This window comes from Nostoc sp. LPT, from assembly GCF_017115165.1.
Lineage (GTDB): Bacteria > Cyanobacteriota > Cyanobacteriia > Cyanobacteriales > Nostocaceae > Nostoc.
This window is the reverse complement of sequence record NZ_JABXKF010000145.1, coordinates 57,672-173,014: the sequence shown is the minus strand read 5'-3', so window position 1 is coordinate 173,014 and position 115,343 is coordinate 57,672. Positions and strand designations below refer to the sequence as shown.

General features: G+C 42.0%; 105 protein-coding genes and 1 pseudogene (2 of these 106 cut by a window edge). 47 read left to right on the top strand and 59 right to left on the bottom strand.

The features are described from left to right. The 5 genes from lpxC to HWQ58_RS28195 all read left to right on the top strand — a co-directional run. A protein-coding gene (gene lpxC / locus HWQ58_RS28215; protein WP_292870388.1) for a UDP-3-O-acyl-N-acetylglucosamine deacetylase crosses the window boundary here: on the top strand, positions 1-132 show its 3' portion. It extends 729 nt beyond the left edge of the window; 132 of the gene's 861 nt are visible here — the last part of the coding sequence; its start codon lies beyond the left edge, outside the window; it ends in the stop codon at positions 130-132. A gap of 74 nt (positions 133-206) precedes the next feature. After that, on the top strand, positions 207-737 hold the full coding sequence (fabZ, locus tag HWQ58_RS28210; RefSeq protein ID WP_292870385.1) for a 3-hydroxyacyl-ACP dehydratase FabZ: 531 nt from the start codon (positions 207-209) through the stop codon (positions 735-737). Between the two features lie 313 nt (positions 738-1,050). Then, the gene (lpxA, locus tag HWQ58_RS28205) at positions 1,051-1,869 is read left to right on the top strand and encodes an acyl-ACP--UDP-N-acetylglucosamine O-acyltransferase (RefSeq protein WP_292870383.1); all 819 of its coding nucleotides are present in this window, start codon (positions 1,051-1,053) and stop codon (positions 1,867-1,869) included. 206 nt (positions 1,870-2,075) lie between these two features. Next, positions 2,076-3,257 (top strand): lipid-A-disaccharide synthase, encoded by a 1,182-nt coding sequence (lpxB, locus tag HWQ58_RS28200; RefSeq protein ID WP_292870380.1) that lies wholly within the window; start codon positions 2,076-2,078, stop codon positions 3,255-3,257. Further along, positions 3,247-4,512 (top strand): DNA cytosine methyltransferase, encoded by a 1,266-nt coding sequence (locus tag HWQ58_RS28195; RefSeq protein ID WP_292870378.1) that lies wholly within the window; start codon positions 3,247-3,249, stop codon positions 4,510-4,512. The genes lpxB and HWQ58_RS28195 overlap by 11 nt, the downstream gene beginning before the upstream one ends. A 176-nt stretch (positions 4,513-4,688) precedes the next feature. Here the strand turns inward: HWQ58_RS28195 and HWQ58_RS28190 are convergent, their stop codons facing one another. The 6 genes from HWQ58_RS28190 to HWQ58_RS28165 form a co-directional block, all read right to left on the bottom strand. Beyond that, positions 4,689-4,898, bottom strand: a complete 210-nt coding sequence (locus HWQ58_RS28190) for a hypothetical protein (protein ID WP_292870376.1) — start codon at positions 4,896-4,898, stop codon at positions 4,689-4,691. After that, positions 4,879-5,076, bottom strand: coding sequence for a hypothetical protein (locus HWQ58_RS28185; RefSeq protein ID WP_292870374.1), 198 nt, complete (start codon positions 5,074-5,076; stop codon positions 4,879-4,881). Before HWQ58_RS28185 ends, HWQ58_RS28190 begins: the two co-directional genes overlap by 20 nt. Positions 5,077-5,238: 162 nt before the next feature. Continuing rightward, positions 5,239-6,204 carry an aldo/keto reductase gene (locus HWQ58_RS28180; protein ID WP_292870372.1) on the bottom strand — a complete coding sequence of 322 codons (966 nt, stop codon included), beginning with the start codon at positions 6,202-6,204 and terminating at the stop codon, positions 5,239-5,241. Positions 6,205-6,541: 337 nt separating this feature from the next. Beyond that, positions 6,542-8,014: an energy transducer TonB gene (locus HWQ58_RS28175; RefSeq protein WP_292870370.1), complete on the bottom strand. Its 1,473-nt coding sequence runs from the start codon at positions 8,012-8,014 to the stop codon at positions 6,542-6,544. Positions 8,015-8,458: 444 nt separating this feature from the next. Next, positions 8,459-9,100 carry a hypothetical protein gene (locus HWQ58_RS28170; RefSeq protein ID WP_292870367.1) on the bottom strand — a complete coding sequence of 214 codons (642 nt, stop codon included), beginning with the start codon at positions 9,098-9,100 and terminating at the stop codon, positions 8,459-8,461. Positions 9,101-9,283: 183 nt separating this feature from the next. Continuing rightward, a complete protein-coding gene (locus HWQ58_RS28165; RefSeq protein WP_292870364.1) occupies positions 9,284-9,805 on the bottom strand; it encodes a hypothetical protein in 522 nt (173 codons plus the stop codon). 241 nt (positions 9,806-10,046) lie between these two features. Between HWQ58_RS28165 and nfi the strand changes: the two genes are divergently transcribed. From nfi to HWQ58_RS28150, 3 genes are all read left to right on the top strand, one after another. Continuing rightward, positions 10,047-10,712 (top strand): deoxyribonuclease V, encoded by a 666-nt coding sequence (gene nfi / locus HWQ58_RS28160; RefSeq protein ID WP_292870361.1) that lies wholly within the window; start codon positions 10,047-10,049, stop codon positions 10,710-10,712. 107 nt (positions 10,713-10,819) lie between these two features. Continuing rightward, entirely contained in the window at positions 10,820-11,371 is a 552-nt protein-coding gene (locus tag HWQ58_RS28155) for an FHA domain-containing protein (RefSeq protein ID WP_292870358.1), read from the top strand. A gap of 139 nt (positions 11,372-11,510) precedes the next feature. After that, a complete protein-coding gene (locus HWQ58_RS28150; protein ID WP_292870355.1) occupies positions 11,511-13,469 on the top strand; it encodes an FHA domain-containing protein in 1,959 nt (652 codons plus the stop codon). Between the two features lie 516 nt (positions 13,470-13,985). On the opposite strand, the gene HWQ58_RS28145 is transcribed toward HWQ58_RS28150, so the two are convergent. Further along, complete coding sequence (locus HWQ58_RS28145) at positions 13,986-14,246, bottom strand: hypothetical protein (protein WP_292870352.1); 261 nt, start codon at positions 14,244-14,246, stop codon at positions 13,986-13,988. Between the two features lie 134 nt (positions 14,247-14,380). Here HWQ58_RS28145 and HWQ58_RS28140 point away from each other — a divergent pair, with 134 nt between their 5' ends. From HWQ58_RS28140 to HWQ58_RS28125, 4 genes are all read left to right on the top strand, one after another. Continuing rightward, positions 14,381-17,149 carry a tetratricopeptide repeat protein gene (locus tag HWQ58_RS28140; protein WP_292870349.1) on the top strand — a complete coding sequence of 923 codons (2,769 nt, stop codon included), beginning with the start codon at positions 14,381-14,383 and terminating at the stop codon, positions 17,147-17,149. Positions 17,150-17,354: 205 nt separating this feature from the next. After that, positions 17,355-17,609 (top strand): UPF0175 family protein, encoded by a 255-nt coding sequence (locus tag HWQ58_RS28135; protein ID WP_292870346.1) that lies wholly within the window; start codon positions 17,355-17,357, stop codon positions 17,607-17,609. Positions 17,610-17,755: 146 nt separating this feature from the next. Then, complete coding sequence (locus tag HWQ58_RS28130; RefSeq protein ID WP_292870343.1) at positions 17,756-17,887, top strand: hypothetical protein; 132 nt, start codon at positions 17,756-17,758, stop codon at positions 17,885-17,887. 298 nt (positions 17,888-18,185) lie between these two features. After that, positions 18,186-19,952 carry a tetratricopeptide repeat protein gene (locus HWQ58_RS28125; RefSeq protein WP_292870340.1) on the top strand — a complete coding sequence of 589 codons (1,767 nt, stop codon included), beginning with the start codon at positions 18,186-18,188 and terminating at the stop codon, positions 19,950-19,952. 74 nt (positions 19,953-20,026) lie between these two features. Here HWQ58_RS28125 and HWQ58_RS28120 read toward each other — a convergent pair whose 3' ends face one another. Further along, positions 20,027-20,524: a pentapeptide repeat-containing protein gene (locus HWQ58_RS28120; protein WP_292870337.1), complete on the bottom strand. Its 498-nt coding sequence runs from the start codon at positions 20,522-20,524 to the stop codon at positions 20,027-20,029. A 294-nt stretch (positions 20,525-20,818) separates the two neighbouring features. Between HWQ58_RS28120 and gcvT the strand changes: the two genes are divergently transcribed. The 4 genes from gcvT (at position 20,819) to gcvP (ending at position 28,757) form a co-directional block, all read left to right on the top strand. Next, positions 20,819-21,955 (top strand): glycine cleavage system aminomethyltransferase GcvT, encoded by a 1,137-nt coding sequence (gcvT, locus tag HWQ58_RS28115; protein ID WP_292870334.1) that lies wholly within the window; start codon positions 20,819-20,821, stop codon positions 21,953-21,955. Positions 21,956-22,080: 125 nt separating this feature from the next. Then, positions 22,081-22,470, top strand: coding sequence for a glycine cleavage system protein GcvH (gcvH, locus tag HWQ58_RS28110; protein ID WP_289797706.1), 390 nt, complete (start codon positions 22,081-22,083; stop codon positions 22,468-22,470). Positions 22,471-23,446: 976 nt separating this feature from the next. Further along, positions 23,447-25,303, top strand: a complete 1,857-nt coding sequence (locus tag HWQ58_RS28105; protein ID WP_292870331.1) for a hypothetical protein — start codon at positions 23,447-23,449, stop codon at positions 25,301-25,303. A gap of 493 nt (positions 25,304-25,796) precedes the next feature. After that, the gene (gene gcvP / locus HWQ58_RS28100) at positions 25,797-28,757 is read left to right on the top strand and encodes an aminomethyl-transferring glycine dehydrogenase (protein WP_292870328.1); all 2,961 of its coding nucleotides are present in this window, start codon (positions 25,797-25,799) and stop codon (positions 28,755-28,757) included. 108 nt (positions 28,758-28,865) lie between these two features. Here gcvP and HWQ58_RS28095 read toward each other — a convergent pair whose 3' ends face one another. The 4 genes from HWQ58_RS28095 to HWQ58_RS28080 all read right to left on the bottom strand — a co-directional run bounded on the left by HWQ58_RS28095 (position 28,866) and on the right by HWQ58_RS28080 (position 33,437). Beyond that, on the bottom strand, positions 28,866-30,455 hold the full coding sequence (locus tag HWQ58_RS28095; RefSeq protein WP_292870325.1) for an alkaline phosphatase: 1,590 nt from the start codon (positions 30,453-30,455) through the stop codon (positions 28,866-28,868). A gap of 252 nt (positions 30,456-30,707) precedes the next feature. Further along, positions 30,708-31,238: a PEP-CTERM sorting domain-containing protein gene (locus HWQ58_RS28090; RefSeq protein ID WP_292870322.1), complete on the bottom strand. Its 531-nt coding sequence runs from the start codon at positions 31,236-31,238 to the stop codon at positions 30,708-30,710. Between the two features lie 511 nt (positions 31,239-31,749). Further along, entirely contained in the window at positions 31,750-32,616 is an 867-nt protein-coding gene (locus tag HWQ58_RS28085) for an NAD(P)-dependent oxidoreductase (protein WP_292870319.1), read from the bottom strand. Positions 32,617-32,693: 77 nt separating this feature from the next. Next, positions 32,694-33,437, bottom strand: a complete 744-nt coding sequence (locus HWQ58_RS28080) for a tetratricopeptide repeat protein (RefSeq protein ID WP_292870316.1) — start codon at positions 33,435-33,437, stop codon at positions 32,694-32,696. A gap of 641 nt (positions 33,438-34,078) precedes the next feature. Between HWQ58_RS28080 and HWQ58_RS28075 the strand changes: the two genes are divergently transcribed. Further along, the gene (locus tag HWQ58_RS28075) at positions 34,079-35,842 is read left to right on the top strand and encodes a trypsin-like serine protease (RefSeq protein ID WP_292870313.1); all 1,764 of its coding nucleotides are present in this window, start codon (positions 34,079-34,081) and stop codon (positions 35,840-35,842) included. A 242-nt stretch (positions 35,843-36,084) separates the two neighbouring features. On the opposite strand, the gene crtO is transcribed toward HWQ58_RS28075, so the two are convergent. The 4 genes from crtO to HWQ58_RS28055 all read right to left on the bottom strand — a co-directional run bounded on the left by crtO (position 36,085) and on the right by HWQ58_RS28055 (position 42,060). Further along, positions 36,085-37,779, bottom strand: a complete 1,695-nt coding sequence (gene crtO, locus HWQ58_RS28070; protein WP_292870310.1) for a beta-carotene ketolase CrtO — start codon at positions 37,777-37,779, stop codon at positions 36,085-36,087. A gap of 104 nt (positions 37,780-37,883) precedes the next feature. Beyond that, positions 37,884-38,624 carry a DUF2993 domain-containing protein gene (locus tag HWQ58_RS28065; protein WP_366838762.1) on the bottom strand — a complete coding sequence of 247 codons (741 nt, stop codon included), beginning with the start codon at positions 38,622-38,624 and terminating at the stop codon, positions 37,884-37,886. 116 nt (positions 38,625-38,740) lie between these two features. Beyond that, positions 38,741-40,117, bottom strand: coding sequence for a cytochrome P450 (locus HWQ58_RS28060; RefSeq protein WP_292870303.1), 1,377 nt, complete (start codon positions 40,115-40,117; stop codon positions 38,741-38,743). A 560-nt stretch (positions 40,118-40,677) separates the two neighbouring features. Continuing rightward, on the bottom strand, positions 40,678-42,060 hold the full coding sequence (locus HWQ58_RS28055) for a cytochrome P450 (protein ID WP_292870300.1): 1,383 nt from the start codon (positions 42,058-42,060) through the stop codon (positions 40,678-40,680). A gap of 186 nt (positions 42,061-42,246) precedes the next feature. Here HWQ58_RS28055 and HWQ58_RS28050 point away from each other — a divergent pair, with 186 nt between their 5' ends. After that, positions 42,247-44,460 carry a phosphoketolase gene (locus HWQ58_RS28050; RefSeq protein WP_292870297.1) on the top strand — a complete coding sequence of 738 codons (2,214 nt, stop codon included), beginning with the start codon at positions 42,247-42,249 and terminating at the stop codon, positions 44,458-44,460. Between the two features lie 208 nt (positions 44,461-44,668). On the opposite strand, the gene HWQ58_RS28045 is transcribed toward HWQ58_RS28050, so the two are convergent. Then, positions 44,669-44,902 carry a hypothetical protein gene (locus HWQ58_RS28045; RefSeq protein WP_292870294.1) on the bottom strand — a complete coding sequence of 78 codons (234 nt, stop codon included), beginning with the start codon at positions 44,900-44,902 and terminating at the stop codon, positions 44,669-44,671. A 158-nt stretch (positions 44,903-45,060) separates the two neighbouring features. Between HWQ58_RS28045 and HWQ58_RS28040 the strand changes: the two genes are divergently transcribed. After that, positions 45,061-45,933 carry a protein kinase family protein gene (locus HWQ58_RS28040; RefSeq protein WP_292870291.1) on the top strand — a complete coding sequence of 291 codons (873 nt, stop codon included), beginning with the start codon at positions 45,061-45,063 and terminating at the stop codon, positions 45,931-45,933. Between the two features lie 360 nt (positions 45,934-46,293). Here the strand turns inward: HWQ58_RS28040 and HWQ58_RS28035 are convergent, their stop codons facing one another. Beyond that, positions 46,294-46,497 carry a phage integrase N-terminal SAM-like domain-containing protein gene (locus HWQ58_RS28035; protein ID WP_366838759.1) on the bottom strand — a complete coding sequence of 68 codons (204 nt, stop codon included), beginning with the start codon at positions 46,495-46,497 and terminating at the stop codon, positions 46,294-46,296. 419 nt (positions 46,498-46,916) lie between these two features. Between HWQ58_RS28035 and HWQ58_RS28030 the strand changes: the two genes are divergently transcribed. The 5 genes from HWQ58_RS28030 (at position 46,917) to HWQ58_RS28010 (ending at position 51,515) form a co-directional block, all read left to right on the top strand. Then, complete coding sequence (locus tag HWQ58_RS28030) at positions 46,917-48,077, top strand: LLM class flavin-dependent oxidoreductase (protein WP_292870285.1); 1,161 nt, start codon at positions 46,917-46,919, stop codon at positions 48,075-48,077. Positions 48,078-48,986: 909 nt separating this feature from the next. Then, entirely contained in the window at positions 48,987-49,892 is a 906-nt protein-coding gene (locus tag HWQ58_RS28025; RefSeq protein ID WP_292870283.1) for a hypothetical protein, read from the top strand. 1 nt (position 49,893) lies between these two features. Continuing rightward, positions 49,894-50,601 (top strand): alpha-ketoglutarate-dependent dioxygenase AlkB, encoded by a 708-nt coding sequence (locus HWQ58_RS28020; RefSeq protein ID WP_292870280.1) that lies wholly within the window; start codon positions 49,894-49,896, stop codon positions 50,599-50,601. 253 nt (positions 50,602-50,854) lie between these two features. Beyond that, complete coding sequence (locus tag HWQ58_RS28015) at positions 50,855-51,115, top strand: DUF2281 domain-containing protein (protein ID WP_292870277.1); 261 nt, start codon at positions 50,855-50,857, stop codon at positions 51,113-51,115. After that, positions 51,102-51,515, top strand: coding sequence for a PIN domain-containing protein (locus HWQ58_RS28010; RefSeq protein WP_292870274.1), 414 nt, complete (start codon positions 51,102-51,104; stop codon positions 51,513-51,515). Before HWQ58_RS28015 ends, HWQ58_RS28010 begins: the two co-directional genes overlap by 14 nt. A gap of 16 nt (positions 51,516-51,531) precedes the next feature. Here HWQ58_RS28010 and HWQ58_RS28005 read toward each other — a convergent pair whose 3' ends face one another. From HWQ58_RS28005 to treS, 3 genes are all read right to left on the bottom strand, one after another. Further along, the gene (locus tag HWQ58_RS28005; protein WP_292870271.1) at positions 51,532-51,738 is read right to left on the bottom strand and encodes a hypothetical protein; all 207 of its coding nucleotides are present in this window, start codon (positions 51,736-51,738) and stop codon (positions 51,532-51,534) included. A gap of 242 nt (positions 51,739-51,980) precedes the next feature. Then, positions 51,981-52,181: a hypothetical protein gene (locus HWQ58_RS28000; protein WP_292870268.1), complete on the bottom strand. Its 201-nt coding sequence runs from the start codon at positions 52,179-52,181 to the stop codon at positions 51,981-51,983. Positions 52,182-52,235: 54 nt separating this feature from the next. Next, positions 52,236-55,622, bottom strand: coding sequence for a maltose alpha-D-glucosyltransferase (gene treS / locus HWQ58_RS27995; protein WP_292870265.1), 3,387 nt, complete (start codon positions 55,620-55,622; stop codon positions 52,236-52,238). Between the two features lie 221 nt (positions 55,623-55,843). Between treS and HWQ58_RS27990 the strand changes: the two genes are divergently transcribed. Beyond that, on the top strand, positions 55,844-55,996 hold the full coding sequence (locus tag HWQ58_RS27990; protein ID WP_292870262.1) for a hypothetical protein: 153 nt from the start codon (positions 55,844-55,846) through the stop codon (positions 55,994-55,996). 67 nt (positions 55,997-56,063) lie between these two features. Here HWQ58_RS27990 and HWQ58_RS27985 read toward each other — a convergent pair whose 3' ends face one another. Then, entirely contained in the window at positions 56,064-56,291 is a 228-nt protein-coding gene (locus tag HWQ58_RS27985) for a DUF4926 domain-containing protein (protein ID WP_292870259.1), read from the bottom strand. 64 nt (positions 56,292-56,355) lie between these two features. On the opposite strand from HWQ58_RS27985, the gene HWQ58_RS27980 reads away from it, so the two are divergent. Both HWQ58_RS27980 and HWQ58_RS27975 read left to right on the top strand, forming a co-directional pair. Beyond that, positions 56,356-56,712 carry a CopG family transcriptional regulator gene (locus tag HWQ58_RS27980; RefSeq protein WP_292870256.1) on the top strand — a complete coding sequence of 119 codons (357 nt, stop codon included), beginning with the start codon at positions 56,356-56,358 and terminating at the stop codon, positions 56,710-56,712. Continuing rightward, entirely contained in the window at positions 56,709-57,110 is a 402-nt protein-coding gene (locus HWQ58_RS27975; RefSeq protein ID WP_292870253.1) for a type II toxin-antitoxin system VapC family toxin, read from the top strand. Before HWQ58_RS27980 ends, HWQ58_RS27975 begins: the two co-directional genes overlap by 4 nt. A gap of 15 nt (positions 57,111-57,125) precedes the next feature. Here the strand turns inward: HWQ58_RS27975 and aroH are convergent, their stop codons facing one another. The 3 genes from aroH to HWQ58_RS27960 form a co-directional block, all read right to left on the bottom strand. Further along, positions 57,126-57,539 (bottom strand): chorismate mutase, encoded by a 414-nt coding sequence (aroH, locus tag HWQ58_RS27970; RefSeq protein WP_292870250.1) that lies wholly within the window; start codon positions 57,537-57,539, stop codon positions 57,126-57,128. 126 nt (positions 57,540-57,665) lie between these two features. Then, positions 57,666-58,487, bottom strand: a complete 822-nt coding sequence (sppA, locus tag HWQ58_RS27965) for a signal peptide peptidase SppA (protein WP_292870247.1) — start codon at positions 58,485-58,487, stop codon at positions 57,666-57,668. 534 nt (positions 58,488-59,021) lie between these two features. Continuing rightward, on the bottom strand, positions 59,022-59,318 hold the full coding sequence (locus tag HWQ58_RS27960) for a hypothetical protein (RefSeq protein ID WP_292870244.1): 297 nt from the start codon (positions 59,316-59,318) through the stop codon (positions 59,022-59,024). Between the two features lie 502 nt (positions 59,319-59,820). Here HWQ58_RS27960 and HWQ58_RS27955 point away from each other — a divergent pair. The 4 genes from HWQ58_RS27955 to plsY all read left to right on the top strand — a co-directional run bounded on the left by HWQ58_RS27955 (position 59,821) and on the right by plsY (position 63,276). Further along, a complete protein-coding gene (locus HWQ58_RS27955) occupies positions 59,821-60,615 on the top strand; it encodes an MlaE family lipid ABC transporter permease subunit (protein WP_292870242.1) in 795 nt (264 codons plus the stop codon). A 92-nt stretch (positions 60,616-60,707) separates the two neighbouring features. Then, positions 60,708-61,094, top strand: a complete 387-nt coding sequence (locus HWQ58_RS27950; RefSeq protein WP_292870239.1) for a DUF3119 family protein — start codon at positions 60,708-60,710, stop codon at positions 61,092-61,094. Positions 61,095-61,230: 136 nt separating this feature from the next. Continuing rightward, positions 61,231-62,505, top strand: coding sequence for a DUF3086 domain-containing protein (locus HWQ58_RS27945; RefSeq protein ID WP_292870237.1), 1,275 nt, complete (start codon positions 61,231-61,233; stop codon positions 62,503-62,505). A 90-nt stretch (positions 62,506-62,595) separates the two neighbouring features. Beyond that, positions 62,596-63,276, top strand: a complete 681-nt coding sequence (plsY, locus tag HWQ58_RS27940; protein WP_292870234.1) for a glycerol-3-phosphate 1-O-acyltransferase PlsY — start codon at positions 62,596-62,598, stop codon at positions 63,274-63,276. Between the two features lie 85 nt (positions 63,277-63,361). Here plsY and HWQ58_RS27935 read toward each other — a convergent pair whose 3' ends face one another. The 12 genes from HWQ58_RS27935 to HWQ58_RS27880 all read right to left on the bottom strand — a co-directional run bounded on the left by HWQ58_RS27935 (position 63,362) and on the right by HWQ58_RS27880 (position 75,918). After that, positions 63,362-63,619, bottom strand: coding sequence for a hypothetical protein (locus HWQ58_RS27935; protein ID WP_292870231.1), 258 nt, complete (start codon positions 63,617-63,619; stop codon positions 63,362-63,364). Between the two features lie 63 nt (positions 63,620-63,682). Then, on the bottom strand, positions 63,683-63,922 hold the full coding sequence (locus HWQ58_RS27930) for a hypothetical protein (RefSeq protein WP_292870228.1): 240 nt from the start codon (positions 63,920-63,922) through the stop codon (positions 63,683-63,685). A gap of 360 nt (positions 63,923-64,282) precedes the next feature. Beyond that, a complete protein-coding gene (locus HWQ58_RS27925; protein ID WP_292870225.1) occupies positions 64,283-64,855 on the bottom strand; it encodes a hypothetical protein in 573 nt (190 codons plus the stop codon). 37 nt (positions 64,856-64,892) lie between these two features. Beyond that, positions 64,893-66,506: a TrbI/VirB10 family protein gene (locus HWQ58_RS27920; protein WP_292870222.1), complete on the bottom strand. Its 1,614-nt coding sequence runs from the start codon at positions 66,504-66,506 to the stop codon at positions 64,893-64,895. After that, complete coding sequence (locus HWQ58_RS27915; RefSeq protein WP_292870219.1) at positions 66,503-67,207, bottom strand: hypothetical protein; 705 nt, start codon at positions 67,205-67,207, stop codon at positions 66,503-66,505. Before HWQ58_RS27915 ends, HWQ58_RS27920 begins: the two co-directional genes overlap by 4 nt. A 49-nt stretch (positions 67,208-67,256) precedes the next feature. Then, on the bottom strand, positions 67,257-68,078 hold the full coding sequence (locus HWQ58_RS27910; protein ID WP_292870216.1) for a hypothetical protein: 822 nt from the start codon (positions 68,076-68,078) through the stop codon (positions 67,257-67,259). 108 nt (positions 68,079-68,186) lie between these two features. After that, a complete protein-coding gene (locus HWQ58_RS27905) occupies positions 68,187-69,233 on the bottom strand; it encodes a hypothetical protein (RefSeq protein ID WP_292870213.1) in 1,047 nt (348 codons plus the stop codon). A gap of 152 nt (positions 69,234-69,385) precedes the next feature. Continuing rightward, positions 69,386-70,192 carry a hypothetical protein gene (locus HWQ58_RS27900; protein WP_292870210.1) on the bottom strand — a complete coding sequence of 269 codons (807 nt, stop codon included), beginning with the start codon at positions 70,190-70,192 and terminating at the stop codon, positions 69,386-69,388. A 265-nt stretch (positions 70,193-70,457) separates the two neighbouring features. Beyond that, complete coding sequence (locus HWQ58_RS27895) at positions 70,458-73,205, bottom strand: hypothetical protein (RefSeq protein WP_292870207.1); 2,748 nt, start codon at positions 73,203-73,205, stop codon at positions 70,458-70,460. Beyond that, positions 73,159-73,530, bottom strand: a complete 372-nt coding sequence (locus tag HWQ58_RS27890; protein ID WP_292870204.1) for a hypothetical protein — start codon at positions 73,528-73,530, stop codon at positions 73,159-73,161. Before HWQ58_RS27890 ends, HWQ58_RS27895 begins: the two co-directional genes overlap by 47 nt. 14 nt (positions 73,531-73,544) lie before the next feature. Next, a complete protein-coding gene (locus HWQ58_RS27885; RefSeq protein ID WP_292870201.1) occupies positions 73,545-74,165 on the bottom strand; it encodes a hypothetical protein in 621 nt (206 codons plus the stop codon). 562 nt (positions 74,166-74,727) lie between these two features. Beyond that, the gene (locus HWQ58_RS27880) at positions 74,728-75,918 is read right to left on the bottom strand and encodes a choice-of-anchor tandem repeat GloVer-containing protein (RefSeq protein WP_292870198.1); all 1,191 of its coding nucleotides are present in this window, start codon (positions 75,916-75,918) and stop codon (positions 74,728-74,730) included. 1,416 nt (positions 75,919-77,334) lie between these two features. On the opposite strand from HWQ58_RS27880, the gene HWQ58_RS27875 reads away from it, so the two are divergent. Next, positions 77,335-78,633: a substrate-binding domain-containing protein gene (locus HWQ58_RS27875; protein ID WP_292870195.1), complete on the top strand. Its 1,299-nt coding sequence runs from the start codon at positions 77,335-77,337 to the stop codon at positions 78,631-78,633. 133 nt (positions 78,634-78,766) lie between these two features. On the opposite strand, the gene HWQ58_RS27870 is transcribed toward HWQ58_RS27875, so the two are convergent. After that, positions 78,767-78,916, bottom strand: coding sequence for a hypothetical protein (locus tag HWQ58_RS27870; RefSeq protein ID WP_292870192.1), 150 nt, complete (start codon positions 78,914-78,916; stop codon positions 78,767-78,769). A gap of 269 nt (positions 78,917-79,185) precedes the next feature. Between HWQ58_RS27870 and HWQ58_RS27865 the strand changes: the two genes are divergently transcribed. Further along, the gene (locus HWQ58_RS27865) at positions 79,186-79,614 is read left to right on the top strand and encodes a hypothetical protein (protein WP_292870189.1); all 429 of its coding nucleotides are present in this window, start codon (positions 79,186-79,188) and stop codon (positions 79,612-79,614) included. Between the two features lie 206 nt (positions 79,615-79,820). After that, complete coding sequence (locus tag HWQ58_RS27860) at positions 79,821-80,054, top strand: DUF3134 domain-containing protein (RefSeq protein ID WP_292870186.1); 234 nt, start codon at positions 79,821-79,823, stop codon at positions 80,052-80,054. A 387-nt stretch (positions 80,055-80,441) separates the two neighbouring features. On the opposite strand, the gene HWQ58_RS27855 is transcribed toward HWQ58_RS27860, so the two are convergent. Both HWQ58_RS27855 and HWQ58_RS27850 read right to left on the bottom strand, forming a co-directional pair. Then, entirely contained in the window at positions 80,442-81,734 is a 1,293-nt protein-coding gene (locus tag HWQ58_RS27855) for an MltA domain-containing protein (protein WP_292870183.1), read from the bottom strand. Positions 81,735-81,866: 132 nt separating this feature from the next. Then, positions 81,867-83,222 (bottom strand): proton extrusion protein PcxA, encoded by a 1,356-nt coding sequence (locus tag HWQ58_RS27850; RefSeq protein ID WP_292870180.1) that lies wholly within the window; start codon positions 83,220-83,222, stop codon positions 81,867-81,869. 78 nt (positions 83,223-83,300) lie between these two features. Here HWQ58_RS27850 and HWQ58_RS27845 point away from each other — a divergent pair, with 78 nt between their 5' ends. The 3 genes from HWQ58_RS27845 (at position 83,301) to HWQ58_RS27840 (ending at position 86,543) form a co-directional block, all read left to right on the top strand. After that, entirely contained in the window at positions 83,301-85,496 is a 2,196-nt protein-coding gene (locus HWQ58_RS27845) for a recombinase family protein (protein ID WP_292870178.1), read from the top strand. Beyond that, complete coding sequence (locus HWQ58_RS38580; RefSeq protein WP_366838785.1) at positions 85,489-85,707, top strand: helix-turn-helix transcriptional regulator; 219 nt, start codon at positions 85,489-85,491, stop codon at positions 85,705-85,707. Before HWQ58_RS27845 ends, HWQ58_RS38580 begins: the two co-directional genes overlap by 8 nt. 98 nt (positions 85,708-85,805) lie before the next feature. Then, entirely contained in the window at positions 85,806-86,543 is a 738-nt protein-coding gene (locus HWQ58_RS27840; RefSeq protein WP_292870175.1) for an SDR family oxidoreductase, read from the top strand. A gap of 274 nt (positions 86,544-86,817) precedes the next feature. Here the strand turns inward: HWQ58_RS27840 and HWQ58_RS27835 are convergent, their stop codons facing one another. After that, entirely contained in the window at positions 86,818-87,753 is a 936-nt protein-coding gene (locus tag HWQ58_RS27835; protein WP_292870172.1) for an AraC family transcriptional regulator, read from the bottom strand. Between the two features lie 184 nt (positions 87,754-87,937). On the opposite strand from HWQ58_RS27835, the gene HWQ58_RS27830 reads away from it, so the two are divergent. The 3 genes from HWQ58_RS27830 to HWQ58_RS27820 are packed head-to-tail and all read left to right on the top strand — an operon-like array spanning position 87,938 to position 89,946. After that, on the top strand, positions 87,938-88,678 hold the full coding sequence (locus HWQ58_RS27830; RefSeq protein WP_292870169.1) for an SDR family oxidoreductase: 741 nt from the start codon (positions 87,938-87,940) through the stop codon (positions 88,676-88,678). A 42-nt stretch (positions 88,679-88,720) separates the two neighbouring features. Next, positions 88,721-89,470, top strand: coding sequence for an SDR family oxidoreductase (locus HWQ58_RS27825; RefSeq protein WP_292870166.1), 750 nt, complete (start codon positions 88,721-88,723; stop codon positions 89,468-89,470). A 44-nt stretch (positions 89,471-89,514) separates the two neighbouring features. Beyond that, positions 89,515-89,946 (top strand): hypothetical protein, encoded by a 432-nt coding sequence (locus HWQ58_RS27820; RefSeq protein ID WP_292870163.1) that lies wholly within the window; start codon positions 89,515-89,517, stop codon positions 89,944-89,946. Between the two features lie 151 nt (positions 89,947-90,097). Here the strand turns inward: HWQ58_RS27820 and HWQ58_RS27815 are convergent, their stop codons facing one another. The 8 genes from HWQ58_RS27815 to HWQ58_RS27780 form a co-directional block, all read right to left on the bottom strand. After that, on the bottom strand, positions 90,098-92,071 hold the full coding sequence (locus tag HWQ58_RS27815; protein ID WP_292870160.1) for a response regulator: 1,974 nt from the start codon (positions 92,069-92,071) through the stop codon (positions 90,098-90,100). Then, positions 92,064-94,214: an ATP-binding protein gene (locus tag HWQ58_RS27810; protein ID WP_292870157.1), complete on the bottom strand. Its 2,151-nt coding sequence runs from the start codon at positions 94,212-94,214 to the stop codon at positions 92,064-92,066. The genes HWQ58_RS27815 and HWQ58_RS27810 overlap by 8 nt, the downstream gene beginning before the upstream one ends. After that, positions 94,215-95,219 (bottom strand): ATP-binding SpoIIE family protein phosphatase, encoded by a 1,005-nt coding sequence (locus HWQ58_RS27805; protein ID WP_292870154.1) that lies wholly within the window; start codon positions 95,217-95,219, stop codon positions 94,215-94,217. 1 nt (position 95,220) lies between these two features. Next, complete coding sequence (locus HWQ58_RS27800; RefSeq protein ID WP_292870151.1) at positions 95,221-95,619, bottom strand: anti-sigma regulatory factor; 399 nt, start codon at positions 95,617-95,619, stop codon at positions 95,221-95,223. Continuing rightward, complete coding sequence (locus HWQ58_RS27795; RefSeq protein ID WP_292870148.1) at positions 95,606-96,019, bottom strand: STAS domain-containing protein; 414 nt, start codon at positions 96,017-96,019, stop codon at positions 95,606-95,608. Before HWQ58_RS27795 ends, HWQ58_RS27800 begins: the two co-directional genes overlap by 14 nt. Before the next feature lie 13 nt (positions 96,020-96,032). Further along, positions 96,033-96,911, bottom strand: a complete 879-nt coding sequence (locus tag HWQ58_RS27790) for an STAS domain-containing protein (protein ID WP_292870145.1) — start codon at positions 96,909-96,911, stop codon at positions 96,033-96,035. A 427-nt stretch (positions 96,912-97,338) separates the two neighbouring features. Next, positions 97,339-98,910 carry an ATP-binding protein gene (locus tag HWQ58_RS27785; RefSeq protein WP_292870142.1) on the bottom strand — a complete coding sequence of 524 codons (1,572 nt, stop codon included), beginning with the start codon at positions 98,908-98,910 and terminating at the stop codon, positions 97,339-97,341. A 471-nt stretch (positions 98,911-99,381) separates the two neighbouring features. Then, positions 99,382-99,543, bottom strand: a complete 162-nt coding sequence (locus HWQ58_RS27780; protein ID WP_292870139.1) for a hypothetical protein — start codon at positions 99,541-99,543, stop codon at positions 99,382-99,384. A 169-nt stretch (positions 99,544-99,712) separates the two neighbouring features. Between HWQ58_RS27780 and msrA the strand changes: the two genes are divergently transcribed. After that, positions 99,713-100,381: a peptide-methionine (S)-S-oxide reductase MsrA gene (gene msrA, locus HWQ58_RS27775; RefSeq protein WP_292870136.1), complete on the top strand. Its 669-nt coding sequence runs from the start codon at positions 99,713-99,715 to the stop codon at positions 100,379-100,381. Positions 100,382-100,496: 115 nt separating this feature from the next. Here the strand turns inward: msrA and HWQ58_RS27770 are convergent, their stop codons facing one another. Then, positions 100,497-101,690 (bottom strand): serine/threonine-protein kinase, encoded by a 1,194-nt coding sequence (locus HWQ58_RS27770; RefSeq protein WP_292870133.1) that lies wholly within the window; start codon positions 101,688-101,690, stop codon positions 100,497-100,499. A 263-nt stretch (positions 101,691-101,953) separates the two neighbouring features. Next, positions 101,954-102,127 (bottom strand): hypothetical protein, encoded by a 174-nt coding sequence (locus HWQ58_RS27765; protein WP_292870131.1) that lies wholly within the window; start codon positions 102,125-102,127, stop codon positions 101,954-101,956. Positions 102,128-102,134: 7 nt separating this feature from the next. Between HWQ58_RS27765 and HWQ58_RS27760 the strand changes: the two genes are divergently transcribed. Beyond that, positions 102,135-102,482, top strand: coding sequence for a hypothetical protein (locus tag HWQ58_RS27760; protein WP_292870128.1), 348 nt, complete (start codon positions 102,135-102,137; stop codon positions 102,480-102,482). A 181-nt stretch (positions 102,483-102,663) separates the two neighbouring features. On the opposite strand, the gene rfbB is transcribed toward HWQ58_RS27760, so the two are convergent. The 5 genes from rfbB to HWQ58_RS27735 all read right to left on the bottom strand — a co-directional run bounded on the left by rfbB (position 102,664) and on the right by HWQ58_RS27735 (position 107,786). Beyond that, the gene (rfbB, locus tag HWQ58_RS27755) at positions 102,664-103,725 is read right to left on the bottom strand and encodes a dTDP-glucose 4,6-dehydratase (protein WP_292870125.1); all 1,062 of its coding nucleotides are present in this window, start codon (positions 103,723-103,725) and stop codon (positions 102,664-102,666) included. Positions 103,726-104,049: 324 nt separating this feature from the next. Further along, on the bottom strand, positions 104,050-105,045 hold the full coding sequence (locus tag HWQ58_RS27750; RefSeq protein ID WP_292870122.1) for a glycosyltransferase: 996 nt from the start codon (positions 105,043-105,045) through the stop codon (positions 104,050-104,052). A 102-nt stretch (positions 105,046-105,147) separates the two neighbouring features. Further along, positions 105,148-105,849, bottom strand: a complete 702-nt coding sequence (locus tag HWQ58_RS27745) for a DUF6391 domain-containing protein (RefSeq protein ID WP_292870119.1) — start codon at positions 105,847-105,849, stop codon at positions 105,148-105,150. A 130-nt stretch (positions 105,850-105,979) separates the two neighbouring features. Next, the gene (locus HWQ58_RS27740; RefSeq protein WP_292870116.1) at positions 105,980-107,167 is read right to left on the bottom strand and encodes an RNA-guided endonuclease TnpB family protein; all 1,188 of its coding nucleotides are present in this window, start codon (positions 107,165-107,167) and stop codon (positions 105,980-105,982) included. Between the two features lie 355 nt (positions 107,168-107,522). Next, a complete protein-coding gene (locus tag HWQ58_RS27735; RefSeq protein ID WP_292870113.1) occupies positions 107,523-107,786 on the bottom strand; it encodes a LuxR C-terminal-related transcriptional regulator in 264 nt (87 codons plus the stop codon). Positions 107,787-108,147: 361 nt separating this feature from the next. Here HWQ58_RS27735 and HWQ58_RS27730 point away from each other — a divergent pair, with 361 nt between their 5' ends. Continuing rightward, positions 108,148-109,125: a carbohydrate kinase gene (locus HWQ58_RS27730; protein ID WP_292870110.1), complete on the top strand. Its 978-nt coding sequence runs from the start codon at positions 108,148-108,150 to the stop codon at positions 109,123-109,125. Here the strand turns inward: HWQ58_RS27730 and HWQ58_RS27725 are convergent. After that, complete coding sequence (locus HWQ58_RS27725) at positions 109,122-109,325, bottom strand: hypothetical protein (RefSeq protein ID WP_292870108.1); 204 nt, start codon at positions 109,323-109,325, stop codon at positions 109,122-109,124. The genes HWQ58_RS27730 and HWQ58_RS27725 overlap by 4 nt on opposite strands. 136 nt (positions 109,326-109,461) lie before the next feature. Between HWQ58_RS27725 and HWQ58_RS27720 the strand changes: the two are divergent. Further along, a pseudogene (locus HWQ58_RS27720) lies at positions 109,462-109,999 on the top strand (transposase). Between the two features lie 51 nt (positions 110,000-110,050). Here the strand turns inward: HWQ58_RS27720 and HWQ58_RS27715 are convergent. Further along, a complete protein-coding gene (locus HWQ58_RS27715; protein WP_292870105.1) occupies positions 110,051-110,428 on the bottom strand; it encodes a hypothetical protein in 378 nt (125 codons plus the stop codon). A gap of 65 nt (positions 110,429-110,493) precedes the next feature. Then, complete coding sequence (locus HWQ58_RS27710) at positions 110,494-111,174, bottom strand: polysaccharide deacetylase family protein (RefSeq protein ID WP_292870102.1); 681 nt, start codon at positions 111,172-111,174, stop codon at positions 110,494-110,496. 377 nt (positions 111,175-111,551) lie between these two features. On the opposite strand from HWQ58_RS27710, the gene HWQ58_RS27705 reads away from it, so the two are divergent. The 3 genes from HWQ58_RS27705 to HWQ58_RS27695 form a co-directional block, all read left to right on the top strand. Beyond that, entirely contained in the window at positions 111,552-112,679 is a 1,128-nt protein-coding gene (locus HWQ58_RS27705; RefSeq protein WP_292870099.1) for a calcium-binding protein, read from the top strand. Between the two features lie 510 nt (positions 112,680-113,189). Further along, complete coding sequence (locus HWQ58_RS27700) at positions 113,190-114,059, top strand: RnfABCDGE type electron transport complex subunit D (protein ID WP_292870096.1); 870 nt, start codon at positions 113,190-113,192, stop codon at positions 114,057-114,059. Between the two features lie 97 nt (positions 114,060-114,156). After that, on the top strand, positions 114,157-115,343 hold the 5' portion of the coding sequence (locus tag HWQ58_RS27695; protein ID WP_292870093.1) for a DUF2330 domain-containing protein. The gene runs 190 nt beyond the window's last position; 1,187 of the gene's 1,377 nt are visible here — the first part of the coding sequence; the start codon lies at positions 114,157-114,159; the stop codon falls past the right edge of the window.

The following is a 115,343-nucleotide window of genomic DNA, read 5'->3' as shown; positions in this document are numbered from 1 at the left end:
GATTTAGTAGGAGATTTGAGTTTACTAGGAAATTTTCCTCGCGCTCATTTTTTAGCGTATAAAGCTAGTCATAATTTACACATTCAGCTGGCTCAAAGAATTTTAGATTATCGGATTAGAACTAAAGCCTAAAATCTAGGATTATCAAGGCTTTGGATATACGCCTGCCTACTCAACTTTTAGATAAAAAATCAACTACACGGCCAATGTCAATCCTCACTGAAGTGAATACCATCGATACGACTACACCTACATCTACTGAATCACAGGCGATAAATGAAATTACAATCAGTTCTGAGATTAAAACAACTTTCACATCTGAAGAAATTCAGAAATTGCTACCCCACCGCTACCCATTTTTACTTGTAGACAAAATAATTGACTATGTACCAGGTGAAAAAGCTGTTGGGGTTAAAAATGTCACTATCAACGAACCTCATTTTCAAGGACATTTCCCTGAACGTCCACTGATGCCAGGGGTGCTAATTGTTGAAGCAATGGCACAAGTTGGCGGCATTGTCCTAACTCAAATGTCTTCGGTAGAAGGCGGACTCTTCGTCTTTGCTGGTATCGATAAAGTCCGCTTTCGTCGCCAGGTCGTGCCGGGGGATCAACTAGTAATGACGGTGGAACTGTTATGGGTAAAACAACGTCGTTTCGGTAAGATGCAAGGTCGTGCCGAAGTTGATGGTCAACTTGCTTGTGAAGGAGAATTAATGTTTTCTTTAGTTAGCTAAAAGTTTGCTTTCGTGGTATGGGTATAGCCGTGAAATGCCCTTGCTGAATCCTGAAACAGGATGACAGTTAGAAAGATATCCACAATAGCATCTGATAATTTCTTGATTTTCGCCGCCCTCTCTACGAGACGCACTCACAAACACACTTAACTTGCTTTGCCCGACACTTTCGTTCACTGAAATATTTCACACTCAACAACGCCAGTCGCCTCAATGGGGCGGTAGTCGGTACAACTCTCTTAACCAGAGTAACGCGCTGCCTCAAAAACCCCGCCTGGCGCTGGATTATTAAGACAGTTCTGGAGATTCACCCTTGAAAACGCTAATTCATCCAACTGCTGTAATTCATCCGAAATCGGAACTCCACCATACAGTGCAAGTCGGTGCCTATGCTGTGATTGGAGCGCATGTCAAAGTGGGCCCTGAAACAATAATCGGTGCTCATGCAGTGCTAGAAGGGCCTTGTGAAATTGGGGCGCAAAATCAGATTTTTACAGGTGCAGCCATCGGCATGGAACCCCAGGATCTGAAGTTTGTAGGAGAACCAACCTGGGTCAAAATTGGTGATAACAACTTGATTCGTGAGTACGTTACCATTAACCGCGCTACCGGTGCTGGTGAAGCGACGATAATTGGCGACGGTAATCTTTTGATGGCTTATGTCCATGTGGCTCATAACTGCGTCATTGAAGACCAAGTAGTGATTGCTAACTCTGTGGCGTTGGCTGGTCATGTCCATATAGAGTCACGCGCTAGGCTAAGTGGGGTTTTAGGTGTCCATCAATTTGTGCATATTGGTAGACAAGCAATGGTAGGAGGTATGGCACGTATTGACCGGGATGTGGCCCCATATATGCTGGTGGAGGGAAATCCAGCGCGGGTGCGAACCCTCAATCTTGTGGGACTCAAACGGTCTGGTATGGACTCAGCAGATTTGCTTATGCTGAAAAAAGCCTTCCGCATTCTCTATCGTTCTGATTTGCCTTTTAAGGATGCTTTGGAACAGTTAGAATTGTTAGGAGATAGCGAAGAATTGCAGCATCTGCGACGCTTCCTTCTACTTTCTCAGATGCCTGGAAGACGTGGCTTGATTCCTAGTAAAGGGAAAAAGGGCGCAAGTGATGAATCGTGAGATGTAAGATATATCATGTCTGTCGAATTACCCACAACACCCCAACCCCTCCCCGCAAGCGAGGAGGGGAGCAAGAGCGCCACTGGCGGGGTGAGATTATGAGGAATTGTGGTTAATTTTCCAGACATCATAATTTATGAGTTATGAGTTGATAAATTGAATTTTTAACTCCTAACTCCTCATTTTTACTAATTACCAATTATCAAATGCGGATATTTATCAGCACTGGCGAAGTATCTGGCGATTTACAAGGGTCGCTGCTAATTTCAGCGCTGAAGCGTCAAGCTGTGGCGATTGGGTTGGAATTAGAGATTGTAGCGCTGGGTGGCGAGAAAATGGTAGAGGCTGGGGCAACTCTGCTGGGTAATACCAGTAGTATTGGCTCAGTGGGTATTCAAGAAGGGCTGCCTTATGTTTTACCGACTCTCCAGGTGCAACGACGGGCGATCGCTTCCCTAAAACAAAATCCACCGGATTTAGTAGTATTGATCGATTATATGACTCCCAATCTGGAAATTGGGACTTATATGAAACAGCATCTACCAGATGTGCCTGTGGTGTATTACATTGCTCCCCAAGAGTGGGCTTGGTCAATAAGTTTGCGTAGAACTAAGCGGATTGTTGGTTTTACAGATAAGCTGTTGGCAATCTTCCCACAAGAAGCTCGTTACTTTCGCGAAAAAGGCGCAAAAGTTAGTTGGGTAGGACATCCTTTGGTTGACCGAATGCAAGATGCTCCTACAAGGGAAGCAGCTCGTGCAACACTGGGGATTGCACCAGAAGAAATTGCGATCGCACTCCTCCCCGCCTCTCGCCACCAAGAACTAAAATATCTTTTACCAATTATTTTTCAAGCGGCCCAAACTATTCAAGCTAAATTACCTGAAGTTCGTTTCTGGATTCCCCTGTCGCTGGAAGTCTATAGACAGCCAATTGAAAAGGCTATTGAGCGTTATGGTTTGCGGGCGACAGTTATATCAGGTCAACAAATGGAAGTTTTTGCCGCAGCTGATTTAGCTATTAGCAAATCTGGTACTGTCAATCTAGAACTCGCCCTGTTGAATGTGCCGCAAGTTGTAATTTACCGCCTTAGTCGTCTGACTGCTTGGATAGCTCGGAAAATCCTCAAAGGTTCTATAACCTTTGCATCGCCACCCAATTTAGTAGTGATGAAGGCGATTGTGCCAGAATTTTTACAAGAGCAAGCCACACCAGAGAATATTATCCAAGCAGCAATGGAACTGCTACTCAATCCCAGCCGCAGAGAGCAAACTTTGCTAGATTATGAAGAAATGCGGCAAAGTTTAGGAGAAGTTGGAGTTTGCGATCGCGCTGCTCAAGAAATTTTGCAAATGCGACCAAATATCTTGAGGTGTCATGGCTTATGAGATGAAAAAACAAAGAGCGATCGCAGTTGACTTATTCGCTGGTGCGGGCGGTATGACTCTTGGCTTTGAGCAAGCTGGTTTTGATGTGCTGGCATCTGTAGAAATCGACCCGATCCACTGTGCAACACATGAGTTTAACTTCCCTTATTGCTCAGTGTTATGTAAAAGCGTTGTGGATACAACCGGGGAAGAAATTAGGAATCGGTCTGAGATTGGCGATCGTCAAATTGATGTGGTAATCTGTGGCTCACCATGTCAAGGATTTTCCCTAATTGGTAAACGGGCTGTTAACGATCCCCGAAACTCTTTGGTGTTTCACTTTCATCGGCTGGTTTTTGAGCTAAAACCAAAATTCTTTGTGATGGAAAATGTCCGGGGGATTACAGTTGGCGAACATAAACAAATCCTCCAAATCTTAATTAGTGAATTTAAAATATCTGGCTATAAAGTAGAAGAAAATTACCAAATTCTCAACGCTGCAAATTACGGAGTACCACAGTCTCGTGAGAGATTATTTCTCATAGGTGCAAGGGAGGATATAGAGTTACCGAAATATCCTCAGCCGATTACTAAACAAGCGTTACTAAATAATTTAAATTCTCAAAAAATATCTGATATTCCATTGAGTCCTACAGTATGGGATGCAATTGGAGATTTACCTGAAATAGAAAAATATCCAGAGTTACTAACAAGAGATTGGGTTATTGCAGACTACGAAAAGCCTAGTAACTATGCTCTTGTACTTCGCGGTATCAAATGCTTAAATGATGATTATTCTTACAAACGAGAATATGATTTGCGAATACTTTCTTCAAGTTTAAGAACCAAACATTCTGCGGAAACTGTTAAGCGTTTTCAGGAGACTCAACAAGGCGAGAGAGAAAAAATTAGTCGTTTTTATAAGCTACATCCTGGTGGTGTCTGTAATACTTTAAGAGCCGGAACAGATAAGTATAGGGGCTCTTTCACATCTCCTAGACCGATTCATCCATCTACGCCGCGCTGTATTACCGTCAGAGAAGCGGCGAGATTGCATTCTTACCCCGATTGGTTTAGATTTCATGTAACCAAATGGCACGGATTTCGACAAGTTGGTAACTCTGTACCACCGTTACTAGCAAAGGCTGTAGCGTCAGAAATTATTCGCAGTTTGAATATTTCGCCTTTTAAGTCGAGTTGGGGATACAAGTTGCCAGAGGAGAAGCTACTACAATTTAATATGTCGCAAGCGGCACAATATTACCAGTGTGATTAGTAAGTTGTAATAGCAATCCGATTTGATTCCTGAATTACTCGTAAAGACCGGGGACTGGGGACTGGGAACTGGGAAGAAGGAATAAAGGTGTACTGAGTTTTTTCAAAAATCAAATATGAGTCCTAAATATCTGCAAGATTTCACTATCTGAACTCATCGTCAAACCTTTCAACTGATTAGACAGCCTCTCCACTACTACCCAGTTTTTTCTTGAGTATCTCTTCCATTTTTCTCAAATCCTCGTTAGTCTCAGGAAATGGATATGTTGGATTATTAGGACTTCTCCGTTTGATCAATGCCTCAATCGCTTCATCATCTTCACGATGAGCTAAAATATATGCTCTAAGTTCTTGTCGGGACATTTTACTAAAGTTGGGCTTCGTCATCGTTAAACCCCCATTGACCATCGGAAAAAATTAGAATCTCTAGTCCCTCAGTCACACCAGCAAGGATAAACACGGTGTTGGTGTTTTGATTGTACTGAAATACATGGATAGGTTGATACCCATTTGAGAGCATGTGGCAGACTCTGACGCAGGCAAGAGCCTGTTGTGCGGTAGGCATACAATTGTATCTACATGATAGCGAGTAAAACCATACCGTAAAAGGGATGCTGATTTAAACCGATCCAGTCACTTAACATGAAGTTGGGCAATGTCCACCATACAATTTGGCTTGATTTGATGGTTTGCGGCTTTATTTGGGCATTTTTTATGGTGAGCTGTACTAAGTCCAAGCACGGAAGAATGTACTATCTTCCCAGATATTAGCAGCTGCCAGTGCGATCGCTGTCAATTCTTGCTCCTTCAGGGGTACAAAAGCCCGCGCTATCTTGACATTATTCTCTAATTGTGCAATAGTCTCTGCTGCAATCACACAACAATGAACTCCAGGCTGAGACAGTGTGTAACCTAAAGCTTCCTCCATACCTGTCAACCCACCTGATTTAAACAGCCGACCATAAGCCGGGACTTTCATCGCAATCACACCGACATTTTTTTCTCGAGCAACTGGTAAAACTACCGGAATAAATGGATGTGGGTGGTGTTTGTCGGCAGCATTCACAGGAATCAGTGTAGTGTGGAAAGGATAGCGACGCAACCCTTCGGCAATTACTTGAGGGTCGTGATGTCCGGTAATACCAGCAAAGCGCACCAATTTTTGTTGTATGGCTTCTTCTAAAGCTTTAATTGCACCAGATGGACTAAAGATAGTGTCGAGTTCTTCGGAAAAAGAGACGTGATGCAACTGCCATAAATCGAGATAATCTGTATTCAGACGTTTAAGCGATCGCTCCAATTCTCGCCATGCACTATCCCGATCTCTTTTATCGGTCTTGCTTGCTAGAAACAGCTTTGAGCGATGAGGTGGTAGCACTTTGCCTAAATAATCTTCACTCGGCCCATAACTAGGTGCTGTATCAAAGTAGCGAATGCCAAGTTCCAGCGCTCTTTGAATAATTGCCGTAGCATCACTCTCTTTTCCTTCCCAGGATAGCGGTGTTTGTCCTGCTCCTCCTAACCCGAAGATAGGGAGTTTTACTTCCGTGCGTCCGAGTAACCGTTCTGGTATAGTTGCTGGCGGTGTTGCGGTGTTGATAGTATTTTGCTGTAAGGTATTAGTTGCCACAATACCTCCTGTCACAGCAATGCTGGTAATTAGGAAATTACGCCGCGTCTTTGCTTCTGTCATGATTGGCTTTGGGTGCAAAATTACTTTTATTCTAATATCTTAGCTAGGGAAAATTAATCTGAGAAAGCGCGGCAGGTAAAGCGATTGATGCCTTACTCATGAACGACATGCTCTTTCATTACCTGAACTCAAGTCTGCTTTAATTATTAAGAAAGTAAATTTTCACTCATATTAAGTTAGGAGAGTATTGCTACTCTCCTTCTGTCTTTGCTTAAATCTGCTCAAATTAATGCCCAAATAATAGCCTGTTTGAAACTAAAAATTTCGATTCAGGTCGCTATTTAACGTTAAGGTTAAGTCGGTATAATACATAATTGAATTAATTGCTTACCTGTTGTTAGCCACCGTCCCCCGATAAATTTAGCTGCCCATAGACATTGATATCAAATGTAAATTGAATATTGATGTGGTTACTGGTATATCCTGTAGGCAAAGGTGCAAAGGGTGCAGATCGCTGTATAGCTTTGAGTGCCGCTTGATCAGTGACGCTGAATCCAGAGGTTTGTGCGAACTGGAGATTGCTTAGTTGCCCAAAACGGTTAATAGTGAAGTTAAGTACTGTTCGCCGGGAAGACTCGGTTACTTCTGGTAGCCACTGCTGCTTGACTTGTTGCTGTAGTTGGTTTAAGTAATAGGTGATAGCTATATCTTGACTGCTGGCATCAATACCAGAAGGAGCTTGATTATCTCGGTTGGAATTAGGTAAGGCTGCCAGATAATTACCGCTAAAATTCCGACTAGATACACTTTGAGTACCACCCAGCAAGCTTGCTGCACCTGTTTTCAGAGATGACTGAGCTATAGGTGTTCGCCTACTTAGGAGTCTTCCCGACTGACTTAAGTTCTTAGGATTGGGTACTGGTGATTTAATAGCAGGTGCAAGCGCTGTTTTTCGGGGTAGGGCTGACGATGGTGTAGTATTAGGTGCTACTGCTATTTTTTTAGGTTTGGGTGCTGATGGTATAGTTGCTTTTGCGATCGCAGTTGATTGTGGTTTAGCTACTAATGGTATTGTTGGTCTTGCGATCGCAGTTGATTGTGGTTTAGCTACTAATGGTATTGTTGGTCTTGCGATCGCAGTTGATTGTGGTTTAGCTACTAATGGTATTGTTGGTCTTGCGATCGCAGTTGATTGTGGTTTGGCTGCTAGTGGTATTGTTGGTCTTGCAATCGCTGTTGGTTGTGGTTTGGCTGCTAGTGGTATTGTTGGTCTTGTGATCGCTGTTGGTTGTGGTTTGGCTGCTAGTGGTATTGTTGGTCTTGCGATCGCTGTTGGTTGTGGTTTAGCTGCTGGTGGTATAGTTGCTTTTGCGATCGCTGTTGGTTGTGGTTTGGCTGCTGGTGGTATAGTTGGTCTTGCGATCGCAGTTGGCTCAACTTTGGGTACTGGTGGTATAGTTGCTTTTGCGATCGCAGTTGGCTCAACTTTGGGTGCTGGTGGTATAGTTGGTCTTGCGATTGCTGTTGGTTGTGGTTTAGCTGCTAATGGTATTGTTGGTCTTGCGATCGCAGTTGGCTCAACTTTGGGTTGTTGAGGAGATAAATTTGGTGATTCCGCTTTCTGCTCCCTTTGTTCTGGCCGGAATACTTCTGCTGAAGATAAGGTTGTTGAGTCCAAAGGACTCTTGCTAGAGGCTTTATGTGCATCTGAATTAGCTGAGTTCACCGCAGAAACAGGTTTTTTCGGTAAAGCTTTACCACCTGCAATTGAATTTTTAGTAGCACGGAATGAGGTTTTTTGGGGTATGTGTGTTTCATTGGGATAAACTTCAACTACCTCAATTGGAATCTCTTGCTTAGGCTCAGGCATAAAAGCTGTGAACCAATATTTGCTCCCCATCAGTAAAATAGAGTGTAAAAGGATGGAACTAACTAGACCTGGGAGGATATCGAGGGGGACCACGCTCCGATAGCGCTGAAATTCATGAGAAAAAGCCATGTTATTGTGCTTTTGCGTGATAGATAACAGCCTCAACAGTCTATTTACTGTCTTCTAATTTAGAGGATATCGTATCTGATTCAAGCAAAACAAACGAGATATTGAATAATATCTTTTTTCAACTCGATCGAGCCGAAATGGTCAACTGTGCCGATTTCGGGACATTCAGTAACATCCAAATCTTCCTCTTCCTGAAGAATGGCAGTTAATGTTTTGGTCTTTATAGGGTTTTATTTTGATCCGGACGGTCAAGCGATGCCACGGCGGCAAGCTACGCACTGCTATTTTCTAGTTTAGCTTTCAGGTGCGATCGCATTACTTATTACCAAGGGAATTTTTCTGGGCGTAGTTTAAATTTCTTTGATATTCTTTGGTTTTTTGTTGAGCGACTACATAATTTGGGCTAGAAGATGGCACGGCTTTCATAAGTGCGATCGCAGCTTCCCACTGACTCACAACTGTTTTCCACTCATCTAGAGATTTTGCTGATTGAGTCAGGTTAGCTGCATTAATTGCTTTACTTACTGCCTCTCGGAATGTATCAGTTTTAATTAACACAATCAGTGTAGAAATTGCAATTATAAGCCAAGCGTACAATCCTTCCCACCAACTCATTATTCCTGGTAATAATCCTTGTGTTCTACCTATTTCGGGTGCTTGAGTTTCTGATGCAAACCGACTAATAAGCAAGTGTAAGCAGTGATGAGTCAAAGAAATTATCGGAATTGGAGATAAAATTAACAATATTGTAAATATAAAAAATAATTCCGGACTGTGTACAAAATATACGATGTCATAGCCTACCTTTCCAGTATTTTTAATTACAAATATAATAACTCTCAAAAATAAAGTTAAAATAAATGCTTTTAACCAAGAACTAGGATAAGGAAACCATAATGGCCAGTAAAATTTTTGTAGTTCTTGCTTAGTAACTTCCTGATTATTTTGCTGCTTCATAACCAATAAATGCAAAAAAATGATAAACTACTGTCTATTTTATGATTCTACATCTACACCTATAAGCAACATTTTTAGAAATTTTATAGCCATATATTTGAAATTTAGCTGGATTTATTGTATCTTTTATAAAAAGACAGAAGTGAGATTTTCTCAAAATAATTACATAAAGTAAATTAAAGACTAACGTTCCTTTGTAATCATAGAACTACCGTTACTAATATTGACTTTTTGGATAAAAACGCCAGTACAAGATGATAAAATATCAGTACTTATTTGATTAGCAATAAATTCAAAATCCTGGTTTGTTAATCCCTGTGCAGGAGCACCACTTAAGTTAATACAAATAGTTAGATTTTGAGGATTATCGGCAGACTGTTCATTATCTACTGCTTCTACTTCAGCTTCTGCTATGCTCAAATCAAACTCTTGACTCCAAACTGGAAACTCTTTACCTGTTTGTTGTCCATAAACTTTCACTCTTTCAATAGATGCAGCCCCTAAAGCCGTTAACCCTTTGCGGATAAATGCAACTAAAATTTGCTGATTTGGTACTTCGGCAGATTCTAGCATTACCTGCAAGCAAGCATCTTGGAAAGTAACCTTTGCAGCGATCGCTTTGGGGTGTAGGTGGCGATTCATCAGAGATGCGATCGCTTCTGCATCTCCCTGTTTTGCAAGTTTTAGAATATTTGGCTGTGTCATAACCAGTAAAAGAGAAAATCTAGAAAAATCAACTTATATTCTCAGGATTCCCTCTTGACAGCCTTAAGTAACATGATGATGCAAGATATCAGCTAACTTGGGCTAAAATATTTAGTATAAAGATAGTTTTTCACAGACTTTTACACAAATATATTTTCCCTGCATCAACATCAAAAACTCTTGTTTTTGTGGTTGTCAAATTAACAGGAATAATATTAATCAATTAATTCCAATTTTAAATATGAACTTTTATCGAAATCATGCTTGGCCTTCGACGCTAGAAGAAGCCATAGTTATCCAAGAAACGCTGCAAAATCAAGTAATTACTGAAGATCAACTGCAAGAACCTATCCAGTATGTTGCTGGAGTGGATATGGGTTTTGAAGCTGATGGGACAATTAGCCGTGCCGCTGTCGTAGTCCTGAGTTTTCCTGATTTGCAAGTAATCGAGACAAGCCTAGCACATCGTCCTACAACCTTTCCTTATGTTCCTGGGTTCCTCTCATTTCGGGAAATTCCAGCTGTCCTTGATGCCCTAGAAAAGATTAAAACAACACCAAATATTATCTTGTGTGATGGTCAGGGAATTGCTCATCCCCGCAGATTAGGTATAGCTAGCCATTTAGGGTTACTTATAGATATGCCGACAATTGGTGTAGCTAAGTCTAGGTTGGTAGGTAAGCATGAACAATTGGCAGAAACTAAAGGTAGCACACAACCACTGATATATAACGGTAAAACCATTGGGGCAGTTTTGCGATCGCGCACAGGAGTAAAACCTCTATATATCTCCAGTGGTCATCGAATTAGTTTACCGACAGCGATTGACTATGTATTACGCTGTACTCCTAAATATCGGCTGCCAGAAACTACACGCATTGCTGATAAATTAGCGTCGGCGAGATAAAGCTTGTTGAAGTTTTTTCTAAATACTTGCTTGCACCGACTCAATCGTGTTAGGAATCGCACAGAAAGAAGTTGAAGTAGCTAAATACGATTTACGAAGTTAGAACCATGAACGCACTAACTTTACAGTGGCACGATGCAGGTCAAGATAAAACTCAGAACATTTACGAACAACAGCCAAGTCAAAATCATGGCACTGTCCGCATCGGTCGCGATCCCCTCCGGTGCGATATTGTTCTGAGTCATCCTACTGTATCTGGACTCCACGTTGAAATATTTTTTCATCACCAGCAACAACGCTTTTATATCAGGAATTTGCGATCGCAAAATCCTCCCGTTGTCGATGGACGGCAATTAGTCCAAGGTGAAATGCCTTTAACTGAGGGTACTAGTATCTCTTTGGGACAAATAAAACTCAACGTTACTAACGTTTCCACGGGTAGCATTCCAGCAACAATTTTGCTACCACCCAATCCAGCAATAAATCTCGAACATCACCATCACCCACCAACACCCCCCGCATCACCGCCAGGGGTTTATGGCTTAGAATGCCCCAAATGTCATAAAGTTTCCCCAGGAGAGAATCTACAAATTGGCTGTCATTGGTGTGGGACATCTTTAGCTGCGGCTGTGAGTGTGTTGGTAGCACGGGGTAGTTGAGAAGGAGGGCAGGGGAGAAATCAATTCAAAATTCAAAATTCAAAATTGAAGATTCAATCCCCATACTCAATGCCCAATGCCCCATGTCCAATGCCCAATGACAAATGACAAATGACAAATGACCAATGACAAATGACAAATGACAAATGACTTACAAATCCAATTGAGTTGGGAAGAACCAGCGACGGGTGAACGGCGAGAACCACTGTTAAATATGCCGATCGCTTTTGGTCGAGAATTTGCTCGCTTACCTGCTGAACTTAGGGGAGTACGCGTATCTCGGATGCTACTTAACAGTAATGAAGTCTCTCGGTATCATGCCCTAATTGACTGGGAACAAGACCATTTAGTAGTGATTGACCAAGGCAGTGTTAACGGTGTCTATGTCAATGGTCAACCACAAACGCGTAGTGTTTTGGTTAATGGCGATACGTTGCAAATTGGCCCATATTTGATCGCAGTGACATTTGGTGCTAGCGCCTCTGCACCAGATACCACCCCCCCTTCAACGATTCACTTCAACGCAAAGACTAATCGCCCAGACCCCAGCTTACCTGTAGTTCAGCCGTTAACGCCCGTGGTAAGTAATTTCCCGCCATTGGCGTTTCAGGCACAAAAGGTTTCTGTGCAAGCACTTCATGCTACGGGATTACCAGTAGATGAATCTGATTATCTAGCGATCGGGGCGGGATTGGGTAGCTTTTTATGGGCTGATTTGCTGCGAATTAGTGGTGTGCGTGCTGAGAAGATTGTGGCTTTGGGATTAGAGGCGGAACCTTATGCTCGTTACAAGCGCCTCTGTCTGAATTCACAGATTCCCTTATATGAAAGATTGCGTTCTAATTCTGACTCTTGTCCTGATAATATTTGGGGTTGGCCTAGTTATGCCTTGCGTGAAGCTTGGGGAGACTTAGCCAAGGGAGAGATAAAGTCAGCATTCAAGTATTTATGGCAAGTGTTTGCTGAACCAACATTTGCAGAAACTTATACTCCCCGTGCGGGTAATGTCTTTGATTCCATAGACCGGGAAACGAAGCGCATAGGCTGGAATCAAATTTATCGCTATGGGCGAGTTAGGGTAATTCGCAAAACTGATGACGGTAGATATTGCGTAGCCTATTCTCGCGGCCCAGGAAATTATGCTTTTTTAGTTAGTCGTTATTTACATTTAGCTACTGGGTATCCAGCTATTCAGTTTCTCCCAGATTTGCAAGCTTATAGGGAAAAATATCAAGACTTTAAATCTGTCGTCAATGCTTATGAAGCTCACGATCATGTTTATGAGCAACTAGAGCAACATGGTGGTACGGTATTGATTCGGGGGCGGGGAATTGTGGCTTCGCGGATTGTGCAGCGCATTTACGAAGCCAGAAAGCGAAATCGGAATATTGCAGTTTTGCATTTAATGCGATCGCCTAAGCCCCAAGGTAACAAATTTCAAAATGCCCAACGCTTAGTCAAAAATCATTACGAATTTCAACCCTTTAACTGGCCCAAAGCCTGTTGGGGCGGCGAACTCCGGGCAATGTTAGAAAAAGCCACCCCCGATGAACGCAAGCGTTTACTAGCAGACTGGGGTGGAACTACCACCGCCGACCGCCAAGACTGGCAGCAAATTACTGCTCAAGGGTTAAGCGAAGGCTGGTATCAAATTACCTTCGGTGAGGTGCTGGATGTGGAACGAGATGCCCAAAACCGAACTGTTACCCGTATCCGAGAGCAAAGCTTTGGCGAAATGAAATTGTTAGCTGACTTTATTGTTGATGCTACCGGACTGGATGCCAAGGTAGATGCTAATCCCCTGTTAGCAGATTTGGTGAAACATTACAACCTCCTAGTGAATCACCTGGGGCGACTGACTGTAGCGAACAATTTTGAATTGGTAGAAATGCGTAGTGATAGAGGTCAAATGTATGCTGCTGGGGCGATTACTTTAGGTGGCCCTTATGCCGCAGTTGATAGTTTTTTGGGCTTGCAGTACGCCGCATTAGTCGCTGTTGATGGACTCGCCGCCGCCCGTGCGCCTGGAGTTCAAAGGTTGAATGTTGTAAGTTCCTTTGGGCAGTGGTTGAAGTGGGTGTTAAATCAGTCACCTTAGTATTAGGAGGCAGGGGGCAGGAGGGATAGAGTATTTATCTGGCTGTTTTGAGTACCAAACTCCAAAGTTGAGGTAAAAAAGTTCAACGTTGAGGTAAAAAAGTTCAACGTTCAGGTAAAAAGGTTCAACGTTTAGGTAAAAAAGTTCAACGTTGAGGTAAAAAGGTTCAACGTTGAGGTAAAAAAGTTCAACGTTGAGGTAAAAAGGTTCAACGTTGAGGTAAAAAAGTTCAACGTTGAGGTAAAAAGGTTCAACGTTGAGGTAAAAAAGTTCAACGTTCAGGTAAAAAGGTGCAACGTCGAGGTTCAGAGGTTCAAGTGGCGATGTCTACAACGGGCTACGCCTACGCAGAATTCTTGTTCTCTGATATGGTGAATAAAATCGGCGGTTAGAAACTGCGTCTACACAGGCAAAACCCACCTACGTGGGTTTCAACCCTTCAATTTTTCCTCAGTCCGCGCAGGCGGACTTTGTTTGTTGTAGCCGCGAATTCCATTCGCCCTGGCTCTTAATTGACTACTTCTTATTTTCCCTTGTCGGCTGCACCATTACAGGCACTAAAGTTTTAACTAAACGCGTAATTGCGACAATCACAGAGGCAACTCCCCCAATAGACAATGAAGTTAAAATTGCCGCCGCCAGAATAATTTCAGTAGGACTGTATCCATCTCGCATCCAAGTAGATGGATTCTCTACCGATGTTGGCGAGGCGGGGATTAATTGCGAAGTTTGGGTGGTTTGATTGGAGTTGACTGGAGTTGTTAAGACAGTTTTCACGGCTGAACCTCTTCTAAATGTTTATATGCAAATAATATTTCTGCCAGAAGAAGAGGAGATTCCCTAGAAATGGAGACAAAGTAGAAATTAAGTAGAAATTAAGTAGAATCGAGAAGAAATCTCACAAGCTGTCTATGCAATGGGCTGATTTTCTAGCCAATGAAGCTGCTACTAATAGCTTATCCCCAGAGCAAACGGCAGCTTTTGTTGAGCGTTTGAAGACTGAAAACTCAGGGAAGAGTGAATTGAATCTTGCCATCAAATTAGGTATCGAAGAAGATACTTTCACAAAACGGATGACTGCCGTTTATAAAAAGTTTGCCCAGAGTTATCCTGAGTTATCCACCTCTAAAGGTCGGGGTAAGCTAGAAAAGCTACGAGCTTGCCTCACAGCAAAATATAATGGCGGGCAAGATGCCCAACCCACAAGTAAAGAAATTCATCACAACATTCCCCCTGCTGTGCCATTTGAAAAATTTGTGGGACGTGAGACGGAACTACAAAACCTGCACTCCTCATTACAAACATCTCAGCAAGTTGCCATTGTAGCTGTGGCGGGTATGGGTGGAGTAGGCAAAACTGAACTGGCTACCCAATACGCTAAACAGCACTTGCGGAATTATCAAGGTGGGGTTTGCTGGTTATCTGCACAGGGAATTGATGTCGGAATTCAGATTCTCAGATTTGCTGAATTGAAATTTAAACTCATTGCACCGGACGATTGGGAATTAGTAGATAGGCTGAAATACTGCTGGCAAAATTGGCAACAAGGTGAAGTGCTGCTGGTGTTTGATGATGTCACCGACTATAAAAAACAGGTTCAGCCTTATCTACCCCCGGAATTACTCAAGTTTAAAGCACTGCTGACAACGCGCCTGGGATTTGATAGAACTTTGCCGCAATTACCTTTGGGTGTTCTCAAACCTTTGGCGGCGATGAAATTATTAAAATCGCTGGTTGATAGAGAACGACTGAAAAGCGAACCTTGGGTTGCGAGAAAAATTTGTAAATTCTTGGGATATTTGCCTTTAGCGTTAGAGTTAGTGGGGCGATATCTCGATACAATGCCAGATTTGTCTCTGGATAAACTGCTGAAGCGGCTAGAGAAAAAGCGACTGGAACATGAAGCAATAGCCAAGGCTAACGCATTGATGCGTTATGAATACGGTGTAGCTGAAGCTTTTGCATTAAGTTGGGAACAGTTGGATGAAAATGCACAACGCTTAGGCTATTGGCTGAGTTTGTATGCCTTGGCTGATATTCTTTTTTCTATTGAGGCGATAGAAGATGACGATGAACAAGAACTCTGGGAGAAAGCTATAGCAGAGTTGCGGAAACTGCATTTAATACAATGGCAAAGTAAAGGAATATATCGTCTACATCCACTGATTCGGCAATTTTTCCAAATGAAATTGGATGAGTCAACTGAGGCGGATGAAGTAAAAACCGCTTTTGCAGCACAGATGGTAGAGGTGGCAAAGCAAATTCCTCAACAGCCTAACCGTGAAGATATTTTCAACCTCACTCCACATATCCTCCACCTTGGAGAAGTTGCAACTTACCTATCCCAATATCTCAGCGACGAGGATTTAACTTGGCCTTTTACAGGCTTAGGCTGGTTCTATCAAGGTCAAGGACTTTATCAGCAAGCAGAACCTTGGTACAAACTATGTGTAGAGGTAGCTGAAAATCGTCTTGGTTTAGAACATCCTGATGTCGCCACTAGCCTGAACAATCTCGCAGAACTCTACTTTTCTACAGGACGCTACAGCGAAGCCGAACCCCTGTTGCAGCAAGCTTTGGAACTGTGCAAACGCTTACTGGGAGACAACCATCCCAATGTCGCCAACAGCTTGAACAATCTTGCAGGACTCTACGAATCTACAGGACGCTACAGAGAAGCCGAATCCTTGCATCTGCAAGCTTTGGAACTGAGAAAACGCTTACTGGGAGACAACCATCCCCATGTCCTCACTAGCCTGAACAATCTCGCATTACTCTACTTTTCTACAGGACGCTACAGCGAAGCTGAACCCCTGTTGCAGCAAGCTTTGGAACTGTACAAACGCTTACTGGGAGACAACCATCCCCATGTCGCCCAAAGCCTGAACAATCTCGGAGAACTCTACCGTTCTACAGGACGCTACAGCGAAGCCGAACCCCTGTTGCAGCAAGCTTTGGAACTGTGCAAACGCTTACTGGGAGACAACCATCCCCATGTCCTCACTAGCTTGAACAATCTCGCATTACTCTACTTTTCTAAAGGACGCTACAGCGAAGCTGAACCCCTGTTGCAGCAAGCTTTGGAACTGAGAAAACGCTTACTGGGAGACAACCATCCCGATGTCGCCCAAAGCCTGAACAATCTCGCATTACTCTACCATTCTACAGGAAGCTACAGCGAAGCTGAACCCCTGTATCTGCAAGCTTTGGAACTGTACAAACGCTTACTGGGAGACAACCATCCTCATGTCGCCCAAAGTCTGAACAATCTCGGAGAACTCTACCGTTCTACAGGACGCTACAGCGAAGCTGAACCCCTGTATCTGCAAGCTTTGGAACTGTGCAAACGCTTACTGGGAGACAACCATCCCCATGTCGCCCAAAGCCTGAACAATCTCGCAGGACTCTACCGTTCTACAGGACGCTACAGCGAAGCCGAACCCCTGCATCTGCAAGCTTTGGAACTGTATAAATGCTTACTGGGAGACAACCATCCCCATGTCGCCCAAAGCATGAACAATCTCGCATTAGTTTACCATGCTACAGGACGCTACAGCGAAGCCGAAACTCTGTATCAGCAAGCTTTGGCAATTTATAAGCAAACTTTAGGTGTAGGTCATCCCCATACAATCACGGTTCGGGGAAATTATGCAAGATTTTTAAGAGAAGCATATCCCTAACGATCGCACCCTTTCTCACAAAATCACACAAAATTGATGCCACACAACAGTTGTAGTTCAAATTTTAGCAACGATCTTCCCCTCATAACCAAAGTACAGTAAAGAATAGAGCGTAGGCGTAGCCCGCACTTCGACAAGCTCAGTGACCATCGTAGACATCGCTTTGCGGTTTCAAATTCCAAACGCCAAATTTGAGGATAAAATTATGCGAACAGTACCAATCCAATTACCAGAAACAGTATTTTCAGCACTTCGTAAAAATCCAGAAGAATTTATCCAAGAAATGCGAGTTGCCGCAGCAGTTAAATGGTATGAATTAGGCGACATTTCACAAGCCAAAGCAGCAGAGATTGCTGGGCTAACTCGTGCTGAATTTATTAATGCCTTATCACGCTACCAAGTAGATTTTATGCAATATACTGCCCAAGAGTTAGCCCAGGAACTGGCAAATGTTGATTAATCGTGTAATTATTAACTCTTCACCTTTGATTGTTATGAATGAAAAGTCAGCAAGCAAAATTAATTCCACAATTATTCACAGAAGTTTTAGTTCCATTCTGTGTTTTTGAAGAAGTCACAACAAAAGATGATATCGCATCAACATAATTGCCCAATATTTATTGGATACAAACAGTAGAAGTTAATACTATTGCTCCTGGAATTCAAGCTTTGCGTGACGCTGGTTTGTGGTTATCCGATAGTTTGGTCAATTTACTCAAACAACAAGCAGGGGAATAGCGATCGCTATCAATTATAACTTCAAACAGCTTTTGCTCTCTCTTGCTCCGTGCCCTCTGCGCCTCTGCGGTTTGATTCTCATCTAAGTAACAAAGTGCTTAGACGTAGCCCGTCGTAAATATCGCCTATCCATTTTGAGTACAAAACTCGAAACTTGAACTTCAAAAGCTCAAATGGCTATATCTAAAGGCAAGCCACTGCTTTTAAATATTTATATACAAATGGTATTTTTACCTCAAACAGAGAAGATTTCCCCATGAGACAAAGCTAGAATAAAAATAAACTTTACAAGCTGTTTATGCAATGGGCTAATTTTCTAGCCGAAGAAGCTGCTACGAATGGCTTATCTCTAGAGCAAACGGCAGCTTTTGCAAAATATTTTCAGACAGAAGACTTAGGTAAAAGTAAAGCTAAACTTTCCAGGGAATTAAACGTTGATATTGCTGCTTTCACAAAGTGGGTGGGTGAGGTATATGACAAGTTTGCCCAGAATAATCCTGAGTTAGCTACTTTCAACAATCGAGACAAACTAGAAAAGTTACAAGCTTACCTAAGCGTAAAATATAATAGCGAATTGGATGTCCTCAAACCATTGGCGGCGATGAAATTATTAAAATCGCTAGTGGTTCGGGAACGACTGCAACAAGAAGCTTGGGTTGCCAGAAGAATTTGTAAGTTTTTGGGATATTTACCTTTAGCGTTAAAGTTAGTGGGACGATATTTGGATAAGATGCCAGATTTGTCTCTGGAAACACTGCTGAAGTGGCTAGAGAAGAAACGAGTAGAACATGAACCAGTAGTCAATGCTAACTCATTGATGCCTGATGAATACGGTATATTTGAAGCTTTTGAATTGACTTGGGAACAGTTGGATGAAAACGCCCAAAGCTTTGGCTGTTTGCTAAGTTTATGTGCTTTAGCTGACATTCCCCTATCTGTTGAGACAATAGAAGATGACAAAAAACAAGAACTCAACGAGAAAGCCATAGCCGATTTACTAGAATTGCATTTGCTACAACAGAAAAGTAAAGAAATTTATCGTCTAAATCCACAGATTCGACAACTTTTCCGAATGAAGTTGGATAAGTCAAGTGAAGCGGATGAAGCAAAAACTAAATTTGCAGCCATGATGTTAGAGGTAGCAAAGCTAATTCCGCAACAGCTTAACTCTGAAGACATTCTCAACCTTACTCCACATATCCCGCACATTACAGAAGTTGCAACCCACCTATCCGAATATATAGGCGATGAAAATCTAATCACTCTGTTCACCAAATTAGCCTGGTTTTATCAAAGTCAAGGACTTTATCAGCAAGCAGAATCTTGGTTGCAATGGTGTGTAGAACTAACTCAAAATCGTCTTGGTTTAGAACATAGCGATGTCGCCACTAGTCTGAACAATTTAGCATTACTCTACGAATCTACAGGACGCTACAGCGAAGCCGAACCCTTGCTTGAGAAAGCTTTAGCACTGAGAAAGCGCCTGCTAGGAGAAGAACATAGCGATGTCGCCACTAGCCTAAGCTATTTAGGATTAATCTACGAATCTACAGGACGCTATAGCGAAGCCGAACCTTTGTATCAGCAAGCTTTAGAACTGTGGAAACGCCTAGTGGGAGAAGAACATCCCCATGTTGCCACGAGTCTGAACAATTTAGGAGCATTGTACTGTTATACAAGACGCTACAGGGAAGCCGAACCCTTGCTCAAGCAAGCATTAAAATTGAGAAAACGCCTGCTGGGAGATAACCATCCCGATGTTGCCACCAGCCTGAACAATTTAGCACAACTTTACGAATCTACAGGAAGTTACAAGCAAGCCGAACCTTTGTATGAGCAAGCTTTAGAACTGAGTAAACGCCTGCTGGGAAATAACCATCCCGATGTCGCCATTAGCCTGAACAATCTAGCAGCACTTTACCGTTATACAAGACGCTACAGAAAAGCCAAACCCTTATTTGAGAAAGCTTTGAAAATTTGCGAACGGACTTTAGGTATAAGTCATCCGACAACTATGACGGTTCGGGCAAATTATGCCAGCTTTTTAAGAGAAGCATATCACTAGCGATCGCTCTGTGTCTCCTCGAATGGTTTAAAATAATATCCCCCTCTTCTTCGCTAATGAAGAGGGGTAAGAGTCTACTTACATCCTAAAGATTTACGAGTATCCACACCAGTTTTAGAATTCACACCACTTGCCTTAACACAAAGCTTTTTCACTTGTATCCCGTCTAAAATTGCATTCGTAAAATCAGTACCTGTGATATCCACGCCATCAAAAGTAGAACGCAACATCATTGCATCAGTCAACACAGCATCACTTAAATCAGCATCCTTAAACCTTGTTAAATAGGCTATGCCTTCACTAAAATCAGCACCATGCAGATTTACTCCCTCCAATACGCTACTGTTAAATACGCCACCACGTAAGTCAGCATTGCTAAAATTAGCATTCTCTAATTTGAGATTGGTAAACTCAGTACCAATTAAACTTTGACCAGAGTAATCCTTGCCCTTAAGTTCATCATTACCCACAGAACGGGTAATACTGGAAGAACTTGCAGCTTGTGCCGATAGGGGAAACAAAAAAAGAACCATAGCTAAGACAAAGCTAGCTAACAGTCGCCAATATTTCATAATCTCTTCTTAATAAATCTCAACACTTTCACCATTAACTATTAAACCTTACAGAAGGGGACAAGGGAGAAGAAGGAGTGGGGAGCAGAGGGGCAGGGGAGCAGGAGAGTAGGGGGATAAGGGGGAATTATTGAATAAATTTCTCCCTTATCTCCCCCCTCTTCCTTGTCTCCCTCATCTCTTCTCCATGCCCTATGCCCTATGCTCCATAACCAATTCAATACATAAAGACTGTAAAACTAGAAAGCATCTCGTAGGATGATAGATGTTGAGGTGCGATCGCAATAATTACCTGTGGCTAATCAAGAAGACAACGCCCAATCTCTGGCGCGAACCCATTTATATCAACTGGGTGTAGAACTCAAAGCACGCCTTACTAGCTTTGGCGGCTGGGAAATGCCTGTGCAATTTAGTGGAATTAGCCGCGAACACGAGGCTGTAAGAAATACAGCCGGAATGTTCGATATTTCCCACATGGGCAAATTTACCCTCCAAGGTAAAAACCTGATTTCCCAACTCCAGCCACTAGTGCCTTCCGATTTGAGTCGTTTACAAACTGGTCAAGCACAATACACCGTATTGTTAAATCCCCAAGCGGGAATTATTGACGACATCATTGTTTATTATCAAGGTGAAGACGCCACTGGTACACAGAAGGTATTCATCATAGTCAATGCGGCAACCTCCAGTAAAGATAAAGCATGGCTATTGCAACACCTTGACCTAGATAAGTTGCAATTCCAAGACCTTTCACCAGATAAAGTCTTAATTGCCGTCCAAGGGCCAAAAGCGATTAAATATCTCCAGCCATTAGTGCAAGAAGACTTACAACCAATTAAAGCCTTCGGACATTTAGAAGCAACCCTACTAGGTAAACCTGCCTTTTTGGCCCGCACAGGTTACACCGGAGAAGATGGCTTTGAGGTGATGGTAGACCCGAATGTGGGAGTAGAATTGTGGCAAACTCTCCATAAAAATGGTGTTATCTCCTGTGGACTGGGTGCGAGAGACACTCTACGCTTAGAAGCAGCGATGGCACTTTACGGACAAGATATCGATGACATCACCACACCCTTAGAAGCAGGTTTGGGGTGGCTAGTTCACTTAGATACTAAAGGTGATTTTATTGGTCGGGAAGTTTTAGCACAACAAAAAGCCACTGGAGTGCAGCGCCGATTAGTAGGTTTGCAAACCCAAGGACGCAACATAGCCCGTCATGGTTATCAAGTGTTATCCGCAGGTAAAGTTGTGGGAGAAGTTACTAGTGGCACCCTGTCACTTACACTTGGTTATCCCATTGCCTTAGCTTACATTTCCACCCAGCTAGCAACTGTCGGTCAGCAGCTAGAAGTTGAAATTCGCGGCAAAGCTTATCCAGCAGTTGTAGTTAAACGTCCCTTTTATCGGTCAAAAAATCGTGTTGCCAACTGATAAGCGCCGAGGTTTTTGAGGAATAATGTGTTGTGAGTTATTCAATCTACACTAAGGTTCATAACCAGATATGGCTTGGATGACTGTTAGGGAAATAATTTTTTTGATAAGGGAGAGGAAGTGATATGTCTTTTGAATATCCTCAAGATTTCAGATACCTTGATTCTCATGAATACGTGCGAATTGATGGTGAAATTGCCACCATTGGCATTACTGAGTTTGCCGTACATGAATTGGGTGATATCGTCTTTTTGGAACTGCCAGAAATTGGCGACGCTCTTACCAGAGGAGAAAACTTTGGCACAATTGAATCAGTGAAAGCCGTTGAAGAACTGAATTCACCAGTAACAGGCACAGTTATAGAACGCAATGAAGCCTTAATTAGTTCTCCTGAAGAAGTGTCAGAAGACCCCTACGGGGAAGGGTGGTTTTTGAAAGTGCGTGTCAATGACCCTGGTGAAGTTGAGGATGCCTTGACAGCGGATGAGTATCGCGCCCAAGTAGAAGGGGAGTAAGGAATAGGGGGATGAGGGGGATGAGATAAAACTTTCTCCCTTATCTGCCCCATCTGTTTTATCTCCAACTCCACTTAAAGATATAACGGTTCGCATTTAGATTCCTGTTCCCCCCTTTTTAAAGCAGGGCTGATTCATTCTCTAAAAGGCGCTGATTTACAAGCGTTTCAAGCAAAAAAATCAGGTGACTAAAAAATCTGATTGGGCAGGAAAATGACGATTGCACTTAAATTTACTGGTTGAGGTGGTAGTTTTTGTTTTTCCCACTCAAGCAAATTTCTGACTCGTACTCTTGACAAAATCCCCAAGATATCGGATGAAACAGCCCTGCCTTGCAAAGGTGGGTTAGGGGGCATCAACAAACTTTTAAAACATCCTTTAAGACCTTTGATTTTATATTCAAACTTCTAATCTTTTTTGATGCCAAATCAATGATAAGTAGAAATTCACCCAAATCGCTACTTTCAAAAAATTCCCCAAAAATTATCAAAAAAAGCTATTGACTTTACATACGTTTACTGCGATACCAACTTTTTACTGAATTTAATATAGTTTTAATTTATACGTGTTTTTTTATACATATAAATGCCTTTGACTTTTTTTGTATCTGTTTCTTAAGATGTTACTAAGCAGATATAGCAATCCTAAATGATTTGTAAGAAAATTTACCCCCCGATGCTTTGGGGGACAACAGTGGGGTTAGAACAATCTCAAATTCTCACGAATGATTTAGGACTGCTATAGCAAATTTAGATGGATAAAAAAGATGTGTTTGCAGATATTCTCTGGACATTATCAAATACCTCATTTTTTTGAAATCTGTGATCAATAACACATACTGAGTTATTGAGAAAACCATTACTTAGATAAATAAACATATAGCAAGAATGCACCTTACAGCTTAATGTGCATTTTATTTCTGTGAACTTTAAATCAGCAAACCGACCGTAGTAACCTAATTGAGAGGATTTTGATCATGGCTAGACTAAGCATTCCACCCAATTTAATCCGCGCGGGCAATGCGGATAAAATAGTCGGGGAAGAGTTAAATGCATCTGTAGCAATTGGAATAGATATTTTAAGTAAAGGTTTAATTGATACAGGCTCAGGAAAGGACACCATTGAAGGCACGGGTGTTGGCAATATCGGCAGCAGCAGTACTGGTGGCAACGGCGGCAACGGCGGTACTGGCACTGGCATTGCTAACAGTGGCAATTTGAATACCAAAGACCAAGAAGACACTATTTCTGGCACAGGGAAGGGCGGCGACGGCGGCAACGGCTACAGCTACACCTCCTACACTGATAACCAGGGTGGCAAGGGTGGCAAAGGTGGCAACGGCACTGGCATTGCTAACAATGGCAGTCTCAATGCCGGAGATCAAAAAGACACTATCAATGGCATCGGTACTGGCGGTAAGGGTGGCAACGGTGGTGACGACAGCGGCGATGGCGGCGAGGGTGAGGACGGCGGTAGTGGTACTGGCATTGCTAACACTGGCAGTCTGAATGCAGGAAACCAAGAAGACACTATTTCTAGCATCGGTACTGGCGGCAAGGGTGGCGACGGCGGCTACGGGGAGAAGTACAGCAATCTCGGCGGCGACGGCGGTAGTGGCACTGGCATTGCTAACACTGGCAGTCTGAATGCAGGGAACGGAAATAATACAATCATCGGTACAGGGAAGGGCGGCAACAGCGGTGACGGTATCGGCTACATCTACGGCACCGATCGTACCTACGGCGGTAGTGGCATTGGTATTGCTAACAGTGGCAATTTGAATACCGGAGACCAAGAAGACACTATCAACAGCACCGGTACTGGCGGCAATGGCGGCAACGGTACCGGCTACTACGCCGAGGGCGCTTACGGCGAGACTGGCACAGGCATTACTAACAGTAGCAATTTTAATACTAGGGACGGAAAAGACACTATCAACGGCATCGGTACTGGCGGCAACGGCGGCAAGGGCGGCTACGAGGGCGAAGGCGGCGATGGCGGTACTGGCACAGGCATTGTTAACAGTAGCAATTTGAATACTGGTAACGGAAATGATACTATCAACGGCACAGGGAAGGGCGGCAACGGCGGCGACATCGGTAACAGCGGTTACGGCGGCAACGGCGGTAGTGGCACAGGCATTACTAATAGTGGCAAGTTGAATACCGGAGACGGAGAAGACACGATCATCGGCACAGGGAAGGGCGGCAACGGCGGCAAGGGTGGCTACGGCGGCAACGACGGTAACGGCGGCAAGGGCGGGACTGGCATCCAGAACATTAAAGACGCCACCATTACTACAGGGTCAGGCAAAGACACGATTATCGGTTATGGAAATACCTTAGGAACGAATACCACAGCTTATGGGATCTTCAATGATGGAGTGATTGATACCGGCTATGATTTTGACAAACTTACCGGACAGGCAACAACCACAATTGGTGGTATTGCTTATGGTATTTACGGACAAGGAATCATTAAGACTGGTGATGGCAATGACGAAATTATTGCCACCAGTATCCTAGACAAGGTTCAACAAAAAGTCTCTATTGGTGGTGGCATCAAGATTGATCTGGGCACTGGGGATGACTACTTAAAAGGATTCGGTGCTGCAAATGTTGATGGTGGTAAAGGTTTTGACACCCTCGATCTGGGCGCTTTCAAGCGCTCTGAACTCATCGTATCTGGTGTTACTTCTGGCAATACCCTTAATTCTGCCAACATCAGTTTCAACAACAATGGAAACTCCATTAGCTTCTCTACGACTGGCTTTGAGAAATTTCTCTTTGCAGATAGCTCTTTCTCCTACAGCACTCTGGCAAACGGTGCATAATAAGTTTGTTAACAACGGGAGCAAGGCGATACAAGGGAGAACTCTGCGTACAAGGCAGTCTTTCTATCTTGCTGTTGGTTTACAGCTATTAGATAGCCAATACTTTACCCTTATATGACCACTTAAAGCGATCGCTCTCGTTCAAATTTAATACTTTCGGAGCTAATCGTGCCACACTAGTACAGCCATGATCTGCTCAAATTAAGTTGACACCAATGGGCAGTGCCCATTGGTGTCAATTTAGGGTGAGAACCAGTCAAGAACAAGTTTTTAGCAGATTGTCTCGTTTCTAGTCTGTGACTGGGAACGAGGTGGTTTTAAAGGAGTTTTAGCTTAAGTTGACACGTATGGGCAGTGCCGTGCCCCTACGGGTGTACCTCACGTAAACGAGAACCGCTATAAGTCATGAAATTTAGATAAATTGAAAAGTTACACTTACTTCTCATCAGTATTTATTGCAAAATATGAAATAGTACCATCTGGAGAGTAATTTGTGGTATTAAACGCCCCTATTCTCAAGTCTAATGAGCAGCAAGTGCTGGACAAAAAAAGTCAAAAGTTAAGTAGTTTTGTGCCAAGACACATTGGCCCTAACTCCGATGACATCCAGCTTATGCTTAAGGTTTTGGGGTTTCCCAGCCTGGATGCCCTAATTGACCAAACAGTTCCACAGGCAATTCGGCTGAAGCAACCGCTAAAGTTACCAAAAGCCGAAAGTGAGTATGCAGCACTGGCATCGTTAAAAAAAGTTGCTGCCAAAAATCAGGTTTTCCGTTCATTCATCGGTATGGGCTATTACGACAGTATTACCCCACCTGTGATTGGGCGTAACATCCTAGAAAACCCCGGTTGGTATACTGCCTACACTCCTTATCAGCCAGAAATTGCCCAAGGGCGACTAGAAGCGCTGCTGAATTTCCAAACCCTGATTATTGACCTCACAGGTTTAGAAATTGCCAATGCTTCGTTACTTGATGAAGCTACAGCCGCCGCTGAAGCGATGAGCCTAAGCTATGGTGTTTGTAAAAATCAGGCAAATGCCTATTTTGTCTCTAGTGAGTGCCATCCCCAAACCATTGACGTGTTGCAAACACGCGCTCAACCATTAGGGATTAAGATTATTGTCGGCGATCATCAAACATTTGATTTTGATCGACCAATTTTTGGGGCTGTTCTGCAATACCCTGCAAGTGATGGCACTATTTACGACTACCGCGCTTTTATAGAAAAAGCCCATGCTAAGGGTGCATTGGTGACGGTAGCAGCAGATCCTTTAAGTTTAACTTTGCTGACCCCGCCTGGGGAATTTGGCGCTGATATTGCTGTCGGAAGCACTCAGCGATTCGGTATTCCTTTGGGGTTTGGGGGGCCTCATGCGGCATACTTTGCTACGAAGGAAGAGTATAAACGGCTGGTTCCAGGGCGAATTGTGGGTGTATCAAAAGATGCCCAAGGTAAGCCTGCATTACGTCTCGCATTGCAAACCCGCGAACAGCATATCCGCCGCGAAAAAGCTACTAGTAATATCTGTACTGCACAGGTATTGTTGGCGGTGATGGCGAGTATGTACGCCGTATATCATGGACCTACTGGACTGAAGCAAATTGCCGAAAATATCCATTCTTTGACGGTGTTATTGGCAGAAGGACTGAAGCGTTTGGGTTACAGCATCAGTTCCAAAGATTTCTTTGATACGCTGCGAGTAGAACTGGGAAGACGCAATTTAAAAGATATTCTGGCAGTTAGCGAACAACTTCAAATTAACCTACGGGTTTTTGATGCAACTACTGTTGGTATTTCGCTGGATGAAACAACTACGCCAGAAGATTTAATCGACCTCTGGCAGATTTTTGCTGGTACAGATGATTTACCCTTCACTTTAGAAGAATTAACTTCTGACTCATCCTCTTATCTTCCTCTCTCGCGTACAAGTACATATCTCACCCACCCAGTTTTTAACCGCTATCACTCAGAAACTGAGTTGTTGCGCTATCTGCACAGGCTAGAAAGCAAGGACTTGTCGCTAACGACATCGATGATTCCTTTGGGTTCTTGCACAATGAAGTTGAATGCTACTGCTGAGATGATTCCGGTAAGTTGGGAGGAATTTGGCAAAATTCATCCATTTGCCCCTGCGTCGCAAACACAAGGTTATCAAATCCTGTTTAAGCAACTTGAGGCATGGTTAGCTGAAATTACTGGTTTTGCGGGAATTTCTCTACAACCAAATGCTGGTTCTCAGGGTGAATATGCTGGACTTTTAGTAATTCGTCAATATCACGAAAATCGGGGTGAAGCACACCGTAACGTCTGTTTGATTCCCACTTCCGCACACGGGACAAACCCAGCAAGTGCGGTGATGTGTGGGATGAAGGTGGTAGCTGTTGCCTGTGACTCACAAGGTAATATTGACGTTGATGACTTGAAGGCTAAGGCAGAAAAACACAGCAATAAATTAGCTGCCTTAATGGTGACATATCCCTCAACTCACGGTGTCTTTGAGGAGCCAATTCAGGAAATCTGCGCTGTTGTCCATAGTCATGGTGGACAAGTTTACATGGATGGGGCAAATATGAACGCCCAAGTAGGAATTTGCCGTCCTGGAGATATTGGCGCGGATGTCTGCCATTTAAATTTGCACAAAACCTTCTGTATTCCTCATGGTGGCGGTGGCCCTGGTATGGGCCCCATTGGTGTTGCATCCCATCTTGTGCCTTTTCTGCCCGGACATCCTGTGGTAGGGACTGGGGACTGGGGACTGGGGAATAGGAAAGAGGAAATTCCCAATACCCAATACCCAATATCCAGTACCCAGCATATTGGTGCTGTGGCAGCTGCACCTTGGGGTAGTGCGAGTATCTTGGTGATTTCTTGGATGTACATTGCCATGATGGGTGCAGGGGGTTTAACCCATGCAACGAAGGTGGCAATTCTCAACGCTAACTATATTGCCAAGAAACTAGAATCGTACTATCCAGTTTTATATCAGGGGAAAAATGGTCTAGTTGCCCATGAGTGTATTTTAGATTTGCGATCGCTCAAAAAATTGGCTGCGATCGAAATCGATGATGTTGCCAAGCGTCTGATCGATTATGGCTTCCATGCGCCGACTGTCTCCTGGCCTGTTGGGGGTACAATCATGGTGGAACCTACAGAAAGTGAATCTAAACAAGAGTTGGATCGTTTCTGTGATGCGTTGATTTCTATTCGCCAAGAAATTGCCGAAATAGAATTAGGCAAGGTGGATGCCCAAGATAATGTTTTGAAGAACGCACCCCACACCGCCGAAAGTCTGATCGCCGGAGAATGGCAGCATCCCTATTCTCGCGAACAAGCTGCCTACCCTGTACCTTGGACTCGTGAGTATAAATTCTGGCCTACTGTTGGTCGCATTGACTCAGCTTTTGGGGATAGGAATTTTGTTTGTTCTTGTCTGCCAATGGATGCTTATTAAACTGAAGTGAAGAGTTAGAAGTTAGGAGTTAGGAGTTAGGAGTTTTAATTCCTAACTCCTCTAATTCCAAATATGATTGTCTGGTTGTGATACCAGGGAATTAAACGATTAGGCTTGTTGTATTTCTGGACGACCATCTTCAACCACAAATGAAGCCCGCTTACTAATCGTGCCAAATGGGGTTGTGACGTTTGATAAAACTAGATAATCTGACTTCCAGGTTGTGGGAGTTAGGGCACAGCGAACATACCCCCGTTGATTATTGAAGAACTTAATGTGTGGGTTATCGGGTAAGTAAGCTGTAACTGCGGGGCTAGTGTCTGATCCATCGCCACCAGAGGTAATTGAGGAACAGACGAATTCACTCCCAACTGTGGCGGATTCTGGGTTATCAAAGTTAGCCTTCAGGTTCATCGCCCAGTGGGAATGCACATCGCCTGCCAAGGATACTGGATTAGAGGGCTGGCGCTGTCCGAGGAAAGCCATGAGGCGATCGCGCGAAGCCACATAACCATCCCATTTATCCATGCTGTAAGTTCCGCCTTCTCCTGGTTTCATGTCTCTTTGAGCAATCGGAACCTGCTGCGCCAAAACATTCCACTTGGACTGTGAACTATTTAAACCATCAAATAACCAATTCTCCTGCGCTTGACCGGTAATCGTTGCATTCGGATCTAAGTTTTCTGGGCAACGTTCTTTAGTGCCATCACCACAGGGCTGATCGGTGCGATATTGGCGGGTATCTAGTACATGGAAGGTGGCTAAGTTACCAAAAGAGAGCCGACGGTAAAGTTGCATATCGGGGCCAACGGGACGCGAGAAGGGGCGCAGTGGCATGTGTTCGTAGTAAGCCTGATAAGCAACAGTCCGCCGTTGGAGGAAAATTGCCCGATCCTGATCAGGTTCAGTATCAACTTCTGAGATGTTGTTGGCGTAGTTGTTTTCTACCTCATGGTCATCCCAAGTAACAATCCAGGGAAACGCTGCATGAGCTGCTTGCAGATTGGTATCGGTTTTATAGAGGGCGTGACGGTTGCGGTAATCTTCTAAAGTCACAATTTCTGCACTGTTGTGCTGTCTAGGGCGATTGTTTGAGATTCCTCCCTCGTAAATGTAGTCACCAACATGCACTACCAGACTAAGGTCGTCCTTGGCCAAATATTTGTAGGCAGTATAGTACCCCTGCTCATAGTGCTGACAGGAGACAAGGGCAAAGTTAAATTTATTTAAGTAGCTATTTGCTAAAGGCGCTGTACGAGTGCGACCAATGGGGCTAGCGTCTTGACCGACAAGAAAGCGATACCAGTACCAAGTATCAGATTGCAGTCCTTCTACCACAACTCGAACTGAATGAGCTAGTTCTGGAGTTGCCAGTACCGTACCTCTGGAAACAATACGCCTCATGTCTGGATCAGTTGCTACTTCCCAGCGAATTGGTACATTCACAGGTGGCATTCCACCTCCGTTTAAGGGTTCAGGAGCGAGACGAGTCCAGATCACTACGCTGGTAGGATAGGGTTCACCAGACGCTACACCCAAAGTAAAAGGATAATTGGAAAATCTGCTTGTGGCAATTGCTCTTTGAGGAGAAAATTGGTTAGCGATCGCCAAACCAGACAATGCTCCTGCCCCCATAATTAAGTTGCGTCGTTTCATCCGACTGTGCAGGAACTGCTCAAAATTCCGGTAATCTACCATTCTCTACTCCTGACTAACAGGTAAGTTAAAGTACAGCAACAGCTAACACAAAGAAGGCAGGGTAATTTTAGGAAAACTTCGTAAATAATTCCCTTAGCAAAATCAGATTTTAATTTCCAATTTTTTCTTCTGCTATCAATGTGTTAGATATTGTTTTCCTACAGAAAAGCTTACTAATAAGAGATTAATCCTTGGCAAAGGAAGCGTTAATATCAACTTAAACCTTGGTTAGACCTTAACCAAGGTTTAAGTTTATGCTACCTTTCTCTTCATCATCCAGCCAAGGCTACAAGTAAAAATAGCACCAACTAAAAGTGTAGGTTCAGGTACTTGTCTATAAGAAACTGTACCTGATATAAGTTCAGCATCTGGAGAAGTTTTAGAGAAAATTGTAAAATCCTCACCAATAATTTCATAACTGATAGAACGGGAAGGATTAGCTTTATCATTGAACTGATAATCTAACGCAAAATATGTTTTTCCTGTTAAGGATGTGCTTGGAAAGATAAGAGGGAAATCTGGGTAGTTGGCATCATCTTGTTGTGTGTAAACAGTAGAGTCACCATCAAATTTAAAAGAGAGTGACTTAATGGCAGCTTCGGGATTATAGTCATTGCTGAAGGTTGAGTCATCAAAGCTAAAAAAGCCATTTCCCTTAGTTACTGGGCTATCAACTGTGAAAGCGTAATTAAGAATTGCAGCAGATGCAGATTTTGCATCTACGGTAGCAAAACCTAAAGTAAGAGTAGTAGCAGCAACCAATAGTTTTGGAACCAATTTCATCTCAGTTTTCCTCACCATAAACTTCTCTAAGCAATGCAACTACAAGCTATAAAAATAACTTGTTTCTAACTTACTTGTTTTCCTAATGGATATTCATAACTGGTTAGAACAGTGATGACATCAATGATTTGTTTCTATCTCTTGACAAAGAAACAAATCTCCAATTATTTTGAAACACCCTATTTTAGAATTGTGAGTTTAAGCAGACTTTAATCAAAGGTAAAAATAAAATTTAATTTAATGTCAAAGAAGGGAGCAACGCGATTTTGTGAGATTGGGGTTAAATTATCAATTACATCAGTAAATTCTCAATAAAATAGGTTTTTTTGTTGCGATAGCGTAGCGGAGGTAATCGCATCCCAAAATAGCTTATTTCCGTTTTTAGTTTTAACACTTAGCCTTAACTGAATTAGACTTCTTGCATAAATCAAAAAAAGAACCCCACCCCCAGCCCCTCCCGAAGAGCGGGGAGGGGCTGGGGGTGGGGTGTTAGGGGACTTTTACAAGAGGCCTATTGTATTGTCTCTAATTCTTCCCTTACAGATAAAGGCTGATACCCCAAGGCAAAAGCTTTGGAACTATCCAAAGAAACATCTGTTGGTCTAGGTGCTGCCATTTTCACATCTTGTTGTCGGCAGGATTTGAGCTTGGTGGCGGGAAGTTGAAATACTTCTACTAATATCTGTCCAAAATCATAACGAGAAATCCGCTCTTTGCCACCTAAGTGAATAATGCCATTTACTTTTTCTAATGCTAATAAAAGTCCTTTGGCGGCAGATGTTCCACTTACTGGTGTGCGAAATTCATCTATAAATAAACTTAGTTCTTTTTCGGCTTGTAAAGTTTGAATAAATGGCTGAATAAAGCTTTTCGCCGTGGGTGTTGCTGCACCAAACATCAACGGCATTCGACATACTGCGGTCATAGGATATCTTTCTAGCATATCTGCTTCTGCGATCGCTTTTTGCTCACCGTAAAGATTGACAGGACACACGGCATCTGTTTCTCGATATGGAGCATTTAAGCCATCAAAAACTAAGTCGGTTGAGGTAAAAGCACAAGGAATAGAACTATCCGCGCAAAGTCCGGCAATATTACAGGATGCTATGACATTAATTGCGTGCGATTCTTCAGGGTGGGTTTGACAAAAATTTGGTTGCGAATGTGCAGCAGTATGAATAACTGCTTCTGGTTTGACATCATTAAAGATGCGTTTCATTTCCTGAAAATTTGTTAAGTTCGCTTTTAATATTTTCATACCAGGAATCTCTAAAGAATGGGATAAATAAGTACCATAAATCTCCCATTCTTGTTTGGCAAGCTGGCAAAGATGCCATCCTAAAAAACCACTTGCTCCGGTGATTAACAATTTTTTCATGTTTAATCGGAAAGCGCTCAAGAAAAAATCCTTGCTACAGCAGGCTTATATTTTACACTGAGTAGTGGTATAAAATACTATTGCAGTAATTTCTGAAACTGCTTTTTACTACGTACTTTGCTAAAGTCTGGGTCAGTTTTTGCTAATTTCTTGTATTTATCAGGAACAAGCTTGATTGCTTTATCTAAGTTCTCAATTGCTAATTCTACATTGCTCTGTAAAGCATAGGAGCAAGCTTTGTTGTAATATACTTGGTGCAAATCTTGCTTGATGGCGATCGCTTTATCATAAGATACAATACCATCTTGGTAGCGGTGCAGCTTTGTCAGAGCAATGCCTCGGTTAATTAAGGCTTCATATTTGTCAGGATTGATGGCGATCGCTCTATTATAAGATACAAGAGCATCTTGGTAGCGTTGCAACGATGTTAGGGCGATGCCCCGATTATACCAAGCTTCATATTTGTCGGGTTTGATGGCGATCGCTCTATCATAAGATGCAAGAGCGTCTTTGTAGCGTTGCAACGATGTTAAGGCGATGCCACGGTTAATCCAAGCTTCAGGACTCTCAACTTTGATGGCGATCGCTTTATCATAAGCTTTTATGGCGTCTTCATAATTTTGTGTATCTAATAAATTATTACCTTGATGAAACAAATCTTCTGCTTTTTGCGTAGCCTTCGCTTCTATGAAAAGTTGGGTTACATTGCTTTCTTGGACAACCTGTGTAGTATTTTCTGCCGATGAGTTTGACCCACCACTACAGCCAAATGCCAAGAAAGCTATTAAGCCAGATGCAAGGAAGCAGTGCCGAAAAACCATGCTGTACCTACAAAAATTATTAGATGGTATTAAAATTTGTTAGTTTTTTGAGTATTATTAAAATACACTAGTTTTTACCCATTAATTTATTTATATTTTTTTTCAGAAAGAGTCTTGTTGACGATGCATAAAACTTTATTAAAATCAAGCGTGTATAATATATCATATTAAATACACATAAAGCAATCGCTTAGAACCTACTTTACTTAAAAAATAATTATTTGTGTTGCTATATATATTGCGTAGCTGTTACCCATCGTAAACATTGCACTTGTATAGTAATTCACCCTGATGAAAAGCTTCTTTAATCCGCTAATACCGACGGTATAAATCAGCCAGGATCACAGAGTTGAGGACAGAAGTAATCTCAGAATCGCTAGTTTTTCTAACTTTTATCTTTATTAATTAGTTTTATTTTTTGCTTAAAAATAAAATTAAAATTCATTCTATATTATTACTAAATCGTAGAAATAATTTATATTAAATATATGGCAATCCATAGTTTTAATATTAGTTAAGCTTTTAGTAATAGGAAACATTGTTCATAAAAATTGCTAGCGAATTGCTAATGCCATGAGATAACTTTTGGCATTAATTTTGTATGTTTTGTATTCATTATTTTCTATTAAGGATCTAAAAGTATGTCTGTTTTCTCTCCTGATGGTCGGACAAAAGTTAGCAACACGACAACTTTCCCGTTTAGTGCTATAGGAAAGATGAGAATACATTGGAAAGGGCCAGATGGGGTTATTGATACTGCTGATGATATTATCGTCAACGGTTCTGGTGCTATGATTGACCCCTACCATTTTTTAACAGCAGGACACTGTGTGTATGACACGAGATACGGGGGTTGGGCAGATAAAATTGAGGTGATGCTTGGTTCTAAAGGAAATATCATTGCTGGTACAAACCGGGCTGACTATGAATACTATAGTGAAGCCAAATCTGTTCATACACGTTCTTTTGAAGGATGGACTCAAGGAGATCAGACTAAAAGCGAAACTTTTCAATACGATATAGGATTGGTTACTCTTGACCGCAATATTGGAAACTTCACTGGCTGGTTTAACTATGGATATGACGATAATCTCAGCAGTGGAACTTTAATGAATGTTACTGGATACCCTTCTGATAAGTTTGATTCCAACAGCGATGGAAAATCGGACAACTATGATATGTGGACTCAGAGTGGAAAAATCACAAGTACAACTGACTCGATTTTACGTAGTAATGAGCTAGATATTCTACCTGGAAATAGTGGAGGCCCTCTCTGGCTTGATAATTCCAATACAAATAAACTGACTATTTATGGAGTAGCTTCAAATGAGACAACCAGCAACAACACTCCGCTTTATAACGAGTTCGCTCGAATTACAAGCACTCGATATAACGAGATTCAAAACTGGATCGACGAAGATACTACCGCCCGCAAACCCACTGACAAAGCTGATTTAGTAGATTCTGACGTCTGGTTTAACACAACTCTTGGAAGTTTTAGTAATAACAATATCAAATATGGGGAAAATTTCAGCATCACAGTCTATCCTCGCAACAATGGTACAGCCGCAACAGGCACTTTCTCGGTTTCTTTTTACGCTTCTACTGATGCCAATATCACTAATAGTATTGGTTCTCATTACTTAATTGCTAATACAACTATTTCTTCGATTAATCCATTCAATTCGGGAACAGCGGCTTGGAGTGGTGCATTTCCTAATATCCCAATTGGAAATTACTACGTTATTTCATTTCTAGATCCAACTAATTCAATCCAAGAGTTTGATGAGAGTCTAACCAGCAACCAAAAGGTATTTAGAACTTTACTCACTGTTACCGATAGTACGCCTAGTTCAGCACCTCTGAACGTTTCATCAACCGTTAGCTCTCCTTTATCAGCCAATGAAGAAAATCTCACTTTAACAGGTACAGATAATATTAATGAGATTGGTAGCTCTCTTAATAATGTTATTACTGGTAATAGTGGTAATAACGAGCTAAATGGTGGAAATAACAATGACATCCTTATCGGAGGAAGTAGTAACGATACTTTAGTTGGAGGTTTAGGTAACGATACCCTAACCGGAGGAACTGGATCTGATATTTTTATTATTAATACCCCTTCTGAGGGTATTGATAACATTGCAGATTTTTCGTCCTTAGATGACACAATTTATGTTTCTAAAATAGGGTTTGGAGGTGGACTTAGTGAGGGTATACTTCAAGCCACGCAATTTTTTATCGGTTCAGCAGCACAAGATAGCAGCGATCGCTTTATCTACAACAATAATACAGGGGGTTTCTTCTTTGATGCTGATGGTATCGGCTCATCCGGTCAAATCCAAGTTGCTCAACTAGCAATAGGTCTAGCTATGACTAATACAGATATTTTCGTGATTGCCTAAATAATCCAAAACTTATACCTGGAGTTTAGTGTGGGTTAAATAATTAATGTCCAATTTAAATAATTAATGCCTACCTCTCAAATCCTATTCGAGAAAGGATTTCAGTCAATGACACTAACTCTTTAAATTGGACAATAAATCTTTAATGTACACTTGAATTAGGCATACAGATGCTTTTGACTTTTGCAAAAGCCAAAAACATCTGTATGCCTTGGTAATAATATACTCTGTCTGTAGAACGCTTAACTAATGCCAAACACTGATTCGACAGTTGACTTAATCGAATCCCGTGCATCTTTCAAAGTTTGGCTAATGGGATGTTTCGCCTGCAAAAATGCCCGCGCACAATTGCGTCCTGGCATTCCCGAAATTGAACCACCTGGATGAGTCCCTGCACCAGTCAAAAATAGATTATCTATTGGTGTTTTGTAATTGGCTATTTCTGGCAAGGGACGGAAAAATATCATCTGATCTAGGGTCATGTCAACATGGTAATAATTCCCTTTGTACGCACCTAATCTTTCTCCTAGTTCGGCTGGACTTTCTACCCGACGGGCGATAGTTGCATTTTTGACATTAGGTGCATAGTCTGCTAATTTATCAATCACCTTATCTGCAACTTTGTTTTTCAATTCATCTGTCCAACCAGTACCTTTTAAACCAGTGCCTTCTGCACCAGCAATTTGGTAAGGGGCAAAAAACTCAATCCATACAGTGTGCTTACCTGGTGGTGCTAATGTGGGGTCTAAATAGCTAGGCATCACCAAATACATTGATGGGTCAGCATCAGGAATCTCTCCCAAGGTACATTTACTATGAGCCTGTTCTACATGAGTTACGGAATCTGCAATTAAGATAGATCCAACGAGATATTCGTCTTTATGGGCGTGGTGTGGAAAGTGCAGTGATTCGTCTAAAGCCAAATCTATCTTGAGAATGGTTTCGTTATTGTTAACGATGCGGCGTTCTAATCTTTCCCATAAATTTGGGTCGGCTCCATCAACATCGCTTTTATCAGTCATTTGCAAAAATAACCGCTTGGCATCAATATTAGAAATAACCCCGTGTTTTGCGCGATATTCTTTACCACCAGCAACCCGCACACCCACAGCTTTGCCATCATCAATTAAAACTTTTTCAACATGCTGATCTGTGAGAATAACGCCACCTTTACTTGTGACTAAATTCACCAAAGCTTGTACAAGTGCGCCAGTTCCGCCGCGAGGTCTGGCCATTCCAGGATTGTGACGCATTGCCATCATAATTGCACCAATAGCAAGGGTTTTTTGCGATGGTGGCGCACCAAGTTCTGCTGATAGTCTGGCTAGTGGTGCTTTTAGAAATTCTTCATCAAACCACTCGTTAAGTAAATCTTCAGCGCTGGTTAACATCGTGCGAATGAAATCCAGCGTTTTGTTAGGGGAACCAATAACTGAAACTAAATCTTTTATTTTAGTGATGTCGTAGTTACCAAGGATATCTATAACTGATTTCGGCGGTGCATTAAACATGGGAATCATTGCACCTAGCGCTCGCTGCCAAAAATCTACAAATTCTGCGTATTTTTTGGCATCACGTTCACTGTAACGAGCAATTTCTACACAAGTTTTTTCCACTGACTTATGTCCTAAGAAATACTTCCCATCAGGATGAGGACAGAAAACAACCGGATCGCACTCCAGATAATGCAAGCCGTATTTTTCTAATTCTAATTCTTCAACAACTGGCCCTAAGTGAATAAATTCATGGTCAATAGCACACAAATTGAATTTAAATCCAGGAGCTTCTTGGGGTAAACATTCTTCAGTTGTTGCTGCACCACCGATAACAGAACGCTTTTCTAGTAACAGAACGCTATAACCAGCTTTTAACAAATACGCTGCACAAACTAGCCCATTATGTCCAGCACCGATTAAGACAACATCATACTCTTGCATAGTTGGAATTTAGAAATAAATAGCTTTCAAAAGCCTATAAAACTTTTCAAAAATTTACATCACTCTTGAGTTACAAAAATCATCTTTAACTACTGTCAATACTACTAAAGAGATAGTTCGGTTATTGATGAGGGTATTTGCTTTACATTAGCTTCTACCATAAGTGTCAAACTACCGATTCCTACTTTTATATCTTTAATAGAAAACTCTATATCCTCCCATTTAAAAGATGGTATATTCATCAATTCTTTGGCTTTGTGCATTAATGCTGTAATTAATTCTATTGAAATACCCTCTCCCTCAGTGCAGTTAAAACTCTCCACCATCGCAGGTTGTGAATGAGTCCGTGGGCGAATCAGCGCAGTGTAAGCAAAAGGACGAGTATTTCCCATTTCCTTTAACAACACTCTTCCTCTACATTCTATTTTGCCTTCATCAGGTAAAAATACCTGAATTTTTTGCGGCTCAAAACTTACAATTTCACCATCTACATTTAACTCCAATTTTTGCATCTGGGTGCGAATCAAGTCTGAGGTCAAGGCGCGGTTAATATCTACTTCAGTAACTACAATGTGACCTATAGCATTTACTGACTCATTGAGTTCTATTTTACCAAAAAGAGCAGTTAACGGATTGATGTCAATGCTATCTGTTTGTAGTTTAATTTCTTGCACGCGGATGTCTTTTTGTATAACTAATCCTTCACCTGCAAAGGAAACTCCATCCGCCTGTCCCTGAAGTATTTTTAATAAATCAGTTTGTACATTTATGTCTATTTTTTCTACTTCATCTAACCCTTGGGATACTATCATTTCAGCGCCCTGAGATAGAACTTTTTCTTCCAAATTATGTTCGTCTTGCATGGATTAGTATCTCCTAAATATCCTCTTACTACTTACTGTAAAGGCTAGATACTAAAGAGCGAATCTACATTCCGGTATATAGTCGGAGAATTGAGTAATCAAGTAAAGGATATTGTTTCTCTTTTAACTTTTGCCTTTTTGGTAACAAGCATTTTTACACCGCCGCTAGGGACAATGGTAATACCACGACGGACTGGATGTACTGGACGTTTATCTCTAAGGGTTAGTTGAAAATGCGATAAGATTATGGCTGTTACTAATTTTAATTCATACATAGAAAAGGCTCCACCAATACAACCACGATAACCTCCACCAAAGGGTAAATATTCGTAAGGTGAAAATTTTTGGTTGAGGAATCTTCCTGGACGAAACTTTTCTGGTTCTGGGTAAGTATCTGTTCGGCGATGTGCTAAATAAATACAGGGAACTAAAACTGTTTCTGATGTAAATTTATGCCCCATAATTTCTACTCTATCTTTTACCATTCGCGGTGTGCAAATTAAAGCAATAGGATGAATTCGCAGTGTTTCTTGACAGACAGCGGTGAGGTAAGGTAATTGTGTAATTTTTTCAGGATTTGTGAGATTGTCCAAGGTATTTAGTTCTTGCATTAGCCGATGTTTAACCTCTGGGTGAGAGTGAATTAAATAAAATATCCAGGCTAATACACCAGATGTAGTTTCGTAACCTAATAGCAATAAAGAAACTAGTTGATCGCGTAATTCCTCATCTGTCATCTGTTGCCCATTTATGTCATGCGCTGACATCAGCAGAGTGAGAATATCTGTACGCGCAGCATCTTTTTGGCAACGTCTTTCAGAAATTTCTGCATAGATGAGTTTGTCAATTTGCTCTCGTCTTTTTAAGAAAATTCCCCAAGGACTCCATGCACCTAAATCTTTTTGCAGCAAAGGAAAGAAAAACAAGCTGGAATACCAAGGTTTAGTTACGTCTTCTAATAAAGAACTCAATTGTGATTTTAATTGTTGGTAACGCACACCATGAGTAATCCCAAATACCACTTGTAAGATAATTTCTAAAGTGATATTTGACATTGATTTGTGTATACAAATATCTGTACCTGATGTCCAAGTTTGTGTAAGCTCTTCAGTAATTTGGCAAATTGTTTGTCCATAAGACTTTAAATTATCGCCATGAAATGCTGGGAGTAATAGCTGCCGTTGTTGTTGGTGCGATCGCGCTTCTTGAAATACAATAGAATTCTCTCCAAACAAAGGTTTAAATACATGGGTTGCTTTTTTAAAATCTAACTTTTGTCCAGGGATGGCAAAACAATCGCTAATTGCTTGGGGATGGCTAAAAAATACTATTGGTGGCGACTTTAAACCCATTACCCGCACTGTGAAAACTTCACCATACTTGGCAGCATAATTTTCTAAAGTTTTTGTGGGTTTAGCAATTAATTGCAGAGTTTGCAGCAACGCTGGTGTGCTTAGACTATTAAGTGTTTTCATTGTTTATTTCATACCTTTATAATTTAATAAGTTGCAAATAATCCAATTCTCCTTAACTTTCTTATTAAAGAGGTAATTATCGCAAGCCTTTTTAATAGGTTGGCGGTATATTTGGAATTTAATGTACTACTAAGTTAACTATTCTGGTAAATCATTACTATTAAGTTTACAAGGATAAAGGACTTCCAAGTAAAAAAATATTCAATCGCAGAGGGACAAGGAAGAAAGAAGTCTAGTTGAGTAGACAAATTGGATAATTTATTTTTTGGAGTTCCCTAATAATATTTTTTCTGATTTGTAGAGGTATTTATAGAAAAAACTTACTTAAGTATATTGGAATACACTTTCTAAAATTACGTCTTTTGGTGATATTAAAATTTATTGTATTGGTGTATTTAATCAGCTTTGAAATCCATTTTGTCTACACTTGTAGTATATTAAAATCCCCATAGTCCTCTTTTAAGAGGACTATAGGGATTATTTAAAAGCATTGAAAATCTATCTAAATATATAGATGAATGTTGTAAGTTTGTTGAACGCAACCATCAAACCCCCCAGCATCAAACAGTGGTTGTTTGTAGAATGGGAGACTTCATGTGACGTTGACTCGTGACAACCATCTCAATCGGACGATCTAGGCCTGTCACCAAACCACGGCGCTTAGGTCGCACTTCACCTTTATTAACTAGTTCTAATGCCTTACTAGAAAGAATTTGAGCAAGTGCTAGCTTCATTTCCAACTGGGCAAACGCTAGCCCAATACAGCGCCTAACACCACCCCCAAAGGGCAAAAATTCATAGGCAGAAAATTGCCGTTCTAAAAAGCGTTCTGGCTTAAACTGCTTAGGTTCTGGATAAATATCTTCCCGTTGATGGGTCAGATAAATAGAACCAAGTAGGACTGTACCGGGTTCTAGTTCGTAACCGCCTAGCGATATCGATGTTCTTACTACCCTGGGAAAAGTTAGTATCGCTACTGGATAAATCCGCAATGTCTCGGAACAAACAGCGTTGAGATAAGGTAATTTGAAAACAGTGCTGGGGTCTGGGTTATCGCCCAAGCTATCTAATTCTTGTAGTAGCTTTTGGCGCACTGATGGTATTTTGTGAATCCAGTATAATGCCCATGCTAAGGCTGTTGCTGTGGTTTCGTGACCAGCGACTAACAGAGTCATCAATTCATCGCGCAACTCTTCATCAGTCATCGGTTGACCGGCTTCATCTCTAGCAGCCATGAGTAAACTAAGAATATCCGTGCGTGATGAATCTGGTTGTTCTCGACGTTCCCGAATTTCCTCGTAGATAAGTTCGTCAGCTTCTTGCTGGAGGCGCATCTGTTTTCCCCAGAAGTTAATCGGGCCAAAATCTCTTTGCAAAGCTGGAAAATAAAGCAAAGCCACATTTAACCGAGAACTGGCTTTTTCTAAAAGTTCGCTCAAAAAATTCTGTAGTTTTTCGGCGCGAGGCCCTTCATATAGCCCAAATACAGCTTGCATAATCACCCGCAAGGTAATAGCTTGAGTAGCAGACCGAATATTGAAGGGTTTGCCTATCTGGTATTGGCTAATGACTTGCTTGGTGACATCGGTAATCACCTGACTATAATTCCGCATTCTTTCGCCGTGAAAGGGAGGCATTAATAACTGGCGCTGACGCTGGTGTTCTGCGCCGCTGATCGTAATCACAGAATGCTTACCCAGTAAAGGTTCAAACAGCTGATTCACATCGCCAGGCGCTTCCAATTCCTTGGTATCAGTTGTCAAAATTTGCTGTTGCGCTTGGGGGTTGCTGACAACTACCATAGGAGGCAGATTTTTGTCTAATCTGAGAGTAAAAATCTCGCCATAGGTTTTGGCACAAGCCTCCATAAATGACATCGGATTAGCAATCCAGCGTAGCATCTGTGAAACTGCTGGAGTTTGCGGCCCATTTGGGAATTTCATAAATTTTTTGCTGCTTAATATTTTTTTGCTACTTCAACTAACTGAAATTTTGGTTGCGTAACCATTTAAAGTACTTATTCTAACGTTGCAAAAAAGCAATAAACTGTTACAACCTCGAAGATGTAAAATTTTTGTTAAATTCAACAAGCATCTACAGTTTCACCTCATCGTCAAAAGGTACTCAGCATGACTGCAATCTCCCCAAAGGCATCTTCAGCGCTTCCCGGTTTTTCTGAAGGGATTCAATATTTTGGTGAAGCCTTACCAGATTTTGAAACTTATGGTGCAACTCCTGCTATTGAGTCGGGCAAAATAGCGATCGCAGATCCCACAGACAAAGCAGCTGTATATCAAACTTTACTGGCTGCCGATGCCTTACGCTACCTGATTTTGCAAGTTACAGCTAGTAAAGCTTCTGGGCATCCCGGCGGATTCGCCAGCCAAGCAGAAGCTTACGCATCTCTTGTCATGCTGGGATACAAGAACATTATTACCGAAGTGGGACACCACGCCCCTGGATTTTATTGTGCTATGTTCTTGGATCGTTCCCTAGAGGACATGGGAATTTTTACAGTCCAACAATTGCGCGATCGCTTCCGAGAAAAGCACGGATTATTAGGACATCTTTCTGGTTTCATTCCCGGTATTCTCGCACCTGCTGGGCCTTTGGGACAAGGGCAACACTTTGCAATGGCGGCTGCACTATTGCACAAAGATAAATTATTCCCCTTTACAGTTGGGGATGGGGGATTGGGTGAGCCTTATATTGTCAGTGCGATCGCTCACTTTCATACTGCTTATCCTGATGTCACCAACTTTTTACCGGTGTTGGTGTGGAACGGTTACAGCCAAGAACATCACAGCATGGTTTCCCTAAAAACCAACCCAGAGATGCAAGCATATTGGCAAGGTAACGGTTTTGATGAAGTTGTATTAGTTGATGCCAAAGATTTCGACGATCAAGACCAACCAGGGGATTACGTTGATAGTACCGCCTTTTCCTTTGAGAAGCGGCTAGAATTTACTCAAGCAGTACTTTCCGGCGTAGATAAAGCAGCGCGATCGGCCCTTGGTGGTAAACTTACCGTCTTCATCATTAAACAACTCAAAGGTGCAGGAGTCCACGCGCGGGGGGCAAAATCTCACAATCTCTATCCCAAAGATACGCTAAATGCTCCTCATATTATTAGTGCATTGCAAACCCGTGCTTTGTCTGCCCAAGCTTGGCAATTGGTTAGAACAAATGCAGAACGTGCTGGTGGTGGCCCAGCAGCCAAAACTGTGGTGACAGAATTTGAATTCCCATTGCCAGAATTAGGCGAATTACCTTTAGAAGAATATGCAGTCGGTGGCGAACCAAAAGTTTCCACAACTGCGATGGGACGATTGGTAGGAATAGTTGGAAATAAAGATGAGAATTTCCTTGTCACCAACGCCGATGGTAATGAAGCATCTGGAATTGCTAACATCAACCAAGCATTAAAGATTATCCACCCCACAACCGACGACTTATATTATCAAGCGCCAAACGGACAAGTTTATGAACCATTGAGTGAAGATGCTTGTGCCGGTTTAGCTGCGGGTTTGGCGTTAATGGGTGCGAGAACTTTGTGGTGTTCCTACGAATCTTTTGCCATCAACGGAGTACCAATTTGGCAAACTGTGACTCAAGCAATGGCAGAATTGCGCCGTCCAACTCCCTCGACTATTACTTTATTCACAGCTGGCGCATTAGAGCAAGGACGCAACGGTTGGACTCACCAACGTCCTGAAATTGAGGCTTACTTTGCTTCCTTGATGCGAAATGGAAATGTTTTTCCATTATTTCCCCCTGATGCTAACAGTATTCAAGTCTGTTATGACTGGGCATTGAAAAGTAAGAATAAGGGAATTGTAATTACTGCAAGTAAATCGCCGTTGCAAATTCGCACCACTTTAGAACAAACTCGTCAAGGGTTGCGCGATGGTGCAGTGCTATTACACGAAGTCGCTGGCGATAAACAAGTTGTATTTGCTGTAATTGGTGATATGACATTAATGCCAGTATTTGAAGCTGCTGCTTTCTTGGAAACTGAAGGTATTGGTGCGAAGATAGTTTCTGTTATCAATCCTCGGCAATTGTACCGTAGCCATGATACAGCGTGGGATATCTGTTCCCAACCCGAAGGCGGTTTCTTAGATGATGCGAAATTTGCCGAATTATTTGATGGCGATGCGTTAATTGCTGTGACGGGTGGTGCGGCGGCGGTACTCGAACCAATTTTGTTACGGAGTACAGTGAAGCGCGACACTTTTGCGTGGAAGCGTGGCGAAACTACAGCCAGTGCTGGCGAGTTGATGGCGTTTAATGGATTGACTGCTGAAGCGTTGACGAAACGTGCGATCGCGTTAGTGCATTAAAGTTAGAATAGTTTCTCGTTTTATCGCAAATATACGTATAGAAACGCTGAAAAATTGCGTTCAATGCGTATATTTGCGTTTTTTATTTAAAAGAATTTAGCAGACAGGATAAATAGGGGTAATTTTGCTGAATTTCGTTGACAATAACAGGTTTACGAGTTTAAAAGTTAGTTTACGAGTTTAAAAGTTAGTTTACGAGTCGCAAAAGCTAGTTTACGAGTTCAAAAGTTAGTTTACGAGTCGCAAAAGCTAGTTTACGAGTCGCAAAAGCTAGTTTACGAGTCGCAAAAGCTAGTTTACGAGTCGCAAAAGCTAGTTTACGAGTCGCAAAAGCTAGTTTACGAGTCGCAAAAGCTAGTTTACGAGTCGCAAAAGTTAGTTTACGAGTCGCAAAAGTTGATTTCCAAGCCAGGACAAAGCGCGATACTTTTATGGAAAACATGGCGTTTAATGGATTGACTGGGGAGGCTTGACGAAAGGTGCGATCATGTTAGTGCATTAAAGCTGAATAGACATAATATGATGTGATACACCCACCTAAGTGATTTCTTGGGTAGTATTTGCTATTATAGGGGTTTTAATAATGAGGCTAAAGCCACAATGATTAATCGTCAAAAATTCCAGCTACCAAAGTTGTTTCGCCCTCCTCAACCTGGAGATATTATTAATCAAAGATACTTAATTGGTGAAAGTCTAGGACAAGGTTCCTTTGGCTTGGTATACGAATGTCAAGATGAGTGGGAAAATGAACTAGTAGCTAAAGTTCTTGTGCCTCAAAACCGTACTTATGAGCAGGTTCACCAAGAGTGGTCAGAAGAGTTAAATAAGCTAGTACACCTACGGCATCCAAATATTACTTATATATATGATGCTTTTGAGTATCGTAATACTTTTTACCTAATTATAGAGCGTTGTCATTGTACACTTAAAGACTTGCTTGAGATACCAGATTTAGCAGGTGAGATTTTATTACCATGCCTTGCACGAGACCTATTATGTGGAATTCACTTCATGCACAGCGCTGGTTACGTTCACAAAGATATCCATCCTGGAAATGTTTTTGTCTCATTGATGTACGATAGATTAATTCCAAATAAAGAGCCAGTTTTTATGTTCAAAATTGGAGACTTAGGAATAAGTAGATTAGAAAATGATATTAATATTTTTAATACTATACTTGCAGAATGGATGCTGCCTCCGGAATTTCTTGCTCCCAAAGAATATGGAAAGATTGGACGACAGGTAGATATATACCACACAGGGTTATTATTATTAAGTTTATTAATTGGATATATTCCACCTTTTACATATGAAGAAATATTGGCAGGAAAGCCACGCCAATTAGCAAAAAAGCTCTCTTCACCATATAAGTACACGATAGCAAAAGCGCTACGTAGACACGTTGCTGACAGAACCCAAACAGCCCTCGATTTTTGGCGTGAAATATCACAGGCAAGCAAATTAAAACAGTAATTAATAAATAATTGGGAAAATTGAGCAATATTTTCCCTTTAAAAACCTGCCTTTGCAGGTTTTATTAGGATAGCCACGACTTCAGTTATAAAGCGATAAATAAGACAAGTTGAGGAAATGCGATCGCAGTGTTCACATTAATTCATCAGTCGCGATCGCGCAATTTTTTACCAATGGGACGTACTTGTACGAGCCAGTGCTGGAGAGTTGATGGCGTTTAATGGATTAACTGCTGAAGCGTTAACGAAACGTGCGATCGCGTTAGTGCATTAAAGCTGGAATTGTTTTTAATTTTATCGCAAATATACGTATACAAACGCTGAAAATAACGTTGCAATGCGTATATTTGCGTTTTTTTATTTAAAAGAATTTAGCAGACAGGATAAATAGCAATACTTCTCGGTTAAGAATTAAGCAGTATTGAGATGCGATCGCTAAATTAAAATCAGAAGGCGATCGTTTCCTTATAATAACAGCATGAAGTGCTTGATTTTGCGTTGATGCAGCCACATTTTCATTAACCGCAAGATGCGTTAAAAACGTTTCTATTTCGGTACTTCCCATGTATGAAAGGATGGCGTTTATTATGAAAAAGGATATAGCGTCGAATCTAGTAAATGTAAGTCTTCTCTGTTTGGTAAGAATAGTCTTTAAGCCGGATAACATCTTGTACTTGTTCAAGCAGTTTCTTTGGGCGTTGTTCCATCGGTGTTATACAGAAAAATTCCGTTTAATACTCTAAATCAGGATGTTATACGGAAAAGTTCTTGATAACACCAAGGGATATAAGGAAAAATTCCATATAATCCTCCTGTGAAGGGTGGTTATACGGAAAAATTCTGTATAATACCCAAAAAAGGGGGTAAAAAAGAAGTTTTCCGTATATTCAAACAGGATTTCCTTAGAATGCCTGATATATCAGGATTAAAAAAAGATTATACGTAAAGTTTCCGTATAATAAATAGTTGGGCGGCACGGAACGAATGAACGACTATAAAGACTCAATGCAGAACTCCCTGAAGCTCGGATTCTTCATCCAGCCTGTCCACCCGCCGTCTCGTTCCTATGGGGACGTTCTTTGCGAGGATCGCGAAGCGGTCGTGCTCGCCGACCGGCTCGGCTACCGCGAGGCCTTCATCGGCGAGCATCTCGTCGACTCGGCCGAGACGATCACCTCGAGCCTCGCTTTCATTGCGAATCTTGCCGATGCGTGCCCGTCGATCACCTTCGGTACCGGCGTGCTTCCGCTCGCCAACTACCACCCGGCGATGGTGGCGGCGCAGGTCGCGATGGTGGACCACCTGGTGCAGGGTCGATTGATTCTGGGAGTCGGACCCGGCGTTCCCGGCGACGCAGAAGCCCTCGGAGATTTCGGCTCGGACCGAAAACGCAAGACCCAGGAGGCGCTCGAACATATATGCCGGATCTGGAGCGAAGAGCCGCCGTACCGGATCGAAGGCAAGTTCTACCGAACCACCACCGAGCGCTCGCTTGATCGGAACATCGGAGTGGGTGTCGCTGTCCGACCGCTGCAAGAGCCCCATCCGCCCATCGCCATCACCTCGATCCGACCGGACGCTCAGGGACCGCACGCCGCGGGAGCGCGCGGCTGGTTCGGAATCTCGGCGACCTACCTGGGTGCGTATGTCGTCCGGGCCCACATTAAGAACTACCTGGAAGGCCGGCGATCGGCGGGCCTCTGTGCCGATGCTTCCGGGTGGCGCGTGGCGCGCAGCGTTTTCGTGGCCGATGACGAGGCCACGGCACATCGCTACGTGCATCGCGAGGACGGCGCGCACGACTTCTACTTCCACGTCATGAAGACCAAGCTCGCGAAGGCCGGCGCGCTGGACGTCATGCGCGACTTTCCCGACCAGCCGGATTCCGAGCTCTCTACGAAGCGGTGCATTGAGCGTCTCGTAATCGCGGGAACCCCCCAGAGCGTCGCAGATCAGATTCTTGCATTCCGCAACGAGGTCGGCGCGTTCGGCACACTGCTCTACACGGGCCACGACTGGACCAATCCAGCGCTCGCCCGACGCTCTATGGAGCTGATGGCGAACGAGGTCTGGCCCCGGATCGATCGGGCCGCGCATGGGACGACACCAAAAAGTCAAACTGACGGTAAGGCATTTTCAGTCTGATGGATAGCCCAACCATTGCGTGCAGCCGACGTCCGTCAGTGGGCGCGGCTGACGCAGGCGTTCGGCGGCAGAAATAAGCGCCTTCTCACCTCGAACCCAGATGTCTGCTCCTGTGCTACATAAAGGCTACTGTTCTTCCGTAACCATAGGCATCTGCTGCGCGCGCTTCCACCGTCGCTGGGCGATGAGTAAGATCGGTATCGTCGTAATGTACACCAGCGTTCCCGCACTCAGCGCCGTTCGCAGGGAAGCTATTGTAGCAAGCCATCCAAGCACTGGACTTCCAGCGATATTACCAAGTGCATTCGCCTGCCAATAGGTCAATATCACGGTCGCTTGTGCAAAGACGTAAATTCTATCGTTGCATTCTTTTTTCAAATTAGTATAAATTTGCTGAAATTCGTTGACAATAACAGGTTTACGAGTTCAAAAGTTAGTTTACGAGTTCAAAAGTTAGTTTACAAGTCGCAAAAGCTAGTTTACGAGTTCAAAAGTTAGTTTACAAGTCGCAAAAGTTAGTTTACGAGTTCAAAAGTTAGTTTACGAGTCGCAAAAGCTAGTTTACGAGTCGCAAAAGCTGCTTTACAAGTCACAAAAGTTAGTTTACGAGTTCAAAAGTTGATTTACAACCCAAGACAAAACGCGATACTTTTATGGAAAATATGGCGTTTAATGGATTGACTGGGGAGGGTTGAGGAAAGGTGCGATCGTGTTAGTACATTAAAGCTGGAGGCAATCTAATGTGATGCTCCTACCTAAGTGTTTTTCTGGATAAAAGCTAGTTAAAAATACAGACTCTCTATATTCAATTAAAGCAATATTGTTTAAGGAATATTACCCTTAACCTTTCTGTTATTTATAACACATAATTTTTAGTTGTAGTGCTGAATAAAACTGCGACTGTTGATTATGGAAAATTTAATCCAAGCGATAAAATACCCAGTACCTAGCGACATGAAGGAATGTTTTGAACAATTAGTAAAACGTCCTTACAATAATCATATTAAGACAGATGCTTGGCAGACAGAAATACTAAATACAACTGCCGAATATCATAGAAAATCTATTTTAGAACAAGGAACAGCAGATTTTAGTGTATCTTTTAATGAACTAAATCCTGATGCCAAAGTCTTACTATACTGCTATCAATATATGCAGATGCACGTAATGAGTAGCTATCATATTTTTTGTAAGCACTGGAATTTATTTAATGGTTATGTTTCCTACGATAGCGATCCATACTTCTATAACCCATCTCCACTATTTATTGATTTTGGTTGTGGCCCACTAAGTTCGGGTTTAGCATTCGCCCATGCATATATGCAGTTTATTGGTTGTAAAAATAGAATAGCTTTTCATTACATTGGAATTGATCGAGCTCAACCTATGCTTAAGAAAGCAAAAGAATTTAGTTTAGGTAGACACTTCAGTAAAGATAGCACCTTTGATTTTTTAGAAAGCTATAATGATCTTGTAGGTATGATAAGTAAGTATATATCGCAACAGCCTGATATATTAATTATTTTAAATTTCTCCTATTTTTTTGCAAGTACATCACTTAACGTACAAGATTTAGTAGCTATAGTAAGAACTATATTGATGCAGTACAAATTCAATCAAGTATATGTTATATTTCAAAACCCACAAGTAGAAACTAAAAATATTAAATGGCATCAATTTAGAAGTTCATTACCACAATTTGAGAGCTTAATAAATGGCTCGTTAAAAGAAGAAATATTTTATGAATATACTATGAATGAGTATAATAATTATAAGGCTGTACAATTGTACTACGATTTATTAAGAATAAAATAGTATGAAAACGAAGAATAATAAAGCTAGTGACAGTATTAATAATCACCAAATAAATACAGTTAAATCAAGCCCAGACATACAGCAACTAGAGCTAAATTTAGTCTTTGAGGTTTCTAAACAAGATAGTTCTTATAAGATTGTCGAAATTAATGAGATAAATGGACTGAAATATATCCCCGAATTTATAACTCAATCAAAGCATGATTACCTTCTACAAAAGCTAGACGATAAATGTTGGCTGTCAGACTTCAAAAGAAGGGTGCAGCACTATGGCTACAAGTATAATTATAAGGCTCGAATAATTGATACTTCCATGCAAATAGGCGCCTTACCAGATTGGGCATTAGAGTTAGCATACAAGCTATATGAAAATAATTTGATTGATACACTACCCGACCAAGTTATTGTGAATGAATATTTACCGGGTCAAGGTATCACTAGTCATATTGATTGTGTTCCTTGTTTCACTGACACAATTATTTCTCTAAGTCTAGGCTCTTTTTGTATTATGAATTTTACAAACGTTTTAACAGGTGAAAAAATACCTATACTGCTTGAACCTAAAAGTATAGTAATCCTCAAAGAGGATGCTAGATACAAATGGACTCACAGCATTGCTCCTAGAAAAGTTGATAAGTTTCAAGGACAAGTGATAAGACGAGAACGCCGAGTTTCATTAACTTTTAGAAAAGTTATTTTAGCAGGGTAAGCGCATCTAATTCACATTAGGCGTTTTATTATTAAATTTCAAGTAATTTTTACCTTTGATTCAGTACATCAGGGTTATATTGCTAAGGTTTCTGAACTTTCTGGCTGTTTAACCCAAGTTCAAACATTAGATTAAGCAATATTTGATGAAGACGAATGCACAGATTTCGACTTCACCAATCACCTCACTCAGGTTGAAAAGCAGTCTATAATAAGGTCATACTGAAAATTTTCCTCAATCTGAGAAGTTAATTATGCTTATAAAATTTGAAGAAATATATAGAGATATTGATACTTTACCAGAAGAAGCTCAAATATTACTACTTGATTTTATTCAGTTACTCAAAAAGCGTTATCCACAACCAGAATCAGAAAATCATAGTCAGGAAAAAAGTCTCTATGAAAAGTTTGATGAAATTGGATTAATTGGTTGTTGTTCTGTGGAAGAAAATTTATCGACCACATATAAAGACGTATTATCTAATACATTAGATAATAAATATGATCATCGTTGATACAGGATTTTGGTTAGCTCTTATTGATAAAAAAGACACCTACCATGAAAGAGCAAAACAATCTTTAAAACAATATAATGAACCTTTAATTACAACATGGTGTGTTGTCACAGAAACCTGTTATCTTTTGCTAACTCGCAAGGGAATTGACGCTGAAATTATTTTTATAAATAGTCTGCAAGAAGAATTATTTACAATTTTTAATTTAGAACTTCACCATACTGCTCGAATTATTGAATTAATGAAAAAATATGCTGATCTTCCAATGGATTTGGCTGATGCTTCCCTGGTAATTTTAGCAGAACATTTAGGGCATGGACGCATTTTTTCAGTAGATCAGCGTGACTTTAATACCTATCGCTGGAAGCAAAGTTATCCTTTTGAAAACCTCCTATTTTGAAATAATTATAAATTTATCAGCCGCGATCGCGCAATTTCTCTTCTCCCAATGGGATGAAGTTGTAGTTGTAGGTTGGGTTGAGGAACGAAACCCAACATTCCCGTCTCTGTTGGGTTGAACGCAGTGAAACCCAACCTACAGTTAAGATTTCCGTACTACGCTTTAAAACCTGCAAAGGCAGATTTTGTTTGTATAGCCGCGACTTCAGTCGTTTAGCACTCAAAAAGACAACTGAAGGAAGTGCGATCGCCCCATTGCCTTAGAGTAAATGTAAGGATTCAGGTCGAAAATTAAGGTATCAAAAATGGAACGTAAAAATCAGGGTTAACTATCCAGGTCTTTGTTCATGATTGCGATACTCTAACCTTTGTGTCCCCTTTGTCAATACTTCACCACCTGAATCCTTACCCAAAAACTGTTGAGAGTATTACAGAACCGTACAATCCATAACCATTTAAGGTGAAACTATTTATTTTCCACAATGATAGTTATGTCATCTATTTCAGGAGTATAAATAATTCTCTTCACTAGCCATGTTTTGTTTTTTAATTGTACTTCTTCACCTACTCTCGGAATAAATTGTAAGTTATAATACTTACCTAGAAATTCTTCTGCATTGCCTTTCCAAAAAATTGTTCTTGTCAGTTCACCAGTTTTGTTACTCATTTTTCTTCCTCCTAATATTATTTCTTGCAGTTTGTTCGTACTAAGAAAAACTGTTTAAGCAGTTTCACTCAGTAATCGCAGAATAAATTGGAGTGGAATTTCTACTCGATCGGAGCGATTATTTAGTTCATTACCTAGTCCATCAATCGCTTGCTCTAGAAGATAGGCAAAAAGCAGCACATCTAGTTCTTGTGTTGTCTTGGGAAGGAAAGATTCTTGACTAGCAGTTTCTAAATAAGAATTCAAAAAGCTAGTACTAACCCAGGTATACCAAAACTGTCCCCATTGTTCTATAAGGGGTAAATTTTCAGGCAGGATCATCCCAGATTCTTTTTGATAGCTCAGAGCTTCGTTAACTGCATAGTTGAAAGATAGCAACATTCCTGCTACATCTTGTAGAGGCGATCGCTTTATACGTCGTTCGCTGAAACTGCGATCTGCTTTGCCTTCAAAATCAGGAATAATAAAGTCTTTTCCTGTGTAAAATACTTGCGATAAATGGTAGTTTCCATGATGACGAGTACGCAATGCAGTAATTTTTTGCCCGACAACTAATTGAAAGCGTTCTAAGATTTTCTGTTGGCTATTAAGAACTTCTAATGCTAATGGTTGAGTATCGGTTGGCAAGTACTTTGCTCGTTCTTTTAACAACCGAAATACTTGTCCAGTTAAGTTCCGTGCATTTTGATATATCGAACGTTGATAAAGTGATGAAAAAGATTCTGGAGCAAAGTCTGAGCTATCTATATTTGTAGCCAGCGCTATATGGAATTCAGCTGTGGATTTACCCAACAGATCAACACTTTGCAGGTAAGAAGTGATAGTTGCAATTGCCAATTCTGGAATCTCATTTCTCTGTAAATCCAACAAGGAACCTGATGGCAGAGGCACTTCGGTAATAGTGGCGTGTTCTGTGGTCACTAAATCAAAGTACTTTTGCAAACTATCAAGGGTGTAGTCCCAGCCACTGCGAATATCTGAAATAAACTCTTGTAATATGCCTATAGTCGTGGGTAGAGCAGTTTTATTGCCTGTTTTATTTGCACGGCGGTACTCTAAAGCACCAGCTAGGAAAACTGATTGTTGCAAGCGTTTTTTCTGGTATAAGAAACGCCGGATTTCTAAATCTGGGTGCAAACCCTCTTCGACTTTGCGGAAGAGTTTCAACAACAAGCGATCGCCATAAACTATATAAGTATTAGTTTGTTCTTCTTTATTCAGGACAGTCGCCTCACTATTGGTTAATTGTCGGCGCAATTCGGAGAATGAATCATTAGTAGTGGCAAATAATTCTCCGGTTATCCCTTTATAAGAGTGATGATTAGCGATCGCATCATCTAGCAGTGAGGTAAGAAAGTTCTTGTCTGCTAAAGCATCAAATAAAATTCCACCTTCTTGAGTGTTGGGTGGAGGAGTGTCTGTTTTGCCTTGCACTCCAAGCCGTGCAATCACAGCTTGCGGCATTTCTGCTAAAAGATGTGTTGCTTGCTCACCTTCTGCATAGGCGAGAAATAACAGATAAGTTTCGTGGTTTCCCTGGGTATAATCTACTTGCAACCAAACAATTTGAGCTGTCTGCTGATTATAAGGCAAAGAAATCGCTTCGATGATTTGTACTGATTGTATAGTCTGAGTTTTACCGCCAAACCAGCTACAGGTATAGAGGTAATCCCGCAGTGTTGATTCTAGAATGCTTTTTGACTCTCGTTGCGAAATCACATTCTGCCATGAACCATTTACCAGCAAAGTTGCTAAATCTGCTTGGGGTTTAGGGGGTTGAGTTGAGCTAGGTTTACGTTGTAAGGTGAACCAGTAAAACCCGTAAGGACTTAAGCTGAGGAAATAGGGCGATTCTGTAATCAGGGGAAACTCAGTAGAACCAAAAATTTCTACTGGGAGTAGCCCATTGAAGCTTGATAAATCTAAGGCTACCGTTTGCACGTAACGAGATAAATTTGCTACTACCAAGACATCTTCTTCAGAGGTAATCCGGCTGAAGGCAAAAACTTTGCGATTATTAGACTGTACCAATTCAAAACGCCCTTCACCCAATGCCGCAAACCGTTTGCGAGTAGCGAGTAAACGTTTCATCCAATACCAAAGAGAATTGCTATTAGTCCGTTGTGCCTCGACGTTGAGTGCTTCGTAGTGATATTCTGAGTCAACGATGACGGGTAGATACAAGCGTTGTGGGTTGGCGCGACTAAAACCAGCGTTGCGGTCAGAACTCCACTGCATAGGTGTGCGAACACCATTGCGATCGCCTAGATAAACGTTATCTCCCATGCCAATTTCATCACCGTAGTAAAGTACGGGGGTTCCTGGCAAAGATAATAGTAAACTATTGAGTAACTCAATTTGGCGGCGGTCATTGCCCAAAAGCGGCGCTAATCTGCGGCGGATGCCTAAATTTACCCGCATCATTGGGTCTTGTGCATAGACCCCATACATAAAATCGCGGTCTTCATCTGTCACCATTTCTAGAGTCAGTTCGTCATGGTTGCGGAGGAACAATGCCCACTGACAGTTATCAGGAATCGATGGAGTTTGCTGAAGAATATCTACAATCGGGAAATTATCTTCCATCCGCACTGCCATAAACAAACGCGGCATTAGGGGAAAATGAAAGTTCATGTGACACTCATCCCCTGCACCGTAATATTGCGCTGCATCTTCAGGCCATTGGTTCGCCTCAGCTAGTAACATCCGGTTAGGAAATTTCGCGTCGATGTGCGATCGCAACTCCTTCAAATACGCATGGGTTTCGGGTAAGTTTTCGCAGTTCGTTCCTTGCCGTTCGTATAGATAAGGCACAGCATCCATGCGTAGTCCATCTACACCCATCTCCAACCAAAAATCTAGAACATCAAATACTGCTTGGCGTACCAAGGGATTGTCATAATTCAAATCCGGCTGATGGGAATAGAAACGATGCCAGCAATAAGCTTTGGCAACTGAATCCCAAGCCCAGTTAGATGTCTCAAAATCTTGGAAGATAATTCGCGCTTCTTGGTATTTTTCAGGAGTATCACTCCAAACATAAAAATCTCGCTCCTGACTCCCTTTCGGGGCGCGACGTGCTCTTTGAAACCAAGGATGTTGGTCAGAGGTATGGTTAATAATTAACTCAATAATTACCCGGATACCCCGTTGATGAGCAGCGCTCAAAAACGCTTTAAAGTCTTCCAACGTGCCATAGATAGGATTGATACTAGTGTAATCGGCAATATCGTAACCATCATCTCTAAGTGGTGAAGGAAAGAAAGGTAACAACCAAATGGCAGTAATACCTAAATCTTGTAAATAGTCTAGTTTTTCTGTCAGCCCTGGAAAATCACCAATCCCATCACCATTACTGTCAGCAAATGTGCGAACACCTAGTTCGTAGATAATTGCATTTTTGAACCATAATGAGTCATCTTTCAAGCTGGAGTTTGGCATTATTTTAAAAAGATATGCGATCGCATATCTAATAGAACTATATTTTTACTTGATACAATCGCTGAGATTATCAGCTTATTTATCTTACACGAGTAATGTTTACACTTTCTTACTTAAGTAATGAAACTACCAAACGAGCTATATTTAGTCATAAATAATCATACCAACTGCGTATATACATATAGCAGTTTTCATTTGCATGAAGTACAAAGTTACGGGTTTTGAGGCAAAAGGCAGAAGCTTTTTATAGCAGCTGGTCGATCGCGATCGCCTGCTTGACGATCGTTTCTACCAGTTTTTTCTTTGGCTGCTGGTTTAGTTGTTCTGGCTCTGGTTCTGGTGGCAGGTCTTTGTTGATGATTGCGATACTCTAACCTTTATGTCCCCTTTGTCAATACCCACCATCTGAATCTTTACGAGTAAATATATGCGACGATAGGATTAATTCATCACCTGCGATCGTACAATTTCTCTTCTACCAATGGGACGTACTTGTATGCTGTGGAGTGAAACAATTGCCACAGTTTCCCCATCTAGTGTGACACATTCAACCTCATATCCTTTACCACCCTGATGTACCAAAACAACTGTACCTATATCACTGTGCTCTAAACTGTATTCTGGGAGATTAGTTGTCAGAAGAATTCTGTCAAGTTCTTGAATCATCATCGCTGTAAATCTTATAGCTTCAGCCAACTATAATGTACTTAAGATTTTACACAAGGATGGAACCATGACTAACACTCAAAAGATGGTTCGCTTAAACTTAGATTTGTCACCTGAACTAAATCAGATATTAGACGAATTAGCAAATAAAATAGGCACGAGTAAAAGTGATGTTTTGCGTCAGGCTATAACCTTGATGCAAATTATGGTTATAGCTAAAGAGGAAACCAAAAAATTAGGAGTTACAGAGGCAAATCAATTGATATTGAATGAAATCATTCTCTCATCTGAGCAGCCAAAATCGCATCCACTAGACACGTTTATGGAAAGGCTTGGCCCTTGGGAAGATGAACGTACTGCTGAGGAAATAGTCAAAGATATTTATGATAGCCGTACTATTTCTAACAATGACATTAGTCTATGACTTATTTACTTGATACTGATACTTGCATCTATTGGATTAAAGATATTAATTTGGTCAGAACTAAAGTGAGAGAAATAGGCTGGGAGCAAATTTATATTTGCAGCATCACGGTTGCTGAGTTATATTTTGGTGCTTATAATTCTCAACGAGTAGTGGAAAATTTAACTCGTGCTGAAGAATTTATTCAAAACTTACCCGTTGTACCTTTAACCGATCCTGCTCTGAGAAAGTATGGTGAATTAAAGGCAGAACTCCGTAGAATAGGACAAACTATTGCTGAATTTGATTTACTAATTGCTAGTGTTGCAGTTGCAGAAAATTACACTTTAGTAACAAACAATACTCGTCACTACAGCCGCATTTCTAATTTACAGTTGGAAAACTGGATTTCACCTTAAAAATATTAAGTATTCTTACACTTTTGACTTAACTGCTTGCTGTGATGCTTGTAAAGTCTGAGGCAAACTCCAGTCGGGACGCAAGCTAGTGGCGTTGCGTAAATAAACATGATGAATTGAGGCAGAGGTTGGCAAATAAGCGTGAATTAAGAAGCGAATACAGCGCTGTAAGCTGCCTTCAACGTGCATTTGTTGCACATCCAACATAGCCACATTATCCCAACCAGGACGCGCTCTTGCGATCGCAGCTGGAAAAATAGCATCCAAATCGCGTGTCACTGAAAAAGTCACACTAATGATGTCCGTTGGCTGGAATTGATTCCGGTTTTCCAGTTCATCTAGTAGTTCTGTCACCATCTCTCGGATTGTCTCAACAGTATTTTCTGAAGCGGTTGTTGCTCCGCGAATAGCCCGCATTTGCCAGTCCACGCCAAAATCCTCCTTAATTGGTCATTGGTCATTGGTCATTGGTCATTGGTCATTTGGTCATTTGGTCATTGGTCATTTGACTGTGAACAAAGGACAAAGGACTAATGACTAATGACAAACAACTATTTATGGTCGATATAACCACAGAGGCAAACCACTAGTAGACATTTCAAATTCGAGCCAATCAATACCAGCCCCAATTCCTGATGAAAATTGACGACTCCCTGGTATAAAGCGACTCAATAAAGGTTTACGCTCTTCTAGGGTATAGCAGAGAGTTTTTTCTGGATCGAGACCAACCAGTTCTGCTGTCCAACGACGGGCATCTTCTTCTGTGCCCAGGCGGTCTACAACACCCAAGGCTAGGGCTTGCTGTCCAGTAAAAATCCGCCCATCAGCGAAACTTTTCACAGCTTCTACTGTTAAAGAACGACCCTCAGCTACTGTTTGGACAAATTGCTGATAACTTGTGTCAATCAACTCTTGCAGGATATTTTCTTCTGGTTGAGTCAGTTCCCGGTCAAAAGCCAAAATGTCTTTGTAAGGGCCAGACTTAATTACCTGGAAGGAAACACCGATTTTTTCTAGCAAGCGTTCCAAGTTATTCCCACGCAGAATCACACCAATACTACCCGTAATCGTACCTGGGTTGGCGACGATGTGTTCGGCTCCCATGCCGATATAGACTCCTCCAGAAGCCGAAATATTGCCAAAGCTAGCGACAACTTTGATTTTTTCGCGCAAACGCTTCAGGGCACTGTAGATTTCTTGAGAATCTCCGACTGTACCGCCAGGACTATCGATACGTAGCAATAATGCCGGAAACTTTTTTTCTTCTACAGTTTTCAGGGCTTCTAGGACGCGTTTGCGAGTAGCACCGGCGATCGCACCAGTAATTTCAATCCGCGCAATTTGTTTTCTAAACTTGGGCTTAAACGGCCAAACCATGAGCTGTCAACATACCTCGTAATAAATTCAATATAAGATCCCCAACGGTCAGACGACCTGCTTTCCTCTGTTAAGAAACATGAGCAGGCATTGCGATCGTCAAAATTTTAAGGAAATTTTTATATTTTTCAGTGAGTTTTATTTAATATCCCCGATTAATGCTAATCAAATCCTTAAAGATTGCAGCTAACACAAAATGCCAAACTCTAGTTTAGCGTTAACGTGATGATTTAGAAAGACTATTTTAGCTATTTTGCCAAATTAAAAATTCCCAATGCCTTGTTATTCTGACTTTTTGAATGTTTTAGGACTGGTTTTACTACGGTCACACACATTTACTAGTTGTCAGTAATGAATAACTAATAAATAATGAATATATAAATATTTAATCAATACTTAATTTAATTAATAAAAATTGATTCAGCAACACCAATCTCTGTTTAGGTTAAGATTGGTAGTACTTTCACTCTTGGAAATATCACTTTCTCCTGTCTTCTACAGCCCAATAATCTCCTGATGAAGCTATTTCACTACTCAAGAATTTATCCGTAAAATTTGATACCTATAATATACGAACATATCAAACAGCGCCCCAACGAAACTACAGGTTAAGCTAATTACAAATAATCCGCGTAGGGGAGTTCCACTGCCGAAAGTGGCGAGAAAATGCATAATCTCAGTTGCGATCGCCTCAGTTAAGTCTTGTAAGCCAGGGAAGTGACCAATGAGGGATAGAAGGAGGAATCCGCCGCCAATGAAAAACATAGGAACGACAAAACTAAAAATGATTGTCAGTACTAGGGAGCGGAGAAAGTTAGTGAAAATAGTCATTTAAGACAAACTCCGTGAGTAGAGATGACAAAAGCCCAATAGCGGTTTGTCAATTTCTAGAATACGGGCGATCGCTCCAGAGCTGCCAATCTGTCAAAAATCTTAAGTTTTCATTAAAATAAACGGCTAGCAGTTACAGCCCATGCTGGGGATCTAAAAAACGACTTAAATTTACAAAAACCTTGCAAAATGGAGGTTAAAGCCAAGGCTACTACTTATTTATTGCTTTGCAGCACGTTTAATAACAGCTTCATTTTCTGAGAACATCTTTAATCTAAGTTAATATTCAGTCTTGTTGGGGGAGTGGGGAGATGAGGGTAGGGGAGCAGGGGGCACGGGGCAGGGGGAGATGAGGAGGATAAGGGAGACAAAGGGAAATTATTGGACAAGTCTCTCCCTTATCTCCCCCCTCTTCTCAATGCCCTGTTTGGCCAATGCCCCATTCCCTATTCCCCATGACTTCCGCTATTCTTAAGGCAGTTACCGAGTTAGCTACAGAACATTGAACCAGACTACATCCAAATCCAGTTTAGGGGAATGGAGTCAGCGGCTGCTGGCGGCGATTTTTCTGGGTGGACAAGTACTAGTTCACCTATTGAGAGGCAAAATCCATCGGCGCAACACCTTAGAACAAATGGCAGCAGTTGGGCCAGATTCCTTATTTATTGCCCTATTGACGGCTATTTTCGTTGGCGCAGTGTTTACCATTCAGGTAGCACGGGAATTTATCAACTTTGGCGCCGGAAACATTATCGGCGGAGTGCTTTCTGTAGCTTTGACACGAGAACTCTCTCCCGTGTTGACAGCAGTAGTTTTGGCAGGACGAGTCGGTTCTGCCTTTGCAGCAGAAATCGGTACCATGCGAGTCTCAGAACAAATCGATGCCATGTTGATGTTAAGAACAGATCCAATCGATTATCTGGTTATTCCCCGCGTCCTTGCTTGCTGTTTAATGCTACCAATTTTAACCCTTCTGTCTTTGGTGACAGGGATGTTCGGAGGATTCATCATTGCGACAAATATCTACAACCTGTCTGATACGGTATTTCTAGACTCAGCCCGTAACTTTCTTGGTCTCTGGGATATTTTTAGCGCCATGATTAAAGCCTGTTGTTTTGGCATTTTAATCGCTGTAATTGGTTGCAGTTGGGGGTTGACGACAACAGGAGGTGCTAAAGGTGTAGGACAGTCAACTACAACTGCTGTTGTGACTGCCTTGCTGATTATATTTGTTAGCAACTTCTTTCTTTCTTGGTTAATGTTTCAGGGGACTGGCAGTGCATTCATAGGTATATAAAACTGATGAGTTAGGAGTGAGGAATTTTAACTCCTAACTCCTGACTCCTAAAATAGGAGAGATGCCTACTAAATAAAGCAGGATTTAAGAATGTGACCAGTTCATTTGCTTCTAACTCCACATCAACTGTGGAACTCAAGCCTAGTTACAATATACCTATAGTGTTGGTGATTGCCGCGATTCCACTACTGTTGGTACAACCTTGGGTAGGCTGTGTTTTCACGCTGTTTGGTTTGTTTCTCATGTTTCAGGCGTTAACGCTGCGTTTGCAATTTACCGCTACCGACTTAGATATTTACAGAGGCGAAAAATTGATTCGGCGCTTTCCCTACCAGGAATGGCAAAACTGGCGGATATTTTGGAATAGAGTCCCCATATTGTTTTACTTTAAAGAAATTAAAAGTATTCACTTTTTGCCGATTTTATTTGACCCCAACACCTTGAAAACTTGTTTAGAACAACGTTGTCCGCGTATTTAGTGCTGAGTGCCATCTGTGCTGAGTCGTTTTGATATAAACTCAGAACTCAGCACTCATGCTCAGGACTTTTATGGCAGGTCAATTGTAAGATTTCTGAAAGCTATTTATTCGCGTCATAGGAATTACACTATTGTTTATGAACCCAGAGGCATCTCAAACCCCAGAACCAATTGATGAGCGGTTGGCAGAAAAACCAGAAGAGAATAATGCAGTTGAACATCCAGTCAATCCATCAGTTGAGTCAGTAGTAGACACAAAAACCATTAGCTCATCAGAGGACTACACAACTTTTGAGCCACTCATTTCCAATGCAGAAGTGGTAGATTCTACAGTAGAGCTAACAGAAAATTCAAATGGCGAGTTTGTCGCGCAGTTAGAAGCGGAAAATGTCGCTCTGGGGTCTGAAATAGGATCGGGAAATTATTCATTATATGCAGAAGCAGAGCAGCGAGTGGCAGAGTTGCAGAGTGCTGAAGTAGCTCTCAAGTCAGAAATAGCCAAGCTGCAAGCCTCTTACGAAAAGCTTCAGGCACAGGTGAGTGAAACTCAAACCTCACTGGGACGACTCGTGCAAGAGTCGCTAGTGCAATTAGAACAACGCAAACAAACCCTGCAAATTTCTGTAGAACAATTAGAACGCCGTCAAGAACGTATCCGCAACGAGATGCGAACTACTTTTGCTGGTACATCCCAAGACTTGGCAATCCGGGTGCAGGGTTTTAAAGACTATCTCACGGGTAGTTTACAGGATTTGGCCTCTGCGGCTGAACAGTTGCAACTAACGCCAAGTGTGGTGGAACGAGAAAAACCATCTGTAAAAGAGGCTAAACCAGCTGAACCCCAACCTGGAATACCCCAATTTGCCCAACAGCAGTTTCAAGATACTACAAAGCAAATTCGCCGCCTAATTGACCAATACCGCAGTAAACCAGATTACTACGGTCCACCGTGGCAACTACGCCGTACCTTTGAACCAATCCACGCTGAACGAGTTTCCAACTGGTTTTTTACCCAAGGAGGAAGGGGTGGTTTGCGGACAATGGGTAGTCGCTTACAAAATATTCTGATTGCCTCAGCTGCAATTTCGATATTACACAAGCTCTATGGCGATCGCGTCCGTACTTTAGTCTTAGCTAATACACCGGAGCGATTAGGTGAATGGCGGCGCGGTTTGCAAGACTGTCTGGGAATCGGTCGCCCAGATTTCGGCCCAGACCGAGGTGTGGTATTATTTGAGGCATCTGATGCTCTGGCTCAAAAAGCAGACCGATTGACGAAAGCCAATCAACTGCCTTTAATTATTATTGACGATTCCGAAGAGCAAATCAGTCTGTCACTGCTGCAATTTCCCCTGTGGTTAGCCTTTGCTCCTGACCCCAAAATAGTGAGAAACTATGATGATGACTTTTAATTGGTCATTGGTCATTGGTCATTAGTCATTAGTCATTGGTCAAGAGTAATACCTCTTGACTTTTTTAAATTTTGAATTTTGAATCTTATTATGGTTATTTGGTTAACTCTGTGCGGAGCAATTGTGGTCATAGCTTACCTGCTGGGTTCTTTTCCCACTGGCTATATTGCTGTGAAGCAGTTAAAAGGTATTGATATTCGGGCGGTTGGTTCAGGTTCCACTGGCGCAACTAATGTACTAAGAACCTTGGGGAAAGGGCCAGGAGCATTGGTTTTAGTACTTGATTCCTTAAAGGGAGTATTAGCGATCGCTCTAGTTTATTGGTTGTTCAACTTTGAACCAATTCAAAATTATATCCCTCCAACGGTAGATGTACAACTGTGGCAGCCGTGGTTAGTAACAATATCTGGGTTAGCTGCCATTCTGGGACATAGTAAATCAATTTTTTTGGGCTTTACGGGTGGTAAATCTGTTGCTATCAGCTTGGGGATTTTGTTGGCAATGAGTTGGCAGGTAGGTTTAGCAACAGCGAGTGTGTTTGCTGTCGTTATGGCAATATCGCGGATTGTTTCTTTAAGTTCAATTGCAGGTGCGATCGCAGTTTCCATTTTCATGGTACTTTTACATCAACCCTTACCCTATATTCTGTTTGGGATTGCCGGTGGGTTGTATGTAATTTTGCGCCATCGCACTAATATTGAACGACTGTTTGCGGGAACGGAGCCAAAAATTGGGCAACCTGTAGCGACAGAACCCGAACAAACTGCATGATAGGTAAGCGAGAGCAAACTCAAAACTCTTCTCTCAGAAGGGGAGAGCTTCTAAGAGAATTACTATCTATATTGATGTTTTAGGATTATGAACGAACGTTGCCTTTAATTAAACGGTGGAAAAGGCGGCAAGGCCAGAAAAAAGCTCCACAAATACTGACTGAGGCAATGGCGGCCACAACTCGCCAACTTGAACTAGACTCAGTTTCAGACTCTGAAGGATGAGCTTGTGTGTTTTTAGCTAATTCTGGCATTGAATGAGATAGCTGACTGGCTGTACTCACCCCTTCAATCGCTGCTCCAATTAGATAAGCTACTAGGGCAATTACTAGCCAGTTATTCATAATATTCCACTGTTTCAACTCTGAGCGTATGATTGGCAACGAGCAATCATTTGATTTTTCGGACTAATAATTGCCGCCTTGCCCTAAAGATAATCGACCTTCAGCCGTATCCCGAATTAGAGGCAGTTTAGATTTTATGTAAGTATTGAGTGTGCTATCTGACTGAGCATCAAGACCTTGCTTCGCTTTTAACTGCTGGAGAAGCAATTGTACTAAAGCGGCATCATCAAACTGGAGCAGGGTGTTGACCTGGGTAGACTCGATTACAGCCCAAAGCTGTTGCATCATTTTCGCTGTCACCATGAGTCTGTAACCTCTTAAGCTTTTCTTTATATTTACACGATTTTGGAATTTGTGGTTAGTTTTTATCTGAAGATTTATAAAGATATAGGCTAAAAATGCCTGAGTCAGTTAAATCTGTTAAGTTCTAGCGTTTTTCAATTGATTTAACTACTAGCTACACGACTGTCCACATATTATTTTAACCGTGCTATGTAAACAAATAAAACTGCCTAAAGGCTTAAATCCTCCTTAACCGTTTTTTAAAAGGAGGGAATTATAGCAAGGCTTTTGATCGGCTACAATGCAGACATACGTAAGCATCAACGCTTTTTATCGACGGTAAACTTCTGTAGCTATCGGGTAATTTTGCTAGAACTTTATTTATTGTAAAACTTTCGCACAAGCTCCTTCCTGACCAGAAGGATCGGGAAAAACTGCTAAAGTGTGATATTCAGGATTATCTGTTTTATATATCACTTTAAAAGTATACAACTTGTTTTTACCTTGCGCTTCGGTAACAACTGTTAAAAGTGTATCGCTAGTGGGAGGAAGTCCAGGAATGTCCAGTTTTTGAATTCGTCTGAGTTGAATTACATTTGCTGCGGAGTTTTTACAATCTCCTGAATTACTATTAGCTTCTTGACCAAACTGCATACATACTGGGCCATCAAAATCCATAGTTACTTCTGATGGATCATTTAACCAAACTTTTTTAATTACTTCTCCAGCCGGAATAAAACTTAAGTTTGTTCCTTGTTTATACCAAACGTCGATCGTAGGTATTAGTCCCCCTAAACCTTGTGCTTGACAGGAAAATACGGAACGCAGAACGGCGTTATTAGCTACAGCGCGACCTACCAACAAGAACATAGCAACCGAGAAAATTAAGGAAGCTATAGGTAGGAAATAAGAACGTTCTAGATTATTTCCTGACAAGTTAATATTCTTTTTCATGGTTGCAAATATCTAAAATTGGTATAAATCCTACCCCTTAAAACTGAGTTGGTTGATTAACATATATTTCAATATTTGTGCCTGCTGGCAAAAACCAAACATCAGTTGGTTGAGACATTTGAGCGATCGCCTGTTGATTACGTTGGGCAATTTGGGGTACTACAGAGTTCATACCACCTTCTAAAACAGCAGCTGCAAGGTTGCGTCTGTTGTCAGTCTCACTAACAAGGCCACTGGAGGTGCTGGTGTTAGTATCGTTCGGGTCGTTTGTGTTAGTGTTGGGAGATGTTGATGTTATAGAATATGGCACAAGTTTTGTGTCAGGACGATTTATTAACTCTGCTGCTTTACCAATACCTCCCAAAACGAATAGTCCTGCATCCATTGATGCTATGGAGGAACTTTGACCGGGATATTTATTTGCGATTAAAGGTTTACCTTGAGTACCGCGAAGAATAATTGCATTGTTGGGTAAGCTTCGTTCTGTACGATTGCCATTATTTTGCGAGATAACTTTGACTACGTTCATCTGCAAAAGACCTTGTTGAGAAATCGAACCAATTTCAGCTTGGAATTCGGTGTTTGCAGGTAGAGCGACTGTACCATCGGTAGATTTTAGTGGTTCTGTCAATCGGATCACAAATACATTTTTCGCTTCATCTGTATCACCACCACCGCCTGACTTATTAGTACTTTCTCCAGATATTGCTGCCGCCAACACAGCTTTGGCACTACTCCCAACTGCTACAGATTTCTGTCCCTGCGGTTGGGCTTGACTGACCGCAGAATTTTCCGGTTGTGGGGTTTGCTCAGGATCGGGGTTTGGTGACTCTTGCTGCGGCTGCGTAGTCTTTGCAGGTTCCAAAGTAGCTATATTACTAGTAGGTTGATTGCTAGCATTGACTTGACCGTAGCTACCTAACTTTGCTAACCTTGCCCACTCTGCAAATGGGCTTGGTGGAGGTGGTGGAGTTACATTAACGACCGGTTGAGTATTTGGCTTCACAACTGGTAGCTGGGGTGATACCGAAGGTTGAGAAGCAGGTACTCTAATGATGCGCTCAACTGTCACTGTCCGAGGCACGTAAGCTGTTGGTGGGGGTGTTGGGATCACTTTCTGTCTAACTGAGGGTTGTTGTAAGGCTACTGTCGGCGTTGATTTGGCAATTCTCAGCTGTTGTTGGGCAGCTTTCACCATCTGTGCTTGTTCTGTTAGAGCTAATTTCGTTTTGAGAGTATCTATTTGGCCTTCCATCTGTTGAGATATGGATTCATCAGTGGGCTGCTCTTGCACTGGTGGAGAAACAATAGTTTTTGGCTTTTGATTGCTGCCACTCATCAACTGAGACAAAAACACACCACCCACCAAAACGATCGCTAAGGTAGCAGCCCCTACCAAGCCTAACTTGGCAAAGGGATTAGATGAGAGTGCTTGCTTAGTCTGAACTTCTTGTGGAAGAGATAGCGACTCTGGCGGCGTTGCAGAGTCTTCCGAGCCTTGGATATCACTAGAAGATTCTTCTTCAAAGCCGACCAACCTTGACATCCGCGATTCCCAATCTACAGATTCTACTTCTGGTTGGCGATCGTCGGTAGTTAGAGTAAATCCATTTTCGGGAGGCGTTTGGGCAGGAATTGAGTATCGGGTCATGGTAGAGCCTTGTTTGGATTTCCAGAACAATTATTATCTTTAATTTCACATATATTATAAATTTCTAATCTGGCTTCTCCAAGGCGGTAAGCTGCAAACTGCGACGGTAGTGCCGCATTTGGTAGTGAAGTTGCAGGTTCATCTATTGCTCTAACTAAAATTTGTTTATTAAAGGAAACTGATTTCCCTAATTTATCATAACTGTTAAAAATTAATTGATTGGCAAGTATCTCTACTTTCCACTTTCCATTACTTATTTCTTGAGGTTGAGAAACTTTTTGGATTACTAAGACATTCTCCGCTCCTCGATTAACATTTTCAAATTGGCTATCTGGATTTAAATTAGTAATTTCTGACTTAAGTTTTTGTTTAAAATCATCAGCTACTAGTTGGGAGGTAATTTCCCAGATTTGTGTTGGTGGCTGCTGTTGTGACCAGGTAAGCATTAAACTCATAGTTTCACCTACAAAGCGCCGAATAGTTTCTGGTTGCCGCTCTAAATTGGCTTGGGGGTCTACCGTTATAGCATGACCATCAACAAGTTGCACTAAACTTTGAGGTGTGAGTTGTCGACCTAACTGTTGTAACATAGACCAGTGAAATATTAGTAACAGTAAGGTAAATAGATGTAAACCAAACGTTCCTACTGCCAACAACGGTAAGGGACTATTTTTCTTATTTTCTGGTTTGAGTAATTGCATTAATAATCGATCGTATAAAAAATTGAACTATCTTCACATAAAAAATCGATTATCTGATAAAACTATCAGATGTTTGTCCAGTTCCGCATTGTTGTGATTGATTTTTGTTCGGGTTGTAGTCATCTAGCAAACATAAATTCCGAATTTCATAAATTTCTAGTCTATCAGCACGGACACTATAAATTGCTTTTTGCAAGTCGGTACTATTGTCAGCTTGGGGATTAGCAAAATAATCTGCTGCACGTACAAGTAAATCTTTATTAAAAGGAGTTATAAGTTTTGCACCACCAACTCGGTTTTTTTGAACTAAGTCGGCTACCATACCCACTTGCCACTTACCTGGTGCAATTTGTTTTGGCGGATAAACTCTTTTAATTACTAGTTGTGAAATCATCGCTTGGTTGGGATTTTCAGAGAAAACTTCTGGCGGTGTGATTTCTGCAACTGTGCTTAAAAAACCTTTACGAAAGTCTTCTGATAAAGCAAAACTAGCTACCCAACTGCTGGTAGTAATTTTTTGGCTACCACCTTGAGGTGTGTTAATCAGTATTCCTAAATCAGATTTGGGGCTTGCGACTTCTTCAATAGTTTGTGGTGGTAAGGTTCCAGACCAACTAAACATTGATATCATCGTTTTGCTGATAAATTGACGAATTGCTTCTGGTTCTCTTGCTAAATCATCAATATTAGCTACTGGTTTACCATTGATTAATTGCACAAAGTTGGGAGGTTTTCTCAGACTGAGTTGGCGAATATTTAGCCCTTGTAATAAGAATAAAAATAAAACTAATATATGTAAACTGAAGGTTGCGATCGCAAAAAATGTCAAAACACTTGCCGTTCTTTGTCTTTTTTCAAGTAAACGCACCATTTTATCACCTCCTACTGCAAAAACTTCAGATATTATATATGATGTTTTGCATATACTGACTAGTTACAACATTTGCAAAAATTTTATTCATTTTGAATTTTGAATTTCCTATATCCTCTCCTTTACTAAAGAAGCCGTACTGCTGATAGCACTGAAGACTGCGAAACCGCCAGCAGCAGCGACAAGTAAAGATAAAATTGGTGCTAAAATCCCCAGAAAAATTATGAACCACATTAAGTCTGGTGAATCAACGACATTAGGATCTTGACCTGGGCCATTGACAATCACTGCGGCAGTCAGTACAGCAATAATATTGAAGGAAATTTTGGCGATTCCAATAGATAGAAAGCCGGTCAGCCATGCAAAAATTGGTTTACCAGCTACAGGTAGCAAAGATCCACCTACAGCTATTGGCCCTAAAACTGCTATTAACAACATAGTAGCTTCTATCAAATTTTGAAAGGCATATTGTAAGGAAACTAAAAAGTTTTTGATGCTCGTTTGGACTGTAGAACCTAACAGAGAATTAAAAGAGGTTTCTGATACAATGCCAGTGCCATATCTGATATTATCTACTTTAGTTTGTAGTCTATTTATCCAGGTTTGATTTCCATACTTCTCTCTGTATTTCTGCCAAAGAACCTCGACTTTTATAGCAGCTTTATCAAAACATTGACTTTGTTGTTCGCCAGTAAGAGATTGACAAGGACGTAGAAAAGAACCAGCTACTTCTTCAGCAACACTCATATTCAGTGCTTGTTGATAATATTTTTTCTCTGCATCTGCTGAAATCACTACTTGCTGATTCACACCGTTTAAAATATCCCGTACCCACAGCGTCAGACTAGACAGTATACTTCCATTGCCTGAATTACTTAAGAGTACTACCACAATAAAAGGCCAAATTAAAGCTGATATGGGACGGGTATATTCGTAGGATATTAAGTCTTTGAGGAATTGTATCATAAAAAATAACAGGGTTCCTACAGCAAAAAAAATACCCAGAGTTGTCAGCACTCCATACAAGTTACTACTGAATAAATCCAGCCATTGTTTGTCCCAACCTTCGGCAATACTTTGGGAAGTTGCGGCACCATTATCGAGAATCTGATCGATGCCTACTTGGGCAAAAATTAGTTTAATAGCAAGTTGCATTTTGAATTGATGGGCTATTTTTTTAAATTTTGTCAGGTACGTCAGGAAAATAATCCACCCTACTAAGCTTTTTTTAGATTTCCTATTGGTTTTTCAGAACTTAAAGGATTTTAAAATTGTCTAGAAGATTAGAGTTTTTTTCTCTTAAAATCCTACTGATTAACTTGACTGCCAAACAAATTTAGTTGAGAAGTCGCTTGTAAAAGTCGCGCTGCTTCTGTAGATGTTTCTACTCTACGAGCGCGATTCGCCTCTTCAGACTGCTGAGAAATGTTTGCTAAATTTAAATTAGAGTATTGCAAAGACTGATTTGTCTGTAATGTCTGAGCAAATGTTTCGGCTACAATTTTTACTTGTTCCCGTTGAATTTGAGTAGTTTGCAATTGAGTGAGACCTAGCACTTCTGCTAATCCGGCAATACCACCTGTTACAGCCGATTGCTGACTCCTAATCTGTTGGATCTTTTGTTGAATTTCACCGTCATCGGTAATTCCTGCAATATCTTCCAGACTTTGCTCAGTACTTTCTAACTTAGCTTTTGTCCGAATTTGTCCATTTATACCGAGAATACTTTCTGCTACTCCACGGCTAATTACACGATTGAGTTCATTACTAACTAAAGTTCCCCGCACTGCTGAATTATTTTCAAAGCGGTTTGATCTAGAGTCTGAACTATAACGGGGGAGAATCAATTGATCACGAATCTTTTGTCCCGCAAGGACGGGGTTGGTTATATTCAATTCTCCCTTAGCACTATTAAGAAGAGCATTTTGAAAGTCTCGTTCTAGAGGCTCTAATTTGTCGCTCAAATTATTTTGAAAGTAAGTTTGCAAATCTCTGGAATATGATTGAAAATCAGTCCAAACCTGGCCTAATCCGCCCGTGTTAACTTGTGCGATCGCTGGTAGTATTGCCAGAGATGATAGCAAGGTAAAAGTAAAAATGGTAGTTTTTCGCATATATCTGTGCCTGAAAAAGGTAGACTACATTATATAGTGAGGTAAAAATTTAGCTTTTTAACCGTGCCAATTTTGGATAATAGAATGGAATTAGTTTTTCGATTCCCCCCCTGTTGCAATGCGCCGTAAATCTAAAATCCCTAAGCTGCAAACCAAGAGTGGGTGCAGTAAATCTAAAAGACGCTCGTAACTCGCTAATGCTACACTATCGAAAATCTAGAATCCAAAATGGTTTGACTCACTGTTAACTGCCTAAAGAAGCCGATTAACTACTACGCAGAGTCGCCACTAACTGACGTGCAAAGGCAGAAATTGCTTCATATTTATCACTGTGAAGTTGCATCATTTGGCTACGTGCAGTTTGTTCATAAGGGTTATTAGCAACTGCTGCCAATTGTTCGTAACCTGGATAATAACGACAGAATGTATAAATACCGTTATCATCTAATAACCATTGGCTATAAACACCTTCTTTGCGGGGAAAAAAGCTTTCTGAGGCATTACGAGAAATAACTTGGCGGGGATATTTCAAGATGTCTGCAAAACTATCTACTGCAACTGGCTGGATGCGTCCAATCAACCGTGTTGTCAGGTTTTGCAATATTTTCGATGCAGCTTTAGATTTAGCAATGGTGTCAGGATCTTGTCCTGATAAGATGACTCTGATCCCAGCTTTAGCGCCGTTAGCACAAATTCTACCAACTAAGTCGGAAATTTGCTCGAACTCAAATAAAATTGGTGCTTCGTCGATAAAGAATATGGAAGCTGGACTACTTAATGCGCGTCGGAGTGCTGCTGAATAGGCACTCAAGGATAGTACGGCTGCATCTTCACTATCAGATAAGTTTCTCAGAGCAAAAACTAAAAGTTGTGCATCGGTAGGAAAGCTGGATGGTGCAGAAATGGCTTGTCCCACGCGGCTAGAAAGCCAAAAGCGTAAGCGCAACTGAATTTGGCTGAGAGCGTCTTCTACTCTGCCAGTTAAAGAACTTAGCTGCAAGTGTTCTGGTGAGCAGAAAAAGAGAAAATCTTTTAAAGTGGGGGTTTTCTGCCAAGCAAGAGTGCCAAATCCTCCTTCCATCGCCTGTCGATATCGCTCTTTGATACCCTCATCTCTAAAGAAGGCTTCTAAAGCGAGGTTGAGCAGCGATCGCACGGTTTGCGATAAAATTTGACTTTCAGTCGATGATCCCAAAACCATTGTCATTAAAGCTGATTCGAGGAAGGCGGTATAATCGTTAAAGCGATCGCGTTGTTGTTCTGCTTCTAGCGATCGTAAATCTGGCTGTTCAAATAAATTATTCGATTGTTTGGAAATATCAAAATAGGCTCCATTCCCCTCCATAAACTCTGTGTAGTCAGTGAAAGTAGATGTCCCATCAGGTTTAGGGAAATCTAACGCCACAACCGGAATCCCATGCCCTAAAGCCTGAGTTAAAATCCCTGATACCAACACCGATTTACCAGCACGAGTTGTCGCAAACAAAGCTAAATTTTTGTGCTGATTAAATAAATCTAAATGTATGGGTGTTCCGCCTTCTTCAGCAATCAACTCAAAGCCTTGTTTGTCACCTTTTTTACTTAAAACTAGCGGCATTAATCCCGGAACTTCACTTGTTAAATATAGCTGGCGACGGTTGAAGGGTGTTGCTAATAAACCCTCCCAAACTATTGGTAGAGTTTGCAGCCAAATTTTCCAGGCATATTCAGTTTCCCTAATTACTCTGGCTGGACGTTGAAAACAGTTTTCAATATATCTTGTCGCCTCATCTAATTTTTCTAAAGTTGGACGATGTACTAAAATAGCGACACTCGTATAAATCGGGACTGCACCTTCAAATAACTGTTCTTGTGCTGCTACCGACTTCTTCAACTTTAATTGAGCGTTGACATCAATAGTTTTACTTTTTTCTTGAGCCATAATCGTTGTCATGTTTGACTGCTTCAGCACTCGTTGCAGAGTAGTTTTTACCAATGCTGGATTTGCAGCAGTCAACTCACAAAAAATTTCTGTATCTACTACTGTTTCTCTGGCCAACAGTTCCCATAAATAGCGCAGTTGAGCCGATTTACTAGTCCAACCGCCGGGTTTTTCCAGAAATGACAGTGCGCCAATATAACGATTATTAACATTAACCCAGCGGCGATCGGCACAAGGTACACTAGATTCCATCAGCAAAGTTGTGCCGTGGATATTGTCTAGCAGTAATTTAGTACTAGCCAAATCGGAATTAACTTGTTCGTGCAGTCCTTGTTCATCTAAAGTCATTAACTGGGGAATATCTATTGGCTGCGTATCATTAAACCTTTTCCAGATTTCCCCCCAGAGTTCATCAGCAGTCAAAGGTTTGACATCCAATCCCATTTTGTTAGATAAGATTTGTTCCCAGCGGAGAAAACCCTGGTTGTAAGCATTTGTAATCAGGGTTTCAATACGTTGATTTTCTACTTCTAAAAGATCGCCTTTAAATTTCAACCACCAGGATTCTGCTTTGACTAAAAGCTTTTCTATCCAATCATCTGCATGTTGCGAGTTAGATTCAATGGTGTAAGTTACATAAATCCGCAAAAATTTAGGTTTACGAATCCCAGAAATAGTCAGTTCTTTAATTCTGGCTCTCTCCGCCATCAACAAATATTTGATGTCTCGCGATGATGCATTTCTGATTAATGTTGCTAACTCTTTTTGGCGCTCTTTATCTGAACTAAAAGAACCCAAGTGTAGCGTCATCCTTTCACCACTAGGAATGTCTTTTAATCCGGCTTCAATGTTATTAAAAAGTGTATCAATTTGTTCAGGTCTTAAGGTGGTATGAATTCCCTTACAATCAAAACCAAAAACAAAGCAGAACCGATCTTTTTGAGTACCTTTTGTCAATAGGTAAGCGCCAATATCACGTCCATTCATGGCAACACGCAACATTGTCGCCAAGTGCAACGCATCTTCAAATGGTGTTAATCTACTTTCATTTCCGGCGACGCTGACGCTTTGTTTTCCGATTTTTTGCTTCATGGTTAACTTCCAGTAAGCTTTGATAACGAGCAAAGCCTCTTGTCCAAGCGGGAACCCCGATAAATTTACTTAAAAAACTCCAACTCCTACCACCAGTTAAGATCCACCAAGTTCCTATTCCCCAACCAGTCATTAGTACTGTCCACAACCATTTTTGAAATTCTTCTTGGAAAATCCCACCAAAAATTCCATTGATAGTAAAATAGGAGGCTAAGGCTATTACCGTCCAAGGAAGAATTTGATCGGCAGGGATTGGCCCTAGTGAGGGTTGGCTTCCTAGAACCTGATTGACTGGACGAAAATCTTGTTCCCGCTCTTGAGACATTTTAAATATCTAAATTATTTATTAGGGCCAGCGCCAATTACAAAGCCTGTGAGTACATCAGCAATGGTAACAGCCACAACCACTAATAGGGGAGTTCTGGCAATGCTTTGCCAATCTTCATCTTTACGCACTGCGTTAATCACACCAACTAGGGAAATTGCAATATAGAGTAAGTAAATCGCCCGCAACACATTGAATATCAAACTTATTGCGAAGTTGGGATCATTACCATCGGTTATTGAACCACGGAAGCTCTCTTTGAAAAAGGTTTCAGCTTTCCCAAAAAACTGTGCTTGTGCAGGGGCTGCAAAATAGTCTAACCAATATAAACTCAGGATAATGGCTGCTGCTAAAATTTGTAATAATATTAGCGATCGCCTTGGTAAATTCACTTGCTGCCCAATTTGCTGGATGATGACTGCAATTAAACTACCAGCAAGTAAACAAAACAGCAGGATAGGACTTTTGAGGCTGATAACGCTAACCAATACAGCACAAGCAATCAAAAAAGGTACAGATTCAAGCAGAATAGTCAGACAGGATTTAAATGCCCGTCTTAACTTGTGAGATTCTTTCGCCGCACTACCAGTTAAAGCTTTGAAAAAGTTTCTCTCGTGAGAACTTTGTCTAAACATTTGCTACTTTTCCTATGGTGTACTATAATTATTACACGTATCGGTTTTTACAACTATTACAATTCAACGTGCTTTAACATCATTCATTATTAATCAAATTATAAACCTATAGTAAAGTTTTATATTTTACATTACTATTCTGAAGTTAAGTTAACATGATATTAAGATTTATCTAAAACTAAATTTCTCTAGATTTGAAAAGCTGGATTGCAAATATCGAGATTGAACTGGTAGAGTCCTCTCGACTTTGATAATTTTCTCAATCTTCTCATACAGATAGCTTCGATCAACCAAGTTCAAAGCCTTGACTTTCCCTACCTAATAGGTATCTGAGCAAACTGCTATAAATATTTCAGACTTGTATGTACACCGTAGGCTTGCTCTGAGTGCAAATCAAGAGTGTGTTGGCTCTTTAGGGTTCTTCGGAGCGAACATGAGATGAAACAGTATTGAGTCACCGAAATTCAAATACCTGTCTTGAAAAGTTTAGATCGATTGTAGAAAAATGGTAGACGTTCAAATGTACGTTTTACCATTTTCTACACACCGACTAGATTTGGAACTAGATTACAAACTTAAACACAGTTCCGAGATTAGAAGTACCACCAAAAGAGGCAGTACCGTAAATGTCACCATTCGAGAGCTGAATTAGTGTGGACTCTGGCGTTGCTCCATTAGTACCATTAAAACTAATTAAGCCGGTGATGGTAGCCCCAGTCAGCTGATAAATAACTCCTTTGTTATTTGCCCCACCAGCAGAAGCTGTCCCATAGAAGTTACCATTGCTTGCTTTTATGAGTGCAGCCGTTGGGTTGGCCCCATTAGTGCCATTAAAACTGGCAACTAAAACGGGTGTACCGCCACCAAGCGGAATCCTGAATATAGCTCCTTTATTGTTGGCTCCACCCAGTTTAGAAGTGCCGTACAGGAATCCGCTAGATTCAATTAATGCAGACTGCGAATTTGCTCCATTAGCGCCACTAAAGCTATATGGAGTCAGTACTCCTGCGGGAGTTAACTTGTACACAACTCCCTTACCACTTGCTCCCCCGGCAGAGGTAGTGCCGTAGTAGTTTCCATCGGTACCCAGTTGCAATCTTGCTAATGGGGTTGCTCCATTAGTACCGCTAAAGGTTGCGACGGTGGTGAGTGCACCGGTAGTGGGCGAAACCTTGAATATAGTTCCTTTATTATTGGCCCCACCTGTAGAGCTTGTCCCCCACAAATTGCCATCAGTACCTGTAATCAGTCGGCCTGCTGGGTTAGCCCCATTAGTGCCCGTGAAATTTGTAAGAGTTGTCAGGGTTGTAAAAGCTGTTTTCGCCAACTTAAACACACTGCCGAGGTCACTTGTACCACCTGTAAAGGTTGCCCCATATAAATTGCCATCGGCTGCTTGGAATAATCTAGCAACTGGATTAGTCCCTTTATTGATTCCAGAGGTTCCGGTGAAATTTATCAGTGTGGTCAGAGTAGTGAAAGCAGTAGGAGTTAACTTGAATGCAGTTCCTTTGCCAGAAGTGCCACCAGCAGAAGTAGTTCCATAAAGATTGCCATCAGTACCGTTACCCTTAAATACACCAGCTCTTGGCGAAGCTCCGTTAGTGCCGTTGAAATTTACAACAGTAGTCAATGTTGCAGCAAAGGCTTGTTGGAAGGGTAGTACTAGTGAAGAAGCCAAAACAGTCAAAGAAGTAAAAATCAATACTTTATTTTTGCTCTGGCGTTGTTTGTACAGATTAATCTTGTTCATTGGATACCTCAAAAAAAGTTAGTGGAGACGGAATTGTAGCTAGTTCTAACGGATTTTGTGATGGCTGCTACTCATGACTAAATACCAATTTGAAAAATGATCGCTACAAATGTAGGTTAGGAAGCCACGTCCGTAGAAGGGTTTTCCAGCTTTTTTGCGTTTAAGCAAGCTACGCCTAGCCTCTCCCTTTGGATAAAAGGGAGAAACAAGTGGCGTTTGAAGGAGGAAACCCAAGACCCCAATATCTTGTATGTGTTGGGTTTTACTCCGTCATCTACAAGATATTGCTACGACTCAATCTACGTGTTGAGCGCCTTTCTATCTAAAAATGGTATAATTTGTCAGCCTAGACACTAGTAAGAAAATGCCTGAAATGTTGCTATAGCCCGATTTAAAAAGGACTCAGAAAGCCTGTTTTACCAACACCACAAAAACCGTACTAGCACTGAGTCAATAACGTGAATGGCACGATTAATGATTTCGTTCGGTAGCATAAAACATTATTTATATTTTTGATGTCGTGAAAAACACAAAAACAGTGAAAAATACACGATTTTGACAGAATATAGTCACAAAACTCGATTTAAAGCAGACCAGATAGTGCGTTTTTTGTCAAGCAATTAGTAAACTTTATTAAATACTGATTAAAACCTCTAAAAAAACTGAATAAGCAAAATCACATATTAATTAAGTGAAAGGTTTTTATTTTCCTCTGAAAAAATTAAAAAAAACGGATAAAAACTACTTTTAAAACACCTCTAAATTACCAAAATATATTTAAGCTTTTTAATTATTCCATAAGTTAATTCTAACTTAAGCTTAACCTTGGCTTAACCTTAACCTTAACATTATGTTGATTTCATTGGCAAAATTTAACTAGCTATTAACCATAGCAGTCCTAAAAGATTTATGAAATTCTGACTTTCTTAACTTCGCACTTAGTGGTAGTTTGTGGCAACTGGTGCATATATACATTAAAGAAAGTAATTTTTATAATTCAGATGAACTTGCCATGCCAAATAAGTAAGTAGGTAAAATTAAACATGGCTTTTTAAAAGGGAATGAGAGACTAAAAATGGTAATTTTGGCATGATTAATAGTACCTATTAACCATTTACTTCTACTAAAGCCGCTGAATATTTATTTATATAAACTTACATTGAATGTAGAGTTTTTAAATAGCAAATAACTATGTTAGAGGGTAAATTAGCAAGAGTTTAATACCCTCTACATATTTAAAGCTTTGCCTTTAATTTGCTCTACATTCTGAAGAGTTTTGTGCAAACCTCTGTTTAATAAATACCTTTTTCATGCAAGTTTACTGTGCTTATAAAAGGTTATTTTTAATCGCCAGTTTGACACTTGATTTGGATTTGATATGGTGTTGAACCGGAAATTAATTTGAAGGAGCAAGACATGGCTTTTTATCCTAATCGTCAATTGACCCATTTGGCAAGTTCAATTTCTGTATTTGCCATCACAATTGGTTTAGTAGTAGGTCAATCCGCTACTCAGAAATCTCTGGCTCAGACCTCCACTACTCCTGCCCCAGCTGGAGTAACCTCCATAAATGGTGCAGGTGGAGGCAGTATAAATACTTTGTTTGTGGGTACAGGAACTACCTCTCCTTATGCCCTACAAGGCTCATGGTTTAACACTTACGGTGTTGGAAATCCTACAACCCTCAATCCTCCAGGTCCAGTCAATCCGCTCGTTACATTCAGATATGCTGCGATTAATAGTAGTGCAGGGTTGGCAGCTTTTTTCACTCAAACCCCACCACCCGCGACTGGGGCAACTATCAATCCCCCAGTCTCTTTTGCAGATACTGATGACCCCATAACAGGAACAGAAAAACTTAGTGCAGGTCCCAACGCTGGTACCCCCATCCAAGTGCCTGTGATCACCTACGGAGTTGCGTTAGCTTACAACCCCACTGGTCTAAATGTACCAGCAGATGGAATTAAGCTTTCACGAGCTACTTACCTTGGTATTTTTAACGGCACCATCACAAATTGGAATGATGGCAGAATTACAACAGATAACGGCGGCAGAGTAATTTCAGCAGTAAGTAAACCCATCGTTGTAGTACGTCGTAGTGACAATAGTGCTAACACTTTTACTTTAAGCAGTAATCTCAAGGCGGCATTTGGTGCTACATGGAACAGAGGAGTTGGTGAAATAAGTATTGCTCAAGCTGGTGGTATACCCAATCCACTACCAGCCAATACAGTTGTTTGGCCAGCCAATTTCCAATTTGCCTCAGGAAGTAAAGGTGTAGCCACCAAAATCAAAACTACTGCTGGTGCAATTGGTTATGTGGATAATTCTACGCGGTTAGCTAATGGTCTGCAAGCTGCTGTCTTACAGAACAAGGCAGGTACTTACAACCCCATCTCACCAACTTCAATTAGAAATGCTTTTGTTGGTACGACTGACCAAGATGCAAGTCCTCGGCGGATTAAACTCGTAGTCACTGATCCAACAACTGCAAATGCTTACCCCCTTGTTAGCGCATCTTACCTGGTATTTTATGACAAATACGCAAACGTTAAGGTAGCAAATGGGATTAAAGGATTTATCGGCTGGGCTTTAGGAACCACCTCCGCAGACAATATAGCTACAGCTCGTGGCTATGCTCCTCTTCCAGCTGCGATTAAAACTCTGTCTAAAGGTGCTGTCAATACTTACGTGAATGATGCCTTGAATCCATAATTTCATGAATACCGTTTTTGGTTTTAACCGCCCTTGCCTCCTTTAGATTTATAAATATCTTAGACAGGATATGAAGATGATGCCTCAGGATTATATTTACAATCCTGGGGATTTATTTAGGCAATTATTTATGTCAATAACTCGTAAAGATGCTCTTAATTTTTAGAAAATATAAGGCAATAAATAAATGGGTATAAATAAATATCAGAGAGTTTGTGATCGCGATCGCTTTTAGGCATCCACCGATGCTGTCAGGTGAAGCGATCGCAAAGTTTGGCATCAAATATGTTATAATTTTATCTGTTGAGAAATATTTTCGGTTATATAACTGACTATCATAGACCCTTCTCCGAATCTAAATCTCTACACCCTTTGATTCTGAAGGTGTTTAATGTCAGAAGTATTCCAAATATTTAAATTTTAGTTAGCCGAAATGTATTGTAATACCTCGCGTGACACTGATACACCTAACTGTCAAAAAAATATGCTAATAAGAACGGACAAGTCTAGTGTGTCACACACGCAGACAACCTACGGATACTACTGGAACTTATGCCCACGGATATAATTACTCGTCCTGAGTCCCTCACAGAAGATTGCTTTTTTACTTACGCCCTTGGGACTGATTTGCACGATCCTAATTCAACAGCTAAATATTTACGCCGAATCAGAAAAGAAGATAAACCATATATCGACATAGCTGTTTCTCCCAGACCTGGCTATCGGTTTGAGGTTTGCCTTATCCCTGTTGAAGGGTTTGTTCAAGAAACAATATTGACAAAAGACGGGTTCGCCAAAGCTTTAGCAATTATTTGTGCTGTATCTAGTAAAGCTAGGAAGCGATTCCCTTCAGGAAATGGACAAGAAATAGTCCGGTGTCAATTTAGTAACTTAGCTGATGCAGTCGCTGTAGCGAATAGACTATCTGCATTACCCTCTGATATGTATGAAACTCTCGTCAAGCTACCAAATGCTTTGTAATAATATATTGCATCGGCTGGAATATTTATTATTAAAACTGACGCGGGGACATTTTAATGGTAAATAGCTAGATGGACTTGAGACGAAAACCTCAATGGGTCATATTTCGTCTGTTGATAAAAAGCTTGTCATACAAGACTTTTAACCTGAATGTACAATTTTGATGTTTTTGTACGCCAACCTATAATTCAAAGTGAGTTTTTTTTATGCCTATAAGTCCTTTGCGTGAAGAACCTCGTAACCAGCGAGCGCCTGTAATTCGTACAAGTAATGAGTTTATTCTCTTGGAATGGCTGAAATCTACTGGTCGTTTAATCGAGCGCGAACATCAAGAATCTGAGTATCTAACTGAAGTAGAAGAAATTTCTGAAATGATAGACCTTGACGATATCCCTTACGATCATGACGATGATGATGCTGACATGGATTTAGAAGCCTAGTACCGCAAGGCGGAAGTCAAAAGTCAAAAGTCAAAAGTCAAAAAAATTGTATTCCGGGCTTTTGCGCCATTTGAAATGGTGAGGCAGTCGCTCAGAGGGGGTTCCCCCCATGAGGAACTGCCGTTAGCGCAGCGTAAAGCCTTCGGCATGGCTTCGCTTAGAGCGAGCCTGCGTTCGCGCAGCGTCTCGTAGAGAGCGTCACCCCTTAGCGACGCAGGAGCGTCAGGGTATGTTTATTTCTGCCGTGTTGTACTAGTAGCGTAATTCGTAATTACTATATCGCAAGCGTTCCATTAATTTGGAAGGGGTGTTTCATTTACGCCGAAAGGCTAAAATTCCTGACTTATCTAAAAAGTCGGGAATTTTAATATTAAAATGCGAGTGTGTTTAATTCTTGGACTTGAGTAAGAGATAAAATAATTGTCCATTGCTGACTGTAACACCAGCGCGATCGCCTGCTATTTTCCCAGTACCTAAAAAATAATCTACTCTACCTGCACCTTTAATTGCACCTCCGGTATCTTGGTCAAGAACATAGCGACTAACGATGCGCTCCTCCATTTTTCCGGTAGGATTAACAAAGGGAATAGAAGCGCGAATCAACGCTAAAGCACCAGGAGGCATGAGAGATTTATCTGTAGCAATAGAACGCTCTGCTGTTAATGGTACGTTGATAGAACCTTGGGCTGGCTCACCGTGATTTTCTTGAAAAAAAACAAAGCTGCGATCACGCGGAATATAAATATTTAATTCTTGGGGATGTTTTTGGAAATAACCGAGAATAATTGGCATAGTTACACCTTCTAGCGGTAATTTGCCATCATTCAATAATTCTCGCCCAATACTTTTGTAGTTATAAGCGGTGTTACCCGCATAGCCAATTGTTGTTTGAGTCCCATCGGGAAGCTGAAGTCTCGCCGAACCTTCAATTTGAGCTAGATATGGTTCGAGGCGATCGCGAAACCAAAACAACTCTAATCCTCGCAATTTCCCTTTTGCACTTTGTAAACCATCTGCTCCTTCTAACTCCTCGCGTCTCGGATGAGGTTTAGTCCAGGAGTTGAAATCAGGAGGTAAGCGATAAACAGGATAGCGATATTCTGTTGTGGGGACGCGACTAGCTGCGTACAGTGGCTCATAGTAAGCGGTGAATAAAACGGAAGCTTGGTTATCTTTACCGACTGACTGGTAAAGAACAAATTCTTGCTCTATGGCTTGATGTAATTCTGTTGCAGAATTAGTTTTTAATAGGAGTTCGCGGAATCTTTTCAAGCTTTTGATGACGCGATCGCGCGTAATCCCAGCCACTGGATAGTTTTGATAAGCAGCCGCAGCATTAGCTGTTTGCAGATATTGAAGACTGCGAGCGATCGCACCAATCAGTGCCTTTTTCTCTGGTATTTTTCCATAAATTATTTCATCCAAACAAGAGGTATCACTTTGACAACAAGTAATTGGTAGTCTTAGGATTAATGGTAATTTTTGTTTTTGTGGAAATACATCTTGATTTTCAGCAGTCAAGGACACTGGTAGATCCCACTTTTTTACCTGACATTCTGGCGAAATGAGTTCCTGATGCGTCAAAGATTGCATTCGCACCAGGAAAATTGACAAAATTACAGGTAAACTGATGGCGATAATTTTGTTAAACTTTCCTAACCCAGTAAGTGTCTTTTTCATTAAAATTCAAAATTTTTAAGATTCTCCCACCTCGCTCAAATTCTAAAATAAAACACCAAAAATCATTTAATTGTTTCACAACACCAAAAATTTTACCCAATGCTCAATGCCCAATGCCCTATTCCCTATTCCCTATTCATTCATATTACGGTAAGTCGCAACAGCAGAAGGCGATATCCGGTTCAAATATCGGAAAATCCAATACTTAAATATGGTATCTAAAATCACCGGAAATGTAGCGATAAATAAGAAAATAAAATCTCTATTTGCCGGTAATCCCCAATGACGTGATACTCCTTCTAGCAGAACTTCCCAGCCATGAGGAGAGTGGAATCCTACAAAGATATCAGTAAATAAAATAATGATAAATGCCTTGGCACTATCACTAAGTCCATAGACAATATTATCAAAGAAATCTTTGAGCACAGCAATAGAAGACTTGCTGACTAACAAAAGCCAGATAAAAGCAACCACCGAAAACATATCTGCAAAAACATTTTTGATCGCACCAGAGCTTTCGTGACGAAATTCTTCAGCAAGCTCTTTCGCCTTATTTTTCATTTCAGTCTCCATCTGCTCAGGTAACAGTGGAGGGGCTTTGATAATGAGATTTTCAAACTTGAGCTTTTCTTCAAATCTTTGTAATTCTGCAAGGGCTTCCTCTTCCATTTCGGAATTGAGAAATATCTGCATTTCCTGAGTGCTTCTAAATCTCTCAATAATTGGGCCGACTACAAAAGCTTTTGCTATCTGATGCGTTAAAAGTGGTATAATAATTAATAGTAAAATAAACCTGAGAGATATTATTGTTCTTTTTTGAGTTTGACGAAAAGTCTGAATTACTTCTTGTTCCGAATTAGGGTCTAATTCAACTTGCAGACGACTGATAGTAGTTAAAATAGAGCGAGGTAAAACACCCGTTGTATCGGTTTTACTCTTGGCTTTTGGTTTATTATTTAAGTCTTGATTTGGTATTTTAGGTGGTAATGTTGGAGTTTTGACGAGCAGCGATTTGTCGTCAGATATTACAGAGTTAACTGGTAGACTTGGAGGTTTGACTACTAAAGCGTTAGAAGTCACTCGCTCGGAATTTGTTGTGTATTTAGATAGAACTTGGTCGATATAGTTTAGCTTTTCCAAAACTAAAGAAGGACTCAGATACTCTATACCTGCTTTTTGAGCAGCTTTTTGATTCTCTTCATTTAGAAACCAACGGCTTGCTCTAAACTCCGTCAGCCGCATTCTGGCAATTTTTAATAGCTTGTTGAGGTCTGACTCAAAATAATCCATCACGCTGTTACTGTACATGGCTGAGTCAGTGTCTATTTTGTTACCATTGAAATGCTTATCTTCTATTTCTTTAACCTTTAATGCTGCATCGTAAGCTTGATGTAAAGAACGTTCAGGAGTCTGTAAGTACCATCGATAAGCAGCAACTAAGAAAGAATAGATTTTTTGATTAAAAACAGAGTTTTTCATTGCAGACAATCATTCAGCATTATTTGGTGACTATTAACCTTAAGTTAACGCACGAGGTATACTAACAAATCTACAAGGAGAAAGTTTGTGGTTTCTCATTCGGTTTGGATTGTTGGCAGTAGCCGTAGTGGTAAGACGGCTCGCTTGGTAGAACAATTTTGTAATTGGGTAAAATCAGAAAATCCATATACTGAATCATTTTATACTAAAAAATCAGGACGTAAAAAAACTGGTCATATACCGGAATTTTTAGATATTAAACAAACAGAGCTAGGAGTTTTAGTCTTAGCTGCCAATGATGATAATCGTCGCGAGCTAGGAGATATAATTGTTACATCTACATTGGGTAAATATCCGGTTCGTGCCAAGACGCCACTAGGTTTTTTTCAGGATGAAGTTATTTTATTTTGGCCGTTGCTAATTAACTCGTTGAACCTGAAGGCCCAGTTTCCGGTAAGATTGCGACCAGAAACGGAGCAAGAGTTAGCAACCAAACTTTGGCGTCCCCAGTTAGACGAAGAAATTTTACGTCTTGCGGGAGTGAATGAATCTCGCTTGGTGCGTCGCATCTTGGACTTATTACAATTAGCAGCTTACAGTGGTATACCTTGCGAAGATATTGCCGAGGTTTTGGCCAAGGGTTTTGGGGAAAATACCACAACTTTAGAGCCGGAATTTTTGGCATCTTTGCTACTAGATTGGCGTAATTGGTGTTTAGAGAGGGGGTTACTAACTTATGGGATCATTACCGAACTTTACAGTCAGCATTTGTTAAGCGATCGCCATTACCAGCAGCATCTAACTAAACGCTATCAAGCGGTACTGGCGGATGATGTCGATGACTATCCAAGCGTAGCGCGTCTTTTGTTTGAGTTGCTATTAGATCGCGGTGCAGTCGGGGCCTTTAGCTACAATCCTGACGGTGCGGTGCGATTGGGATTGGGAGCAGATCCCAACTACCTAGAAGGGTTAGCAGAGCGTTGTCGGGTAGAAATCTTGAATGGGCCGCCTCCAGAGTCTCTGAGCGAACAACTGACTAAACAGATGGTGGAATTAGTCACAGAACCGATGGTACTGTTGAGTTTACCAAAAACAGTGCATTCAATTCAAACTACCTCCCGCGCCCAATTATTGCGGCAAACAGCAGAGGTAATTGCCAACACCATTCAATCACAGCAAGTGCAACCAGAAGAAGTGGCGATTATTGCACCAGGTTTAGATGCGATCGCTCGTTATACTCTAGTAGAAATCCTCGTCAAGCAAAATATCCAAGTAGAATCGCTAAATGACCAACGCCCCCTAATTAGTTCGCCCGTGATTCGCGCCTTACTCACCATGCTGGCATTAGTTTATCCCGGCTTGGGACGACTCGTAGATCGGGATGCTGTCGCAGAAATGCTGGTTGTATTGAGCAGGAAACAACAACCACCAGAAAACTCCTCACTCCTAACTCCTAACTCCTCACTCAGCACTCACAACTCAGCACTCAGCACTGATATTGACCCGGTACGTGCTGGTTTGATTGCAGATTACTGCTTTGTACCCCATCCCGATCGCCCCAACTTGCTACCAGTGTCAGCCTTCGAGCGCTGGGATCGAATCGGTTATGCAGCAACTACAGCCTATAGTGAGATATTACAGTGGTTAGAACAGCAGCGATCGCAACAAGAATTGCGGTTAATTCCCAGTCCCATTTCTCTCTTAGACAGAGCAATTCAACGTTTTTTGTGGAATGGGAGTAATCTTCCCTACGAACAACTAGCAGCATTGCGGGAATTATTAGAAACTGCCCAACACTACTGGGAAATTGACACCAGGTTACGACAAATTACCCCAGTGGAGACAACGCCTCACACAACTATTATTGAATTCATTCAATTACTGCGACGTGGTACGATTACTGCCAACGCTTACCCTGTGCGTCCCATTGGTGGAGCGAGAAAGGCTGTCACACTAGCAACCATATTTCAATATCGATCTAGTAGGCGATCGCACCAGTGGCATTTTTGGCTGGATGCTGGTTCTCCCCTATGGGCGAAAGGTGGTGCAGCGACTTTGTTTGGGGCGGCGTTTTTTCTACGAGATAGATTAGGCGAACCTTGGACAGCAGAAGATGAAAAATTGGCAGAAGAACAACGACTGCAAAGGATCTTGACAGATTTACTCTCTCGTGTATCCGAGAGAGTTTATTTGTGTCACAGCGATTTAGCAGTGAATGGACAAGAGCAATTAGGACCGCTGTTACCCTTAGTGAATGCCTGTGTAACGGTTATTTCTGACTAGACTATTAAAAGAAACTTCTAATAAAACTACATCTCAGTTAATCATTGATCGAATATTACAGGAAGCCAAAGTTCTTTTAAGACAAACTTCCTGGACGGTTTCAGAAATTGCGTATGCCTTGGGATATGCGGAAGTGACACATTTTAATAATCTCTTTAAAAAATATCTGAACATAACACCGACAAATTTTAGAAAAGCCAATATTGTTTGATTTGCATAAGCAATTATTTGCTTAACGTAAGCCCATCTGCTTGTTTTTCGACTAATCTTGTATCAGTAAATCAATTGATAATTAAAAATAAAAAAATCATGAAAAAAGCATTAATTACCGGAGCCAATAAAAGTATTGGCTTAGAAACTGCCCGCCAACTGCTGCAAAAGGGATATTACATTTATTTAGGCAGCCGTAATTTAGAGAATGGACTGGAAGCGGTAGAAAAGCTTAAAGCTGAAGGATTAACCGATGTGGAAGCCATCCAAATAGATGTCAGCAATGATGAATCGGTAAAGGCAGCCCGTGCCGAAATAGGCAAAAAAACCGAAGTGTTGGATGTGCTGATTAATAACGCCGGGATTAGCGGAGGTTTGCCGCAATCAGCAACTGGTGCCAGTATAGACGCATTTAAAAAGGTATTTGATACCAATGTGTTTGGCGTAGTCAGAGCTACCCAGGCTTTTATGGATTTGCTGCAAAAGTCACCCGAACCACGCATCGTAAATGTAAGTTCGAGTCAAGGTTCGCTTACCTTAAGCGACGATCCAACCAATCCGTATTACAACCATAAAGCAGCCGTGTACCAATCCTCAAAAGCCGCCCTCAATATGTATACCATTAACCTGGCTTACGAACTACGTGATACACCATTTAAAGTAAATACGATTGACCCGGGCTTTGTCGCAACTGATTTTAACAATCACCGCGGAACCGGTACCGTCGAGGAGGCTGGCTCGCGTATAGCTAAATACGCCATTATTGACAGCGACGGTCCAACAGGAAAATTTTTTAGTGAAGAATACAACCCGGAAACGGGAGAAATCCCCTGGTAGTTTCAGGTAGTTAACAACCTCATTGCGTTCGCGTAGCGTCTCGTAGAGAGGAACGAACCATTGGCACCCCCTCAGCATGAGGAATTAACGGGACTTAAACATTTTTTCGGGACAAACAAGCCTCAAACCCATACAGGGTAAGGGGAATACACCAAATACTCAAAAATGGCCCAAACCCAAATATATCAATCAACTAAGCATAACGATGTCAAAGTCTTTCTGTATATAGATTTAAGGCTCTTTTCTGGGTGTTTTTTGTCTAAGTCCCATATAATTATCCGACTGAGAGTAAACGCTCGATATCCTGAATTGGCGGCGCACCAAACAGGCGGGTATATTCCCGGCTGAACTGGGATGGACTTTCATAGCCGACCCGATCAGCAGCCGTAATCGCATTGTAATTTTCCGCCAGCATGAGCCGACGAGCTTCTAGGAGTCGGAGCTGCTTTTGATATTGCAGCGGACTCATCGATGTCACTTGCTTAAAATGGTGATGGAAAGACGAAGGCGACATGCTGGCTTGTTCAGCGAGATCGGCAACGCGCATTGGTTTGGTAAAATCCACCTTGATGCTTTGGATCACCGTTGCAATGCGCTGCATGTTGCTACCCGATGTCGCAATCTGACGAACTGCTTCACTTTGTTCGCCGATTAATAAGCGGTAGTAGATTTCGCGAATCATCATCGGAGCCAGGATCGGAATATCTTGGGGTGTATCCAATAGCCGTGTCAGTCGCAGCGCACAATCGAGTAATGATACGTCGGCGGTGCTGACGAAAAAGCCTCGAACCGAAGTTTCTTTTTTATCCGCGATTCTCATTCTGAGAGGCTTTGCCAACGCATTGGTTTGGACAGCAATAATCTCACAGAGTTCGCGTGGGTCAAGATCCAGTTTGAATCCTAAAAAGGGGCGATCGGGGGTCGCTTCGATAATAAATCCGGTAATCGGCTGATCGACTGAAACAACCAGATATTGCGCCTCACCATACCGATAGATTTCCTCACCCAGCGCTGCACCTTTTTTACCCTGAACAACGATCGCCAGCATCGGGGTGCTGACTCCATGTAACATCCTCCCAGTCAAAGACTCACGGCTAAATCCCAGCGGCGCGATACTCGTTTGGTGAAAACCATCACCCTTGCCATTAGTGTGGCGGTTGATAAGGGCGGCTAGTTCTCGACATCGATCGGCGATGAGTTCGTCTGTCATCGTTTTTAGGACTTATTTTCTTTTGCGTATTATTATAGAACATTCTTATCCAGTCATAAGATCATAATCTGGAGGATTAGGCAATAAACTGCGAGGTCTGTGTATTGAGAATCCCGGTCTGCAAACATACGATGAATATATTCAAATAACGCAGCAGAAGGATAAGGCAATGACCAAAATTGCATTGGTAACCGGAGCGAGCCGAGGACTGGGCAAAAGTACTGCTTTGAATCTGGCTAAAAAAGGGGTTGATGTCATCGTCACTTACCATCGCAATGCCGAAGAAGCGAAAAACGTCGTTGCAGAGATTGAACAGCTTGGCGCTAAAGCTGTAGCACTGCAACTGGACACAGCAAATATTAAAACCTTTGATGGTTTTGTCGGACAAATTCAGCAGTCACTTCAGGATCAATGGCAGACCGATCGCTTTGACTTTCTCGTTAATAATGCTGGGATAGGTGTGTATGCATCGTTTGCCGACACGACCGAGGAAGATTTTGACCACTTGATGAATATTCACGTCAAGGGCGTTTTCTTTCTCACCCAAAAACTATTGCCACTGATCAATGACGGCGGACGAATCGTGAATCTTTCGTCTGGACTCACCCGGTTGACCCTGCCTGGTTATGCCGCCTACGCCACGATGAAAGGGGCGATGGAGACTTTAACCAAATACATGGCAAAAGAACTGGGAGCGCGGCGGATTGCAGTGAATATCGTCGCTCTAGGGGCGATCGAAACTGATTTCGGGGGGGGTGGTGTCCGTGACAATCCTGAGGTGAATCAATATTTCGCCTCGCAAACCGCATTGGGTCGCGTGGGTCTTCCTGATGATATTGGAGGCGCGATCGCCTCTCTACTTTCTGAAGATAACAAATGGGTGAATGCTCAGAGAATTGAAGTTTCTGGCGGTCAGTCGATTTAATTCAAACTAATTTCAATAACAGGAAAAATTTAGGAGACTACCATGCAAATTACAGGAAACACAATTCTGATAACTGGCGGCGGATCGGGGATTGGTCGCGGACTCGCTGAGTCCTTTCACAAAAAAGGCAATCAGGTGATCGTCTCTGGTCGGCGTCAACATGCATTAGATGAGGTGACATCGGCTAATCCTGGTATCAAATCTCTACTACTGGATATCAACGAGCAAGACAGCATCCGTTCGTTTAGTCAGCAAGTCGCTCAAGATTACCCAGGGCTGAATGTTTTGATCAACAATGCTGGGATCGCGAAGGTAGAAGATCTCAAATCACCACCAGATTACCTAGAGGATGCCGAGGCGATCGTGACCACCAACCTCCTTGGCCCTATTCGCCTGACAGCGGCACTCCTACCTCTGCTGCAAAAGCAGCCGCACTCTGCCATTCTCACGGTTTCGTCTGGGTTGGCTTTTGTCTCGAATGCAGCGACTCCAACCTACAGCGCGACTAAGGCAGCGATCCACTCATACTCGTTATCGCTACGCCACCAGCTCAAAAACACCACAACCGAGGTGATCGAGATTATTCCGCCTTATGTCCAGACTCGACTCAGCGGCGAACATCAAATGACCCATCCTCTCGCTATGCCCCTCAACGAGTTCATTACCGAGGTGATGGACATCCTCGCCAATCACCAAACTGTAGAAGAGGTCGTGGTAGAGCGCTGCAAGCCGCTCCGCTTCGCCGCCGAAAATGGGAATGCTGACACGATGTTTCAGACTCTTAACCCGTAGGCGTAGCGACCTGCAATACCGATTGAATAAAACATAGGAAAAAAATGAAAGCGATCGTAATTAACGCATACGGCAATGAGGACGTTTTGGATTACGTCGATGTCAAGCGTCCAGAACCAAAAGCGGACGAAGTTCTGGTGAAAGTTTACGTCGCGGCTTGGCGATCCAAAGGCGCGGACGTTGCTTTGGCCGATGTCACCGATGCTGGTGCCATAACCCAAGCGTTGGACAGCGCGATCGCCGTTTATGCGATGAATCCGCCTGCTTATCATGTCGCTGATATGTTCGCCGTAGCCAAAAACATCGGCGCGGCATATATCGAAGCGATCGCGCCGAAGAAGCAGAGGGGAAGGGAGCTTTCTAGCGGGGGGAGCAAGCCCAACACTTTTGCAGCACAGGGTAGTCTACCCCAACTGAAGATCCACGCGGGCTATGCGCTTAGGCTTGGCATGACACAGAACGAACTCAATTTATAGGCAAATCCCGCACCATAGCCTTCGTGTCCTGATCACACTTCCGGTACTACTGAAATAGAAAGACTGATACCGCACGAACCACACAAAAATAGGTGAAAAGCCGCTTTGCATCTACGCTTCCTCTCAAAAAATAACGACAGAAGTCAGGTTGCTATACCCTTACTAGAGTCAAAATAGCCTGTATTAATACTTCTAGCTCAATTGGTTTAGAAATATGCTGTTGAAATCCGGCAGCTAGTGCTTGTTGTCGATCGGTTTCTCCCGCATAAGCAGTCAGGGCGATCGCTGGAATTTCTCCGCCCCGATCAGGTGACTGCTTTCTAATTTGACGAATTAGTGTGTAGCCATCCATATCGGGCATACCAATATCACTAATTAACAAATCAAATTTTGCTTGCATCAAATTGCTCAGAGCATCATCTGCTGAGTCTGCTTCAGTTACTTGTGCCCCATACTGTTCTAGCACGAAGGCAATGAACTCCCGTGAATCTTTGTCATCGTCTACAAGCAGGGTTTTCAATCCATTGAGATTCAAATCTGAGCGATCGCGATCGGCAGTATTATCTTGATTCAATTTTGAAGCAGCGATCAGTGGAAGTTTGACTGTAAACACTGCTCCTTGCCCTTCTCCAGGACTGGCTGCCTGAACAGTTCCGCCGTGCAATTCAACCAAATGATGCACGATTGCTAACCCTAACCCCAACCCGCCAAATTTTCGCGTCGTTGTCCCATCGGCTTGGCGAAAGTAGTCAAACACGTAGGGTAAAAAGTCACCAGAGATCCCCCTACCAGTATCGCTGATAGTGATTTGAGTGTATTGGGCAGGATGAGTATCTACTTCATCCTTTATAGTTTCTAACCGCACCTCTACTCGACCACCTTGTGAGGTAAATTTAATCGCGTTAGAAAGTAGATTCCAAATAACTTGTTGCAGGCGACCAGAATCACCCAACACTTGCCCAACGTTCGGTTCAAATATTGTTTGAATCTGAATGGATTTAGCTTCAGCAGCAAGCCGCACGGTTTCAAGGGCAGCTTTGATGGTAAAAGTAAGACCGACTGGAACTGTATTTAAACTCAACTTACCTTGGAGAATGCGCGACACATCGAGCAAATCTTCGATTAGTTGTGCTTGCAGTTTCGCGTTGCGCTCGATCGTTTCGAGGGCGTATTGAGTTTTGGCTGCATCCTGATGACTCTTTTGCAGAATTCTTGCCCAACCCAGAATCGGATTCAAGGGCGATCGCAATTCATGAGATAGGACTGCTAGAAACTCATCTTTGATGCGGTTGGCTTGCTGCGCTTGTTCAGTCTGTTGCTGCAAAGAAATCATCAATTGATTGAGGCGATCGTTTTGATCTTGCAGCAAGGCTGATGCTCGTTTACGTTCGGTGATATCGGACAGGATGAAAACGGCACCTGTGAGAGTCCCATGCTCATCAAGTACCGGGTCGATGGTTTTGGCAAACCACCGTTCTTGAGACTGAAATTCCAGAATTTGCCGTTGGTGAGTTTCTTTCGCACGGCGAAAACAAGTGCCATCGCCGATTCCCAATTCTGCGCCCATCAACTCATGGTGAGCACAACCTAAGATTTCCTGGTAGGGCTTGCCAAAAAGCTGCATCATCGCTCGATTACAGCGCAGAATCATACCTTCTGGGTCTACCAGAGATACGCCGTCGTTCATAGAATCAAAGGTGGTTTGCCACTCCCGTGCTGAGGACAAAGCAGCTTCCTCCGCCCGGCGAATTCGTAGGAGCGATCGCAAAGTGGCAAGCAGTTCAATCGGTTCAACGGGTTGCACCAGATAAGCATCAGCACCGCTATCCAAGCCTTCTGCTTTATCCTGGCTTTGGACAAAACTTGCAGAAAGGTGTAGCACAGGGATAAAAGCCGTTTCCGGGTTTGCCTTAATTTGGCGACAGACTTCAAAGCCGCTGATATCTGGTAGTTGGACATCTAAAATTACTAAGTCAGGCTGAAAGTTAGCAACAACTTCTAATCCTGCTGCTCCAGTTGCCGCTTCCACGACACTAAAGCCTGCATTTTGCAAAATACGGGTAACAACGTAACGATTGGCTTCGTTATCGTCAACATGCAGGATCGTAACCTGTGGCTCAGACATGACTTTCCCCTGAAACCTCTAGAACAAGTCCGGCTTTGACAAGCGCATCTTCAAGTTGGGCGATCGCTGTAGTTTGAGAGCCTATTTCTTTGGAAACAATCGCAATGCTTTGTTTTGCTAACCGGCTCTGTGCTTCTGTATCCAGTTGAGCAGATGAGTGGATGATCACAGGAATCGACTGAGTGACGGAATTATTTTTAAGCTGCTTGAGCACATCAAACCCGCCGAGCTCTGGCATCTCCAAGTCCAGCACGATCGCGCTTGGCTGTTCGCGTTGTGCCAAATTTAATCCTTCCTGTCCGTTCGTGGCTTCTAAAATGCTCAAAGGTGTATTTATTAACAACTGTTTCACCAGATACCGATAGGCAGGGTCATCGTCAATTAACAAGATTTTTTGCGGCTTGTTCTCAGTAATTAGCGTATTAAGTTTGTTCAACAGCGGCAATCTGTCTACCGGCTTAATTAGAAAACCGTCTGCTCCTAGCGCCAGTGCTTGCTTCTCGTTATCAATGATGGTAATAACGAGTACAGGGATAGCACGAGTAGTTTCATCCCCTTTGATTTCTCGCAAGAACGTCCAGCCGTTTTGCCCTTCCAGCAGAATATCTAGCATAATCGCTGCCGGTCGAAATTGTTCTAAGACAAGCCTTGCCTGAGCTAAGGTGCGGGTAGCAATCAATTGATAGATTGATTCCTGAAGATGCTTTTCGTAAATAAATAGAGTTTCTGGATGATCCTCAACCACCAGAATGGGCAGGCGAGTTGGCTCAACTGATACGATTGGTTGCAGTACAGTGGTCAATTCGCTGGCATCTGGGTAGACGATCGGAATCAAGGCTGTAAAGGTAGAGCCTTTACCCGGCTGACTTCTCACCGAAATGCTGCCGCCAATTAGCTCCGCTAGCTTGCGCGATAACGGCAATCCTAACCCGGTTCCCTTCACCTGCTTTTGCAGAGGGGACTCAATTTGCATAAAATCTTCAAAAATCCGCTCTTGATCGGCGGGAGCAATGCCGATACCCGTATCAGATACAGAGAAGATGACGGTATGACCCGTTTGCACCGCGCTGACGCGCACCTCTCCCTGCTCGGTAAATTTGAGCGCATTCGAGACAAAGTTTCTCAGAATTTGAGCGATTTTTCCCTCATCGTTATAGAGCGGCGGAATGCCTTCAGGTTCCTCGACAATCAGCGCTACAGAGGAGCCTTGAACCAATAATGGGCGCAGCATCCCCCGCAGTGTGCCAAATAAGTCACTAACTTCAAAAGAACTAGGACGCACTTCAATTTTTCCAGCTTCCACTTTTGCCAAATCCAGCAAGTCGTTGACCAGTTCTGATAATCCGCTCGCCGCCTTTTGGATGAATGTCACTTGCTTCTCTTGCTCGAGAGTCAAATTACCATCCATCCGTGCCAGCAACATCCGAGAGAGGGAGAGAATCGAGTTGAGCGGCGTGCGAAACTCGTGGCTCATGTTCGAGAGAAAGCGGGTTTTTAGCTCGTTTACCTGTTGTAGGGAGCTTGCCTTCTCATCCAGTTCTGCATAGAGGGCAACCACGCCGCGATTGGTATCTTCCAATTCCTGATTGAGCTGGCTCAGTTCTTCCTCGCGCTTGCGTAGCTCTGCCATTGCCCGGAGTAATTCCTGGTTTTGCTGCTGGATTTCTTGATAGGGATTTTCGGGCGATCGCCCAATCACGGTTTCTCGAATCTGCTGCAATTGCGAATCGGTGAAAGTAGGCGTGCGCTTCGACAACCTTTTGCCGATTGTTACCGTTGTTCCCTGCTCTGGCAGCGATTCAATCTCAAAGAAATCCATCAACCTGCGGGTACCCACAATGCCTAGCCCCATTCCTGTATTAGAGGTATAGCGTCCGGCCAAAACCTCTGCTAAATGAGGAATGCCCCCACCCCGATCTTGAATCCGAATCAGAAACGCTTGCGGCTCTCCTGCCACGCAAAATTCAACCGTTCCGCCTTTGGCATACTGAAAGGCGTTGCGGGCAATTTCGGAAACTGCCGTTGCCAATCGTGCCCGATCTTGAGCATCAAAGCCCAACTGCTCGGCGATCTCACGAGTTCGTTGCCGAGCTTGCACAACATCCTGTTCGTACTGGATGGCGATCGTGAAAACGCTTGTCATCTAAACCATTCCTTTGGCGACTAATACCGTCACATCGTCCCGCTCTCGGTTAAAGTCTCGGTATAGCACACCTGCAATCAAACTGGGATGTTTTTGACTCAAGCCTGGATAGCGATCAATCTGCCACTTAGCGCCTAATCCGTCAGAATGCATAATTAAAAGTCCGTTGGCATACCAAGAATAGCTAAACTCTTGAATTTTGCGAATTTCATGTCCGACCGTGCCATTGTGAGACACCAGATTGTGGTGCTCAGTAAAGGAGAAAATACTGGCAGCAATATTGCCAATTCCAGCAAAGCGGACAGACTGTTGTTCAAAGTCAATTTCGGCAATGGCCAGTGCTGCTCCGCGTGTACTTCGCAAGGCTGCGTGGGCAGCTTCGACGATCGCCCCAGGAGAACGCTGAGAATGTTCTTGAAACATTCTCACGGCTGCTTCAGAAGCACTGGCAGCCGCAGGCCCATGCCCTAAGCCATCGGCTACTAGCAACAGACTGCGACAATCATCGATTTCACAAGCCCAGGCATCTCCAGAAACCTCTTCTCCTCGTTTGGGCAAACAGATCGCTCCGATTTCTAAAATCTTCTCAGGCAGATGGGGGGCTGGGTCTAGCCAGAGGTGAGCCAGGAGCGCTGTTCCTTGGTTGGGAATGGAGTAAATTTCAAATAAACCAGAAAGGCGACGAATTGCACCCATTCCATTGCCTAAAGTTCCGGCTGTGGAAAAGCCATCTTGCAAACACTCATCCACATCGACCATTCCCCGTCCTTTATCTAGCGATAAGATTTCAATGCCAATTCTGGAATGTTGCTTGAGCGATCGCAGCAGGACTACTCCGCCGTGGGCGTGCTGCACCAGATTGTTAGCAACCTCTGTCACCACAATGCCAACCTTGGCTCGTTCCGTTTCCTGAAAGCCAAGCTGAGTTGCCAAAGCGATCGCTGCTCGCCGAGCTTCTCCGGTCTGGCTGGATTCAATAATTGTGATGGCGACAGATTCTCTCATTTTATTTCCATCGTACAATTGTTACCTGTGTCCCTTCTCCCACCGCAGACTGAATTTGAAACTCGTTGGCAAGTCGTTTGGCACCACTCAGCCCCATACCCAACCCGCCCCCGGTCGTAAACCCATCCTTAAGCGCCAACTCAATATCGGGAATTCCCGGCCCTCGATCTTCAAAGGTCAACCTGAGTCCTCGTCGTCTTCCTTCCTCAAGAGTTTCTAGCTTTACTGTGCCGCCTCCACCATAGTCTAGGGTATTGCGAGCTAACTCACTAGCGGCAGTCACAATTTTAGTTTGGTCTACTAAGCCAAAGCCAATCTCTACGGCAAGCTGGCGCACGGACTGCCGAACTAAAACTACATCTGTAGAAGATTGAATGTCGATCGTTTCAGTCTTCTGCATCGTCATCTGCACGCCGTTTCGTGGCAGTGATTTGATTTGTGGTTTGATTGAGTGACGAGCGCAACAGTGCCATACCCTTTTCGACGTTTAGGGCAGTGCGAATGCCCGTCAGCGACAGCCCCAATTCCACTAGGGTGATTGCCACGGCAGGCTGCATCCCGACGACAACCGTCTCAGCATCCAGCACCCGTGACATTTTGGCAATATTACCTAAAATCCTACCAATGAAGGAATCAACAATCTCTAATGCAGAAATATCAATCAATACACCGTGAGCGTGAGTTTCAGTGATGCGGTTGGTCAGGTCGTCCTGTAGTGTCATGGCGAGGCGATCGTGCATATCTACCTGGATCGTCACAAGCAGGAAATTGCCCATTTTGAGTATAGGAATGCGTTCCATTGCTTCCTTCCACCTATTTGGATTGAGGGCGGGTAATGGTCATTCCTAACCGTTTTAGCGCCGTGATAAAGGCATCGGCTAACGTTGCTTTCGTGACTACATTTGCCAAATCAATGCCAAGATAAACAATCGTTTGGGCAATTTGAGGACGAATGCCACTGATCATACAATCGGCTCCCATGAGACGGGCGGCGGTAACGGTCTTGAGCAGATGTTGAGCAGTTAGGGTATCAACAGTGGGAACGCCGGTAATGTCAATGATGGCAACTTCGGAACCTGTTTCGACAATCTTCTGCAATAACGACTCCATCATCATTTGAGTGCGGGCACTATCCAGAGTGCCGATTATCGGCAATGCCAAAATTCCCTCCCAGAGTTTAACCACTGGGGTAGACAGCTCCATCAACTCTTCCTGCTGCCGCAAAATCACTTCTTCCCGCGTTTTTTGATACATTTCAATTGTCAGCAATCCTAGCCGATCCAGTAAGTCTGTGGCTAGCCAGATATTTTCACCCAACTCAGTGGGGTCTTTCAATTGCTGACGCATTCGGTTGAAGAGGGGTTGCTTGAACGAAAAGACGAATGTAGCCGTTTCTGAGGGTGTGAAGCCATTTTGCGATCGCGATCGAGAAATGCTGTTGAGCATCTCTCGCATCTCCTGCCACTCCCCTGCCTGAATATTGGTAAAATTGCCCCGCCCAACGGCAATCCGAAACAAACTTAAAAATTCCCGGCACTCCTCCTTGAGCTGGCCTTCTTTAATCAAGCCTCTGCGAATATTGACACTGGCTAGTTCTTGAGTCCACTCCGACAGCAAGTCTGCCTCGAAGGTTTCTAATATCTCTGATATTTTACTTTCGCTCATCGTTTCTGTGAGGGCAACCGCTTTCATTAGTTCAAAATCAGTGTATGACGATTCAGCCCAAGCTGAAAGCGATGATTACAAAAAGCCTAAAAGCTTGCTAGATATGAAGTGCGATCAATTGGGCAGACATAGAGCGATGCCTACGCTAAGATTGATTGAAAATCGGCAAAGAAGTCATAAAAAAATGCGATCGTCTAAAAAGCGTGTTTAACTTTTTGATGAATCTGATGGCTGGTTTGCCTGCTAATAACTATTTACCCAAAAAACCCTTAGCACAGCGGGGCGTAGCCCATTCTAACTCTTGAGTTCTGAATTTTGCTGTATTTAACAGGACTTACGCAACTGACACAGTGCTCACACTTGCTGCTGGTGCGCCTGCCATGCTTCTTGACTACTCTTGTGAAAATATTTTTGACTTGATTAAAAGCTCTATTCAAAAGGTAGAGACATCAGATCAAGCGTGAAAAATTTTACTTTGCTGAATTAAAGGAATGCGAATAATAAACTCAGTACCAACTCCTGGTTGAGAAATGCATTCTAGAGAACCATTATGTCTTTGTGTGATAATTTGGTAACTAATAGCCAGTCCCATCCCCGTACCTTGTCCAACGGGCTTAGTTGTAAAAAAGGGATTAAATATTTCCTTTTGAATATCTTCCGGTATTCCCAGTCCATTATCGGCAATGCGAATTGTGACTTGATTTGGCGTTAGTAATTGGGTACGAATATAAATTCGGGGATTATCCAAAATATTGTGTTTTGTTGCCCAGCGACCTCTAATTACTGAATCTTCTAAAGCATCGATCGCATTCACTAAAATATTCAGAAATACTTGGTTTAACTGCCCAGCATAACATTCAACCAAAGGGAGGTTGTCGTATTCTTTGATCACATCAATTTGCAGGCGTTGATCAGTAGGTTTAAGGCGGCTTTGGATAATCATCATTGTACTATCAATTCCCTCATGGATATCAACCGCTTTCATCTCAGCTTCGTCTAAGCGTGAGAAAGTCCGCAATGATAGCACAATCTCTCGAATCCGCTCTGCTCCCATCATCATCGACTTGAATAATTTAGGGAAGTCTGACCTTAAAAAATCTAGTTCAATTTTATTTGCAAACTCCTCAATTGCCTTGACTGATTGAGGATAATGTTTTTGGTAGAGGTCTAAGAGTGAAAATAAATTTTGGGTATATTCATCAGCCGGTTTGAGGTTACCGTAAATAAAGCTAACTGGGTTGTTAATTTCATGAGCAATTCCAGCTACGAGTTGCCCTAAACTAACCATTTTCTCATTTTGAATTAACTGAGCTTGAGCCTGCTGTAAGTCTTTGAGAGTTGTAGCGAGTTCTTGCTTTTGAGTAAAAGTTTGTTTGAGTAATTCTGCCTGCTGCAATGCTATACCTAACTGAGAAGCAATTTGGGTCAGTATATATACTTCATCTGTTTGCCATTTTCGAGGCAAATCGTTCTGGTAAACTGCTAGCAGTCCCCAAAGTTGTTGACCTTGATAAATAGCGGTAATCACATAAGCTCTTGCCTGACATTGCTCTAGAATGGAGAGGTAGCACTTACTAAAGCCAGCACTGTAAATATCCTCACAAACGCGATAGGTTTCATTTTGAGAAAAGCGTCCTCCCTGTGTAGATTGTAAGTAAGTATCTACAATTGGAGGAATAGATAAATTTTTCAAGCTACATTCACTGACATTTTCTACTAATTCTGGTTGATGCACCTGCTGCTGAATCAGAGGTAACCACCCTTGTGCTAAGGATTCAGACACAATTGTTCCACTCCAATCTGGATTGAAACGATATAAAATCACGCGGTCAGAGTTAAACAATTGTCTGATTTCTTGAGTGGTTGTCTGGAAAATATATTCTAAATCAAGAGACTGACGAATTTTCTCAACGGTAATAGCGATAATTTTTTGGGATGACGCTGTTTTGAGGAGTGCTTTTCTTCGTAAGAGTTTTACAGATGGGGAACTAGCTTTATCTGAGGATTTTCGAGGTTGTAACAACATTTTTTATAAAAAGTGAAAATAATTAACAACTAATTTAATCTAAAATTTAAAAATAACTCTTAAATGCTGCTTAAATTTTTGATGAAGAATTGAAAATTTTAGCTTATATGATTAAGTCTCTTAGGAACGACTATCTTTAAATTTTTGAGCAATCAATTTGAATGCCAAGTTGTAGCCAGGATTTAATTTTTGTGAAAACAGCTTGATTGCACTAATCTCAAGTTCCTGCGTGTAAATTTTCAAGAGAACAGTGTCGTGAGGAACAAAATTATTTGAATCAGGACTTACGCAACTGGCACAATGTGATGGCTATTTATAGTACATAAGTATCATTACACATCCATTCCGAAAGCTTTGTATTCGCAATAAAAATTGCTTTCTTTGACACCCTCAGGACTTAGGCAACTGGCCCAATCGGCCTCGGTGCGCCTTCGCCGCATCTTCGATATCAAATTATGGTCTTTCATATAGCTACAAGCAATACTTATGATTACCATTAAAAAACATCGCCGCGCAGATTGCCGTTGTAATAATTTCTGCGTCGTTCATGTCTCGACGACAATCTTCTTTATGCCCAATCGCCTTCAACAGGTCGTCTGTGATAGCATATATGGCAATTATTTCGTTTAGCATATAGCCCTCCTAATTTTCTTCTTGGAGGGCATTTTATTACTTAACTGTCCCAAAGCGATCGCCCATCAGAGTAACTAGCAACTTGGGTTATTAATACTTACAGCCCAAGCGATCGCGAGATTCTTTACAATAGTAAATAAGGTAAAGATATATATCAGAGTCAAAATCAATGGCACTATTCGGATTTGGCAAAAAGGCAGTTATGCCCACACCTGAAGAAGCTTTGTCAGGAAGGGCACAATCTATGTCAGTACCCGCAGCTCATTATGTCAACAAGAATCCTTTAAAACCTCCTTATCCCGATGGATTAGAGAAGGCAATCTTTGGCTTAGGCTGTTTTTGGGGTGCAGAACGCAAATTCTGGCAACTTAAAGGAGTTTACACCACCGCAGTCGGTTACGCTGCTGGTTTAACACCCAACCCCACTTATGAAGAGGTATGTAGTGGGCGAACCGGTCACAATGAAGTGGTGTTGGTTGTGTTTGATCCCAAAGTGATTAGTTATGCCGAACTACTCAAAGTCTTTTGGGAAAGCCACAATCCCACCCAAGGAATGCGCCAAGGTAATGATACTGGCACTCAATACCGTTCGGGAATTTATGTATATTCTGAAAACCAAAAGCAGCTAGCAGAAGCATCACGGGAAGCTTATCAGCAAGCCCTCAACGGTGCAGGTTATGGCAAGATTACCACTGAAATCTTAGATGCACCTGAATTCTACTACGCTGAAGCTTACCATCAGCAATACCTGGCGAAAAATCCCAATGGGTATTGTGGTTTGGGAGGGACAAACGTATCTTGTCCGGTGGGTGTAGTTGAATCGCAAGTGAGTAGTTAGAAGAAGGTAAAGCGTAGTAGGGAATAGGGAGTAGGGAGTGGGAGCATTGAGGCTTTGGGCATAAGTCAATAATCAATAGTTCTTGTTCCCTTACTCCTTTACTCCCCACTCCCTACTAAAATGCCGATTTGAGCAAAGCGATCGCTCGAACCCAGAGCATAATACTAATAGGCGCTCCAAGTAGAATACCAGCGATCGCCCAGCCTCTCTGATGCGCTTTGAATTGTTCAATACTGCGCCACCGTCTACTTTTCCAAGCCCATTCATTGCCTTTTGCACCAAATGCGATCGCCATTAACCACCAGGCATTAGGTACAAAACAGAATAAACCATACCACACTTGATTCGGCCACATCCATAACCAAGGCATCAGAAAAGCGCCCCAATTCCAACCGAGAATTTCCTCAGGGACTGTTTCATTCTGATTATTGATCCCGCATCCAGAATTGTTGATGATTTCTTTTAGCGGCAAAAGCTGATTTTTGTTTACAGATTTGACAGTTAGTCCCGATTTTAGGGCATTCAGCGCAACGCTTGCATTAGTAAATCTTTGTTCGGGAGCGGGTTCTATCAACTTTTGTAACCAACTGACAAAACTGGAACTCAAGTTAACTCGGTCTGTAAATTGTAGTCGCAAATCCTGCTGGGGTAAATCAGAGGGGGAAGTTCCAGTCAGCAAATGAATCAAAGTCGCTCCCAGTGCATATAAGTCTGAAGCCGCAACCGCTCGACCACCAAATTGTTCCATTGGGGCATAACCATAAGTACCGACAACGGTAAAAGTAACGCCTTCTCTTGCCGCTTTATCTTGAACTGCGCCAAAATCAACTAAATAAATCCGATTATCGTCGCCCCAGATTAAATTACTTGGTTTAATATCTCTATGCAACACCCCAGGATTCAATTCATGTAGATAGGTGAGAATATTTAAAACCTCAACAGCAATTTTTCTCGCTCGTTTTTCACTAAACCTTTTGCCAACAGCAAGTTTTTCCTTGAGCGACTCACCAGGAATATATTCTTGTATTAAACCAAACCAAAGTGTGCGATCGTCGATACAAAAATAATCTATATATCGAGGGATGCGGGGATGGTTTAGCTGTTTAAGAATTTGTGCTTCCCTCTCAAAAAGTTTCAGGTCATCCCACTGTACAGTACCGCCAAAGGCCAAAAGTTTGACCACAACGATAGAATTTTCGCCATTACAGGCTTGTAAATCCTTCGCTAGCCAAGTTTGACGAATTCCATTGTTGCCGAGTTGGCGCTGAATTTGATAACGATCTTGTAATATTTGTTCTGGTTGCAGCATCTTACACCTGCTGGCAATTTACGTTGATCTGATTCCCTTATATTCAAGGATAGTCATTATCTACAGAAACTGTCGGAGCCAGATAATTTATTGAAAGCAGTTGAAGATTCCAACTTTGAGGTTCTCTAGAGAGTTAGTACGAATTATTGTTCAGACCGAAAACTTTGGCGTTAGCGTTCGCCTTGGCGTTCGCGGAGCGTGTCGCAGACAAGCCTCTCTACAAAAAGAAGCTCACTGAAGTATCGCTCTGCGATCAATACCTGTCAACCTGATTGCCGCCTAAAAACCTGTATATTTTGATATTTATATGAAAAATTGTTGAGAACGATAGGCAAAGTGCGATCGCAACTAATCATCCGCAAAGCCAATAGCAAAGGTAAACTAGCAACCCGCACCATACCAGTAATAGAAGACGTAAAATCGTAGAAGTTGAACATAAAGAAAATGACTGACACACCCGAATACTTTCCTAATAGGCTAGATCGCGCTGAACAAATAATTTTAGGATTGGCTGAAAGACAAGCTAATGCTCAAGTAGAATTGGATGAACTAAGGCAGGAAATGAGAGAGCTAACCACTAATGTTGACCGTGTTTTAGCTCGTAGTGCAATTTTAGATGATGTACTTCTAGAGTTACGTGATAGTCATGAGCAACACCAACGTAATTTTGAACAACACCAGCATAATTTTGAAGAACATCAGCGTAATTTTGAAGAACATCAGCGCACCACAAACGCTGCATTGCAAAGTCTTGAGTCAATATTATTGCAGTTAATTAGAAATAATTCTTGATGAGACAAGCTAAAGAAGCTAGTAAACGCTACCAATTGTTGATATAAGAGTTAAAAAGACAAAGTACTTAGCAGACCTAGCATTAAATAAGTCTTTATTCAGAAATTTACAGAAATTACTTATGTCAGCACTTGTTTTTAATTTGTCACTAACGGAGTTAGTCCAATTTTAGGTCATTATTTTACAGATAATTTTTGCGATAGTAAGCTTGATATTCCGCAGACAGCAGAGGTTCCCACCAATTACGATGATTAAGATACCATTCAACTGTTAAACGTAAACCCTCAGCAATTGTTACTGAAGGCGTCCAACCAAGCTGAGTTTTAATTTTGTTTGCATTAATTGCATATCTTTGATCGTGTCCCTGTCTATCTTTGACAAAAGTAATCAACTGCTTTGCTGGATGTACTGGTAAATCAGGTGCAAATTCATCCATCATTTGACATAAAAGTTGGACAAGGTTAATATTTTCCACCTCATTATTACCACCAATATTGTACGTTTCTCCTGGTTTACCGTGATTGATTACTACATCTAAAGCACGGCAATGATCGCCCACATAAAGCCAATCCCGTACATTTTTCCCATCACCATAAACAGGTAATGGTTTCCCTATCAAAGTGTTGATACACATCAGGGGAATTAGCTTTTCGGGAAACTGATAAGGTCCGTAATTATTAGAGCAATTTGTGATAATAGTTGGAAGTTGATAAGTATGATAATAAGCCCGAACTAAATGATCGCTACCCGCTTTTGAAGCTGAATAGGGACTATTGGGAGCGTAGGGTGTGGTTTCACAAAAAGCTGCGTCATCTGCGCCCAGGCTACCGTAGACTTCATCAGTAGAAACGTGCAGGAAACGATAATCAGATGGCTGTGCTTTCGCCTCCCAGTGTTGTCGAAAAGCTTCTATTACGGTGAAAGTTCCGACCACATTAGTTTGCACAAAAGCAGCTGGCCCAAGAATCGAACGATCGACATGAGATTCAGCGGCAAAATGGGCGATGGTATTAATATTTTCTGTTGATAATAGGTTGTCTATGATGGTGCGATCGCAAATATCCCCCTGCACAAACCGAAAATTCTCTCCACCCTCAACCAGCGCCAAATTCAGACGATTTCCCGCGTAGGTAAGAGCATCCAACACCACCACGCGATCGTCTGGATAAACCTGACACCAGTGATGCACAAAATTCGCCCCAATAAACCCCGCACCCCCAGTAACTAATAACCGCCGATTCATTCAATTTCCTCTCTTCTCTATGTGTCGCGCCACTTCCTACCCTTTTCCTGACAGAGACGCTGCGCGAACGGGAACGCTAAGAGCCAAGTCGGGAACCCACCCAACCCATTGGCTTCTGGGCGCCTCTGCGGTTCGTTTGTATTAAGCTGATGCGCGTCTAGATTGTACATTGCAATTGTTAAGACTGTCATGCAGTCAATGGTCATCTGTCCTTTTAAATACAAATGACTAATCACTTTTGGCTAATGACAACCCTCTCCTGAAGGAGACGCTGCGCGAACACGAGTAAATATACAATTTTATTTGCGTAACAGCTTATTTGTATTACTTAAAATACTTTTTCTTCAGCTTCCCATATATCCTCTGAGCGAGTAATTTTGCCATCCGTATTTTCGTCAAATCCTTAATATTAGATGGCTGATGAATTTTGTGGTCAAAAAAATCATTTAACTCATCCAAAATAACTTGGAAACGCTTAATAATATTTTCAGTCCGATGCTCAATAAAAAATTCTTCAGATAAGCTAAAATTTACTGAAGATTCAATCACTTTCAAAATACGTTGGACATCATATTCTTGAGAATATCCAGCAATTTTATAGCAATTAAATCCAGGGTCTAAGTAATCAGCTAGTCCACCATTGACACTAGAAAATACTTGACAACCACAAGCAAGAGCTTCCATTGGTTGTAGACCAAATCCTTCACTAACACGCTGTTGTGCCCAGTACTCAGCCGAATCATAGAGGTAAATCTTAGCTCGGTTGAATAGTCCAGGTAAATTCTCTATGTATGAATCAACAACCAATACTTTACAACGTTTTTGCAACGCTGGAATCAATTCTTTAATTAAATACTCAGAAGACTTCCGAGCTTGAACTAAAACATCAATATCCCGTTCCAAACCTAAATTTTGAAACTCATCAGAAATTTGATTGGGCAAATAATAAATCAGAGAATTGGATGATTTTTCTCCCCAATATCCCATTGTATAGCGGCTAACAGTTATGATTGGAATACTTGCAGGTAGTCTAAATGGATAACCTGCGCTATGTGCATGGTAAACGACATTGTATTGTTTAAGTTTAGCCACGAGTTGAGCTATATCAAATCCCCAACTGACCACAAAAATTATATCATTTAAATTTTTCTCTTTTAGCAAATCATCAATAAAAAGCTTATCTTTTTCCCGTTGACGGTAAGTTACAACATCAGCACTACAGAAATTCTGAGCTAGATTAAGCGCTTTTAACTCAGCCCAAAGACCACCACAGGCAAATTTGCTATCTGTACCAGGAAGTAAGAAGTAAAGTTTTCTCATACTTTTTTTATGGGAGTGGGGGAGTGGGGGGATGGGGGAGCAGGGGGAGATGAGGGAGCAATATCTTCTTCATCCTCCTCATCTCTCTCATCACCCTCATCCCTACTCTTGCCAGCCTACTTTAACAAAATGTGCCTCACGCCCCCAAACGTCGCGTGTACGGGTAATATTTTCAATTGCTAGATTAAAAGGAATGGCAGTTGTTAGGTAACGCTGTGCTATGGAACCTAAATCAGGTGCGAGTTCAGCAGCTGTCGTTGCTGCTAACCCCAAACCTATAAGTTGCTCGATTAGTCGAAATGGTAGCAATAGATGCACGCCGACAGCTAGTCCAGCCGTTAAGAGCATTGCTACTGATAAATTTGTGCCACAACGGGGATGTACAGCCAAATCCCATTCTCCACTGGTGATGCGATGTCGAGCAAGTGTGACTGCACGCCGTAAATCACTAATATTTACCTCACCATAGAGGTAGAATCCTTGCTCAGTAGATAAACCGCCTAATAGTTCATTATCTAGTTGAACGTTAGTGGATTCTGCTGGAGCAGAATAGGCGCTTTTCGATTCGCTAAGAACCCAAACAGTAGCATGTTCTAAAGCGTGAACCTGCCGCAGCATCAAAATTTCTTTCAACCCTGGAATAAACGATAGCTGTCTGAGTAAGTCGGCATCTTGTGTGGGTTGCGGAAAGTCTGAAGATTGGTCTTCCAGACTCGGAACCTTCTCAGATACAGGTATCGTAAAATCAAAGTTAAAAAATTCAAAGGGAGACGAGCTACCCTGAAAAGAAGCGGAAGTATTCATTGAAACACTACTCCCAAAGCCGATGGGGCAACATAGATTTCTTTCAAATGTAACGCTTGCACCACTGAATTGTTGCTAATTTTTGTAGTTGACATCCTCACCACCCTATAAGTGCGGTGATTCCTAAGCCTCACGATTTAGGTTTCTGTTTCCTTCCCTTACGGGTATTTTGCAACTGCCCTTTAGACTTATGCCTATCAGGTCTTATGTTCGCTCCACAGACTGTAACGGTGCGTCCCACCGCCAAAATATTGCGACTAGCGTTGATATCCCGGTCGTGTCGCGTCCCACAGACAGGACAATCCCACTCCCTGATATTCAACGGCAATTTTTCAACAACGTGACCGCAATGTCCACAGCGTTTAGAACTGGGGAACCATCGATCAATCCTCACCAAGGTTCGACCATACCACTTGGATTTGTATTCCAGAAGTCTTATCAACTCACTCCATGCAGCATCACTAATAGCACGAGCAAGTTTAGGATTTTTGACCATATTTTTAACTGCCAAATCCTCAACTACTATCGTTTGGTTTTCACGAATCAGCCGAGTTGTCAGTTTGTGAGTATGGTCTTTTCGAGAGTCAGAAATCCTGGCTTGAATACGAGCAACTTTGAGTCTTGCTTTATCCCGATTACGAGAGGTTTTTTGCTTGCGACTCAAGGACTTTTGCGCTTTCCTCAGTTTTTGGTAGTGCTTGTCAAAAGCCTTGGGGTTAGCAATCTTTTCACCTGTACTCAAAGTGACAAGGCTGCTAATCCCAACATCCAACCCCACAGCACAGAAAATCTTGTGCATGGTTTCATCAGTTGGATCATCGATTCGCAAACTGACAAACCAGCGACCAGAAGGATCGAGTTTAACAGTGATGGTTGTTGGTTCACACCCCTTGGGAAGCTGCCTAGACCATTTAATCGGCAGTGGTTCAGAACACTTTGCAATAGTTACTTGTCCATCCTTCCATTTAAAAGCAGACTTGGTAAACTCCGCACTACCACCGCTACGCTTCTTTTTGAAGTTGGGGTATCTTGCCCTACCAGCAAAGAAATTGGTAAATGCGGTTTGCAGATGTCTCAATCCTTGTTGCAATGGTACGCAGCTGACTTCGTTCAAAAACGTATGATCATCTTGTTTTTTCCACTGCGTCAACATAGTAGAAGTTTGAACGTAATCTACTCGCTCTTGCCTAGAGTACCAAGCCTCAGTTCTCACCGCCAAGGCTTGATTAAACACCAACCGCACACAACCAATTGTCCGACGCAAGAGAGATTCTTGTTCGACAGTTGGGTAAAAACGGTAGCGGTAGGCTTTTTCCATGTCTTACATTTTACCACATTGCTTGTAAAACCGTGCTAGAAGCACGGAGTTTCTACCCATTTTTCTGATGATTGTTTTGTTGGGGCATGGGGCAGAGGGGAAAGACTTACTGCGACTTCTCCCCTGCTCCCCTGCTCCCCAATCAATTTGGAAAGGAATTCCGATCTTTTTAGTTTCCGAGTCCGAGGGTCAACTGGCTCCACTAACATAAACTCCAGCTGAGTGAAGGACTCGGAACTTTTGGTAGAGTGTTCACACTGAAAACTTAGGCGTAAGGAGGGGAACAATCAGTAAAACTCAAAATTGGCTTGTAATTTACTAGACCAAAGCAATTACGCTTCTACTAGTAAATTGTTTATTCAATCTGGTTAGGTAAAGTACAGCAATTGACATCATTCAAGCAGACTTTGCCCCACTGTAAAGCCCAGCGGACAAGAGCTACTCGATTATCTGTCTCAGTCTTAGTGAGAATATTACTGATATGGTTATCAACTGTACGTTTGCTAATCTCCAGTTTTGCTGCAATCTCTTGGTTAGTTAAGCCAGCGGCTACTAAGTCGATAATTTGCAGTTCTCTGTCTGACAGACTAACGGGGGTCTCAGACTTGCCACCAGCCATGACTATTTCTATCCTCCCTTGGTATATGTACTTAATCGCTCTTTCTAATTCTAGAAGATTCTTTTCTTGGTAGGGGTTTCAAGTGTTAGCAGTAATATGATTGTCAATATTTTCTTTGGATTTCAAGTTGGCAAAAATATAAACTACGCAAAAATTTATGTAATAAATATAGCTTATTTTAAAATTTATTGTCTAAGCACTTAGTTGAAATAAGCGAGGATTAGAAGCATATACAGGCTATAGAAGTAGTAAAAATTGCTATTGAATTCTATGAAGGACTGGCGACAGATTAGCAAAAACTATTGTAGATTTTATACTGTAAATTTCTAATCCAAAATCGAAATCTAAAATTGAAAATGAGATGAGCAATCCCCGTGTTTTGTGCCTTGGTGAAATTTTGTTTGATTGTTTAGCCGATCAATTGGGGCTAAAGCTGGAAGAAGTGAAATCTTGGACTCCTTACCCAGGAGGGGCACCAGCTAATGTAGCCTGCGCTTTAGTCAAGCTGGGAATGTCAGCAGGATTTATCGGAGCTGTTGGCGAAGATCAACCAGGAAATGTACTGGTCGAAGTATTACAAGATGTAGGTGTAGAGACTACGGGAGTACAACGCCATCCCACAGCACCAACGCGGCAAGTTTATGTTACACGGGATCTGGCTGGCGATCGCACCTTTGCCGGATTTGGTCAGTACGATACCGCAGAATTTGCTGATACTCGCCTGCAAGCTAAAAAATTGTCAGATTCGCTGTTTCAACAGGCAGATTTTCTAGTTTTGGGTACTTTGGAATTAGCCTATCCTGAAAGTGAAGCGGCAATTCACCGCGCTTTAGAGTTAGCAGAACATTACGACTTAAAAATTGTGCTGGATGTCAACTGGCGTCCTGTATTTTGGAAAGAGCCAAACATCGCCCATCAAAAAATTCCAGAATTATTTAAGCGAGTTGATTTCCTCAAACTCTCCAAAGAAGAGGCTGAATGGCTATTTGAAACCGCAGATCCCGGAGCCATCACTTATCGTCTAGCTTCAATTGAGGGAGTACTGGTGACAGATGGGGAAAACGGCTGCACTTATTGTCTGGGTGAGAACGAAGGCAAATTACCCTCATTTTCTATCCCTGTAGTTGATACAACTGGTGCAGGAGATAGCTTTTTGGCAGGTTTCATCCACCAACTGGGTCATTATGGTATCCACAGCTTGCGAGATGCAGAAACCGCAAAACGCATTGTTACTTATGCCAGTGCTGTTGGGGCACTGACTACTATTAAACCAGGTGCGATCGCTTCTCAACCTACTGCTGCTGAAGTCGAAACTTTTCTCGCCGCAAATCAACTCTAGGAACTAGCATAAATCACTGGGATATCAGCCACTAAAGGCTGATATTCTTGACTAGAAAATGGACGAAAACCTTCATGCCATTCTGCGGTCATATTGCACAATAAACGCAGCCGGAGAGGTGTCAGCACTGGGTTAACGCGCTCAACATGTACTTTTAGAAGTTCTGAATTTTTGTTCTTGAGTTTAAAAACATCATCCACAATATACCGAGGGCAATAACCTACGATGTAATGATCTTCAGTGCATAATGGGACTTTGTAAAAAAGTAGTGCCAAATCAGGCTAAAATGCTGTTTTAGAGTCAAATTTACGTCAGTCTCGACAGGAGCAGCGTAAAATGAAACATCAAGTTGCAGCAACAATGCCGAAGTGTTTTGAGAATTGGTGTCGTCGCTTTGATGACTTGTTCTCGCGGCAAGTACAACGCCAAAGTTTCAGGATGTATTTAGGAGGATTACTGGGAGAAAGCGATCGCAAAAACTTGGCTCAGATTGCTGGTAATACCGTAGAAGGCTCGTACAATAAATAGCTTGCGCCACTTCTTAAACGACGCACCGTGGGACGTATCAGCCCTAAATAACCGACGTTTAGAGGTAATGCAGCAGTGTCGTCAAACCAAACTACAGCAAGGTTTTACCCTGATTATTGATGACTCTGGTCATCGTAAAAGGGTGTTTACAGCTTATACATTTATTCTTTGGCATCAATTAACTGGAGGATTTCGCCGCCAGTGGGCAACTAAACCTTTACATACTTTTGTTGAAGCTTTGGAGGCTTTCCGTACCGCAGTAGAATTTCGCTTTGTCGGTTGGCTCAATACGCATATTGATGTATTTGCCGCTCACAAAGCTAAGTCTGGTTATGTTTGGGCTTAGAAAGTTGCAAAGTCCCACTATTAGGATCTTGCCAAGCTAAAAAAAGTGTTTTCATAGTAGGGTGTCCAGCAGCTTACTTTGATTTAATTCCAATATCTTCTGTGCAAATTCAATTGCTGTTTGCGATATGCGATTAGATGGAATACGCTCAAAAAGCTTTAACCTATCATTGCTTGACACCCTTGCTAAATTATTCAACCATACCCTCGCTGCATCTGGATACCGTTTTTGCGCTTCACAAAATGCATTAAAGCACAACTCGGCTGCTATCTTTTCTGCCCAATCTTCTCCTGTGTTTGGTCTAGCTTTCTTGAATAGACAACGACCTAAATACTGATGGCGAAACCAGAACTTTTCTTTGGTTCCCAAATCTTCATCAGCCTCTGGGGCATCTAGGGGAACGTCAATGATTGGAAACTGCTCTGGCATAATTTATGGGAAAGCCTGATTTAAAGCAAATTATTAACTTCACATATTTTTAAAATGTGTAACAATCAATGGTTTGTCTTAGCTTGCTGCCATAGAGTATCAACAGTTACAAAGTCATAACCTTGTTGTAGCAGTTGCGGAATCAGAATTTGAATTGTGGCAGCAACATCTTCTCCACCGCAAGCACCATCATGCAAAACAATTATTGAACCATTTTTGACCTGCTGCATAATTCGCTGTACGACGGTAGTGACACCTGGTAGCACCCAGTCTTCTGGCACAACGCTCCACATAACTGGGCGGTAATTCCACTGAGAGAACAATTTTAAAGTAGCAGGTGTAAATAAACCATTAGGGGGGCGGACATCTCGCACTTGTTCAGGTTGCAGGTTGCAAGCATTGTAGATGGCAGCTTGGGTTTTTTCTAAACTCTCCTTCAGGTCATTTGGGGAAAGCATGGGAAAAGAGCGATGATCGTAGCCATGCAATCCAATCCAGTGTCCGCGATCGCTCACGGCTTTGGCGATCGCTGCTGAACGGTTGACGCAAAGACCTAACCAAAAAAAACTCGCTGTAATCTTGTAACGGTCTAACACTGTTAAGACTTCGGATGTGTATTGAGGATGGGGCCCATCATCGAATGTGAGTGCGATCGTCTTAGCATGGGGATTTCCACTCCAAAGGCAGTTGGGAAAATTCGGCTGGAGAATGCGGTAGAAAATTGGGAAGAGGGGAGCTAGCTGCATAAAGTTTTTTCTTTTTTCCGTAATCTTGCTTAACTACACTGGTTACTTAATATGGGGCTATTAAGTGTGGTTCAAACGCTTAACAGTCTTATATCTAGAACTTACACGCTGTACAAATGGACATTTATATGAATTGGCACTCCTTCTAATATTAAGAAGTTTTCCCTTGTTCCTATTTCCAAGTTGGAAATGTAGTTTCCACTCACGATCTGTTCCTGCTTAGCTGACTCAACTTATTTTTTTAGTTGCCAGATCGACAGGAAATATCGCAGTCACAGAAATAGGTGAAAAACAAAATTACATTTTCACATAATTGTCTTTTTGGCAAATTGTAAGTCCTGATATTAACAATTACTCTTGATTAAGGATAAACTCTCGTGGCAATTAATTTTTCCGGAACTAATGGCAATGATGTTATTTTCGGCAGTAGTGACAACGATACCCTCAGAGGCTTGGATGGTGATGACAAACTGTTTGGTGGTGATGGCGATGACTTCCTAGATGGTGGTTTTGGCTTTGACACCATTGATGGTGGTGTTGGAACTGACACCACATCTTATGCTTTCTTTTCCGGCCCAATTGATGCCAATCTCTCCACTGGTGTAGTTAGATTTCCGGGAAATTCTACTCTCACAGATACTCTAGTCAGCATTGAGAATTTAATTGGTACAGCTGGCAACGATACGATTGTTGGTAATGATGCCAATAATGTTCTCAGCGGTGGTGATGGCGATGACTTCCTAGATGGTGGCTTTGGCTTTGACACCATTGATGGTGGTGTTGGAACTGACACCACATCTTATGCTTTCTTTTCCGGCCCAATTGATGCCAATCTCTCCACTGGTGTAGTTAGATTTCCGGGAAATTCTACTCTCACAGATACTCTAGTCAGCATTGAGAATTTAATTGGTACAGCTGGCAACGATACGATTGTTGGTAATGATGCCAATAATGTTCTCAGCGGTGGTGATGGCGATGACTTCCTAGATGGTGGCTTTGGCTTTGACACCATTGATGGTGGTGTTGGAACTGACACCACATCTTATGCTTTCTTTTCCGGCCCAATTGATGCCAATCTCTCCACTGGTGTAGTTAGATTTCCGGGAAATTCTACTCTCACAGATACTCTAGTCAGCATTGAGAATTTAATTGGTACAGCTGGCAACGATACGATTGTTGGTAATGATGCCAATAATGTTCTTAACGGTGGGGCTGGTGATGACTATATAAAAGGTGGCAGCGGACAAGACGTACTGTATGGCGATGCTGGCGCGGATAAATTTGTCTTCGATAGCTTCTACGACGGCGTTGACATTATCAAAGACTTTGAGTGGAAAGAAGCTGACAAAATCCAGATTTCTAAGTATGGCTTTGGCGCTACCTCTAACAGCCAGTTCAGCTACGACTACAATAATGGAAACTTATCCTACAATGGAAGCCTATTCGCTACCATCGAGAACAAACCCTCTGGCTTTAGTACTAATCTAGACATTGTGCTGGTGTAACAACCTGTTGAAATTATTAAACAGAAAAGGCGGCAGGGGATGACTATAACAGGGGTAAAACCCGAACAAGCATTTTCAATAAATAAATTCTCCAATTCGGTTATAGTCCGATGAGACACTTTCAAGTTCTGTGCGCCCTTGGTCTTGGCACAGCCATCTCAGCAAGCCTGAACCTGCTGACTTCTCTTCACCGCGCAAGAAGTAATTAGATACTTTTTGATCTGGAAATCCCTAAACGATCGAGATTTTTTCTTATCCAAAAATCTCTCTGCTATTGAGCTTGTTCATCAATTAACTTCAAATGTTAGAGTGCGATCGCACTCTATTTTTTGGCTATTTTGACTTGGGGCATTGGATAAAAATTCGGCATCTAAGGTTTAAACATCACAGCGATCGCTTTCGTCTGTCAATGCTTTATTTTGTAACAAAATCTGTAACAGCAATGCTATTTTACCTAGTACTCGTCTAAATTGATGAGAAATCTACGGGGAATCCCTGAATTAAGGGTTGATGTTACTAAAAGATATACGAGATTATCAGATTTTATTTTTGGGCTTGTTCCTAGTCTTGGGAATCGGTACACGAGATTGGACGCTGCGACCAGAGTTGATTGGGGTAGCGATTGCCACAAGTCTTGCAACTCAATGGATATTGTCATTAGTCATTGGTCATTGGTCATTAGCAAACAACAAAGGACAAATGACAAATGACAAAAAACAAATACCAAATTTGCGCAGTGCTTTAATTACCTCACTGGGACTGAGTTTACTATTGCGGGCTGACCACTGGACGACAATGGCAATAGCCGCAGCAATTGCGATCGCCAGCAAATTTATCTTCCAAGTCGGCGATAAGCATTTTTTCAATCCTGCTAACTTTGGCATCATATCTGCCTTGATTCTCACCCCCGATGCTTGGGTTTCGCCGGGACAATGGGGTGAAGAGTGGTGGTATGGGCTATTATTTCTCGGTACTGGCGGCATGATTTTGCAGCGCATTGGTCGCTGGGACACCACAGCAGCTTTTTTGGGTTCCTACTCTTTGCTAGAGGCGATTCGCAATTTCTGGTTGGGTTGGACTTGGGATGTTTACTGGCATCGATTGATGAGTGGGTCTTTGCTGCTGTTCGCCCTATTTATGATTACAGATCCGCGATCAATCCCCAATTCCCGAATTGGGCGCGTAGTTTGGGCAGTTTGCATCGCCGGATTAACTTTTATCCTGCGAAATTATTTCTTTGTTTCCACAGCAGTTTTCTGGGCGCTGTTTGCCCTTGCTCCGTTGAGCATCTTGCTAGATATTCTCTGGTTAGCCCCAAGGTTTGCTTGGCAAGAAGAAGATGAGGGAGCAGGGGTAGAACTTCTAACTCCTAACTCCTAACTCCTAACTCAGCACTCAGCACTAAAAAAGAAGGAGATGAGGGAGCAGGGTAGAACTTCTAACTCCTAACTCAGCACTAAAAAAGTAGAGGTATAAAATGAAGTTTTTTCGACTTTTAACACCATTATTGTTAGCAATTGTAGCTGTTTTGTGCTTTGCACCAGCAGCTTGGGCATTTTGTGGATTTTATGTAGCCAAAGCTGATACAAAACTGTATAACAAAGCTTCTCAGGTGGCGATCGCGCGGGATGGCGATCGCACTATCCTAACAATGGCAAACGACTTTCAAGGTGAAGTCAAAGATTTTGCAATGGTAGTACCAGTGCCAACGGTGCTGCAAAAAGAACAAGTTCGCGTCACTGAACCCAAGATTATCAAGCGGCTAGATGCTTTTAGTGCGCCGCGATTGGTAGAATATTTCGACCCAGATCCTTGTGCCCCAGTTTATGATAGAGAGTTATCAGCAGCACCAGCGCCAGCAGCAGCCAGAAGTGAGGCGGGGAGTGCAAGGGGCGATGCTAGTTTGGGTGTGACGGTTGAAGCACGTTTCAATGTTGGCGAATACGACATCGTGATCCTCAGTGCGAAAGAATCTGGTGGACTGGAAACTTGGCTTAAACGCAATGGCTACAAAATCCCCAGAGGTGCGAAACAGTTACTTCAGCCTTATATTCGCTCCTCAATGAAATTTTTTGTTGCTAAAGTCAACTTGGATAAATTCGAGCAATCTGGCTACCAGTTCCTCCGTCCGTTACAAATTTCCTATCAATCACCTAAATTCATGCTGCCAATTCGTTTGGGCATGATCAATGCTACAACAGAGCAAGATTTGATTGTCTACATCCTCTCGCCCCAAGGACAGGCAGAAATCACTAACTATCGGACGGTAAAAATTCCCTCCGACGCAAATATTCCCTTATTTGTCAAAGATGAATTTGGTGAATTCTACAAATCTATGTTTCAAACTGTCTACACCAAAGAAGACAGGAAAGTTGGTTTTTTAGAATACGCTTGGGATATGGGTAGTTGCGATCCTTGTTCTGCTGAACCCCTGACTCCAGAAGAACTCAAGCAAGCAGGCGTATTTTGGTTAGATGATAATTCTACAAGTAATGTGCCAGCACCACCCAGTTTTCGTCGTCCCTCTCCTAGAAGTAACGTCTTCATCTCTCGATTGCATGTTCGCTATACCCGCGACAAATTCCCTGAAGACTTGATATTTCAACAAACAGCCAACAGTGAATCTTTTCAAGGACGCTATGTTTTGCAACATCCATTCCAAGG

Bases quoted from the DNA above. Each gene is read 5' to 3' on its own strand.
- fabZ (WP_292870385.1), top strand. From the start codon at position 207: ATGTCAATCCTCACTGAAGTGAATACCATCGATACGACTACACCTACA.
- lpxB (WP_292870380.1), top strand. From the start codon at position 2,076: ATGCGGATATTTATCAGCACTGGCGAAGTATCTGGCGATTTACAAGGG.
- HWQ58_RS28195 (WP_292870378.1), top strand. From the start codon at position 3,247: ATGGCTTATGAGATGAAAAAACAAAGAGCGATCGCAGTTGACTTATTC.
- HWQ58_RS28190 (WP_292870376.1), bottom strand. From the start codon at position 4,898: ATGACGAAGCCCAACTTTAGTAAAATGTCCCGACAAGAACTTAGAGCA.
- HWQ58_RS28185 (WP_292870374.1), bottom strand. From the start codon at position 5,076: ATGCCTACCGCACAACAGGCTCTTGCCTGCGTCAGAGTCTGCCACATG.
- HWQ58_RS28180 (WP_292870372.1), bottom strand. From the start codon at position 6,204: ATGACAGAAGCAAAGACGCGGCGTAATTTCCTAATTACCAGCATTGCT.
- HWQ58_RS28175 (WP_292870370.1), bottom strand. From the start codon at position 8,014: ATGCCTGAGCCTAAGCAAGAGATTCCAATTGAGGTAGTTGAAGTTTAT.
- HWQ58_RS28170 (WP_292870367.1), bottom strand. From the start codon at position 9,100: ATGAAGCAGCAAAATAATCAGGAAGTTACTAAGCAAGAACTACAAAAA.
- HWQ58_RS28165 (WP_292870364.1), bottom strand. From the start codon at position 9,805: ATGACACAGCCAAATATTCTAAAACTTGCAAAACAGGGAGATGCAGAA.
- nfi (WP_292870361.1), top strand. From the start codon at position 10,047: ATGAACTTTTATCGAAATCATGCTTGGCCTTCGACGCTAGAAGAAGCC.
- HWQ58_RS28155 (WP_292870358.1), top strand. From the start codon at position 10,820: ATGAACGCACTAACTTTACAGTGGCACGATGCAGGTCAAGATAAAACT.
- HWQ58_RS28150 (WP_292870355.1), top strand. From the start codon at position 11,511: ATGACAAATGACTTACAAATCCAATTGAGTTGGGAAGAACCAGCGACG.
- HWQ58_RS28140 (WP_292870349.1), top strand. From the start codon at position 14,381: ATGCAATGGGCTGATTTTCTAGCCAATGAAGCTGCTACTAATAGCTTA.
- HWQ58_RS28135 (WP_292870346.1), top strand. From the start codon at position 17,355: ATGCGAACAGTACCAATCCAATTACCAGAAACAGTATTTTCAGCACTT.
- HWQ58_RS28125 (WP_292870340.1), top strand. From the start codon at position 18,186: ATGCAATGGGCTAATTTTCTAGCCGAAGAAGCTGCTACGAATGGCTTA.
- HWQ58_RS28120 (WP_292870337.1), bottom strand. From the start codon at position 20,524: ATGAAATATTGGCGACTGTTAGCTAGCTTTGTCTTAGCTATGGTTCTT.
- gcvH (WP_289797706.1), top strand. From the start codon at position 22,081: ATGTCTTTTGAATATCCTCAAGATTTCAGATACCTTGATTCTCATGAA.
- HWQ58_RS28105 (WP_292870331.1), top strand. From the start codon at position 23,447: ATGGCTAGACTAAGCATTCCACCCAATTTAATCCGCGCGGGCAATGCG.
- HWQ58_RS28095 (WP_292870325.1), bottom strand. From the start codon at position 30,455: ATGGTAGATTACCGGAATTTTGAGCAGTTCCTGCACAGTCGGATGAAA.
- HWQ58_RS28090 (WP_292870322.1), bottom strand. From the start codon at position 31,238: ATGAAATTGGTTCCAAAACTATTGGTTGCTGCTACTACTCTTACTTTA.
- HWQ58_RS28085 (WP_292870319.1), bottom strand. From the start codon at position 32,616: ATGAAAAAATTGTTAATCACCGGAGCAAGTGGTTTTTTAGGATGGCAT.
- HWQ58_RS28080 (WP_292870316.1), bottom strand. From the start codon at position 33,437: ATGGTTTTTCGGCACTGCTTCCTTGCATCTGGCTTAATAGCTTTCTTG.
- HWQ58_RS28075 (WP_292870313.1), top strand. From the start codon at position 34,079: ATGTCTGTTTTCTCTCCTGATGGTCGGACAAAAGTTAGCAACACGACA.
- crtO (WP_292870310.1), bottom strand. From the start codon at position 37,779: ATGCAAGAGTATGATGTTGTCTTAATCGGTGCTGGACATAATGGGCTA.
- HWQ58_RS28060 (WP_292870303.1), bottom strand. From the start codon at position 40,117: ATGAAAACACTTAATAGTCTAAGCACACCAGCGTTGCTGCAAACTCTG.
- HWQ58_RS28055 (WP_292870300.1), bottom strand. From the start codon at position 42,060: ATGAAATTCCCAAATGGGCCGCAAACTCCAGCAGTTTCACAGATGCTA.
- HWQ58_RS28050 (WP_292870297.1), top strand. From the start codon at position 42,247: ATGACTGCAATCTCCCCAAAGGCATCTTCAGCGCTTCCCGGTTTTTCT.
- HWQ58_RS28045 (WP_292870294.1), bottom strand. From the start codon at position 44,902: ATGTTTTCCATAAAAGTATCGCGCTTTGTCCTGGCTTGGAAATCAACT.
- HWQ58_RS28040 (WP_292870291.1), top strand. From the start codon at position 45,061: ATGATTAATCGTCAAAAATTCCAGCTACCAAAGTTGTTTCGCCCTCCT.
- HWQ58_RS28035 (WP_366838759.1), bottom strand. From the start codon at position 46,497: ATGGGAAGTACCGAAATAGAAACGTTTTTAACGCATCTTGCGGTTAAT.
- HWQ58_RS28030 (WP_292870285.1), top strand. From the start codon at position 46,917: ATGAACGACTATAAAGACTCAATGCAGAACTCCCTGAAGCTCGGATTC.
- HWQ58_RS28025 (WP_292870283.1), top strand. From the start codon at position 48,987: ATGGAAAATTTAATCCAAGCGATAAAATACCCAGTACCTAGCGACATG.
- HWQ58_RS28020 (WP_292870280.1), top strand. From the start codon at position 49,894: ATGAAAACGAAGAATAATAAAGCTAGTGACAGTATTAATAATCACCAA.
- HWQ58_RS28015 (WP_292870277.1), top strand. From the start codon at position 50,855: ATGCTTATAAAATTTGAAGAAATATATAGAGATATTGATACTTTACCA.
- HWQ58_RS28010 (WP_292870274.1), top strand. From the start codon at position 51,102: ATGATCATCGTTGATACAGGATTTTGGTTAGCTCTTATTGATAAAAAA.
- HWQ58_RS28000 (WP_292870268.1), bottom strand. From the start codon at position 52,181: ATGAGTAACAAAACTGGTGAACTGACAAGAACAATTTTTTGGAAAGGC.
- treS (WP_292870265.1), bottom strand. From the start codon at position 55,622: ATGCCAAACTCCAGCTTGAAAGATGACTCATTATGGTTCAAAAATGCA.
- HWQ58_RS27985 (WP_292870259.1), bottom strand. From the start codon at position 56,291: ATGATGATTCAAGAACTTGACAGAATTCTTCTGACAACTAATCTCCCA.
- HWQ58_RS27980 (WP_292870256.1), top strand. From the start codon at position 56,356: ATGACTAACACTCAAAAGATGGTTCGCTTAAACTTAGATTTGTCACCT.
- HWQ58_RS27975 (WP_292870253.1), top strand. From the start codon at position 56,709: ATGACTTATTTACTTGATACTGATACTTGCATCTATTGGATTAAAGAT.
- sppA (WP_292870247.1), bottom strand. From the start codon at position 58,487: ATGGTTTGGCCGTTTAAGCCCAAGTTTAGAAAACAAATTGCGCGGATT.
- HWQ58_RS27960 (WP_292870244.1), bottom strand. From the start codon at position 59,318: ATGACTATTTTCACTAACTTTCTCCGCTCCCTAGTACTGACAATCATT.
- HWQ58_RS27945 (WP_292870237.1), top strand. From the start codon at position 61,231: ATGAACCCAGAGGCATCTCAAACCCCAGAACCAATTGATGAGCGGTTG.
- plsY (WP_292870234.1), top strand. From the start codon at position 62,596: ATGGTTATTTGGTTAACTCTGTGCGGAGCAATTGTGGTCATAGCTTAC.
- HWQ58_RS27935 (WP_292870231.1), bottom strand. From the start codon at position 63,619: ATGAATAACTGGCTAGTAATTGCCCTAGTAGCTTATCTAATTGGAGCA.
- HWQ58_RS27930 (WP_292870228.1), bottom strand. From the start codon at position 63,922: ATGGTGACAGCGAAAATGATGCAACAGCTTTGGGCTGTAATCGAGTCT.
- HWQ58_RS27925 (WP_292870225.1), bottom strand. From the start codon at position 64,855: ATGAAAAAGAATATTAACTTGTCAGGAAATAATCTAGAACGTTCTTAT.
- HWQ58_RS27920 (WP_292870222.1), bottom strand. From the start codon at position 66,506: ATGACCCGATACTCAATTCCTGCCCAAACGCCTCCCGAAAATGGATTT.
- HWQ58_RS27915 (WP_292870219.1), bottom strand. From the start codon at position 67,207: ATGCAATTACTCAAACCAGAAAATAAGAAAAATAGTCCCTTACCGTTG.
- HWQ58_RS27910 (WP_292870216.1), bottom strand. From the start codon at position 68,078: ATGGTGCGTTTACTTGAAAAAAGACAAAGAACGGCAAGTGTTTTGACA.
- HWQ58_RS27905 (WP_292870213.1), bottom strand. From the start codon at position 69,233: ATGCAACTTGCTATTAAACTAATTTTTGCCCAAGTAGGCATCGATCAG.
- HWQ58_RS27900 (WP_292870210.1), bottom strand. From the start codon at position 70,192: ATGCGAAAAACTACCATTTTTACTTTTACCTTGCTATCATCTCTGGCA.
- HWQ58_RS27895 (WP_292870207.1), bottom strand. From the start codon at position 73,205: ATGAAGCAAAAAATCGGAAAACAAAGCGTCAGCGTCGCCGGAAATGAA.
- HWQ58_RS27890 (WP_292870204.1), bottom strand. From the start codon at position 73,530: ATGTCTCAAGAGCGGGAACAAGATTTTCGTCCAGTCAATCAGGTTCTA.
- HWQ58_RS27885 (WP_292870201.1), bottom strand. From the start codon at position 74,165: ATGTTTAGACAAAGTTCTCACGAGAGAAACTTTTTCAAAGCTTTAACT.
- HWQ58_RS27880 (WP_292870198.1), bottom strand. From the start codon at position 75,918: ATGAACAAGATTAATCTGTACAAACAACGCCAGAGCAAAAATAAAGTA.
- HWQ58_RS27875 (WP_292870195.1), top strand. From the start codon at position 77,335: ATGGCTTTTTATCCTAATCGTCAATTGACCCATTTGGCAAGTTCAATT.
- HWQ58_RS27865 (WP_292870189.1), top strand. From the start codon at position 79,186: ATGCCCACGGATATAATTACTCGTCCTGAGTCCCTCACAGAAGATTGC.
- HWQ58_RS27860 (WP_292870186.1), top strand. From the start codon at position 79,821: ATGCCTATAAGTCCTTTGCGTGAAGAACCTCGTAACCAGCGAGCGCCT.
- HWQ58_RS27855 (WP_292870183.1), bottom strand. From the start codon at position 81,734: ATGAAAAAGACACTTACTGGGTTAGGAAAGTTTAACAAAATTATCGCC.
- HWQ58_RS27840 (WP_292870175.1), top strand. From the start codon at position 85,806: ATGAAAAAAGCATTAATTACCGGAGCCAATAAAAGTATTGGCTTAGAA.
- HWQ58_RS27835 (WP_292870172.1), bottom strand. From the start codon at position 87,753: ATGACAGACGAACTCATCGCCGATCGATGTCGAGAACTAGCCGCCCTT.
- HWQ58_RS27825 (WP_292870166.1), top strand. From the start codon at position 88,721: ATGCAAATTACAGGAAACACAATTCTGATAACTGGCGGCGGATCGGGG.
- HWQ58_RS27820 (WP_292870163.1), top strand. From the start codon at position 89,515: ATGAAAGCGATCGTAATTAACGCATACGGCAATGAGGACGTTTTGGAT.
- HWQ58_RS27815 (WP_292870160.1), bottom strand. From the start codon at position 92,071: ATGTCTGAGCCACAGGTTACGATCCTGCATGTTGACGATAACGAAGCC.
- HWQ58_RS27810 (WP_292870157.1), bottom strand. From the start codon at position 94,214: ATGACAAGCGTTTTCACGATCGCCATCCAGTACGAACAGGATGTTGTG.
- HWQ58_RS27805 (WP_292870154.1), bottom strand. From the start codon at position 95,219: ATGAGAGAATCTGTCGCCATCACAATTATTGAATCCAGCCAGACCGGA.
- HWQ58_RS27800 (WP_292870151.1), bottom strand. From the start codon at position 95,619: ATGCAGAAGACTGAAACGATCGACATTCAATCTTCTACAGATGTAGTT.
- HWQ58_RS27795 (WP_292870148.1), bottom strand. From the start codon at position 96,019: ATGGAACGCATTCCTATACTCAAAATGGGCAATTTCCTGCTTGTGACG.
- HWQ58_RS27790 (WP_292870145.1), bottom strand. From the start codon at position 96,911: ATGAAAGCGGTTGCCCTCACAGAAACGATGAGCGAAAGTAAAATATCA.
- HWQ58_RS27785 (WP_292870142.1), bottom strand. From the start codon at position 98,910: ATGTTGTTACAACCTCGAAAATCCTCAGATAAAGCTAGTTCCCCATCT.
- HWQ58_RS27780 (WP_292870139.1), bottom strand. From the start codon at position 99,543: ATGCTAAACGAAATAATTGCCATATATGCTATCACAGACGACCTGTTG.
- msrA (WP_292870136.1), top strand. From the start codon at position 99,713: ATGGCACTATTCGGATTTGGCAAAAAGGCAGTTATGCCCACACCTGAA.
- HWQ58_RS27770 (WP_292870133.1), bottom strand. From the start codon at position 101,690: ATGCTGCAACCAGAACAAATATTACAAGATCGTTATCAAATTCAGCGC.
- HWQ58_RS27765 (WP_292870131.1), bottom strand. From the start codon at position 102,127: ATGTTCAACTTCTACGATTTTACGTCTTCTATTACTGGTATGGTGCGG.
- HWQ58_RS27760 (WP_292870128.1), top strand. From the start codon at position 102,135: ATGACTGACACACCCGAATACTTTCCTAATAGGCTAGATCGCGCTGAA.
- rfbB (WP_292870125.1), bottom strand. From the start codon at position 103,725: ATGAATCGGCGGTTATTAGTTACTGGGGGTGCGGGGTTTATTGGGGCG.
- HWQ58_RS27750 (WP_292870122.1), bottom strand. From the start codon at position 105,045: ATGAGAAAACTTTACTTCTTACTTCCTGGTACAGATAGCAAATTTGCC.
- HWQ58_RS27745 (WP_292870119.1), bottom strand. From the start codon at position 105,849: ATGAATACTTCCGCTTCTTTTCAGGGTAGCTCGTCTCCCTTTGAATTT.
- HWQ58_RS27740 (WP_292870116.1), bottom strand. From the start codon at position 107,167: ATGGAAAAAGCCTACCGCTACCGTTTTTACCCAACTGTCGAACAAGAA.
- HWQ58_RS27735 (WP_292870113.1), bottom strand. From the start codon at position 107,786: ATGGCTGGTGGCAAGTCTGAGACCCCCGTTAGTCTGTCAGACAGAGAA.
- HWQ58_RS27730 (WP_292870110.1), top strand. From the start codon at position 108,148: ATGAGCAATCCCCGTGTTTTGTGCCTTGGTGAAATTTTGTTTGATTGT.
- HWQ58_RS27715 (WP_292870105.1), bottom strand. From the start codon at position 110,428: ATGCCAGAGCAGTTTCCAATCATTGACGTTCCCCTAGATGCCCCAGAG.
- HWQ58_RS27710 (WP_292870102.1), bottom strand. From the start codon at position 111,174: ATGCAGCTAGCTCCCCTCTTCCCAATTTTCTACCGCATTCTCCAGCCG.
- HWQ58_RS27700 (WP_292870096.1), top strand. From the start codon at position 113,190: ATGTTACTAAAAGATATACGAGATTATCAGATTTTATTTTTGGGCTTG.